The organism is Actinomadura sp. NAK00032, from assembly GCF_013364275.1.
In the GTDB taxonomy this organism is placed as follows: domain Bacteria; phylum Actinomycetota; class Actinomycetes; order Streptosporangiales; family Streptosporangiaceae; genus Spirillospora.
This window is the reverse complement of the sequence record NZ_CP054932.1, coordinates 5195140-5307095: the sequence shown is the minus strand read 5'-3', so window position 1 is coordinate 5307095 and position 111956 is coordinate 5195140. Positions and strand designations below refer to the sequence as shown.

Here is a 111956-nt window from a genome sequence, read left to right as displayed (position 1 = left end):
ACCGGCGCGGTCGGCGAGCTGGTGACCGCGAAGGTGCGGCACGTGATCCCGGGCCTGCCGCCGGAGATCGAGGAGCCGGGGCGCGTCGAGGTCCGCGGCGAGGCCGTCATGCTGCGGTCGGTATGGGCCGCCTACAACGAGGCCCACCCGGACAAGACGCTGACCAACCCCCGGTCCGGCGCCGCCGGGACGCTGGTGCTGAAAGACCCCGAGGCGGCGGTCCAGGCGAAGCGGGTGCTGCGCTTCTACGCGTTCGGAGCCGACCGCGACGGCGCCGCGATCGGCCTCCCGGCGGGCTTCGAGCCGGTCGCCCAGTACGTGTGCGCGGACGCCGCCGCGGTGATGGAGGCGATCCACGCGATCGGCGGCCGCCGCGACGGGCTGGACTACGACATCGACGGCGCGGTCGTGCGGCTGCACGAGCCGTCGGCGTTCGACGCGGCGGGCTTCAACAGCGCCGAGCCGCGCGGCGCGATCGCGTTCAAGTACCCGCCGGAAGAGAAGCTCACGACGCTGCTGTCGGTCGAGTGGCCGGTCGGCAAGATCGGCCGCGTCCCGCCGCGCGCGAAGGTCGCGCCGGTGTTCGTCGGCGGCGTCACGGTGGAGAACGTCACCCTGCACAACCCGCGCCTGATCCGCGAGCGCGACCTGCGCATCGGCGACACGGTCGCGGTCGTGCGGCGCGGCGACGTGATCCCGTTCGCGGGCCGCTCGCTGCCGGAGCGGCGCGACGGGAGCGAGGTCGAGATCGTCCCGCCGGCGCACTGCCCGTCGTGCGGCTCCGAACTGGAGGTCCGCGGCGCCGGGGAGGAGCGCTGGTGCGTGAACCTGCAGTGCCCGGCCCAGGCGATGCGGCGGCTGATGCACTGGGCCTCGCGCCAGGCGGCCGACATGGAGGGCGTCGGCGACACCTGGATCGAGAAGCTCGCCGAGGAGGGCGTGCTCACACGCCGCAGCGACTTCTACGACCTGACGGCCGGGCAGCTGCTCGACTACGAGCGGATGGGCGAGGTCAGCGCGCGGAACATGGTCGACTCGATCGCGGCGTCCAAGGACGTCGGGCTGCGCCGGGCGCTGATCGGGCTGGCGATCCCGATGGCGTCCGAGGGCACGGCCAAGCGGCTGTGCCTGGCCGGCTACGAGCGCATCGAGGACGTCGCGGCGGCCACCGTGGAGGATCTGGTGGCGATCCGCGACATCGGCCCGGCGGTCGCCGAGAGCGTCGTCGCCTTCTTCGCCCGCCCCGAGGTGCTGGCGGAGATCGCGGCGCTGCGCGAGCGCGGCGTGAACCTCGACGTGCTGCCCGAGGACCGGCCGGTCGACGCGGCGGCCGCGGGCGACTCGCCGCTCAAGGGCAGGGCCGTCGTGATCACCGGCGCGTTCACCGACCCGCGCTCGGGCGCGAAGATCAGCAGGCCGGACGTCACCCGCCTGGTCGAGCAGGCGGCGGCGAAGGCCGTCTCGTCGGTCTCGGCCGGCACCGACTACCTGCTTGCCGGCGACAACGTCGGCGCCGCCAAGACCGGCAAGGCCGAGAAGCTCGGCGTCACGATCGTCCCCCAGGACGAGCTGTGGCGCTGGCTGGCCGAAGCCGGCGTCATCTGAGCGAGCCGCCGCCTCGTCACCGGAGCGGTGCGCACCTGGAGTGAGGTGGGCACCGGCACCGGAAGGCGTGCGGCCGCCGGCCGCACGCCTTCCGGCCCGTCAGGGCGTGAGGGGGCGGTAGGTGAGGACGGCGACCCCGCTCGGGAAGGTGAGGGAGTCGGCCAGCTCGACCGTTCCGGCGCTCTCCGGGCGGAACAGCGGCTCGCCGGAGCCCTTGATGACCGGGTAGAGCCAGATCTTGTACTCGTCCAGCAGCCCGGCGGCGGCGAGGGCGTCGGTCAGGCGGCCGTTGCCCCAGACGAGGATGTCGCCGCCCTCCCGCTTCTTGAGTTCGGTCACCGCGCCGGTGAGGTTGCCGCCGTCGATGACCGTGGTGGGGTTCCAGGCGGAGGTGTCCACCGGCTGGGAGGCGACGACGTACTTGTCGATGGAGTTGACGTGGTCGGCGTAGGGGTTGCCGCCCATGTTCGGCCACGCCTGCGCCATTCCCTCGTAGGTGACGCGGCCGAGCAGGAGCGCGTCGGCGTTCTCGGCCATGGTGAAGGCGTAGGCCTGGGCCTTCTCCTCGGAGTACTGCAGCGACCATTCGTGCGGATTGTCGATGAATCCGTCGAGAGTGGCGTACGTCGAGGCGATGAGCTTTCGCATGGTTTCCTCCGGTTCTGAGTCCGCCGGTGTCGGCGTGATTAGACTCGCAATCCGGAGAATTCGCCGGTAGTGGCCGGGTTCAGCAGTTCGATGTGAAGGATTCACATGATCCGTGTGATGGTCGCCGAGGACGTCCGGATCCTGCGGGAGACGCTGACGACCGTCCTCGGGCTCGAGGACGACATCGAGGTGGTGGCCATGGTCGAGCGCGGCGACGAGATCGTCGACACGGCCGTCCGGACCCGCCCCGACGTGGCCGTGCTCGACATCGACCTGCCCGGCATGGACGGCCTGGACGCCGCCGCCGAACTCCGCGTGAAGCTCCCGGCCTGCCGGACGGTCGTCCTGACGGGCCTGGGCAAACCGGGATACCTGCGCCGGGGGCTGGCCGCGGGGATCTCGGCGTTCCTGCTCAAGCACGCCCCGGCCGACGACCTCATCGACGCGATCCGCAAGGCCGTCGCGGGGGAGCGGGTCGTCGATCCCCAGCTGGCCCTCGCCGAGCTCGAACGGTCGGACAGCCCGCTCACCGCGCGGGAGGCCGACGTGCTCCGGCTGTCGGCGACCGGTGCGGAGGCCGGCGACATCGCCCGGTCGCTCTCACTGAGCCGGGGCACCGTCCGCAACTACCTGTCGTCGGCCGTCCTGAAGCTCGACGCCAGGAACCGCATCGACGCGATCCGCATCGCGACCGATCAGGGCTGGCTGTAGCGGCACCTCCACCACGAGCCGGAAGCCGTCCCCGTCCCCGCCGGCGGTCAGCGTCCCGCCCAGCTCCCGCACCCTGCGCGCCAGGTTCCGCAGCCCCACGCCCGGCGCGCCGACGCGGTCGGCGACACCGTCGTTGACCAGGCGCAACCGGACGTGCTCCGCGACCGGCTCGACGGTCAGCTCGCACCGGTCGGCGTCGCTGTGCCGCAGCACGTTGGTGACCCCTTCGCGCAGGACGGTGGCGAGGAGCGCGTCGGTCTCCGCCGGCAGCGGCACCGGCTGGAGCGTCCCGGACACCTCGATCCCCGCGGCCGTGAGCGCCGCGCGCGTCGACTCGGCCTCCGCCACGAGCGCGATCTCACCGCGCCCGGCCACGACGTCCTCCATGTCCGCCAGGGCCCGGCGGGCCGCCGCCAGGCCCTCCGACAGCTCGGCGCGGGCCCGGTCGGGATCCCTGTCCAGCAGCCGCAGTGCCAGCTCGCTCTTGAGGACGACCACCGACAGCCCGAGTCCGAGCAGATCGTGCAGGTCGGTCGCGAACCGGAGCCGCTCGCGGGCCACCGCCGCCCGGGCCAGTTCCGCCCGCGCCTCCTTGACCCGCAGGGCCAGCTCGCCCATCCGGACCAGCCCGCACACCAGCAGCGCCCGCTCGCCGGACCACACGATCTCGTAGGCCATGCCCAGCGGCGTCGGGTCGCCGAGCTGCGCGTCCCAGATCACCAGCAGCGGGTCCAGGCAGATCAGCGGGACCGCCACGACCCAGCGCGCCCACCCGCGCACCACGACCAGCACGAGGCCCGGCAGGAAGAGGACCACGTGCCACACCGACAGGTCGAACAGGAGCAGCGGGCCCAGGGCGGGGACGAAGACGACCAGCGTCCACGGCGGACGGCGCGTGGGGGCGCAGGCGCGCAGGAACAGCAGGACGAACGCGGCGAGCGCCGTGCAGAACACCGCCGTTTCGAGGGCGCTCAGGTCGACGCGGAGGAACTGCCGCAGCTCGGTGGGCACGATCATGAGGCAGATGGTCGCCGCGCCGAGGACCGCCGCCGCGGTGGCCGTCAGGTCGTCCGCGACGGGTGGGCCGGCGAGGTGCTCGCGCCCGTACCCGTGCGCCACCGACCGCGTCTCGTTCAGCGCCGCCCGCGCCACGTCGAGCCGCCGCCTCACCGCCGGCGGGTCCGCCGCGTCCCCGTCCCGGACGACCCGTTCGAGGCTCACGCCCACGCGTTCGTTGAGCTGCCGCGCGAAGACCAGCCGCTCGCGCGAGACCTGGGCCAGCGCGAGCGCGTCCCTGGTCCGCCGCATGTCGGTGATCAGGTCGGCGAGCCGGGCGACCCCGTACAGCGCGATGCCGACGAAGGCCGCGTGCCCGACCGCGAGGTAGGCCGCCTCGGCGACCGTCGGCCGCACCGGCAGCGCGGCGGCGAACTGCGCGGCGATCACCAGCGCGAAGCCGCCCCACGCCGCCCACCGCCGGCGGACGAGCAGCAGGAACGCCGCCGCCAGGAACCCGGAGTTGCCGTACCAGGTGGAGGCGTACCAGACCATGCCCGCGGCGGTGAGGACCGCCTGGACTCCCAGCATCGACTGCCGGCCCCGCGCCCGGTCGTCGTCCGACCAGCGGATGCAGTTGCGCAGGTGCAGGAGCACCAGCGCGGTGAGCAGGGCGGCCGCCACCGGCTTGCCATCGTGCTCGGCGTTGATGATCCCGACGTAGCCGCCGAAGGCGAAACCGCAGCTCACCCCGACCGCGACCACGCGGGCCCAGCGAGCGGCCGCCACCGGAGACGCGGAATCCATGCGGGCCTCCCCAGGAAGGGCGATTCCGTGCATCGTAGAGAAGAACGGGCCGCCGGAGGGGAGACCGCCTCCGGATCTCGCGGCAGCCCTCGCGGTCAGCCGCGGGCGGGGGCGGTCAGCCCTGCGGTGAGGAAGGAGACGAGGGCCTCCGGGCGGACGGGGGACCGGCCGTCGGCGGCGGCGCGGCCGTAGATCTCCAGCAGCAGGGTGAAGGCAAGGCGCCAGCGCTCGGAGATCTCGCGGACGGGCAGTTCGGGCATGGCGCGGGAGAGCATGACCTCGAAGGGGGCCGGGCTGAACCAGGGGGAGGACACCGGCAGTCGCCCGTCGGGGAGGGCGGTGCGGGCCAGCAGGCGGCACAGCATCCGGCCCTTCTCGGTGCGGATCAGCTCCTCGAACGGCTCGACGATCGCCGCGACGAGGCCGGCGATCGGGAGCGGCCCCGCGTCGGGCCGCTCCGAGGCCTCGACGACCGGTGCCAGGCGGTCGGCCCAGAGCGGGATCAGCTCGCGCTCCAGCAGGGCCGTGACGAGCCCCTCCCGCGAGCCGAAGTGGTAGTGCACCGCTGCGGGGTTCAGGCCCGCCTCGGCGTTGATCAGGCGGAGGGAGACCTGGTCGGGGTCCTTGCCGGCGAAGAGCCGCTCGGCCGCGGACAGCAGGCGTTCCCGGGTCGACGCGCTCTCGTCGGGCATCCGGCCATTCCACCACACCTTGCGCAAGCACTCTTCAATCAGTGATTGACTGGTGATTGAAACCGCGGCAGCGGACGCGCCCCCGGCTCCCACCCCGCGGCCACGACCCGCTTCCCCTTGGAGAGCACATGACCACTCCGGACGTCTTCGCACCCGCCAAGCTCGGCCCCCTCGAACTGCGCAACCGCGTCATCAAGGCCGCCACCTTCGAGGGCGTGACCAAGGACGCGCTGGCCGGCGACGAGCTGATCGAGTTCCACCGCCGCCACGCCGCCGGCGGCGTCGGCATGTCCACGGTCGCCTACTGCGCCGTGGCGCCCGAGGGCCGTACCGAGCGCGACCAGATCTGGATGCGGCGCGAGGCGCTGCCCGGGCTGCGCCGCCTCACCGACGCCGTGCACGCCGAGGGCGCCGCGGTCTCGGCGCAGATCGGGCACGCGGGCCCGGTCGCCAACGGCAAGTCCAACGGGCTGCCCTCGCTCGGCCCGTCCCGCGCCTTCAACCCGCAGTCGCTGCGGATGACCCGCGCGGCGACCCGGGACGACATCGAGCGGGTCACCAAGGCGCACGCCGGTGCGGCGCTGCTGGCGATCGAGGCCGGGTTCGACGCCGTGGAGATCCACTTCGGCCACAACTACCTGGCCAGCTCGTTCCTCAGCCCGAAGATCAACAAGCGCACCGACGAGTACGGCGGCTCGCTGGCCAACCGCGCCAAGGTCGTGCGCGGCATCGCCCGCGCCGTCCGCGACGCGGTGGGGGACCGCATCGCGGTCCTGGCCAAGCTGAACATGGACGACGGCGTCCCCGGCGGCTTCTGGCTGGACGAGAGCCTCCAGGTGGCGCAGTGGCTGGAGCAGGACGGCGGCCTGGACGCCCTGGAGCTGACCGCCGGCAGCTCCCTGCTCAACCCGATGTACCTGTTCCGGGGCGACGCGCCGGTGCGGGAGTTCGCCGCCGCCATGCCCCAGCCGGTGAGGCTGGGCGTCCAGCTGGTGGGCGGGAAGTTCATCCGCAGCTACCCCTACGAGGAGGCGTACCTGCTGGAGAGCGCCCGCCAGTTCCGCGCCGCGCTGAAGATGCCGCTGGTCCTGCTGGGCGGCGTCACCCGGCGCGAGACCATGGACCTGGCGATGGCCGAGGGCTTCCAGTTCGTCGCGATGGCCCGCGCCCTGCTGCGCGAGCCCGACCTGCTCAACCGCATGCAGGCCGAGCCGGCCACCCGCTCCCTGTGCATCCACTGCAACAAGTGCATGCCGACCATCTTCAGCGGCACCCACTGCGTGCTGGCCTGAGCCGGAGGGGACACCGGGACGGGCGCCGCGACCGAGGTCGCGGCGCCCGCCCCGCTTTCAGACGACGATGACGCGCCGCCCGCGCGTGTGGCCGGCCCGGCTGTCGACGTGCGCGGCGGCGGCCTCGGCCAGCGTGTACGACCGCGCGACCGGGATGTGGAGCCTTCTCCGCGAGATGAGGTCGACGGCCTCGGCCAGCGCGTCCCGCATGCTCCCGGCCGCGCCGGAGAACCGGGCGCCGAACGCGGGCGCGTCGAGATCGGCGATGGAGACCACCTTCGCCGGATCGCCGGTCAGCTCGACGAGTTCGCGGATCACACCGGACCCGGCGAGGTCGAGCGCCGCGTCGACGCGGCCGAGCCGCCGCACCCGCTCCGCCCAGCCCGCGCCGTACGCCGTTGCGGCGGCGCCCAGGCTCCGCAGGTAGTCCAGATTGTCGGCCCCGGCCGTGCCGACCACCGCGATGCCGCGGTCGCGGGCGATCTGCAGCACCGCCGAGCCGACGCCGCCGGACGCGCCGCTGACCAGCAGCGTCTGCCCGGGCCGCACGCCGACCTCGCGGAGGACGCGCAGCGCGGTCTCCACCACGGAGGGGTACCCGGCCGCCTCGTCGAAGTCCAGGCCCGCGGGCATGCGGGCCCAGTCCGACAGCACGGCGAACTCGGCGTAGGTGCTCGACCCCTCGCCGAACACGCGGTCGCCGGGCTCGACCCCTTCGACGCCCTCGCCGACCTCGTCCACCACTCCGGCGGCGTCCAGCCCGACCCCGGCGGGCAGCGCGATCGGACGGGCCTGCTGGAACTGGCCTTCGCGGATCCTCCAGTCGACGGGGTTCACCCCCGCCGCTCGCACGGCGACGCGTATCCGCCCGGGGCCCGCGTGGGGGGCTTCCGCGTCGATGAGTCGCAGCACATCCGGACCGCCGAACTCGGCGTAGCTCACCTTCTTCATGCGGCGAACATAGCGCTAACGGTTAGCTTTTCAAAACCGTTTTTGTTTCGTACCTGATAGTGTCAAGCTATGACCGCGCCCCCCGGCCGCCGCGAGCGCAAGAAGGCCGCCACCCGCCAGAAGATCGCCGACACCGCGCTGCGGCTCTTCGCCGAGCGCGGGTACGACGCGGTGGGCATCCGGGACGTGGCCGCCGAGGCGGACGTGGCCGTCACCACGGTCTTCGCCCACTTCGCCTCCAAAGAGGCCCTGGTGTTCGAGCAGGACGCCGACTTCGAGCAGCGCCTCGTGGGGGCGGTCGCCGGCCGGGAGCCGCACGAGCCGCTCATCCCCGCGCTGCGCCGCGAGATCCATGCCCTGGTGCGGCACTGCACGGGGGAGGGGGCGGCCCCGGTCTGGCGCATGATCGACGAGTCCCCGGCGCTGCGGGAGTACGAGCAGTCGATGCGGCTGCGCCATGCGGAGTCGCTGGCGGCGGCCATCGCCGCCGACGCCGGCCCGGCGCGGTCCGCGACGGCCTGCCGGGCGATCGCCCGGTTCGTGGTCGCCGCCTTCTCCGTGGCCCGCGAGGCGGCCGATCCGCAGGCCGCGGTCGACGAGGTCTTCCAGTTGGTCGAGGCGGCCTGGGCCGCGGCCGGACCCTCCGGTGCTGCCGCGCCCCGCTAGCCGGAGCGCCGCCCCGGACGCGTCGTACTGCGGCGCTGACCTGGGATGTCTTGACAAAAATCCAAACTTATGCAGAATTCTCCATATGTTCGGTCAATCTTCCACAAAGTCGGGCAGCGGCCGTGCTCGCGCCTGAGCGGCACCGCCGGATCGGCGAGGCGCTCCGGGACCGGTCCGTGGTGCGGACCGAGGAGCTCGCCGTCCTGCTCGGGGTGTCGGCCGAGACGGTCCGCCGCGACCTGATGGTGCTGGAGCGCCGCGGGGAGCTGGTACGGGTGCACGGCGGCGCGACCACCGTGGCCGCCGGGTCGTCGGGGGAGGAGGCGCCGTTCGCCGAGCGCGCCGGCGCCGACCGGGAGGCCAAGGCGGCCATCGGCCGCGCCGCCGCGGCGCTCGTGCGGCCGGGGCAGACCGTCATCATCGACGTGGGCACCACCGCGCTGGAGGTGGCCCGCGCGCTGCCGCCCGACCACCACGGCGTGGTCGCGACGTGCTCGCTGCTGGCGGCCGCCGAGCTGGCCGGCAGGCCGCGGGTCGAGGTGCTGGTGGCGGGCGGCCGGCTGCGGCCCGGCGACCTCGCCTGCTCCGGCGCCGGCACCGCGCGGTTCTTCGCCGACCTGAACGCCGACGTCGCCTTCCTCGGCTCCGGCGGGGTGGACGCCGCGGCCGGGCTGACCGACTACCACCTGGACGAGGTCGCGACCCGCCGCGTGATGATCGCGAACACCGTCCGCTCGTACGTGCTCGCGGACTCCCGCAAGCTCGGCCGCGTCGCCGCGCACCGCGTGTGCGGGCTGGACGCGTTCGACGAAGTGATCACCGACACGACGCCGCCACCGGCGCTGCGCGAGGCCCTGGAGGAGTCCGGCGGCCTCATCGTGGCCGCCGGGTGAGTTCACGGTGGCCGGGCGACGCTGCCACGTCACCCGGCCCGATCGCCCAACCCTCATGACACGTGCAAGGAGACGATCAATGGCCGATTCTTCCATGCCGCCGCCCGCGGCGGCGCCGGGATCCCCGGCCGGGAGCGGGTCCGGTGACGGCCTCTCGGAGTTCGGCTACGCGCAGGAGGTCAAGCGCGAGCTGGGCTGGTACGCCTCCTTCGCGGTGGCGTTCGGCTTCGTGTCGATCGCGACCGGGATCTTCACCGCCTACGGCTCGGTGCTGCAGAGCTCCGGCCCGATGGGCATCTGGACGTGGCCGGTCGTCGTGGTCGGCCAGCTGTGCGTGGCCCTCGTCTTCGGCTCGCTCGCGGCCCGGATCCCGGTCAGCGGCTACGCCTACCAGTGGACGTCCCGCCTGGCCAACCCGGTGCTGGGCTGGATCATGGGCTGGATCTCGTTCACCTTCCTCGCGGTCGTGGTGTGCGCGGTCGACTACACCATCGCCGCGACGATCCTGCCGGTGCTGTTCCAGTACGAGGGCACCAGCCAGAACGCCTGGGTCATCACCGCCGTGGTGGTGCTCCTCCAGGCGATCCTGGTGGCGCTGTCCACCCGCGCCACGCAGCGGGTCAACACCGTCGCGGTCACCATCCAGCTGATCGGCATGGTCTCGCTGACCGTGCTGCTGTTCGCCGTCGGCGCCTTCACCGGCGACCTCGACTTCGGCACCCTGTTCAGCAAGGGCGACGTCCCGAGCGAGGGCTACTACTCCCTCGGCGGGGCGACCTCGGTGGGCCCGTGGGCGCTCGGCTTCCTGCTCGGCGCGTTCACGATCGTCGGCTTCGAGTCGGCCGCGAACCTCGCCGAGGAGACCAAGAACCCCGCGCGCGTGGTGCCGAAGGCGATGGCGCAGGCCGTGCTCGGCCTGGGCATCCTCGGCATGCTGTTCCTGGTGGCGGTGACCGCGCTGGCGGAGAACCCGTCCGCGCTGGCGAAGTCCGACACCCCGGTCGCGGACGTCATCACCCGCGTGCTCGGCTCCTACGTGGGCAAGGGCCTGCTGGTGCTCGTCGTCATCTCGATCTTCTCCTGCGGCCTGGTCATCCTGCTGAGCGGGGCCCGGCTGGTGTGGGCGATGGCGCGCGACAAGCGCTTCCCCGGCTGGCAGATGCTGCGCCGCATCAACCCCTCGACCGGCACCCCGCTGAACGCCGCCGTGCTGATGTTCGCGGTCGCGCAGATCCTGCTCGCGCTGTTCGCCCGGTCCACCCAGGCGCTGTTCTCGCTGTTCTCCGCGGCGACCCTGCTGCCCGCGATCATCTACGCGGCGACGGTGGCGCTGTACCTGGCCAAGCGGCGCAACCTGCCGCCGTCCAAGGGCTTCCAGCTCGGCCGCTGGGAGGTCCCGGTGCTCGTGGTGGCCGTCTGCTGGCTGGTCTACGAGCTGATGATCTTCCGTGACGCGTCCTTCGCCGAGCCTTGGCGCTACGTCGCGGTCATGTCGGCCATCGGCGCGGTGTACTTGGCCTACCTGCTCATCCGGCACGGCACCAAGGGGCTCACCATGCCCGACATGCACGACATCGACAAGGTCCTGGACGACGACGAGCCCGGGCGTCCGGCCGAGTCCGCCGGGGGCCGCCCATGACCACCGTGCTGGCCGTCGACCAGGGCACCTCGGGCACGAAGGCCATGGTCGTGGACGGCTCCGACCGCGTCCTGAGCGTGGTGGAACTGCCGGTGCACCCCCGCTACCTGTCCGGCGGCGGGGTCGAGCAGGACCCGGGGGAGCTGCTGGACTCGGTGCTGGAGTCCGGGCGGCGCGCCGTCGCCGAGGCGGGGGCGCGGATCGACGGCGTGACCCTGGCCAACCAGGGCGAGACCGTCCTGGCCTGGGACCCCGCCACCGGTGAGCCGCTGACACCCGCGATCGTCTGGCAGGACCGCAGGTCCGCCGGGATCTGCGCCGAGCGCGCGCAGTGGGCCGGCCTGGTGGCCGACCGCACCGGCCTGGTGCTCGACCCGTACTTCTCCGCGCCGAAGATGCGCTGGATCCGGGACCGGCTCACCGGCGACGGCGTCGTCACGACGTCCGACACCTGGCTGCTGCACCGGCTCACCGGCGAGTTCGTCACCGACGCGGCGACCGCGTCCCGCTCGCTGCTCACCGACCTCGACACGGCCGCGTGGAGCCCCGAGCTGCTGGAGGTGTTCGGGCTCGCCGGCGAGCGGCTGCCGCGCATCGCCGCCTGCGACGAGATCGTCGGCGAGACGACGGCGTTCGGCGGCCGGGCCCCGGTGGGCGGCCTGGTCGTCGACCAGCAGGCCGCCCTGCTGGCCCAGCGCTGCCTGGAACCGGGCGAGGCCAAGTGCACGTTCGGCACCGGGGCCTTCCTGCTGGCCAACATGGGCACCGCGCCCGTCCGGTCCGGGTCGGGGCTGGCCGCGTCGGTGGCGTGGCGGGCGCGGGGCCGGACGTCCTACTGCCTGGACGGGCAGGTCCCCACCGCGGCCTCGGCGGTGCGCTGGCTGCGCGACCTCGGCCTGGTCGGCGGCGCGCCGGAACTCGACTCGGTCGCCGCGCCGGACGCCGACGGGGTGCTGTGCGTGCCGGCGCTGGCCGGCCTGTCGGCACCGTGGTGGGCACCGGACGCGACCGCCTCGTTCACCGGCATGACGCTGTCCACCACGGCCGGGCACCTGGTCAAGGCGGTGCTGGACGGCATCGCCGCCCAGGTCGCCGAGCTCGCGGACTGCACCGCCCGCGACACCGGCGCCGCCCTGCCGCGGCTGCGCGTCGACGGCGGCCTCACCCGCAGCCGGGTCCTGATGCAGGCCGTCGCCGACCTGCTGCAGACCCAGGTCGACGTGTACCCGTCCGAGCACGCCACGGCGCTCGGAGCCGTCGCGTTCGCGCGCAGCGCCCTCGACCCGGCGCTGCCCCTCGCGGACGCCGTCGTCGACTGGTCGCCGGACACCGCCTACACCCCCCGGATCGGGGCCGCCGAGGCCGCCGCCTTCCGGGCCCGGTGGCGGGCGGCCGTCGAGAGCTCCGCGATCGCGAAGAAGGAGAAGGAGAAGGAGTGAGCACACCGCAGACCGCGCCGGAATCCGGGCGCGTCGCCGACGTCGCGGTGATCGGGGCGGGCGTCGTCGGCTCGGCCATCGCCCGAGCCCTGGCCGGGCACCGGCTGGACGTCGTCCTGCTGGAGGCGCGCGACGACGTCGGCGACGGCACCAGCAAGGCGAACACGGCGATCCTGCACACCGGCTTCGACGCCTCGCCCGGCACCCTGGAGGCGCGCCTCGTTGCCCGGGGCTACCGGCTGCTCAAGGACTACGCCGAGCGCACCGGCATCCCCTACGAGCCGACCGGGGCGCTGCTCGTCGCCTGGGACGACGAGCAGCTCGCCGCGCTGCCGGGCCTGAAGGAGAAGGCGGAGCGCAACGGCTACGCCGACAGCGGGATCGTCGGCCCGGACGAGGTGTACCGGCAGGTCCCGGCGCTCGGCCCCGGCGCCCTCGGCGGGCTGACCGTCCCCGGCGAGTCCATCATCTGCACCTGGACGACCACGCTCGCGCTGGCCACCGACGCGGTCCGGCGCGGCGCGCGGCTGCTGCGGTCGCACCGCGTCGAGTCCGTCACCCCGGGGCCGGACGAGACCGTGCTGCACACCGGCGGCGGCGACGTCCGGGCCCGGTGGGTCGTCAACGCCGCCGGGCTCGGCGGCGACGTGCTGGACGCCCGGTTCGGCCACGACCGGTTCCACCTGCACCCGCGCCGCGGCCAGCTGCTCGTCTACGACAAGCAGGCCCGGCCGCTGGTGGACCGCATCGTGCTGCCGGTGCCGTCCAAGCTCGGCAAGGGCGTGCTGATCAGCCCGACGATCTACGGCAACGTGATGCTCGGCCCGACCGCCGAGGACATGACCGACCGCGCCGACACCTCGACCACCGAGGACGGTTACGCGTTCCTGCTGGAGCGCGGGGAGCGGATCATGCCGAGGCTGCTGCGGGAGGAGGTCACCGCGTCCTACGCGGGGCTCCGCGCGGCCAGCGACGTCTCCGACTACACGGTCGAGGTGGACGCCGGGCGGCGCTACGCGGTCGCGGGCGGCATCCGCTCCACCGGGCTCACCTCCAGCATGGCCGTCGCCGAGCACCTGCTGGGACTCCTCGGCGAGGCGGGCCTGGAGCTGCGGGAGCGCACCGACCTGCCGGACCCGCCGCGCATGCCCAACATCGGGGAGGCGTTCCCGCGCCCGTACGCCGACGCGGACCGCATCGCGGACGATCCGGAGTACGGCACGATCACCTGCTTCTGCGAGCGGGTCAGCCGCGGCGAGATCCGCGACGCGTTCGCGAGCACGATCCCGCCGCGCGACCTGGACGGGCTCCGCCGCCGCACCCGCGCCATGAACGGGCGCTGCCAGGGCTTCTACTGCGGGGCGAACGTCACCGGGATGCTGGAGCGGGCGCTGCGCGCGGCCGGCGGGGACACCGACGAGAAAGGCGAACGATGAGCACGACGCGCACCCGGCTGACGCCCGCGGTGGCCATCGTCGGCGGCGGCCCGGCGGGGCTGCGGGCCGCCCGGGAGCTCGCGGGGGCGGTTCCCGGCCGGACGCTCGTCCTCGAACGCGAGCAGTACGCCGGCGGCATCCCGCGGCACTGCGCCCACACCGGGTTCGGCGTCCGCGACCTCCACCGGGTCCTGACCGGGCCCGACTACGCCCGCCGGATGGCGGCCGCCGCCGAGCGCGCGGGCGCGGAGATCCGCACCGGCGCCATGGTGACCGGCTGGTCCGCCGGCGGCGCCCTGGAGGTCACCGCGCCGGACGGCCTGTACGAGGTCAGCGCCGGAGCGGTGCTGCTGGCGACGGGCGCCCGGGAGCGGCCCCGGACGGCGCGGCTCGTGCCCGGGGACCGTCCGGACGGCGTCTTCACCACCGGCCATCTGCAGAACCTGGTGCATCTGCAGCACCGCCGCCCGGGGCTGCGCGCGGTCGTCGTCGGCAGCGAGCTGGTCAGCTGGTCGGCCGTGCTGACCCTGCGCGAGGCGGGCTGCCGCACCGTCCTCATGACCTCGGAGCGGCCGCGCGGCGAGGCGTACGCGGCCCTTCCCGTCGCCGGCCGGCTCGGCCTGCGGGTGCCGCTGCGCACCCGCACCCGCGTCACCCGGATCATCGGCAAGCACCGCGTCAAGGCCGTCCAGATCGAGGACGTCGACACCGGCCGGCGGCACGTCGTGCCCTGCGACACGGTCGTGTTCACCGGGGACTGGATCCCCGACAACGAACTCGCCCGCTCCGCCGGCCTCGACATCGACCCCGGCACGCTCGGCCCGGCCGTCGACGGCGCGCTGCGCACCAGCCGCCCGGGGGTCTTCGCCGCCGGCAACCTGCTGCACCCCGTGGACACCGCCGACATCGCGGCCCTCGACGGCGCCCACGCGGCGCGCGGCGTCCTCGACCACCTGGCGGGAGGGGACCGTCCGGGCGAGGCCGTCCGGATCGTCGCGGCGGCGCCGCTGCGCTGGATCTCTCCCTCGACGCACCGGCCCGGCGGGCGCGGCCCCGCCCGCGGCCGGCTGCTGGCCTGGGTGGACGAGTACGTGCCGTTCCCGCGCGTCGCGGTCGTCCAGGACGGCCGCACCCTCGCCGAGCGGCGGCTGCCGTGGCCCACCGCGCCCGGCCGGGTGTTCCGCATCCCCAGCGGGATGCTGGACGCGGTCCGGCCGGACGGCGGCGACGTCCGCGTCTCGCTCCGCCGCTGACCGGCCGGGCCGGTTCAGGCCCGGCTCCGGGCGGGCGCGGGCTCCCACGCGAACCCGTCCGGGTCGGTGACGGCCTCGCCGCCGCCGACCAGGACGAGCCGGTGCGAGCCGGTGCCCGCCGGGTCCACGCCGGCGTCCTTGGCGAGGGCGCGGCGCGGGTAGAGCGCCAGCGTGACGGCCGACCCCGGGGTGTCGAACTCGGCGTACTTGCCGCCGAAGCTCTTGGCGACGGCCAGGCCGCGGCCGGTGTAGTACCGCTTGCTCGCCTTGACGTCCGCGACGCCCAGCAGCAGCGCGACCTGCTCGAACTCCGGCGCGGCGGGCGCGGAGTCCTTCTTCTTCGAGGACGCGATCTTCCAGATCGCGCCGTCCGGGGCCTGGACGAAGCCGCCGTAGCCCCAGAAGGACTTCTCGGTGGGCTGCAGCACCGCGGCACCGGCGCCGGTGGCGGCGGCGATGAGCGCGTCGACGTTGCCGGGCTGGGACGCGACGAGCGACAGCGCGAAGCCGCGGAAGCCGGTGGTCGGCTCGTCCGAGGCGCGGACGTCCACGTGGTCGGAGAGGCCGAAGGCCGAGTAGAAGGCCTCCGCGGCGGCGGTGTCGGCGACTTCGAGGGTGATGGATTCGAAGGAGTTCATGACGCTTCTTTCTGGTGAGGGGTCCGGCGTCTTCTGGGGCAGGTGGAGTCAGCTGTCCTGGATCAGCCCGAGGACGTTGCCGTCCGGGTCGGTGACGGTGGCGACCAGGCGTCCGCCGCCGACGTCGTGCGGGGCCTCCTTGACGGCCGCGCCGGCGGCGGTCAGCTCGGCGGTCTTCGCCTCGATGTCCGGCACGTGCCAGTAGGCCACCGGCGAGGTCATGCCCTGCGGCCCGCCGTCCGGGACCAGCCCGATGTGCTGGCCGCCGACCTCGAACCCGACGTAGTACGACGAGTCGGTCTGCGGGGCCGTGCCGAGCAGGGCGGCGTAGACGGCCTTGGCCTTGGCCAGGTCGCTCACGGGGTGCAGGACGGTCTTGATTCCCTGACTGGGTGCGTTGCTCATGGCTCATAGCCTGGCTCCAGGCCCGGTCCGGCCACATCCGTGCCGACTACGGAGCCGCCTACGGACCGCCGGCACGGATCACGCACGGAGGGGGCTGCGCCACAATGGGGCCGTGGCCGTGACAGTGGACATTTCGCCCCGAGAAGCCGAGGTACTGGAGCTGGTCGGGGACCATCTCAGCAACGCCGAGATCGCGGCGCGGCTGTTCATCTCGGTCCGCACCGCCGAGAGCCACGTCTCCTCGCTGCTGCGGAAGCTGGACGTCCCGGACCGGCGGGCGCTCGCCGCGCAGGCCGCCGCGAGCCGCCGCGCTCCCGGCACCGCGGAGACGGTGCCCGCCCTGCCGGCCCCGTTGACGACGTTCGTCGGGCGGGCGGCCGAGCGCGCCGAACTGGCCGCGCTGATCGGGCGGCACCGGCAGGTGACCGCGGTCGGCCCCGGCGGGGTGGGCAAGACGCGGCTCGCGCTGGCGGTGGCGGCGGACGCGGCCGGCGCGTTCGCCGACGGGGTGTGGTTCGTCGACCTGGTGCCGGTCACCGGCCCGGGCATGGTCGCGGACGCGGTCGCCGCCGCGCTCGGCCTCGGCGAGCAACCCGGCCGCGGCATGGCCGACTCGGTGGCGGCGGCGCTGGCCGACCGGCACGTCCTGCTCGTCCTGGACAACTGCGAGCAGGTGCGGGACGGCGTGGCGCCGTTCCTGGAGAACCTGCTCGCCGCGTGCCCCCGGGTGACGGTGCTCGCGACGAGCCGAGCCCGGCTGATGGTGCCGTTCGAGCGGGCCTACCCCGTCCCGCCGCTGTCGCTGTCCGACGACGGCGGGGCGGACGCGGTCGCGCTGTTCAAGGAGCGCGCGACGGCGATCGGCTGGCCGCTGGACCCGCCCCTGCACGACCACATCCGCTCCATCTGCGAGCGGCTGGACGGCATGGCGCTGGCGATCGAGCTGGCCGCCGCCCGGTACCCCACGCTCGGGCTGGACGGTCTCACCGCCGCGCTGTCGCACCCGCTGCGGATGCTCACCGGCGGTTCCCGCGCCGACGACCGGCACCGCTCGGTGCGGGCGGCGGTCGACTGGAGCCACGCCCTGCTGGAGCCGGTCGAACGGGAGCTGCTGCGGCGCGTGTCGGTGTTCGTCGCGCCGTTCACCGCCGCCGCGGCGGCCGAGGTGGCCGGGGTGGGGGAGGGCGCCGCCGTGGACGGGCTGGCCCGCCTCGCCGAGCAGAGCCTGCTGGCCGTGCGGGCGTCCGGGGGAGCGACCCAGTACCGGGCCCTGGAGACGATCCGGCAGTACGGGACCGAGCGGCTCGCCGAGGCCGGCGAGCTGGCCGGCACCCGCGCCCGGCACCTGCGCTGGTGCCTGGCCGGGGCCGCCGGCCTCGCCGCCGCCGGAGCGGACCGGCGGCCCCGCTTCGACGCCCTCGCCGACGACCTCCGCGCCGCCCTCGCCTGGGCGGCCGGCGAGCCGGAGCACCGCGCGGACGCCCACGACCTCGCGCGGCACCTGGCGGAGCTCGCCTTCACCCGCAACCTGGTCGGCGAGTCGCAGCAGCGGTACGAGCAGGCCGCCGCGCTCGCCGGCGGCCCGGGCGCCGCCGCGGCGATGCTCCGGGACGCCGCCGCCGTCGCCGGGTGCCGCATGCAGGGCGACGACATGTACCGCCTGCACCGCGCCGCCGCGGACGCCGCCCGCCGCGCCGGGGAGGCCGCGCGCTCCGCCGCCGACCTGGCCACCGCCGCGACCACCGTGTACCGCTTCGCGGGCACGTTCGTCCGGCCGCCGTCCCCGGCGGAGACGCTCGCGCTGATCGCCGAGGCGCGGGAGCACGCGGGCGGCGATCCCGCCGCGCGCGCCGCCGTCGCGCTGGCCGAGGCGGCCTCGGCCGCCGACGCGTTCGGCGCCGACCAGGACCCGCGCGGCGACGCCGTGGCGCAGACCCTCGCGCGCGCCGAGCGCGCGGCCGACCTCGCCCACCGCACCGGCTCCGCGCCCGCCGAGTCCGCCGCGCTCGACGCGCTCGCCGCCGTGCAGAGCTGGGTCGGCGACCCGTTCGCCACCGCGGCCACGGCCCGCCGCCGGGTGACCCTGCTGTCGTCCGCGCCGGCCGGCCCCGCCGTCACCCACGAGCTCGTCCAGGCGCTCGGCGAGGCGGCCCAGACCGCGATCGGCGCGGGCGACCTGCCCGGCGCGCGGCGCTGGGCGCGGATGCTCGCCGACCATCCGTCGCTGGCCGAGGTGGGGCACCGCGCGACGAGTTGGCAGCTCGTCGCGGACGCGCTCGCGGGCGAGGCCGGCGGCGTGCTCACCGGCGCCGTCCGGTTCCTGGACGCCTGGCGGAGCGGCGGCCCCGTGCGGCCGGACCTCGAACCGGCGGTGACGGCCGTCGCCGCGGTCCACGGCCTGCGCGGCGACCAGGCGGCCCGGCGGGAGTGGGACGCGGTCATGGCGGAATTCGGCACGTCACCGGGCCGGCTCCACGGCTACGGCGCGGTCTTCGACGCCCTGCTGCTCCTCCACGACGGACGGGCGGCGGACGCGCTGGAGCGGACGGCCCCCGAGCCCGGCGAGGTCTGGAGGTGGGTCACCTGGACCTGGCTCCACTGGTACGTCGCGCTGCGCGCGGAGGCCACCGTGCTCGCCGGCGGCCCCGGCGCCCGCGACCGCCTGGCCGGCGCCCGCGAGCTCACCGAGGGCAATCCGGTGGCCGGAGCCATCGTGGAGCGCGCGGAGGCGCTACTGGACGGCGACACGAAGCGGCTGCTCGCCACGGCGGACGCGTTCGACGCCGCGGGCTGCCGCTACCAGTCGGCGCGGACCGCCGTGCTCGCGGGCGGCGAGCACGCCGCACGCGGGGCGGAGGCGCTCACGGCCCTCGGCCTCGCGCCCATGACCGTCCGCTAGCCGGAACCGGGCCCGGTCACCGCCCCTGGTACTGGCGGCACTCGCCGGTGAAGACGGCGGCGAGCTCGGCCTCGATGATCGTGCCCGCCAGCCGCTCGGCGGGCGTGCCGTCCACGCCGCCGGGATCGCGGTAGACCTGCGCCGCGAGGCCGTCGGTCACGGCGGCGAGGCGGACGGCCGCGGGCCACGGGTCCAGGCCGGGCTCGACCTCTCCGCACTCCTTGCCGTTGCGGACGGCCCGCGCGATGTCGGCGCGCAGCGCGCGGGCCGTCCGGATGTCGACCTCGGCGAGCGCGGGGGCGTCCAGGGCGCGGCCGGCGAAGGCCCTGGCGACGCGGAACTCGGTGCGGCGCTCCTCGTTCAGCGGCAGCAGTTCCGCCATCGCCTCGGCCAGCACGTGCGAGATGGGCCGCCGGTGCCGCGTCCCGGCCCGGACCCGCTCGTCGATCCTGCTCCGGATCCGCTCGCTGACGTGGCCGAAGGCGTGCAGGAGCATGTCGTCCTTGGTGCGGAAGTAGTGCTGCACCAGGCCGACCGAGATCCCGGCGGCGGCGGCCGTGCGGGCCACGGTGACGGCGTCCAGGCCGTGCTCGGCTATCAGGCCGCAGACGGCGACCGCGATCTGCCGGCGGCGCTGCTCATGGTCGGCTGTCCTCGGCACTTGATAACCATACCACCGTACGATAAAAACCGTATGTCCATATTGTTATCCCCTCACAACTTGCGAGGACCCCATGCGCAGCCGTCTGCGGCGTGCCGCCGCGGGCCTGGCGGCCCTGCTGCTCGTGCTCGTCTGCACCCCGATCGCGCCCGCCCAGGCCCGGACCGATCGGTACGGGGACATCGACGCCTTCGTCCGGGACCGGATGGAGGACGCCGGCGTCCCCGGGCTCTCCTACGCCGTCGTCGGGCCCGGCGGTCCGCTCCACCAGCGCTGGTGGGGGACCGACGGCCGCGGCGACCGCGTCACCGCCCGGACCCCGTTCCTGTGGGGCTCGGTCGCCAAGCCGGTCACCGGCACCGCCGTGATGGCCCTGGTCGAAGCGGGCCGGCTCGGCCTGGACGACCGGGTCACCGAGCACCTGCCCGGCTTCCGCTTCGGCGGCGCGGCGCACGCCTCCAAGGTCACGGTCCGCCACCTGCTGAACCAGACCTCCGGCCTGCCCGCCTCCGCCACCTTCGAGGTCGCCGACTGCCTGGACGCCGACTGCCCGCGTCCGGCCGGACGCCTGCGCGCCCTGGACGGGGTGGAGCCCCTCGGCCCGCCCGGCACCGCCTACGCCTACACCAGCGCCAACTACCTGGTCCTGACCGCCGTGGTCGAGGCAGTAACCGGCCGCCGCTACGCCGACCACCTGCGGGAGGCCGTGCTCGCCCCGGCGGGCATGGACGGCGCCATCGCCGACGCGGCCTCGGCGCGCGAGCGCCGCCTCGCCCCCGGCCACCGGCTGCTGTGGGGGCTGCCCGCCGCGACCGCGGGCGGGTTCGACGACTCCGGCGCCGGCTACGGCTACCTGGGCGGCGACCTCGGGGACCTGGCCGCCTTCGCCGCCTTCCAGCTCCGCGGCGCACCGGGCGTCCTGTCGCCCGGATCGGTGCGCCTCATGCGCCGGGAGGGCACGCTCCAGCCGACCGGGGCCGGGACGGGCTACGGCCTGGGCTGGCGGGTCGGCGGCCTGGACGCACCGCTGGACCGCGCCGTCTGGCACACCGGCGGCACTCCCGGCTACTCGGCGATGGTGTTCCTGCTACCGGAGCGGAACCTCGCCCTGGTCCTCCAGCAGAACCTGTACGGGCTCCTCCAGGACGGGGCGGTCATGCACATCGGCTTCGGCGCCGCCCGGATGCTCGCGGGCGGGCGGCCGGGCCCCGCCCCGTCCGCCGCGCCGTACTACCTGGCCGTCGGCACGGCCACGGCGCTGGCCGCCGCGCTCATCCTCGCGGCCGGACGCTCCGCATGGCTCCTGCGCCGCCCCGCGTCCACCGCCACCGGCCTGCGCGGCACCGCCGCGACGGGCGCCTGGATCCTGGCGGGCGCGCTGCCGTGGATCGCCGCGGTACCGCTCATGCGGATGGGCCTGCGCCAGGTCTGGACATGGGTTCCGGACGCGACGGCCGCGCTCGGCGCCGCCGCCACCGCCGGCGCCGCCACCGCCGTCCTGCGCCTCGTCCTCGCCCTGCGGTCCAGAAGGAGCCGGACGCGCTGATCCGCTCAGCTGGACGAGGCGTCCTGCGCGGTGATCCAGGCGGCGATCTGGGCGCGGGAGGAGTAGCCGAGCTTGGCGAGGATGTGCTCGAGGTGGGAGTCGGCGGTGCGCTTGGCGATCGTGAGCCGTTCGGCGATGTCGCGGTTGGACAGCCCCTCGGCCACCAGCACCGCGACCTGCAGTTCGCGTTCGGTCAGCGGGTGCGCGCCGCCCGCCGGCCGGGCGGCGGGTCCGCCGGGGGCGGCCGCCGGCTCGCCGAGCGCGTCGTCGACGGCCTGGGCGAGCGGCATCCGCTGGCCCTCCTCGAAGGCCGCGCGGTAGCGCTCCTCGCCGAGGGCCTTGACCGCCTGGTCGATGTGGACGTCCCGGAGCACGGCGTGGTGGGGGCCGAACCAGGCGGTCTGGGTGGTCTCGCGCATCCGGTCGGACGCCCCGAGGAGCCGTGCGGCGCGGACGAACTCGCCGCCGCTGCACAGGCATCCGGCGATGCCCTCCAGCCCGAGGGTCACGCCCAGCCCGTCGTTGAGGTCGCGCTTGATGCGGAGCGACCGGCGGAGCCGCCGCAGCGACGCGTCGAGGTCGCCGGAGAGCCACAGCGCCAGCCCGCCGACGAGCATGCCGTAGGAGCGGGCCCACAGCTCGCCGCGCTCCTCGCCGAGCCGGACGGCCCGGTCGCCGTGCGCGACGGCCGCGGGCAGGTCGTTGCCGAACAGGTGCGCCAGCGCCCGGAACACCTCGGTGAGCAGGACGAACAGGTCGTCGTAGCCGGTCTCGCCGTACAGGTCGCCGGCGGTGCCGAGCAGCCGCAGCGACAGGTCGAAGTCGCCGGCGAACAGCGCCGCGACGCCCTGGCCGGCCAGGGCGGCGGCGCAGCCGTCCCGGTCGTCCTCCGCCCGCGCCTGCGCCAGCGCCCGCTCCAGCAGTTCGCCCGAGACGGCGAGGTCGTTCTGGAGCGTCATCGTCAGCGCGGCGACCGTGAGGAAGTCCGACCAGCCGGGCCCGGTGGTGTCGCGCGTCTCCAGCAGCCGGTCCATCCAGTGGCGGCTCTCGCCGAGGATGCCGTTCAGCGCCCAGAAGCGGCCGAGGGCGCCCATGGACTCCCGGAGGATCTCCTCGTCCGCCGCCGGCAGCACCTGCCCGAGCAGCGCCCGGATGTTGGCGCGCTCGCAGCCGAACCAGTCGAGCCAGCGGACCTGCGCCGCGCTGGACAGGTCCAGGCGGGCGCGGCGCAGCAGCCCGGCGTACCAGCCGAAGCAGCGGTCCCGGAGCCGGACCTCCTCGCCCGGTCCCTGCGCGGCGAGGCGCTCGGCGCCGTACTCGCGCAGGGTGTCGAGCATCCGGTAGCGGACGCGGCCGCCGCGGTCGGCGCGCTGCACGACCGACTTCTCCAGCAGGCCCGTGAGCACCTCGACGATCTGCGCGGCGGGCAGCCCGCCGCCGGCGCAGACCTGCTCGACCGCGTCCAGGTCGAAGTCGGTGGCGAACACCGACAGCCGGGCCCACAGCAGCCGCTCCTCGGCCGAGCACAGCTCGTGGCTCCAGTCGACCGCCGCGCGCAGCGTCTGGTGGCGCTGCAGGCCGGTGCGCCGGCCGCGGACCTGGAACAGGTGCGTGCCGAGCCGGCCGAGCATCTGGTCCAGCGAGAACGTCCGCAGCTGGACGGCGGCGAGCTCGATCGCCAGCGGGATGCCGTCGAGGCGGTCGCACAGCCGGACGACGACGTCGCGGTCGTCGCCGGTGAGCGTCCACCCCTGGACGGTCGCGGCGGCGCGCTCGGCGAACAGCTTCACCGAGTCGCACTCCTCGCCGTCGGCGGCGCCCGGACCCGGCCGCGGCCGGCCGAGCGGCGCGACGCGGAAGGTGTACTCGCCCATCACGTCGAGGGGCTGGCGGCTGGTCGCCAGGACGCGCAGCCCGGGGGCGGCGCGCAGCAGCAGCTCGGCCAGCATCGCGCAGTCGTCGACCAGGTGCTCGCAGGTGTCCAGGACGAGCAGCAGCCGCAGGTCGGCGAGGTGGTCGGCGAGCCGCGCGATGGCGGAGTCGCCCCGCTCGGCCACCCCGAGCGCGTCGCAGATCGTCTGCGCCAGCAGGGTCGGCTCCGTCAGCCCCGAGAGCCCGACGAAGGCCACCCCGTCGTCGAAGGCGCCCTGCGCGAGGCCGGCGGTGCGCACCGCGAGCCTGGACTTGCCGACTCCGCCCGGCCCGGTCAGCGTGATGAGCCGGTGGGTCTCGATGAGCCGCCGTACCTGCTCCAGTTCCGCCTTGCGGCCGATGAAGCTGGTGAGTTCCGCGGGCAGTCTTCCCGTCTGCCGTTCCAGTGCCGCGGTCAGCGACAAGGCCGCCTCCAGTCAGCTACGCCGTAAGTCCGGCTACCAGGGGGACCCTTGAAGTGTAGTCAACATGACACGGACGGCTACCGTATTCGCGAACGGCTCATGAATCGGTACGTAGGATCGGTTCTTCTACCGATGTGCTCCCACCGCCGCTCCGGCCAGGCTGTGTCTCGGCCTTGGCGGGGCCGGCGCCCCGCCAAGGCGCTCCCGGCGCCCCCGCTGGGGTGCGCATGCCCGGCGGCCGGGGATCAGGGGGGGACCTCCGGCCGCCGGGTCGGGGGGCGGCCCGGCGCGGTCGCCGGTTCTCTGTGGAGGATCAGGAGCGCGGTGTCGTCCGCCAGTCCGCCCCGCGTGTACTCCTGCAACTCGTGGCGGACGGTCGGGGCGATGTCCGCCGCGGGGACGTCCTTCCAGGAGACCACGCGCTCTTCCAGCGGGTAGAACTCGCCGGCCGGGTTCCGGGCCTCGGTGACGCCGTCGGTGCACAGCAGCAGTGTGGAGCCGTACGGAAAGTCGAACCATTTCACGGGGCGCGGCTCGGAACTGAGGGAGGCCAGCCCGAGCGGGACGGACGCCTCGCCGAGCGGCACCCGGCCGGTGCGCTCCTCGTCGATGAGGTAGGGCGGGATGTGGCCGCAGTTGATGGCCTGGACCTTGGTCTCCGAGCCGACGCCCAGCACGAACGCGGTGACGAAGCGCTCTTCCTCGCCGGTCTGGACGGCGAAGGAGTTGTGCCGCAGCACCGACTTCTCGAGCGTCTCCACGACGCCGCTGAGGGTGGGCTCCGCCAGTGCCGCCTCGCGGAAGGAGCTGAGCACCGAGAACGCCGTGCTGATCGCGGGCAGCCCCTTGCCCTGGACGTCGGCGATGAACGCGCGGCTGCCGTACGGCGTGGCCATGACCTCGTAGACGTCGCCGCCGACCAGGCTGTCCTCCTCGACCGGTTCGTACAGGCCGTGGGCGGTGAGCTCATCGGTGGCCAGGGGGAACGGGCGCAGGATCTGGCGCTGCAGGGCGGCCGCGGCGGAGCGCAGCCGGGTGATCTCCCCTTCCCGGTGGACGCGCCGCTCCGCCTGGGCCACGCTCAGCCCGTTCAGCGCGATGGCGAAGACGAGGACGCTCGCGTTGGCCGCCGCGCCGTCCAGCGGGCTGCGGATGAGGGAGCCGGCGATGACCAGGGTCGCCCACCCGGACGCGACCGCGGTCTGCCGGACCGTCCCCCGCCCGGAGATGAGGGTCGGCAGGAAGACCAGGAAGGGGGCCAGGCCGGTCTCCCGGCTGAGGACGACGCCGGTGACCGCGAGGACCGCCGTGATCCCGACGAGCCAGAGCACCACGGCCGGCCAGCTGAGCGGAGCGGTGCGCCCGCTCCGCCTCGGGGCGGCGGCCGGGCCGCCCGGATCGTTCGAGACGCGCACCCTTCGCTCCCGCCGGAACCGTCAGTCTTGTGATCATTAGAACACGGACCGTGAACGGGGTGTGCGGGGGCCTTGCCGCGGGCCGGGGCATTGACGCGCGTCCGTCGCCAATCATACATTCATCCATCATCTGTATGAATGGAGGCTCGGATGCGCGGACGGACGGCCGTGGTGCTCGGCGGCAGCGTGGCGGGGCTGTGCGCCGCGGGGGTGCTCGCGCGGCACTTCGACGAGGTGGTCGTCCTGGAGCGGGACCGGATCCCGCCGGACGCCGAGCACCGCCGGGGCGTCCCGCAGAGCAAGCACCCGCACTTCCTGCTCAACTCCGGCCGCCGCGCGATCGGCGAGATCTTCCCCGGGTTCGAGGAGGCCCTGATCGCCGCCGGCGGGATGCGGCTGATGCCGTCGATGGACGCCGCGTACTGCGAGAACGACGGCTGGGCGCCGCGCAAGTCGGGATCGATGACGATGGTCTACAGCTCCCGGCTGCTCATCGAGCGGGTCCTGCGGGACAGGGTCCGCGAGCTGCCGGCCATCGAGATCCGCGAGGGCGCGACCGTCACCGGGCTCCGCTCGGCCGGCGGCGGCACCGCGCGCGGGCGCGTCGAGGGTGTCGAGTACCGCACCGGTGACGGCGAGGAGTACCTCGCCGCCGACCTGGTCGTGGACGCGCTGGGACGCGGGTCCTCGGTCGTCGACTGGCTCCGCGAGGCCGGCTGGCCCGCGCCGCCCGAGCGGACCCTCGACGCCAAGGTCACCTACACCTCCCGCTGGTACGACCTGCCGCCCGCCGGGCGGCGGCCGGAGTCGTGGTGGTGGCGGCACCTGGTCATCACGCCGGCGCAGGACACCGGCCGCCACCCCGAGGAGCACGAGTTCCTCAGCAACTTCTTCCCGATCGAGGGCGACCGCGCCATCGTGTGCATGGGGTCGTGGGGCATCAAGATGCCGAGCAGGCCGGACGCGTTCGAGGCGGCCGTGGACCGCGTGCGGGCTCCGGCCTTCGGGCAGGCGGCCCGCGCGTGCACGCCCGTCTCCGAGGTGCATCTGACCCGTTCCACCGGCAACCGGTGGCGCCGCTTCGACCTGCTCGACACGCCCCCGGCCGGGCTGGTCTGCGTCGGCGACTCGATCTGCGCCTTCAACCCGTTCTACGCCCAGGGCATGAGCTCGGCCGCCCGCTCCGCGCTCATCCTCGGCGCGGTGCTGCGCCGCCGCGGCGCCCTCGACCCCGCCTTCCTCCGCGAGTTCCTCGCCCTGCAGAAGAAGTCCCTCGACGTGCCGTGGATGCTCGCGATGGCCCGCGACCAGGCCTACGACTTCGCGACCGGGACCGAGGTCGCCGCACCCTGGCGGCGCCGGCTGACCGCGCGGTTCAGCTGGCCGGTGTTCAACGCCATCACCGCCGCCGGACGCGAGGACGCCTACGTCGAGCGGACGTTCGCGCAGGTGTTCAACCTCGACCGGTCGCTGCGGGAGATGGCCGCCGACCCCCGGTTCTGGTTCGGGATCGTCCGCTACCAGGTGCGCCGGCGGCTCGGCCGCACGGTCGTCCCCTACGGGTTCGACGAGCGGGAGGACCCGCCCGGCACCGACTTCACCGGCTACACCGGCCCGCCGGCGGCGGGCCCCGACCGCGGCGACCTCGTCGGCGCGTGAGCGGAGGACGAGCGATGGACCGCACCTGCGACGCGGTGGCCGAGCGGATCGCCGAAGGGCTGGGCTTCTCCTGCCGCGACGCCCACCCGTTCGTGACCGTCCGCGACCCGTTCGGCCTGGAGAGCGGCACCATGCCGGTCCTGGAGCTGCTCATCGTCGGCGGCGCGGTGTTCGCCCTCGTCCACGCGTGGCGGCGGTGGCGGCGCGACGGCGACCCGGTCAACCTCGCGCTGTGGACCGCCTCGGTCGTGTACCTGGCCGTGATCGAGCCGCCGCTCTACTTCCCGGGCTGGTTCGGCCTTGAGGAGCACGTCGGGTTCATCTTCTCCCACAACGTGTTCACCGTGCAGTTCATGTACGACCGGCTGCCGCTCTACATCATCGCCTTCTATCCGGCGCTGTCGCAGCTCGCCTACGAGCTGGTCCGGGCCCTCGGCGTGTTCGCGCGGCGCGGCCCGCTGGCCGGCTCGGTGGCGGTCGCGTTCGCCTGCCAGGTCTTCTACGAGGTCTTCGACCACCTCGGCCCGCAGCTGAAGTGGTGGGCGTGGAACCCCGCCAACGAGATGATCAACCAGCCGGCGCTCGCCTCGGTGCCGATGAACAGCATGCTGCTGTTCGCGTCGGTGTCGTTCGGCGCGATGACCTACCTCGCGGTCCGCCTGACCGCGCCGAGGGACGGCCGCGGCCCGCTCGGCGGCGCGCGGGTCGGCTGGCGGTCCGCCGTCGCGGGCGCGGTGACGCCGCTGGCGATGATCATCGTGAGCGCGCCCAGCGGCGCGTTCCGGGGCGAGGACCAGCTCGGGATCCAGCGCGCCGTCCTCAGTGCGGAACTCGCCGTGGTCTGGGTCGCCGGGCTGCTGCTGCTCGCGGACGCCGTGCGCGCGCCGCGCGGGGGAGCGGTTCCGCCGGTGGCGTCGCCGCTGTTCGTGCGGATCTACCCGGCGCTCTACCTCGGCGTCCTCGCCGTCCTCTGGCTGGTCGCCATGCCCGACTACCTCGCGTCGGACGGCGGCGTCACCGAGCAGGGCACGCCGGTCGGCAGCCTCTGGTACGTCGTGCTGTGCGCCGTCGCCGCGGCGGGGCTCATCGGCGCCGCACTGCGCGCGGTCGCGGCGCGCCCGGCCGCGGAGCCTGTGGGATCCTGATGCCATGGCGCACCACGGCTGGGGAGGGAGCCCTCCCGCATCGGAGGCCGAGGCACGTCAGCGCATCGTCGACGCGACCGCCCGCTGCGTCGACCGGCACGGCGCCGCGAAGACGACTCTGACCGACGTCGCGAACGAGCTCGGCGTCACCCGCCAGACCGTCTACCGCCACTTCGCCCGGGTCACCGACATCATCGGCGAGGTCGCGGCGCAGGGCGCGGAGGCGTTCGTCGACCGGCTGATCGCCCATGTCCAGGGCATCGCGGACCCGGCCGAGGCCGTGGTCGAGGGCATGGTCTTCTGCGTGCGGACGATCCCGGCGGAGCCGCGCCTGAGCCTGGTGCTGCAGCTGGGGGACTCAGGCGCCCTCGGCCGCGGCGCCATCACCGCGGACGTCATCGGCTACGGCGCCCGGATGCTGCGGCGCTACCCGGTGGACTGGGCGGCCGCCGGCGTCGGCGACGACGATCTCGGCGGCCTCGCCGAGATCATCTTGCGGGTGCTGACGTCGCTGCTGCAGCACCCGAGCGGGCCGCCGCGCGGCGACGCGGAGCTCCGCGCCTTCCTCGGCCGCTGGCTGGCCCCCGCGCTACGGCGGCCGGCGCACGCCGGGCACTGAGCCGGGGGCGTCAGCCGCCCGCGCCGTCCTGGCCGGTCAGCCGGATCGTGGCTTCCCGCTGGACGGCGGTGACGCGGCGCAGGAAGTCCAGGATCAGTGCCAGCTCGTCGTCGCCGTAGGCGGCGTACATCTCGTCCAGGCCGCGGACGAAGCCGGCGAACAGCTCCGCGAACGCCTGGACGCGGGACGGGTCGATCTCCACGATCACCCGCCGCCGGTCGCCCTCGTCGCGGACCCGGCGGACGAACCCCTTGGCCTGCAGCCGGTCGATCAGGCCGCTGACCGAGGCCGGGGCGAGGCCCGAGTGCCGGGCGAGGTCGCCCGCGGAGAGCGGGCCGAGCCGCTGCAGCAGGTCGAGCGCCTTCTCCTCGGTCATGCCGAGCCCCATCCGCGCGCTGAGCGCCGAGTGGTACATCACCGTGGCGTTGCTCTGCTCGCGGCCCGCCCGGCCCAGCGCCGCGAGCAGCTCCTCCCGACGATCCGATCTTGACACCCGGTATGCCTCTCCATATATTTCGTTCGGACGAACTAAATAATACCACGACGGGAGGCCCGGACATGGGGCGCACGGCACTGATCATCGGCTGCGGCATCGGCGGACCCGCGATCGCCATGGCGCTGCGGCGCGCCGGCATCGACGCGGTCGTCTACGAGGCGTACGCGAAGGCGGCGGACGACGTCGGCTCCTTCCTCAACATCGCCTCGAACGGACTGGACGCGCTGCGCGTCCTGGACGCCCACGAAGCCGTCATGGCCGCGGGCGTCCGCACGCCCCGGATGGTGATGTGGAGCGGCACCGGCAAGCGGCTCGGCGAGGTCGCCAACGGGCTGCGGCTGGCCGACGGCACCGAGAGCCACACCGTCCAGCGCGCCGACCTGTACCGGATCGTCCGCGACGAGGCCGCGGCGCGCGGCATCGCCGTCGAGTACGGCAAGGAACTGGTGGCGATCGAGGAGGCCGGGGGCGCGGTGACCGCCCGGTTCGCCGACGGCACCGAGGCCACCGGCGACCTGCTGATCGGAGCCGACGGCGTCCACTCCACGACCCGCGCCCTGCTCGACCCGGCCGCGCCGCGGGCCCGCTACACCGGGCTGCTCAGCTTCGGCGGCATCGTCGACGACCCCGCAGCCGAGGCCGACCCCGGCGGCTACCACATGGTCTTCGGCAAGCGGGCCTTCTTCGGCCACACGGTGGACGAGCAGGGCCGCACCTGGTGGTTCGCCAACCTGCCCCACCGGGACGCGCCGACGCGGGAGTCGCTCGCCGCGACGTCCGCCGAGAGCTGGAAGCGCACCCTGGTCGAGGCGCTGCGGGGCGATGCCAACCGGTCGGCCGAGATCGTCGAGATGAGCCCGGCCGGCCCCGCCCTGCCCGTCTACGACCTGCCACCGGTCCCGGTGTGGCACCGCGGCCGGACGGTGCTGACCGGGGACGCCGCCCACGCCACCTCGCCGAGCTCCGGGCAGGGCGCCTCGCTGGCCGTCGAGGACGCGCTGGTCCTGGCCAAGTGCCTGCGCGACCTGCCCGGCCACGCGGAGGCGTTCGCCCGCTTCGAGGCGCTGCGCCGCCCCCGCGCCGAGCGGGTCGTCGCCTACTCGGCCAGGATCAGCGGCAGCAAGGCCGCCGGGCCGGTCGCCCGCGTCTTCCGCGACCTGATGATGCCGGTCTTCCTCAAGAGGTCGGCGAGCGCCGAGTCGCTCGCCTGGATGTACCGCCACCACATCGACTGGGACGAGCCGGTCGCGCGGGCGGCCTGAGCCCCGCGCACGGGCGCGGCGCACGGCCGCGCCCGGACGCCGCCGGTCAGAGCGGGTACTGCGCCGGCTCGCCCCGCATGGTGATCCAGCGGGTCTCGGTGAACGCCTCGATGTTCGCCGCGGCGCCGCCGAAGCGGGAGCCGGTGCCGGAGGCCCGCACCCCGCCGAACGGGGCGTTGGCCTCGTCGTTGACCGTCTGGTCGTTGATGTGGACGATCCCCGTCGGGATCTGCTCGGCGACGGCCAGGCCGCGCATGACGTCCCGGGTCACGATGCCGAGCGAGAGGCCGTAGTCGCTCGCGGCGGCCAGCTCCGCCGCCTCCGACACCGACGACACGCGGGTGACCGGGGCGATCGGGCCGAAGACCTCGTCGGCGAACGCGGGCGCGGTCAGCGGGATGTCGGCCAGCACCGTCGGCCGGTAGAACAGCTCCTCGTAGGTGCCGCCGGAGGCGAGCGTCGCGCCCTGCTCGACGCTCGCGGTGACCATGCCGTGGATCTTGTCGCGCTGCCCGGCGTCGATGACCGGGCCGAGCGCGACCTCGCCGCCGGCCGGGTCGCCGACCGCGAGCGCGCCGGCCTTGGCGGCGAGCCGCTCCACGAACTCGTCGTAGAGCCGGTCGGCGACCAGGTGGCGGCCGGTGGTCATGCAGATCTGGCCCTGGTGGAAGAACGAGCCCCAGGTGGCGAGGTTCACCGCCGCGTCGACGTCGGCGTCGTCCAGCACGAGCAGCGCGGAGTTGCCGCCGAGCTCCAGGTGGGCGCGCTTGAGGTGGCGGCCGGCCAGCTCGCCGATGCGGCGGCCGACCGGGGTGGAGCCGGTGAAGGAGATGACCCGCACGTGCGGGTCGGTGATCAGCGCCTCCCCGGCGTCCGCGCCGCCGGGCAGCATCTGCAGGACGCCCGGCGGCAGCCCGGCCTCCTCGAACACGCGCGCCATCAGGGTGCCGCCGGTGACGGCGGTGCGCGGGTCGGGCTTGAGCAGCACGGCGTTGCCGAGCGCGAGCGCCGGCGCGACCGAGCGGATGCCGAGGATGATCGGCACGTTGAACGGCGAGATCACCGCGACCACGCCGGCCGGCATGCGGCGCGCCATGGACAGCCGCGGCTCCTCCGACGGCAGCACCTCGCCGATCGGGCGGGACGGCAGCCCGGCCGCCTCGTAGCACTCCTCCGCCGCGACGTGCAGCGCGAACCCGGCCATGCCGGGGACCGCGCCGACCTCGCGGATGTTCCAGCCGCTGATCTCCTCGGCGTGCCGCTGCCACAGGTCGCCGGCCCGGCGCAGCACGGCGGCGCGGGCGGGGTGCGGCAGCGCGGCCCACTCCCGCTGCGCCGCGGCGGCGCTCGCGGCGGCCTCCGCGACGTCCGCGGGGGAGGCCTGCCCCATCCGGCCGAGCTCCCCGCCGGTCGCGGGCTCGACCACGGCGTAGTCGCCGCCGTGCGCCGCCGTCCACGCCCCGTTCTTGAAGATCTTTCCCTGCCAGTCGACGCTGTCGAGCAGTCCCACGGCTGTCGTCCCTTCTTCGGTGGTTCGTACTTCAGTGGTTCATGCGGAGTGCGGGCTTGAGCGCCGGCTGCCGAGATCAGGCCGGGGCGGCCGCGGGATCAGCCGCTCGCCGAGGCGTGCCGGGCCGGGCACGGCGCCGGCGCGCCCGGCGGCGTTGAACAGCGAGGTGAGCCGGGGCGCCGGTGGAACGCGCCCGCCTCGGCGGGGATCCTGCCCGGCACCGCCCCCGGCATGCGAGGTTCGCCGGGCACGGCCACGTCCTCGACGACGATCACCGCACCCGCCGTCGCGGCCTCGGTCGCGGACATGTGGTCACGCGCCGAGTTCACGTTCACGCCCAACTCCTTGTCGCCGCGGCGCTCGCAGGACGGGACGGGCGGGTCCTTCGTGCTCGGGAACGCCGTGGTAGCTCGGGGTAACACCTGGCCGGGCCGCCGCGCGGCCGAGGGGGCGCGGCCCTGGCGGCGGAAAGTTGACGTGACCGTACGGGCCCCCGACCTGAGGGGCAACCGGCTGTTCCGAGGAGTCGAACGCCAGTTTGCTATCTGGAACGCGGCTCGGACATGGGCCGATGGCCGAGCCGCCGGGAGATCTCGGCGGCGGCGCGCCGCAGCGGCGGCTCGACCCGTCCGGCGAGGGCCTCGACCGACGCGGGCGCGACGGTCAGGTGGACGGCCACGTTGACCGCCGCGATGACCGCGCCCGAGCGGTCGCGGACCGGCGCCGCGAACGAGCGCAGGCCCGGCGCGAGCTCCTCGTCGTTGACCGCCACGCCGCTCTGCCGCACCCGGGCGAGCGCGGCGGTGAGCTGCTCCCGGTTGGTGATCGTCTTCGGGCCCCGGCGCGCCATGTCGGTGCGGTCGAGGAGCTGCCGCAGCTCCGCGGCGTCCTTGTAGGCCAGCAGCACCTTGCCCATCGACGTGCAGTAGGCCGGAAGCCGCGACCCCACGTGCAGGTTGAGGTCCATGGCGAGCGCGCTGCGCCGCCCGCTGCGGCGGCGGTCGACGTAGACGACGTCGGGGCCGTCGCTCAGCCCCAGGCTGGCGGTGTAGCCGGTCTCGTCGGCCAGCGCCTGGAGCGGCGGGCCGGCGAGGCCCGTCAGCTCCATGGAGTCGATCGCCGCGAACCCGAGGTCCACCGCGCGCGGGCCGAGGGAGTACTTCTTGGTCTCCGGGTCCTGCTGGAGGTAGCCGAGCTTGGTCAGCGTGGCGACGTACCGGTGGGTCGTGCTCTTGGTCAGCCCCGCGGCCCGGGCGAGGTCGGCGACGCCCAGCACCGAGCGGCTGCCGGTGAAGGCGGACAGCACGCGCAGCCCGCGCTCCAGCGACGCGGAGAACGCGGGGTCGGCGGCCGTGCGGGCGCGCGTGCGGGCGGAGTCGTCGTCGGTCACACGGTCAGAATACGGGTCAGAGATTCCATATATCCGAACGTTTTTGACCACCCCGGCCGGATGGCAGTCTTCTGAGGCCGGTGCCGGCGAACACGAGCGAGGAGATCCGACCCCCATGGCCGAAGCGGAGCCGAACGGGAACGGCCGGCGCAAGCCGCGCGTCGGGCACTTCATCGGCGGCGAGTGGACCGAGCCCGCGTCCGGGCGCTCCTACCTGAACCGCTCCCCGTGGTCGGGCGAGACGGTCAGCGAGGTCGCCGCCGGCGACATCGAGGACGCCGACCGGGCCGTGGCGGCCGCCCACGCCGCGTTCGGCGGCTGGGCGCGGACGCCGCCGCACGAGCGGCAGCTGGTCTTCCTGCGCGCGGCCGACGTCCTGGAGCGCCGCCGCGCCGAGGTGCTCGCCGCGCTGGCCGCCGAGACCGGCTGCGGCTCCGTCTTCGGCGGCGTCCAGCTCGGCTTCGCCGTCCGGCTGCTCCGCCAGGCCGCCCAGCTGGCCTACCGCCCGGCGGGGGAGCTGCTCCCGTCGGACGTCGCGGGCACCACCGCGATGGCGGTGCGGCGCCCGGTGGGCGTGGTCGCGGCGATCGCGCCGTGGAACGCCTCGCTCAGCCTCGCCGGACGGGCCGTCGTCGGACCGCTCGCGCTCGGCAACACCGTGGTGCTCAAGCCGTCGGAGGACGCGCCCTACACCGGCGGCGCGCTCTGGGCGGAGATCCTGCACGAGGCCGGCCTGCCCGCCGGGGCGCTGAACGTCGTCACCCACGCGCCCGGCGAGGCCGGCGCCATCGGCGACGCGCTGCTCGCCAGCCCGCTCGTCCGGCGGATCAACTTCACCGGCTCCACCCCGACCGGCCGGCGCCTCGCCGAGCGGGCGGGCCGGCACCTCAAGCGGATCGTGCTGCAGCTCAGCGGGCAGAACCCGCTCATCGTCGCGGGCGACGCCGACCTCGGCTACGCCGTGGACGCCGCCGTCTACGGCGCGTTCGTGCACCAGGGGCAGGTCTGCATGTGCGCCCGGCGGATCTACGTCGAGCGGCCGCTGATGGAGGAGTTCGCCGAGCGGTTCGCGGCCCGGGCCGCCGCGCTGCCGACCGGCGACCCGTCCGACCCGGCCACCGTCGTGGGCCCGGTGATCAACGAGTGGGCCCTCGCGCTGATCGACCGCCGCGTCAAGGAGGCGGTGGGGCTCGGCGCCCGTGTGCTGGCGGGCGGCGACCCCCGGCCGCCGTGCTACCCGGCCACCGTGCTCGCCGACGTGCCGGACGAGGCCGAGATCGCGCAGGGCGAGACGTTCGGCCCGGTGGTGGTGCTGGAGGCGGCCGACTCCGCCGAGGCGGCCGTCGCCCGCGCCAACGCCTCCGACCTCGGGCTCGTCGCCTCGGTCATCACCGGCGACCGCCGGCGCGGGCTCCGGCTGGCGGCGGCGCTCGACGCCGGCATCGTCCACGTCAACGACCAGCCCGTCAACGACGAGCCGCAGATGCCGTTCGGCGGCGTCAAGGACACCGGCTGGGGCCGGTTCGGGCTGGGGTTCGCGGCCGAGGAGTTCTGCGAGCTCCAGTGGGTCACCGTCCGCGACCAGGACCGCGAGTTCCCCTTCTGACCCGGCCCGCGCCCGCCCCGCGGGGTCAGACGGGCGTGATCGGCAGCGGCCGGCGGGGCTCGAAGGCGAAGCCGGCGCCGGTGCTGAACCGGACGACGGCGACCTCGCCGGCCTCGGGGGCCGGCTCCGCGCGCCGGACGACGGCCAGCCGCCATCCCGGGCCGTCCCCGCTGACCTCGACATCGAGGTGGGGGTCCACGGCGCGGACGACGGCCTGCAGCGCGTCCGTCCAGTCCGGGCCGCACAGCGAGATCCAGGCGCCGTCCTCGTGGGCGGCGGACGGCCGGACGGTGACCGTCGCGCCGTCGATGTCGGCGTCGACGTAGGCGGCGGGGTTGAGGAGCGGGTGCAGAGCCAGGACGCGGGCCGCGCCCTGCTCGTCCCTGGGCAGGTCCAGGGCGCGGGCGAGCCGTTCGGCGGCGATGCCCGCGACGCCGACGAGCTGCTTGCGGCGGATCCGCAGCAGCGCGCCGGCGCCGTCGGCGCGCTCGGCGACGGCGAGCGCGAAGGCGCGGTCGAGCAGGTGCATCTGCAGGCACACCTCGTCGGCGATCCGCGCCAGCGCGGAGTGGGAGAAGGCGGCGAAGTCCAGGTCGGACAGCAGCGGGCCGGAGTAGTCGGCGAGGCCGTCGCCGGCGGGGTCGATCGGCGCGAGTTCGAGGGTCGCGGCGCGGGACCGCTCGTTGACGGCCAGCAGCGGGATGCCCCGCGCCTCCGGGTGCGCCTCGTCGATGGTGACCGTCCACGCGCAGTGGGGGTGCCGGCCGGCGGGCAGGCGCGGCGGCCGGTGGATCGGCCGCACCTGCGCCCTGGGGTTGGTGGCGACGGCGGTCGCGTCGAAGGTCGGGTCCTCGATGTCGTGGCACATGGAGCGGACGTAGTCCTCGCCCATGGGCTCGACGTCCATGAGGGCGCCGCAGTAGTCGAGGTGGAACTCGCCGTGCCACCGGTCGTGGACCGTGTAGCGGAAGTCCATGAACTGCGGGGGAGCGCCGATGTCGAGCTGGAGGCCCTTGAAGATGGTCGGCACGTCGCCCTTGCCGGGGACGTCGGGTGCGTAGCCGAGCGCCCGCTGCATCCGGCGGGTGTAGATCGGGCTGGAGGCCGCCCACTCCTCGATCGCGATCCGCGCCATCTCCTCCCGCCCGAACGCGGAGATGCACCACGCCATCCCGGAGCGGTCGATGAGCTGCCCGATCAGCAGCAGTTCGGGGACGGCGGCCGCGAGCCGCTCCCGGGGCAGGGCGGCGTAGCGGCTCGGCGGGGGCGCTGGGGTCATCTACCGGTCTCCTCGGTCGTCGGCTTCGGACGGGCCGGTCGTCAGCTCTGGGCCAGGCCGAGCCGGGCGGCGGTCTTGTCCAGGTACGCCAGGACGGCGGACTCGTCCGCGTCCGGCACGCCCCAGATCAGCTCGGCGGCCCCGGCGGCCTCCCATTCGGCGAGGTCGCCGGGGGTGGGCCTCTTGGCGACCAGGATCCGCACGTCGGGCTCGCCGGCGCGGCCCGCCTCGTCCCACTCCTTGCGCAGCAGCGCGACCCGGTCGGCGATGTCGGTCTCGATCGGGGTGGTCATCCAGCCGTCGGCGTGGGCCGCGATCCACTTCATGGTCTTGGGCCCGCCGCCCGCGCCGATGATCACCGGGATGCGGCCCTGCGGGGGCTTGGGGTGGGCCCAGCTCGGGCCGAACGAGACGAACTCGCCGTCGTAGGACGCCTCCTCCTGCGTCCACAGGGCGCGCATCGCCTCCAGGTACTCCTTGAGGACGGTGCGGCGCCTGGCGGCCGGGACGTGGTGGTCGGCCAGCTCGTCGGTGTTCCACCCGAACCCGGCGCCGACCGTCACCCGGCCGCCGGACAGGTGGTCCAGGGTCGCGAGCGTCTTGGCGAGGGTGATCGGGTCGGACTCCACCGGCAGCGCGACCGCGGTCGCCAGGCCGATCCGGGAGGTCACCGCGGCGGCGGTCGCCAGCGACACCCACGGGTCGAGGGTACGGGTGTAGCGGTCGTCGGGCAGGTCCGCGCCGCCGGTGGGGTGCAGCGCGTCGCGGCGCACCGGTATGTGGGTGTGCTCGGGCACGTAGAAGGTGTCGAAGCCGCGCTCCTCGGCGGCCTTGGCCAGCGCCGCCGGGGTGATGCCGCGGTCCGAGGTGAAGAGCACGATTCCGTTGCGCATGGCGCCATACTAGAACGCGTTCTACCGATTCTGGAATAGTGCCTGGACGGCTGTCCAGGAAAGCCGCCACCGCCCGCCGCTCGTCCGGCGCCATTGCGGCGGCGGCCGGCCCGCCGCTAGGGTGGACACCTGTCCAGGCAGCTGACCAGCCCCGCCGCCGAGGAGCACCATGGCCATCCGCGTCCTGCACGTGGCGACCGGCAACGTCGGCCGCATCGCCCTGTCGCAGCTGATCGAGGACCCCCGTTTCGAGCTGGCCGGACTGGTCGTGTCGAACCCGGAGAAGGTCGGGCGGGACGCCGGCGACCTCGCCGGCCTGGACACGGTCACCGGCGTCGCCGCCACCGCCGACCTGGACGCGGCGCTCGCCCTGCGGCCGGACTGCACCGTGTACTGCGCGCTCGGCGAGACCCGCCTGTTGGAGGCGCTCGACGACCTCCGCAGGATCCTCGCCTCGGGCAGCGACGTCGTCGCGTCCTCGCCGGTGCCGCTGATCCACCCTTGGGGCGTGCTGCCGGACCGCATGATCGCCCCGATCGAGGACGCCTGCCGGGCCGGCGGGACGAGCCTGTTCGCCACCGGGGTCGACCCCGGCTGGGTCAACGACCTGCTGCCCTTCGCGATCGCGAGCACCTGCCAGCGGGTGGAGCGGGTGCGCTGCTCGGAGATCGCCGACTACGCGTCCTACGACGGCGCCCCGGTCATCTTCGACTTCATGGGCTTCGGCCGCCCCGTGGGCGACCTGCCGAAGATGTTCAGGCCGGGGATGCTGGCGGCGTCCTGGGGCGTCAGCCTTCGGATGCTGGCCCGCGGCTTTGGCTTCGAGCTGGACGACATCACCGAGCGGTTCGAGCAGGAGCCCGCGCCGGAGGCGTTCGACGTGGCGGCCGGGCACATCCCGGCGGGCGGGGTCGCGGCCATGCGGTTCCAGATCACCGGCGTCGCCGCCGGCAAGGACGTGCTGGTCATCGACCACACCACCCGGCTGCGCGCCGACCTGCGCCCCGACTGGCCCCGGCCGGCGCAGGACGGCGGCTCCTACCGGGTCGAGATCACCGGCGAGCCGTCCTACCGCGTCGACGTCTGCCCGTCCAGCGCGCGGGGCGACCACAACTACGCCGCGATCGCGGCGGGCGCCGGGCGCATCGTCAACGCGATCCCCGACGTCGTCGCGGCGCCGCCCGGCCTGCGGACGCCGCTCGACCTGCCCTTCAACACCGCCCGCGGCGTCTTCGCGGCGGCGCTGGCCGGCTGACGCACACCGAGGAGAGGACACCGCCGATGGGACGTGTGGACGGGAAGGTCGCCCTGGTCAGCGGCGGCGCGCGCGGCATCGGGGCGGCCGCCGCCCGGGCGCTGGTGGCCGAGGGCGCGCGGGTCGTGATCGGCGACATCCTCGACGACGAGGGCCGCGCGGTCGCGGCGGAGCTGGGCGAGGCGTGCCGCTACGTGCATCTGGACGTGACGAGCCCGGAGGACTGGACGGCCGCCGTCGCCGCGGCCGTCGGCGAGTTCGGCCGGCTCGACGTGCTGTTCAACAACGCGGGCATCGCCAACGGGGCCGCCATCACCCGCTTCTCGCTGGAGAAGTGGCAGCAGATCATCGACGTCAACCTCACCGGCCCGTTCCTCGGCATCCGCGCGGCGGCCGACGCGCTGATCGCGGCCGGCGGCGGCTCGATCATCAACAACTCCTCCATCGAGGGGCTGCGCGGCACCTCCTGGGCGCACGGCTACGTGGCCTCCAAGTGGGGCCTGCGCGGCCTGACCAAGTCGGTCGCCGTCGAACTCGCGCCGCACGGCGTCCGGGTCAACTCGCTGCACCCCGGGCTGATCCGCACGCCGATCACCGAGGGCATCCCCGACGACATGGTCCCGATCCCGCTCGGCCGTCCCGGGCAGCCCGAGGACGTCGCCTCCTTCGTGGTCTTCCTGGCGAGCGACGAGTCGTCCTACGCCACCGGAGCGGAGTTCGTCATCGACGGCGGCACCGTCAACCAGATCCCGCACAAGGGCTGAGTGAGGCGGCGATGGACGCACACCCCTCTGCGGGACTGGCCGTCCCGCCGGTCCTGCCGGCCGCGGACCTGCCCGCCGGCGCCGAGCGCTTCGACGTGGTCGTCGTCGGCTTCGGGATCGCCGGCGGCTGCGCCGCGCTGGAGGCCGCGCGCTCGGGGGCGCGCGTGCTGATCCTGGAGCGGGCGGCCGTGCACGGCGGGACGTCCAGCATGTCGGGCGGCCACTTCTACCTCGGCGGCGGCACCGCCGTCCAGCGGGCCACCGGCCACGAGGACACCGCCGAGGCGATGGCGCGGTACCTGGCGGCGAGCACCAAGGACCCCGACGAGGAGAAGATCCGCGCCTACTGCGAGGGATCGGTCGCCCACTTCGACTGGCTGGAGGCGCTGGGGTTCCGGTTCGAGCGGTCCTACTTCCCGGGCAAGGCGGTGATCCAGCCCGGCACCGAGGGCCTGATGTTCACCGGCAACGAGAAGGTGTGGCCGTTCCGCGACGAGGTCCCGCCGGCGCCGCGGGGCCACAAGGTGCCGGTGCCCGGCGACACCGAGGGCACCAGGATCGTGATGGACCTGCTGCGGGACCGGGTCGAGGAGGCCGGCGTCGAGGTCCGCTACGAGACGGGCGCGACCAACCTGGTGGCCGCCGCGGACGGCGCGGTCACCGGTGTCGCGTGGCGGCGGTTCGACGAGACCGGCGCGGTCGCGGCGGCCGCCGTGGTCATCGCGGCCGGCGGGTTCGTGATGAACTCCGACATGGTCGCCGCCTACACGCCGGCCCTCGGCGGGAAGCTGTTCACCCTGGGCGGCAGCTACGACGACGGGCTCGGGATCCGGCTGGGCCAGTCGGCCGGCGCCGCGCTGGAGCACATGGACGAGCCCTTCGTCACCGCGCCGTTCTACCCGCCCTCGTCGCTGGTCAAGGGGCTGATCGTCAACAACCGCGGTGAGCGGTTCGTGGCCGAGGACAGTTACCACGCGCGCACCTCGTACTTCGTCCTCCGGCAGCCGGACGCGGCGGCCTACCTGATCGCCGACGGCGACCACATGCAGGAGCAGCGGATGCCGCTCGTCCCGCTGAAGGACGGCTACGAGACCATCGAGGAGATGGAGGCCGGGCTGAAGCTGCCCTCCGGCTCGCTCGCCGCGACGATGGCCCGCTACAACGAGCACGCCGCGCGCGGCGAGGACCCCGACTTCCACAAGCACCCCGACTGGCTCGCGCCGCAGACCCGGGGGCCCTGGGGCGTCTACGACCTGAGCCTCGGCACCGCCCTGTACGCCGGGTTCACGCTCGGCGGCATGGCCACCACCGTCGACGGCGAGGTGCGGCGGCCCGACAGATCGGTCATCGCCGGGCTGTACGCGGCCGGAGCCTGCGCGTCCAACATCGCCCAGGACGGCGCGGGCTACTGCTCGGGCACCCAGCTCGGCGAGGGCTCCTTCTTCGGCCGCCGCGCCGGCCGCGCCGCCGCGCGCCGCGCCCGCGCCGCGTCCCGTTAGCCCCCGTACTCCGAGGTGGAGCCGGGCTTTCAACCGAGAGGTTGACGGCCGGCCGTGGCGCGGCCTACGATGGCTTTAAACCATCAAGTTGAAAGTGGAGGGGCGATGACCGCGGACGCGCTGTCGCAGGCCTTCGCGGCCCTCGCGGACCCCACCCGGCGCGACATGGTGGCCCGGCTCTCCGAGGGCGACGCGACGGTGGGCGAGCTCGCCGAGCCGTACCGGATGTCCCTGCAGGCCGTCTACAAGCACCTGCGGGTCCTCGAAGGCGCGGGGCTCGTCACCCGGCCGGCCGGGCCGCAGCCGAGGCGGGTGCGCCTGGAGGCCGGGGCCTTCGACCTGATGGACACCTGGATCGAACGCCACCGGGCCCGCGTCGAGCGGCGCTACCGCCGCCTCGACGCCGTCCTGGAGCAGATGAAGGAGGACGAGCATGACCACGGAGACGACCATCGAGGCCGACCCGGAGCTGCCGGTCATCAGGATGACCCGTGACTTCGCGGCGACGCCCGGGCAGCTGCTGCGCGCCCACACCGATCCCGAGCTGTTCGCGCGGTGGGTGGGCCCCGACGGCATGACCACCCGCATCGACCAGTGGGACGCGCGCACCGGCGGCAGCTGGCGGTACGCCGCGTCGGGCGACGGCGGCGAGGAGTACTGGTTCCACGGCTGCTTCCACGAGGTGCGGCCCGACCGCATCGTGCAGACCTTCACGTTCGAGGGCGAGCCCGACGGCGTCGCGCTGGAGACGCTGTGGTTCGAGGACCTGGGCGACGGCCGGACCCGGCTGCGCGCGCAGTCGCTCGTCGACAGCTTCGCGAGCCGCGACGCCTGGCTGCGCAGCGGCATGGAGACCGGGGTCAACGAGGGGTACGCCAAACTGGAGAGGATGATCGCCGATGGCGCTGCCTGAGGCTCCCGCCGACCGGCACCGGCAGATCGCCGGGCTGTTCACCGACCGCGTCCGCGGCACCCGGTCCTGGGACGCGCCGTCCCCGGTCGCCGGCTGGACCGCCCGCGACGTCGTGCGCCACCTGACCGAGTGGTTCCCCGCGTTCCTGGCCTCCGGCGCCGACGTCCGGCTGCCCGCCGGGCCGTCGCCGGACGAGGACCCCGTCGCCGCGTGGCAGGTGCACTGCGACGGCGTGCAGGCGGTGCTGGACGACCCGGAGACGGCCGACCGCAAGCTCACCAACCCGCACATCGGCACCCTGCCGCTCGCGCCCGCGATCGACCGGTTCTACACCGCCGACGTGTTCATGCACACCTGGGACCTGGCCAGGGCCACCGGTCAGGACGACCGGCTCGACGCCGCCTTCTGCGCCGAGCTCCTCGGCGGCCTGGAGGGGATGGAGGAGGTGCTCCGCGCGTCCGGCCAGTACGGGCCCCGGGTCGAGGTGCCCGCCGGCGCGGACGTCCAGACGCGGCTGCTCGGCTTCATCGGCCGCGACCCGTTCTGGCGGGCGCCCTGACCCCGGCGGGAGCGCCGCCTCAGCCGGCGCCGGTGGCGAGGCGGCGGCCGAGGAGGCGGCCGAAGGTCAGGGCCGGGGTCACCAGCATGCCGCCGCAGAAGCTGTTGCCGCAGGTCGCGGCGGCGCCGATCAGCTCGCCGAGCGCGTGCACGCCGGGCAGCGGGGTGCCGTCGGCGCGGCGGACGCGCAGCCGCTCGTCCACGTCGAGGCCGGAGAAGGTGATCAGGGTGATGCCGTGGTTCTGCATGGCGAAGAAGGGGCCGTCCGCGATGGGGGCGGGCAGGTGGGCGCGGCCGAACTCGGCGTCGCGCCCGGCGGCCACGGCCGCGTTGTAGCGTTCCACGGTGGCGGTGAGGCCGGCCGCGTCGATGCCGGCGAGGGCGGCCAGCCCGGCGATCGTGTCCGCCCGGTGGACGCCCGTGCGGGTCCCGGCCTTCGCCAGGACGTCGTCGGGGCTCCAGCCGATCACCATCGGGACCGAGTTGAGCCGCGCCTTGTCGTCGAAGACCGTCCAGAACGTCCCGTCGGTGGCGGAGGCGAGGGCGCGCTCCTTGCGGTCGATGCTCCGCTCGTCCTCGGCGACGAAGCGGCGGCCCGCGCGGTCGACGTAGATCTCCCAGGGGAGCCGCTCGGTCGCGACGAGCAGCGGCCGCTCCTCGTAGTAGGCCTTCCCCGGGGTAGTGGGGTGCGGCAGCCCGCCGAACGTGGGCAGGTACCGGCCGCGCCCGGCGATCGCGGCGCCCGCCTCGCGCGCGATGACGAGCCCGTCCCCGGTGGACGTCGGGTGCGCGGCGCTGACCAGGGGGACGCCCTCGATCTCCTGGAACAGTTCGTGGTCGGCGGCGAAGCCGCCGGTGGCGAGCACGACCGCCGGGGCGGTCACCTCGACCTCGTCGACCCCGTTCCGCAGGACGGTGACGCCCGGCGCGCCGGTGAGGCCGATCGCGGTGCTGCCCAGCCACAGCTCGACGCGCCCCGCGGCGACCTGCTCGTCCAGCAGCCGCCTGAGGACGGCCAGGATGGACAGGCCGCCGTCCTTGCCGTAGTAGGTGCGCGGGACGCCGTAGGGCTCGTGGCCGTAGACGAGCCGGGGCGACTCGGGGGCGAAGTCGAAGCCCTGCTCGTCGAGCCAGTCGATGGTCTCGGGCGCGTGCCGCGCGGCGAGCCCGACGAGGTCGGCGCGGGCGGTGCCGCCGCTGATCCGCTCGATGTCGGCCAGGTGCTCCTCGACCGTGTCGGCGATCCCGCGCTCGCGCTGCCGCCGCGTCCCGGCGGCGGACATGTGCCCGCCACTGGTGTGCAGGGTGCCGCCGATCCGGGTGTCCTTCTCCACGAGCAGCACCCGGGCGCCGTGCCGGGCGGCCTCCACGGCGCAGGGGATGCCGCCGGTCCCGGCTCCGATGATGACGACGTCGTACGGCACACCCGCTCCTTCTTGTTCCGATCCTAGGAACGATGTTTCACTGTCGTGGTCTATGTTGCTTGTCGGGACGGGGTGACGCAAGCCTCATCCCCAAATTCGGGAACAGCGTTCCAATGGAGGTAGGCATGCTCGGAGCGGTCATCGAGGCCGTGGTGGCCACCCGCGACCTCGCGGCGTCCGTCGGCTTCCACACCCGCGCCTTCGGCATGGACGTGCTGGCGCGGGACGCCGACTCGGCCCTGCTCGGCGCCGGGGGATCACCGACCGGGCGGCTGCGCCTCGTCGCCGCGCCGGACGCCCCGCAGGCGCCCGCCCCGCGGATCTGGGACGTCGGGCCGCGGCTCCTCGGCATCTACTCCCGCGACCTGGAGCGGACGGCCGCCGCGGTCGACGCCGCCGGAGGCGCGTCCCGCGACCGCGTGACCTACCCCTACGGCGCGGCCACGCTGAGCGAGTTCGTGGCGCTCGGCGCCGACGGCGTCTGGTGGACGATCCCGCGCGCCGCCGCCGGCCACCGGCCGAGCCCGGCGCTGGAGGGCGACCCGGACCGGCTGCACGGCGAACTGCACACGGCGGTGCTCGTCCCGGACGACCACGACGCGGCGGTCGCGTTCTTCACCGGCGCGGGCCTGGAGGTGCTGTTCGCGGGAGAGATGTCGGGGGAGCCGTTCGACCGGATGACCGGCATGCCCGCCGGCGCGTCGCTGCGCCTGACGTTCCTCGTCCCGCCCGGCCACGCGCCCGCGCGCCTGGAGATCATGTCGTTCACCGGCGTGGACGCGAAGGACCTGTCGGGCGGCCCGCTCGGGCTGCGCCGGCTGGTGTTCGCCTCCGACGACCCCGCGGCGGCGCTGCGCGGCCTGGAGGCGGCCGGCGCCGCGCGCCTCGGCGACGCTTCGGTGCGCGGACCGGCGGGCGTCGAGATCGAGGCGCGCCGGCTCGCCTGAGCCGCCCCAGCCGGACCACCTCAGCCGAACCACCAGGGCGCCCGGTCCTCGGGGGAGCGGATCAGAAAGGAGCGCTGCCGCTGGAACCGGCGGATCGACGCGGGGCCCATCCGCGAGCCGCCGAGCCCCGAGGACTTGAAGGCGTTCTTCTCCCCGTCCTGCACGAACCCGGTCAGCGACGCGTCGTTGACGCTGACGCCGCCCGCCTCCAGCCGCCCGCCGACCGCCAGGGCGGCCTCGGTGGTGGCCGCGAACACGGCGGCCGACAGCCCGTACGCGCTGTCGTTGGCCAGCCGGACCGCCTCGTCGGCGTCCGCGAACGGCATGACCGGCAGCACGGGCCCGAACGTCTCCTCCCGCATGACCTTCATGGTGTGGTCGACGCCGGTGAGCACCGTCGGCTCCAGGTAGGCGCCCCCGCCGAGCACGCGGATCTCCCCGCCGCAGCGGACGGACGCGCCGCGCGCCACCGCGTCCGCGAGGTGCTCGCGGATGATCCCCACCTGGTCGGCGGAGATGATCGGCCCGAGTTCGCCGTCGGTCACCTCCGGGTAGGCCAGGCCGACCTTGCGGGCCCGCGCCACCAGCAGGCCGACGAACTCCTCGAACACGGGCGCGGCCGCGTACACCCGCTCGATCGACATGCACGAGTGGCCGGTGTTGACCGTCCCGCCGTAGAGGATCGCCTGGGCGGCGCGGTCGAGGTCGGCGTCCGCGCAGACGATGGCCGGGTCCTTGCCGCCGAGCTCCAGGAACGCCGGGATGAACCGGGCCGCGGCGGCGGCGCCCACGGCGCGGCCGGTCCGCACGCTGCCGGTGAAGCAGACCAGGTCGACGTTGTCGACGACGGCCGCGCCGGTGGCGCCGTCGCCGTCGATGACGGTGAGGACGCCGTCCAGCGCGGGCACCGCGGCGGCGCACGCGCGCAGGACGGCGGCGAACCGCGGGGTGATCTCGCTCGGCTTGAGCAGCACCGCCGAGCCGGCGAGCAGCGCGGGGACGGCGTCGATCATCGCCAGCAGCAGCGGGAAGTTCCACGGGCTGATCGCGCCGACGAGCGGGTAGGGCAGCGGCTCCTGCCGGAGGCCGATGCCCGGCATCGAGGTCGGCACGGGGTCCGGGCCGGCGGCGTCGAGCAGCCCGGGGGCGCGCTCGCACCAGCGGTCCAGGGAGCCGAGGACGCTGTCGGTCTCCAGCCGCGACACCTGGAGGCGCCCGGTGTCGCGGACGAGCGCCGCCGTCATCGCCTCGTCCCGCTCGGCGATCGCGTCCCGCAGCGCACGCAGCGCCGCCGTCCGTCCGGCGGTGCCGAGCGCGAGCCAGCCGGGCTGCGCCGCGCGGGCCCGGCCCGCCGCCGCGGCCACCTCGGCGGCGTCGGCGCAGCCGAGCGCCTCGTCGGTGCGCCCGGTGCGCGGGTCCCGCACGCCGATCTGTCGAGCCATCCCAACCTCCCGGAATATGTTCCGACGACTGTAACGCCGTTCCATCGAAACCGGAATGATGGTACGAATAATAGTCTGACGTTTCCCCCGGGACGGAGGCCCCGTGATCGGCACTCATGGATGGACGCTGCACAGCTGGGCGATCCTGCTCCACATCGTCCTGTTCGCCTACTGGCTCGGCGGCGACCTCGGCGTGTTCTACTCCAGCCGGTTCATCCTGAAGCCCGAGCTGTCCACCGAGGCGCGCGGCGTCGCGGTGAAGATCATGCACGTGGTCGACATGTCCCCGCGGATCTGCCTGGTGCTGTTCCTGCCGAGCGGCATCACGCTGATGGCCGCCGACGAGCTGGGCCGCGACATCTTCGGCGGCTGGCGGCTCGCCGTCGTCTGGGCCCTCGCGCTGGTCTGGCTGTGGCTGGTCATCGCCGACTACCGGCGCCGCCCCGGCCGGTTCGGCGACCTGGTGCACCGCACCGACCTGATCGTGCGCGGCGGGCTGATCGCCGGGCTGCTCGGCGCGGCCGCGTACACCTTTCTCGCCGACGAGCCGTTCGGCGTGACGTCCAACCCGAAGTGGCTGGCCGGGAAGGTCGCGGCCTACGCGCTGTGCATCGCCGCCGGGCTGATGATCCGGGTGAGGCTGAAGCCGTTCGGGGCCGCGTGGGGGACGCTGCTCGCCAAGGGCAGCGACCCGGCCGTGGAGCGCGACATCCGCGGCGCGGTCCAGGGCAGCATCCCGTACGTGCTCGCGATCTGGACGCTGGTCGTGGTGGCCGCCCTGCTCGGCGTGGTCAAGCCCGGATCGACGGCGTACTGAATGCGGCGCGACTCCCGGGGGCCCGGACGGGCGGGGTCAGGCGGGCCGGTGGCCGAAGCGCTCGGACAGCCGGCGCACCGTCTGCAGCAGGGCCGAGGCGCAGAACTCGGTCTCCTCGCGGAACCGGTCGATCGGGCCGCTGACGCTCATCACGGCGATCGGCCGGTCGTTCTGGTCGAGGATCGGCGCGGCGACGGACGCGGCGCCCGCCTGCCGCTCGGCGATCGAGGCGGCGTAGCCGCGGGCGCGGATCTCCTCGATCTCGCGGCGCAGCCGCGGCGGGCTGGCGGGGGTGTCCGGGGTGAGCTGCTCCAGCGCGGGCTGCGCGAGGTAGTGATCGATCTCCTCGTCGGACAGGTAGGCCAGGAACGCCTTCGAGGACGCCCCGGCGTGCAGCGGGTAGGGCACGCCGAGCGTCACCGACATGATCAGCTCGCGGCGCGGGGTCACCTGGTCGATGTAGGAGCGCGTCCAGCCGGAGCGGACCGACAGCGTCGCGGTCTCCAGCGTGCGCTCCGACAGCGCGGTCAGCTCGGGGCGGGCGACGGTCCGCACGTCGATCCGCTCCAGGTAGGCCATGCCGAGCTTCATCGCGCCGATCCCGAGGGAGTAGCGCCGGGTCGCCTCGTCCAGCTCGATCAGCCCGTGCCCGCGCAGCGAGGTGAGGATGCGGTGCACCGCCGCCTTGGACAGCCCGAGCGCGGTGGCCACCTCGGTGACGCCGAGGGTCGCCGCCCGCTGCTCCGCGAAGTACATCAGGACGTCGGCCGCGCGCTCGACCGTGGCGATGGTCTGGCCCGTCCCCGCGCGCTCCTCGGCGCGGGGGGAGAGCTCGCTCGGCTGCGCGGTGCTGGTCATGGAGGCGGTTCCTTCCGGGCATGGCTGACGGACACAAGCGTGCACGCGGTTTCGACCAGTGTAATGCCGTTCCACTAGGTGGCGGCGCCGGTGACCCGCGAGGAACCCCGATTCCACATTATGAGATGAGACACGTCCCCGACACCGGAACAGGAAGGAATCAGCGATGAAGTCCCCGCTCGAAGCGACCGAGGCCATGCTCCAGGCGGTCATCGACCGCGACCTCGACGCCGTCCTCGACGCCTTCTCCGGCGCGCCCGACGCCTACGTCTTCCCCGAGGGCCCGCGCTGGACGACGCGCGGCGGCGACCGGATCGAGCAGGGCTGGCGCGCCTACTTCGAGGCCCCCGTCGGCATCGACGGCTACGCGTGGGCCGAGGGCCCGCACGTGTTCGAGTCCGCGACGCTCGGCCAGGTCACCGGCGTCGTCGACTACGACGTGCACGGGGACGGCCGCGCGGGCCGGCTCCGGATGCGGATGACCTGGCTGCTGCGCGCCGAGGGCGGGCGCTGGCGCATCGTCCACGAGCACGGGTCGCAGCCGCTCGCCGACCCCTACGGCGCGGGCGACTGGTGGCCCGCCGGCGCCCGCCCCCTCGGCGCGGACGCCTGACCGGCGGCCCGCGCCGCCCGCCCGCACGGGGCGGCGGGCGGCGCGGGCGCCGTTCACCGCCGGCCGTCACCGCCAGCGGGAGCGGCCGTTCAGGTAGCGCCCCGCGTCCTCCAGCCCGGTCGGCTGGTACCCGGTGTAGAGGTTCGGCTCGAACCGGCTCCGGTACCCGTCGAAGACCGGGCGGTACAGGTCCCAGTGGATGTCGGGCTGGCGGTGCGCGGCCCGGAACGAGGCGATCGGGATCGGCGCGGTGATCAGCTTCTCGAACTTGCTGTCGGCGGCGGCGAGCACCCGCCCGTCCGGGCCGTAGACGGCCGAGCCGCCCGCCCCCGTGTCCTCGAAGTAGTTCGACTCCCGGGCCAGCACCGAGTTGTTGACGATCGCGCAGTACACCCGGTTGTGCAGCGCCGACGCGCGGACGTCCACCTCCGAGAAGCTGCCGCTGGCGGTGCGCAGGAAGACCTCCGCGCCCTTGATCGCCAGCGCCCGGAACAGCTCCGGCTCCAGCTGCGTGGACGACAGCGAGATGTTGCCGAGCCCCGTCCGCGCGACCGGCAGCACCGCGTCCGGGCCGTACATCTCGACGTACCGGTCCAGCACGTCGTAGGTCGTCGTGGTGAACAGCTCCAGCCCGCCGAACACGCCCTTGACGTTGCGCGCCTTCCAGTGCTTGGCGAGGATCGCGCCGTCCGGGCCGATCAGCGTGGTGACGCTGAGCACGTGCCCCGGCCAGTCGGGGTCGCGGACGTAGGCGCCGAACGCGATGTGGCAGCCGTGCTCGCGCGCCTTCGCCGCGATCCGCTCGGTCTCCGGGCCGGGGATCTCGATGCAGCGCCGCTCGGTCTCCGACTTCGTCCACCGGTCCCAGCCGCTGATCGGGAACTCGTGGAAGAACAGCAGGTCGGGCGCCGGCCCGAAGCCGGTGTGGAAGGCGTTGTCGATCAGGTGCAGCATGTGCGCGAGGTTCGCCTCCTGCGCGGCCGCGTCGGCGGCCGGGTGCACCCGCGACTGGACGACCCCGAGCGTCCAGGCGTCCTTGGCCAGCTCGGCGGTCGCGTACCCGCCGTCGGTCCGCTGGGTGATCGCCGCGTCGCTCGCGGGCTCGGTCATGGGCTCTCCTCATCGGTCGGTGGTGCGGCGTCGGTGGGCGCCGCTGCGGGGGACAGGTCGGCGAGCCGGAGGCAGGCCGCCTGCCGCCCGTCGCCGGTGTCGGCCAGGGCGGGCTCGGTGCTGCGGCAGCCGCTCTCGGCGAACGGGCAGCGCGTGTGGAAGCGGCAGCCGGACGGGATGTCGACGGCCGACGGGACGTCGCCCGCAAGCGGCGGCGGAGCAGTCCTCGCGCCGGGCTCGCCGAGGTCCGGCACGGCGGCCAGCAGCGACCGCGTGTACGGGTGCCGGGGGTCGCCGAAGACGCGCTCGGCGTCGCCGTACTCCACCAGCCGCCCGAGGTACATCACGGCGACCCGGTCGGCCATGTGCCGCGCGATCTCGATCTCGTGGGTGATCAGGACGTAGCTCAGCCTCAGCCGCCGCTGCAGGTCGAGCAGCAGGTTGACCAGCAGCGCCTTCACGCTGACGTCCAGGCTGGCGGTCGGCTCGTCCAGCACCAGCGCCGCCGGCTCGACCGCGAGCGCCCGCGCGACCGTGATCCGCTGCAGCTCCCCGCCGCTGACCCCGCCCGGCCGGCGGTCCAGGTAGGCGGGGGACAGCCCGACCAGCCCCAGCAGCTCCTCGGCCCGCGCGGCGCGGGCGGCCCGGTCCGGAGCGAGGCCGTGGACGGCGAGCGGCTGCTCCAGCGCGTGCCGGATGCTCTTGCGGCGGTTGAGCGCGGACCAGGGGTTCTGCGACACGAGCTGGACGGCGCGCGCGTCCGCCCGGCCCGCGCCGTCCGCGCCCTCGACGAGGACGCGGCCCGCGGTCGGGCGGACCAGCCGGACGAGCATCCGCGCGATCGTCGACTTGCCGCAGCCGGACTCGCCGACGATCGCGAGGGTCCGCCCCGCGGGCACCTCGAACGACACGTCGTCCACGGCGTGCACGACGGCGCCCTTCGCGCGGCGCCCCCGCCGGACCGGGTAGTGCTTGGTGAGGTTCTGCGCGGTGACGGCGTTCATCCGGCCTCCTCCGCCCGGTGGCAGCTGACGGTCGACGCGCCGAGGACCCGCGCGGCCGGACGCTCCGCGCGGCACACGTCGGCGGCGAGCTCGCAGCGCGGCGCGAACGGGCAGCCGGGCAGCAGGTTCGCGCCGGCGGCGGTGCCGGGGATCGTGCGCAGCGGCTCGCCCCGCGCCCGGCCGCCCGGCCGCGCGCCGATCAGGGCGCGGGTGTAGGGGTGCCGGGGCGCGGCGAACAGCTCCCGCACGGGCGCCGTCTCGACCAGCCGCCCCGCGTACATCACCCCGACCCGGTCGCTGACCTGCGCGACCACCCCGAGGTCGTGGGTCACGAAGACCATCGCGAGGCCGACGCGGTCGCGCAGCTCCAGCAGCAGCCGGAGCACCTGCGCCTGGACGGTCGCGTCGAGCGTCGTGGTCGGCTCGTCGGCCAGCAGCAGCTCGGGGCGGCGGCCGAGCGCGGCGACCGCGATCAGCATCCGCTGGAGCTGGCCGCCGGAGAACTCGAACGGGTGGCCGTCGAGCCGGTCCAGCACGGCGGCGAGGCCCACCTCGCGCAGCAGCCCGGCGAGCCGGTCGCCGCCGCCCCGGCCCGTCTCGGCGGGCAGGTGCCAGCGCAGCTGGCGGCCGATCGGCGTGGTCGGCGACAGCGACGTCATCGGCCGCTGCGGGATCAGCCCGATGCGGTCGCCGCGCAGCCGCCGCATCCGCTCCTCCCGCAGCGCGAGCAGGTCGGTGCCGCCGAAGCGGACGTGCCCGGCGGACACCGCCGCGTTGCCGGGCAGCATCCGCATGAGGGCGGTCAGCACGGTGCTCTTGCCCGACCCCGACTCGCCGACCAGGCCGAGGACCTCGCCCGGCGCGAGGTCGAACGAGACGTCCCGGACGGCCGGAGTCTCGCCCGACCGGGTCCGGAACGAGACCGACAGGCCCGCGACCGACAGCAGCGGGGCGCCGTCCGGGACGTCCCCCACCGGGGTATCGGGCGCGGTGCCGGGCGCGGTGCCGGGCGGCCGCGGTGCGCGGCGCATCAGGCCGCTCGCACCGGGGCCACGTCGATCCGGCTGACGCTCATCCGGGTCTCGTCCAGGGCGCTGATCTCGGCGCGCTGCGCGACGATGAGCTTCGGGTGGACCGGCGGGAGCGCGATCGCGTCCGCGGCGACGAGCCCGTTGATCTCCTTGCAGATCGCGGCGCGCTCGGCCGCGTCGGTGGTCGCCCAGGCCCTGCCGAGCAGCGCGTCCACCTTGGGGTTCTTGTAGCCGAAGTTCAGCGGGTTCTTGGAGCTGAGCGCGCCCAGCAGGGTGAAGGCGGTCTTGCCGCCGCCGAAGCCGCCGTCGAACCCGGTCATGGCCATCTGGTATTCGCCGGACGCCCACTTCTTCACCCAGGGGCTGATGTCGAGCGTCTCCAGGGTGCAGTTGATGCCCGCCTTCTTCCAGCCCTGCGCGAGCACCTGCCCGACGTTCTTCAGCACCGGGTCGCTGGTGACCATCAGGGTGAAGTCGAGCCCGGACAGCCCGGCCTCGGCGAGCAGCGCCTTCGCCTTGGCGATGTCGGGCCCCTCCCCGTACAGCCGCAGCGACGGGTCGTGGCCCTCGGCGGCGGGCCCGATGGGGCCCTGCGCGATGTCGGCGGAGCCGCCGTAGACGATGTCGCGGACGCCCTTGCGGTCCATCGCGTAGGCGAGCGCCTTCCTGACCCGCACGTCGTCGAACGGCTTCTTGTTCGCCACGAAGTAGGTGACGAGGTCCTTCGGCGCGGCGACCTCGTGCACGCGGACGTCGGTCGACTTCTCCAGCAGCCCGACGCTCTCCGGCGGGACGTCCGTCATGATCTGGATCTTGTCCTCGCGGAGGTTGACCATCCGGGTCGCGGGGTCGGGCACGGCCTGGAAGGTGATGCCGGTGAGGGCGGGCTTGGTCCCGTGGTAGCCGGCGAAGCGCTTCAGCGTGACCTGCTGCCCCTGCTTGACGTCGCCGATCGAGAACGGGCCGGTGCCCATGGTGGTGCCGGTCTTGGCGACGAAGTCGCGGTGCACGATCGGCAGGTTGGTCAGGTGCGAGCGCAGCACCCCGAACGGGGCGGTCAGCTTGATCGTGACGGTGCGGTCGCCGGTCGCGGTGACCTTCGCGACGTGGCCGACGAAGTAGGTCGTCCAGTCGCTGGTGCTCTTCGGGTCGGTGACGAAGCGGAAGGTGGCGGCGACGTCCTCGGCGGTGAGCGGGTCGCCGTTGTGGAACGTGACGCCCGGCTTGAGGTTGATCGTCCAGGTCAGCCCGTCGGCGGAGATCTCCGGCTCGCCGTCGGCCAGCAGCGGCACGGACGCCAGCGACGCGTCGTAGGTGTAGAGCGACTCCACGACCGACTCGGTGATCCAGTGCACCCGGCTGGAGGTGGTGCTGAGCGGGTTGAGGTAGTCGGAGATGGAGGCGACCCCGAAGGCGAGCGTGCCGGTGCGGCCCGCGGCGCCGCCGTCGGTGCCGCCCTCCCCGCCGCAGGCGCCGAGGGCCGCGGCGCCCGCGGTCAGCACGCCGGTGGCGACGAGGAAGCGGCGCCGGCTCAGGACCGGGCCGTGCGGGGCGTTCGGGTTGGTGTCGGACATGACGTGCTCCTCAGGGGAAGGGGGTGGGTGTCCGGCGGGGGGCGGGGGTCTCAGCCGTGGCCGCCGGCGTCGAGCGCGTCGCCGATGCCGTCGCCGACGAGGTTGAAGCCGACCGTGGCGACGAGGATGACCAGGCCGGGGATGATCGAGTACCACCAGGCGCCGAGCAGCAGGTAGCCGGTCGCGTCGCCGAGGATGTTGCCGAGGCTCGGCCGGGGCGCCTGGACGCCGAGGCCGAGGAAGCTGAGCGCGCTCTCGGCGAAGATCGCGACGCCGAGCCAGAGGAACGCCTGCACCAGCACCGGCGGCAGCACGTTCACCAGCAGCTCGCCGCCGATGATCCGCCGCCGCGGCACCCCGAGGACGCGCAGCGCGTCGACGTAGTCCTCCTGCGCCTCCACGAGCGTCGCCGACCGGGTGACGCGCGCGAAGTAGGGGATGAACCCGACACCGAGCAGCAGCACGACCTTGGCGGTGCCCGGCACCGTGAGCGGCCCGAGGTGCGAGTCGCCGGCGCCGGTGACGCCGATGACGAACAGCGCGAAGACGAACAGCGGCAGCGCCTGCAGCGCCTCCAGCACCCGCATGATCACCTCGTCCGGCCAGCGGCCGCCGAAGTAGCCGGCGACCAGCCCGGCGGGCACCGCGACGAGCAGGCCGAACGCGACGCCCGCGAGCGCGACCAGCAGCGACACCTGGGCGCCCGCCGCCGTCCGCGCGAACAGGTCGCGCTGCAGGTGGTCGGTGCCGAACAGGTGGTGCGGGCCCGGGGCGGCCAACTGCTCGCCGGTCCGCGCGTCCGGGTCCCCGGCGAGCAGCGGCCCGAGCAGCGCCAGCGCCAGGAACAGCCCGAGCAGGACGGCCCCGGTCCAGGTCAGGGCCGACATGCGCGGCAGGGTGAGGCGGCGCGCGGGCGGCGGTGCGGCCGCGGCGTCGATCGCGTCCATCAGTCCGTCCCGTTCAGGAACCCCGCGCGGATGCGCGGGTCGAGCGCGAAGTAGAGGAAGTCGACGGCGAGGTTGGCGACCAGGAACACCACCGCGGTGACCAGCGTGCAGCCGATCGCCAGGGGGTAGTCGTGCTGGCGGAACGCGCCGACGATGGTCTGGCCGATCCCGGGGACGTTGAAGACGTTCTCCACCAGGACGGTTCCGCTGATGAACAGCCCGACCATCAGCCCGATCACGGTCGCGGTCGGGATGAGCGCGTTGCGCAGCGCGATGCGGCGCAGGATGCCGCGCTCGGGCATGCCCATCGCGCGGGCGAAGGCGACGTAGTCGGTGCGGTGCGTCTCGATCAGCGAGCCGCGCAGCGTGCGGGCGATGACGGCGCTGGAGCCGAGGCCGAGGGCGAACGCGGGGAGCACGACGCCGCGCAGGTTGCCCGCCGGGTCGGCGCCGAACGCGACCCACCCGCTGGACGGCAGCACCCCCTTGATGTACAGCCCGAACACGACGACCAGCACGAGGCCCAGCCAGAAGCTCGGGATCGACAGCGCGACGACGCTGAGCACGCGGACGGCGCCGTCGACGAGGGAGTCGCGCCGCCGGGCGGCCAGCACCCCGGCGGCCAGCCCGACCGCGACCCAGAACACCAGGGCCAGCAGCCCGAGTTCGAGGGTCACCGGGAGCCGGTCGCCGATGATCTCGGTGACCGGGCGGTCGCTGAACAGCGAGGTGCCGAGGTCGCCGCGCAGCAGGTTGCCGGCGAACGTGGCGTACTGCGTCCAGATCGGCTGGTCGAGCCCGAACCGGTGCTCGACGGCGGCGCGCTTCTCGGGGGTGGGGTTCATGCCGAGGTAGGCGTCGGCGGGGGAGCCGGGCGCGGCCCGCAGCATGAAGAAGACGAGGGTGAGGACGACGAACAGGACCAGTGCGAGACCGGCGACCCGTCGTCCGAGGTACCGCAGCATCCACAGTCCTCCGATGGGGGTGGGGGAGAAGCCGCGAGCGGGAGCCGGAATGGAACGGCGTTCTTATGGCCGGAATACTAGGACGAGCGCGGGTGATCGAAAAGGGGTTTCGCCGAGAAATCTGGAACGCTGTTTCGTCACGCGCCGGCCGGAACCGCGAAGGCCCGGCGGCCGGAGCGCGGGGCCTCCGGCCGCCGGGCCCCGGCGGTGGGTCCCGCCGGCGGCGGGACGGGCGGGTCAGGCGACCTTGGACTCGCTGATGATCGTCCGCTTGACCAGGCGGTCGCCGTCCATCCAGTGCCAGGTGCGGCACTTGTGCAGCCCGTCGCGGGAGAGCTGGATGAGCTCGTAGAGGTAGTTGTCCGGGTCGGACTTGTACGACCAGGTGAGCACGATGGACTGGGCGTCCACCTGGCTCATCTCGCCGATGATCCGGTCGTTGTCGAAGTGGCAGACGTCGCCCCGCATGCGCCCGCCGAACTCCAGCGCCTCCACCCGCCCGTCCGGCCAGGTGTAGGTGTTGATCTGGCGGATGTCGTACGAGCCGTCCTCGGGGACCCAGCACTTCAGGTGCGAGGCGTGCCGGTCGAGGATCGTCCCGCCGGCGTCGAGGTGGATGTACTCACCCCGCCACTCGCCGAGGTGCTGGCGGTTGATGGGCATGCCCGGGACTCCGGCGCGCATGGGCTCCTCCTGGTCGGACGCGGGGGCGGGGGGCGGCGGGCGTTGACAGCCCGCTCGCCGCGAGCCTAGCGTCAACACCCAGGAAATTGGAACAGCATTCCACACATAGGAACGCAAAGGGGATCTTGGATGAGCGAGCACGGCCCGGCCCTGGTCGAGGGCATCACCGGGGCGGTCATCGGCGTGTCCGAATTCGACCCGCACCTGGAGTTCTTCGGCGGCCGCCTCGGCTACGAGGTCGCCGCGCGCGGCACCGTCGCCGCGGCGGCCGCGGACGCGCTGTGGGGCACCGGGCCCGCGGACGTCGAGGCCGTGGCGCTCGCCGCGGCGGGCGCCGGCACCGGCCGGATCCACCTGGTCCGGGTGCCCGAGCCGCTCGCGCCCGCCGCGCGGCCGCACAACCTCGACGACGGCCTGATCGGCATCGACATGTACGCCGCCGACATCGAGGCCGCGCACGCCCGGTTCGCCGCGGACGGCATCGCCTGGTCGACGCCGCCCGCCACCTACGGGGTCGCCGTCGGGGACCGGGAGGTCCAGGTCACCCAGGGCGTGTGCCCCGCCCCCGACGGCACCGCGGTCGTGTTCGTCCAGCCCGCCGCGATCCGGGGGACGGCCGCCTGGGAGGCCGACCCCGACCGCCCCTACACCGAGCTGACCTCGGTGGTGTGCCATGTGCCCGACGCCGGCGCGGAGGTCGCGTTCTGGGGGCCGGAGGGCCTCGGCATGTCCGTCTGGTACGACGTGGTCTTCTCCTCGCCGGGCTTCGACACGGTGGCGGGCCTGCCGTCGGGCACGCGCATGCGGCTGGCGTTCCTCGCCGGCGAGCGGACGGCGCGCATCGAGGTCACCTCCGCGGAGGGGGAGCACGGCGTCGACCGGCGCCCGCTTCAGCGCCCCGGCCGCTCGCTCGGGCACAGCGGCTGGACGGTCCGCACGCGCGACCTCGCCGCCGCGCTGGCGAGCGTCCGCCGGACGGGCGGCGCGGTGGTGTCCGGCGAGCCCGTGGAGACCGACGACCCGCTGCACGGCAAGGCCGCCGCGGCGTCGGTCACCACGCCGAACGGCGTCTGCGTGACGCTGTACGAGCCCCGCGCCTGAGGGCCCCGCGCCTGAGGGCCCCGCGCCTGAGGAGGGCGCGGGGCTCCGCGCGGGACCGCCCGCGGCGGTCCGGGGCACTCCGGTCAGGCCGTCCAGAGTTCGAGGTGGACGCCGTCGGGGGAGGTGGCGGCGAAGGCGCGGCCGCCGCGCAGCGCGCTGTCCACGATGGCGCCCGTGCGCGCGCCGGCCTCGGTGAGCAGCGCGCGGGCGGCGTCCAGGTCGGCGACCGGGAAGACGCCCGCGCGCATGCCGGAGGTGAACGCCTCGTCGCCCTCGGGCAGCTCCAGGTCCGGGAAGCTGATCAGTTCCAGCCGGGCGCCGTGCCCGTCCCAGAACAGGTCGAGGACGATCTCGGCGTCCGGCCGGTCGATGCCGATGAGCGCGGCGACGGCGGGGTTCACCAGCCGCTGCGAGTAGAGCGACTTCAGGCCGAGGCCCGTCCAGAACCCGGCGTCGCACCCGTGGGCGAGGTGGACGGCGGCCTGCAGCTCGGAGTGCCGCCGCGCCTCGTCGGCGTCCAGCAGGCTCGCCCGGCGGGAACTGCCCTCGACGAGGACGACCCGGATCCCGCCGGGGCCGACGAGGCCGCATTCGGCGAAGGGCCGCCCGCCGAGTTCCCACCGCGCGATGGGGGACGGGACGCCCCCGGCCGCGGTGAGTTCAGCGACGCTGGCCTCGATGTCGCGCGTGTAGACGTCGACGGCGTAGCCGCCGGACGCGATCCCGGTGCCGCCCTCGGGGGCGTCGACGAGCACGAGGCCGCCGGTGTCGGCGCCCTCCGGGAGGTAGAGCACCTCCTCGGCGGGGCCGGGCAGCCAGTACAGGGCCGCGGCGGCGTCCCGGTCGAGGACGCCGCGGCGCCGCTCCCGGAAGCCGAGGGCGGACAGGAACCCCGCGGCGGCGGGGAGGTCGTGGCAGCCGAGCACGGCGTACCGGGGGCTGCTGAGCATGGTGGCTCCCTGGGGTCGCGACTGTGATGCGGCGCATGCTATCTGAAACACTGTTCCGAGAATAGAAACAGTGATGGGAGAGGTTCATGCCCCTGCACCTCACCGACGTGGACCCGGCGCGCCCCGGCCTCCCCTGGAAGGCGTTCACGATCCCCGGGTCGAACGAGCCCGTGCGGCTGCTCCGGCTGGAGGTCGACGCGGACGGGTCGTCCACCTCGCTCGTCCGCTTCCCGCCCGGCTGGCGCCGGCCGGGGCCGGGGCGCTACGCCTGCGGCGAGGAGTTCGTCGTCCTGGGCGGCGCGCTCACCGTCTCCGGCGTGGCCTACGGGCCGGGCGACCGCGGCTGGATCGCGCCCGGCGCCACCCGCCGCGCGTCCGTGAGCAGCGGAGGAGCGCTGGCGCTGGCCTGGTTCTCCGGCGTTCCGGCCTGGACCGAGGGCGAGGGCGCGCCGGCCGACCCGTCCGGCGGCCGGGTGCCGCTGCTGTCGGTGCCCGTCCCCGAGGCGGGGCTGGTACTGCGCACGGGAGGGGACCGGGAGGCGCGGCTGTACGAGCGGGCGCCCGCGCGCTTCGGCCCGGCCGTGCGCGTGCTGTGGCCGGCGGGCGCGGACGGCCCGCGCTGGACGGCGTTCGGGCCCGGCGAACCGCTCCCGGCCGGACGCCGCGGACGGATCTTCGTCCGGCCCGCCTGTTCCATTTAGCGGAAAGCTGTTGCAAGATGTCCCGCAACAGTCGAACTAGGTGACGATGTTACGCACAGCGGAACATGAGGAGGCATCGCATGATCTACCTCGTCTACCGGATGAAGCTCAGCGAGCGGTCCCGGCGCAACCAGAAGGAGTTCTGGGCGTGGCTGGAGGACCGCGAGCGCTGGTTCTACCGCGACCTCCCCATGGTCAAGGAGGTCCGCTGGTACTACAGCGTGATCGGCGACGTCTACACGTTGGAGAACTGGGCCGCGTTCGAGGACGAGGCCGCGTGGGGCGCCTATCGCGCCGCGCTCGGCGGGCTGAAGGCCGACGCCGAATGGGAGGGCGAGCGCGTCACCCAGGACGACTGGTGGGAGTTCCTGGACACGCGGATCGTCACCGATCCGCCGGTGCCCGTCGGGCTGCGCCGCGGCTGAGCGGGACGGCGCTGATGCCCCAGGAGACCGGTGCCCGCGCCCGCGCCGCCGAGCGGGCCGGGCAGTCGGCCTCGACGGTGGAGCGGGCGGCGGACGTGCTGGTGCTGTTCGCCGAGGCGGGCGCCCGGACGCTCGGCGTCACCGAGATCGCCGAGGCGCTCGGGCTGTCCAAGCCCGCCGTCCACCGGATCCTCACCTCGCTGCGCAGCCGCCGGCTGGTGCGGGTGGACGAGCAGACCCGCCGGTACGCGCTCGGGCTGACCGCGATGCGGCTCGGCCTGGCCTACCTCGACCACATCGACGTGCGCCGGCTGGCGGCCCCGGAACTGGTCGGGCTGTCGCGGGCCACCCGGGAGACGGCGACGCTGTCGACCCGGGCGGGCGCCGAGCGGGTGTACGTCGACCAGGTGACCCCCGACCGGGAGGTGATCATGTCGGTGTCGCTCGGGGTCCCGTTCCCGCTGCACGCGGGCGCCTCGTCGAAGGCCTTCCTGGCCTTCCTGCCCGCGGCGCACATCGAGGAGTACCTCGCCGGCGACCATCTCAGCCGGCTCACCGACCGCACGGTCGTCGAGCCGGACGCGCTGCGCCGGGAACTGGCGGAGATCCGGCGGCGCGGCCACGCCCGCTCGTTCGCCGAGCGCCAGTCGGGCGCGGCCTCCGTCGCCGCGCCCGTCTTCGACCACCACGGCCTCCCGGCCGCGGTGGTGAGCGTGTGCGGGCCCGTGGAGCGGTTCCGCGGCGAGGCGGACGCCTGCGCCGGGGCGCTGCTCGCGGCGACGGGACGACTTTCCGCTCTGATGGGCCACGTTCCCGATTAGCCGCGGCGCCGCACGGCACGCCGTGCCGCGCCCGCCGCCCGGCGGGCGTGGCATCCGCGCTCGTTCTGGCAGCTCACCGCGTAACGAAAACGTCATGAGCGAAAAAGTCAGACCTATTGACACTGCTGCGCGGCCCTTTATAGCGTCCACGTCACGGAACCGCGTTCCGATAACAGGAACATCCTGGCGGAGGTGCACATGCGCAGATCAGTCGTCACGGTCGCCGCGGGGCTGGCGGCCCTCGCCGTGACCGCGACCGGATGCTCGGGCAAGGCCGCGGGTGACAAACCGGAGATCCAGATCGGGCTGATCTCGCCCATGAGCGGTCCCTTCGCGGTTCTCGGCATCTCCCAGCAGAACTCCCTGAACGTCGAGATCGAGCGGATCAACAACGCGGGCGGGCTGGACGGCTCGAAGCTGAAGCTCGTCACCCGCGACTCGGGCCTCGACCCGGGCAAGGCCGTCCAGGCGGCCAACGAGATGGCCGGCAACGACGCCGTCAAGCTCGTCATCGGCCCGTCCCTGACCGCGTTCTACGACGCGGCCAAGGGCACCTACGAAAAGAGCGAGAAGCTCAACTGCCAGCCCGCCGTCTCGACCGGCAGCTTCGCCGGCCTCAAGTACGGCTTCCGCTCGCAGGATCCCGCCGAGCTCGACGGCCAGTTGGTCGTGGACTGGCTGAAGCAGGAGGGCGTCACCTCGCTCGGCCTCGTCTACGAGGGCGACGACACCGGCAAGAACACCGACGCGCTCATGAAGAAGCTGCTGCCCCAGGCGGGCATCAAGTACCTCGGCTGGCAGGTGAGCCGGGCCGACGACCAGAGCCACCGCGCCTACGTCGAGAAGTTCGGGGACGCCGGCGCGATCATGATCTCCAGCAGCGTCGGCGGCGCCAAGACGATGGCGGCGGCCGCGCAGGCCGGCTACAAGGGCAAGATCGTGGGCGCCGGGTCCGGCATGCAGAACATCTCCTTCATCGAGGCGGCCGGGGACGCGGCCAAGGGCGCGGTGTTCCCCGCCGCGCTGTACGAGTACCCGACCCGCAAGCCCCGGACGGAGTGGATGCCGGGGTACCGCAAGCACACCGAGGCGATCGAGCAGAAGTACGGCAAGAACGTCGGGCCGAAGAGCGGGGCGCAGTCGCCGAAGGGCGCGGCCATCACCGCCGACTGCCTGTTCGCCTTCGAGCAGGCCGTGAAGTCCACCAAGAGCACCGACGCCGCCAAGCTCGCCGCCGCGATCCAGGCGCTCGACGTGCCGGCGGAGCAGACCCCGTCCGGCAACGCCATCAAGCCCGGCCCGAGCCACGAGTTCTACCACCAGGTGCACCTGTACCAGTGGAACAAGGACGGCAAGGGCTGGTACACGAAGGAGATCAGCCCCTCGTGAGCGCGCAGGTCTGGCTCGACGGCCTGTTCGCGGGGTCGGTGTACGCGCTGGTCGCGCTGGCGCTGGCGATCGTCTTCCAGCCCACCCGGGTGCTGAACTTCGCCCAGGGCGAGCCGGTCGTGCTCGGCGCGGCCGTCAGCTACCAGGTGGTCGCGCTGTGGCAGTGGGGGTGGCCGGCGGCGCTGCTGGCCACACTGGTGCTCGGCGCGGCGATGGGGCTGCTCAGCGAGCGGATGATCATGCTGCCGGTGCGGCTGTCCGGGTCGCGGTACGCCTGGATCATCGCCACCCTCGCCGCGGCGATGATCTTCCAGGCGCTGTTCACGCTGCGCTACTTCGACGTGGACGCGCTGCGCCCGCGCGCGCTGGCCCCCGGCCATCTGGAGGTCTTCGGGCAGCGGCTCGCCTGGCAGCAGCTGCTCACCATCGGCGTCGCGCTCGCCGTGATGGCCGGCTACGACCTGTTCCTGCGGCGCACCGCCTACGGGCGCGCCATCCGGGCGGCCTCGCACGACGCCGACGCCGCCGTGATCATGGGCATCCCGGTCCGCCGGGTCGTCCTGCTCAGCTTCGTGATCGCCGCGGTGATCTGCGCCTTCGCCGGCGTGCTGGCCGCGCCGCTGCTGTTCATCGGCCCGGCCTCCGGGCTGATGTTCACCATCAAGGGGTTCATCGCCGCGGTGATCGGCGGGGTCGGCTCGCCGCGCGGCGCGCTGGCCGGCGGCCTGATCGTCGGCCTGCTGGACGCGGTGGTGCGCAACCTCGCCGGCGCGACGACCGGGGACTTCGTCGTCTTCGGGCTGCTGGCGCTGATCCTCGTGGCCTTCCCGTCCGGGCTGTTCGGCAAGCCGATGGAGGCGCACTGATGAAGGGTGCACACGACGTCCTGCGGCGGTGGCTGCCCGCGCTGCTCACCGCGGTGGCCGCCGCGGTCCTGCTCGCCTGGCCGGCCATCACCGACTTCTACAGCTACAACGCCTCGTACTACGACGGGCTGGTCGCCGCCGCGGCGATCAGCGCCATCCTGACCATCTCGCTCAACCTCTCGATGGGGTACGGCGGGCTGCTGTCGATGATGCACACCGGCATGCAGCTGATCGGCGGCTACGCCGTCGCCTACACCACCGTCGAGGCCGGGCTGCCGTGGCTCGCGGGCGTCGCGCTGGCGATGCTGCTCGGCGCGGTGTTCTCCGCGCTCGTCCTGGTCATCAGCCTGCGCGCCACCTACCTGTACTTCGGCATGATCACGCTCGCCGCCAACCTGATCGCGGTGGAGGGCGGCAAGGCCTGGGAGTCGGTCACCGGCGGCGTCAACGGCATCGTCGGGGTCGCCCCCGGCGGCCTCGGCAAGATCCAGTTCTACTACGTCACGCTCGGCGCGCTGCTGCTGGTCTACGCCGTCCAGCGCAACCTGATGCGCAGCGGCGTCGGCCGGGCGGTCATGGCGGTCAAGGAGAGCCCGGACACCGCGGCGGCCATGGGCATCCGCCCGACCCGCACCAAGGTCCTGGTGTTCACCGTCGCCGGCGCGATCGCCGGGCTCTCCGGCGGCCTGTACGCGCTGCAGCTCGGCTTCATCAACCCCGACGTCGGCATCCTGGACAACGGCCTGGTGTTCTTCGTCGGGCTGTTCCTCGGCGGCATCGGCACGCTGGCCGGCCCGGTGATCGGCGTCGCGATCATCGCCGCCGTCGTCGAGCTGATCAAGGACTACGCCCGGTACACGACGCTGTTCCTCGGGTGCACGCTGCTGCTCGCGATGATGCTCGTCCCGCGCGGCATCGTCGGCACCTGGCGGGGCAGCCGGTTCGGGCGCCCGCCCGACGGCGAGGACACCGAGCCGTCCGGGAACCTGCCCGCGTCGGTGCTGCCGCCCGCCGCCGACCCGGACGTCCCCGCGCTGGAGGGGCGCGGGCTGGTCAAGCACTTCGGCGGCGTCAAGGCGGTGGACGGCGTGGACATCTCCGTCGCGGCCGGGACCGTCCACGGCATCATCGGGCCGAACGGGTCGGGCAAGTCGACCACCGTCGCCTGCCTCACCCGCTTCCACCGGCTGGACGCGGGCGAGGTGCTGGTCCGCGGGGAGCCGGCCCCGGGCCGCCCGTTCGAGGTCGCCGAGCGCGGCGTCACGCGGGTCTTCCAGATCCCGCACCTGTTCGAGCAGCAGACCGTCCTCGACAACGTCCTCGCCGGGATGCGCCGGCGCGAGCGGTACGGGCTGCCGTCGGCGGTCCTGCGGCTGCCCGCCTACCGGCGCCGTGAGGCCGCGTCCCGCGCGGAGGCCGCCCAGCTGCTGGCGTTCGCCGGGCTGTCGGGCCGGTCGGCGCAGCTGGCCGGCTCCCTGTCGCACGGCCAGAAGCGGCTGCTGGAGGTCGTCCGGGCGGTCGCGTCGAGCCCGCGCGTGCTGATCCTCGACGAGCCCGCCACCGGGCTCGTCCCGGCCGAGATCGAGGCGCTCGCGCGGCTGTGCCGGGCGTTCCGCGACCACGGCCTCGCGGTGGTGCTGATCGAGCACAACATGGACTTCCTGATGGACGTCTGCGACCGCGTCACCGTCATCGACAGCGGCAAGGTGATCGCCTGCGGGGCGCCCGCCGAGGTCCGCTCCGACCCCGCGGTGCTGGACGCGTACCTCGGGCGCTCCGACCTGGTGGAGGACCTGACATGACCGCGCTGCTGGAGATGACCGGGATCCGGGCGGGCTACGGCGGCGTCCGGGTCCTGGACGACGTCGCCGTGACGGTCGGGGAGGGCGAGTTCGTCGTCCTGCTCGGCCCGAACGGCGCCGGCAAGAGCACGACGCTGAAGGTGCTCTCCGGCCTGCTCAAGCCGTCCGCAGGGACCGTCGCGTTCGCCGGGCGGGACATCACCCGGGTCCCCGGGTGGCGCCGCGCCGGCCTCGGCGTCGGGCACGTCCCCGAGGGGCGGCGGATCTTCCCCGACCACACGGTGCTGGAGAACCTCCAGCTCGGCGGGTTCGCGCTGCGGCGCGGCCGGGCCCGGACCCAGCGGCTGATGGACGAGGTGCTGGAGCTGTTCCCGCGCCTCGCCGAACGCCGTGACCAGGCCGGCGGCACCCTGTCCGGCGGCGAGGCCCAGATGCTCGCCGTGGCGCGCGCGCTGATGAGCGAGCCGAAGCTGCTCGTGCTGGACGAGCCGTCGCTCGGCCTGGCGCCGCTGAAGGCCGCCGAGCTGTTCTCCTACATCAAGCGGCTGCACTCCGAGCGCGGCATCTCGGTGCTGCTGGTGGAGCAGCTGGCCCTCATCGCCCTGCGGCTGGCCGACCGCGCCTACGTCCTGGAGCGGGGCCGCGTCGGCCTGTCCGGGACGGCCGCGGAGGTGGAGGCCGACCCCATGGTCAAGACCCTGTACCTGGGCGGCGAGTCGGCCGCCTGACCGCGTGCCTCTGCAAAGGAAGCCCCGGGCCGAGCGGCCCGGGGCTTCCCTGTGGTCCCGTGCTACATGCCGTCGCCGTTCCAGCGGCCGGCGCTGCGGCTGCGGACCGGGCGGCTGGACAGGATCGGGGCGGGGACGGGGTCGCCCTTCTTCCAGACGCGGCCGGCGCCCCAGACGTGGGCGAGGTCGTCGGTGCGCTCGTCGGCGTGCTCCAGCGACGCGGCCTCGGCCCCCCAGTCGGCGGCGACCGGCTCGTGCTCGTGGTCGTGCTCGTGGTCATGGTCGTGGTCGTGCCCGTGGCCGCCCTGGAGGCGGGCGGCGTCCATGGCCTTGGCGATGGCGAGCAGGCTCTTGTCGGTGCCCGTGCCGTGCTGGACGTAGTCCTCGTCGATCTGCCCCTGCTCGCGCTGGTACAGCACCGAGGCCTGGAGGTCGGCGAGGTCGCGGTCGCTGCGCCCGGGGGAGCCGGCGCCCATGTCGTGCGACGACATCGCCCAGCGCATGCGCCCGTCGTCCGACGGGCCCCAGTTGATCGCCTCGCCGCCCCAGCGGACCCACTCGCTCTGGGTGTACCAGTTGAACAGCTCTCCGTCGGAGCGCAGCAGCCACGTCGCGCCGCCCTCCATGCTGGTGAAGTGGCCGTGCTTCACGCGGGCGGGCCGGAAGAAGTACGTGCCGAGGTCCAGCGTGCCGAAGTTGTACTCCATGTGCCCCTGGACGGTGTACGCCTCCTCGTAGCACGGGTGGTGCGCGAGGCGGTGGTCCGTCCAGCCCTCCTGGGCGTGGACGAGCCGGGTGTAGAAGCCCGTCACGGGGTCCACGTGCAGGTACTTGATGAATAGGCCGGGCATGGGCCCGGGGTTGGGGACGGCGTCCCACTTCATCGCCTCGGAGTCGATGACGATGACGTCCTCGCGCGCGTCCTTCCAGCGCGGCGCCTCGACGCTCTGCACGGGGTCGAACCCGGCGTCGCCGTACTCGCGGTAGTGCAGGATGCGGGTGCCCTCGCTGAAGGTGATGGCGTCGGTCGGGACGCCCTTGGGCGCGTACACGTAGCCGCCCTTGCCGATCCGCCGGCCGCCGTAGGTCATCGACCCTTCGAGCACGTGGTACTCGGTGTTGGCGTGGTGGATGCCGGGGCCGCGGCCCCAGTCCGTGTGGAAGTCGACGCGGAGCGAGCAGGACCCGTCCTCCTCGTCGACCGACAGCCGGCGCTCGCTGGCGCGGCCCTCGCCGCCCGCGAGTTCGGCGGCGTGCCAGACGTAGTCGTTCTCCTGGATGAGTTCCACGTGGGGGCGCAAAGAAGCCACCTCTCTCGATGTAGGGAAATGTGGGACCGGGGCCGGGAGCGCCGCGGCCCGGTGGTCAGCGCGCGCGGAGCTCGCGCTTGAGGACCTTGCCCGCGCCGTTGCGGGGCAGGGCCGGGAGGAAGTCGACGCTGCGCGGCACCTTCGGGCCCGACAGCCGCTCGCGGCAGTGGGCCACCAGGTCGTCCGCGGTGACGGCCGCGCCGGGCAGGACGACGACGTACGCGGCGACGCGCTCGCCCCACTGCTCGTCCGGGTGCCCGACCACGGCGCAGTCGGCGACGCCGGGGAAGGCGCCCAGCACGTCCTCGACCTCGCGGGGCGCGATGTTCACACCGCCGGAGATGATCATGTCCTTCTTGCGGTCCACGATGTAGACGAAGCCGTCCTCGTCGCGGACGACGATGTCGCCGCTGGTGAGGAAGCCGTCCTCGGTCGTGCAGGCGGCGGTGGCGCCGTCGTCGCGCAGGTACCCGTTCATCAGGAACGGGGAGCGGCTGAACAGCTCGCCGCGCTCGCCGGGCCCGACGGGCTCGCCCGCCGGGTCGACGACGCGGACCTCGGTCATGTACCAGGGCAGGCCCACCGACCCGGTGCGCGCGGCGTCGGCGGGACGGCAGTTGGTGACGATGCCCGCCTCGGTGGAGCCGTACAGCTCGTGGACGCCGGCGTGCGGGAACGCCTCCATGACCCACTCCTTCAGGGTGGCGGGCAGGGCCGCCGCGTTGAAGTAGAGGGTGTCGAGGCTGGAGGCGTCGTGGCGGCCGAGGGCGCCGGACGAGCGGAGCGTCTGCGCGTGCGTCGGGACGAGGAACGCCGACTGCGCGCGGTGCCGCTCCGCGAGGGCGAGCATGTGCTCGGGGTCCCACTTGGGCAGCATCACGACGGTGCCGCCGGCGACGACGGGCGCGTAGTCGAAGACCATCCCGGCGCCGTGGTACATCGGCGCGACGGCGAGGCTGACGCGCCGGGAGCCGAGGCCCCACTCCATCGCCGACAGGTAGCACATGAGGGTCCGCGCGCGGTGGCTGCTCAGGACGCCCTTGGGCTTGCCGGTCGTGCCCGAGGTGTAGTAGAGGCAGCACGCGTCGTTCTCGTCGACGGGGACCCGCGGGTCGTCCGGCCGGGCCGATTCGAGCGCCTTCTCGTACGAGGCCGCCCCCGTGCCGCCGATCCGCAGCACCACCTCGACGGGGGCCTGCGGCTCCTCGTCGGAGATGTGGGCGCGCGCGCCCGAGTGCTCCAGGATGTAGGCGGTCTCGGCTTCGGTGAGCCGCGTCCCGATGGGGACGAGGACCAGCCCGGCCTTCGCCGCCGCGGCGATGACCTCGGGGTACTCCAGCCGGTTCCCGAGCCGGACGGCGACGCGGTCGCCGGGCCGCAGCCCGCGCGCCAGCAGCGCCTGGGCGAGCCGGCTCGCGCGCTCGTCCAGCGCCCGGTAGGTGAGGCTCCGGTCGCCGTCGACCACGGCGACGGTGCCCGGAGTCGAGGCGGCGAACTCCCGCACGCCCCCGGCCATGGTGAGCGCCGCGCCGCCGGGGAGTACTGCCATGCCCCACCTCCGTGTTCCGTAGATCGGAATACAGTTCCGATCGGCGTACTTCGAGAGCTTGCCGGGTGCTCGCACGGGGAGTCAATGCCTGGCTTCGAGAAAGTCTGACGTTTACCGTACGATGGGCCGTGTGACCGTCGAGAGACCATCGGACCGGCCGCCCGCTCCCGTCCCGGCCTACGCCGGCATCGCGGCCCGGCTGCGCGACCGGATCATCGCCGGGGAGTTCCGGCCCGGCGACCGGCTGCCGATCGAGCCGGAGCTGTCGGCCGAGCACGGGGTCAGCCGCAGCACCGTCCGCGAGGCGCTCCGGCTGCTGGCCAGCCAGAACCTGATCACCACCACCCGCGGCGTCGCGGGCGGCAGCTTCGTGGCCTACCCGCAGCCCGACCAGATCACCGAGTACCTGGCGACCAGCCTCAACCTGCTCACCCTGGACACCCAGATCACGGTCGACCAGCTGCTGGAGATCAGGGAGATGCTGGAGGTGCCGGCCGCCGGGCTGGCCGCCGTGCGCGGCACCGACGAGGGCCGCGGCGAGCTGCGCGGCTCGCTGTTCGACCCGAGCGCGCTCGACCCGGCGGAGATCTTCGCGCCCAACCGGCACTTCCACACCGTGCTGCTGAAGATGGCGGGCAACCCGTTCCTGGAGGTCGTCACCCAGCCGGTGTTCCGGGTGCTCAACGAGCGGTTCCTGCGCGAGAACGCGCCCACGCGGTTCTGGTACGGCGTCGACCACGACCACCGCGCCATCCTCGACCGCATCGAGGCCGCCGACGAGGCGGGCGCCCGGGAGGCGTGCCACGCGCACCTGGAGAACCTGCGCGAGACCTACACCACCATCGACCGCACCCGCCTCGCCGACTCCTGAGCCGTCGCCGACTCCTGAGCCGGGAGCCGCCGCGCCCGGCGGCTACCCGATCCTGACCTCGTCGATGAGGGTCCGCTGGTAGCAGGCGCCGTCCCTGATCCACTGCCACACGCGGCTGCGGCGGCCGCCGTCCGCGCTGAGGTGGATCAGCTCGAACAGGCGCAGGTCCTCGCCCTCGGCCTTGTAGATCCAGTTGAGGTAGACGACCCGCTCGTCGAGCTCCCAGAACTCGCCGCGCAGCCGCTCGGTGTCGAACGTGCAGTGCCCGTCGCCCTGGTAGACGCCGGGGAAGACGCGCGTCTCGGTGCGGCCGTCCGGCCAGGTGTACTCGTTGACCTGGTGGTAGTCGTAGTCACCATCCTCAGGGAAGCTGCACGTCAGCAGCGACTCGTGCCGGTCGGTCATCGTCCCGGCGGCGTCGATGTAGGTGTAGGTGCCCCGCCACCTGCCCTCGTGCCGGGCCAGCAGCGGCATGTCCTCGCGGATCGTTCCCATGGGGTCCTTCCTCTCCTGCGGGTCGTGGGTCAGCGGGGGCCGGCGAGCCGGTCGATCGAGTCCCGCTGCCGTTCGGTGAACCAGGCGCGGTCGGGCGCGCGGCCGTCCAGCCCGTTGGGGCGCTCGACGTCGTGGCGCGCGTACTCCGCCGCCCACAGGGCGGGCTTGACCCGCGACGGCAGGTTGCCCATGCCGGGGCGGGCGCGGTTGCGGCGCAGCGCGGCCAGGTCGATCTCGGCGGCGGCGACGATGCTCTCCCCGCCGCCGGCCTCGGCCAGCACCCGCCCCTCGTAGTCGACGACCTTCGAGCCGCCGGACGTCGAGTCGCCGGGGATCGGGATGCCGTGCAGGCCGCCGCTGTTGGCCGAGACCACGTAGGCGAGGTTCTCCACGGCGCGGGCGCGCCGGCCGATCTCCTTCGGGGTGAGCGCGGGACTCGTCACCTCCGAGGTCGAGTGGCAGAACACCTCGGCGCCGCGCAGCGCGAGCGCCCGCGCGAGCTCGGGGTAGAGGATCTCCTCCGAGGCGATGCAGGCCAGGGCGCCGATCTCGGTCCGGGCCACGGGGAGCACCGCGTCCATGCCGTAGGCGTCGAGGTAGCGGTCCCACACGTCGTACGGCGTCGGCGAGTAGAGCGAGTGCAGGCGGCGGTAGCGCAGCACCACGGCGCCGGCCGGGTCGATCACGAAGGACGCCTGGAAGTACAGCTCGGGGAAGTGCGGGTCGCTCTCGTAGGCGTTCCCGGACAGGAAGAGCCCCTCGCGCGCCGCGACGGCGGCGAGCGCGGAGTACTCGGGGCCGTCCGGGGCGAGCGCGGCCATGTCGCGCCAGCGCTCGACGGGCTCGCCCATCGGGAAGCCGCTGAGGACGTACTCGGGCAGCACGACCAGCCGCAGGTCGGGGCCGACCCAGCGCCTGGCGGCGGCGACCTCGGCGCCGATCCGGGCGATGGACGCCGCCATGGCGTCGCGCGCCTCGCCGGGGGACAGGCCGTTGACGGCCTCGGTCCGGGTCTGCAGCGCCAGCGCCCGGTAGTCGGTTCGCGCGGGCTCCGGGGTCGGATCCACGGCCTGCCCACCTCCCTCTTTCGTCGGAACGCCGTTACGCTAAGCGGAATATTGAGCGGCATGCAAGGGGGTCGGGGTCTTGACGGGAGAAAAGTCTGACCTTTAAGTTCGGAGTCAGCCCCTCGCAGAGGGGCGAAACCCCCGAGGAGGTGCGGGTTGACCGTCCATGAGGCCCAGATCGGCCGGTACTACGAGGACTTCGCCGTCGGCGACGTGTTCCGGCATCCGTTCGGCCGCACGATCGGCGAGACCGACAACACCTGGTTCACGCTGCTGACGCTGAACACGAACCAGAACCACTTCAACGCCGACTTCGCCGGCCGCTCGCCCAGCGGCAAGATCATCGTGAACTCGGGGCTGACGGTGGCGCTCGTGCTCGGCCTGTCGGTGATCGACGTCAGCCAGAACGCGCTGCTGAACCTCGGCTGGACCGACATCCGCCTCACGCACCCGGTGTTCGTCGGCGACACGGTCTACGCCGAGTCGCTCATCACCGAGATGCGCGAGTCGGCGTCCCGCCCCTACGCCGGCATCGTCACCGCCCGGACCCGCGGCCTGAACCAGGACGGCGACGAGGTCGTCTCCTGGACGCGGACCGTCATGGTCTACAAGCGGGACGCCCCGCACGACAAGGGCTACTTCCCCGAGGCCAAGAACGGTCCGCTCACGGCATGAGGATCACCTACGGGCCGTGGGGCGAGACCATGGCCGAGATGGTCGCCGCCGCGCGCGCCGCCGAGGAGGCCGGGGCGGAGGCCCTGTGGGTCCCCGAGCTGCACCGCAGCGCCACGGTGTCGGCGGCGGCCGTCGCCGCCGGCACCTCCCGCGCCCAGGTGGGCACCGCGATCGCGCTGGCGTTCACCCGCAGCCCGATGACCACCGCGCTGGAGGCCCTCGACCTCGCCGAGCTGTCGGGCGGGCGGTTCGTCCTCGGCCTCGGCAGCGGCGTGCGGCGGCTCAACGAGGACTGGCACGGGGTGCGCTGGGAGCGCCCGGCGGCGCGGCTCCGCGAGACCGTGCGGATCATCCGGCACTTCGCCGCGCACGCCGCCTCCGGCGAGCCGATGACCGTCGAGGGGGAGCTGGAGAGCCTGCGGGTGCGCGGCTACCAGCGCCCGTTCCCGGCCGTCCCGTTCCCCGTCTACCTGGCGGGCATGGGGCCGGTGATGACCCGGCTCGCGGGGGAGGTCGCCGACGGCTGGATCTCGCACGAGCTGTGCTCGCCGGACTGGCTGCGCGAGCGCGCCCTGCCGCTGCTGCGCCCCGGCGTGGACGCGGTCGTCTCCGCGGCCTGCTCGATCGACGCCGACCCGGCGGCGGCGCGGCGCCGCGCGGCCGGGCTCGCCGGGTTCTACGCCTCCGTCCGGACCTACGCCGACTTCTTCGCCTTCCACGACCTCGCCGCCGAGCAGGACACGGTGGTCGAGGCGTTCCGGGCCGGCGCCCGCGCCGACGACCTCGCCGCCGCCGTGCCGGACCGGATGGTCGACGCGCTCACCCTGGCCGGCACCGCCGACCAGGTCGCCGAGCGCATCGCCGGATACGCCGGGCACGCCACGACGATCAAGCTGACGCCGCCCACCCACGGGCTCGCCGCCGCGGAGATCCGGACCGCGCAGGCCCGGATCATCGACCTGATCAAGGAGCTGACATGAGGCCGCTGGAGGACGTGCGCATCGTCTCGCTGGAGCAGTACGGCGCGGGACCGTTCGGCTCCATGCACCTCGCCGACCTCGGCGCCGAGATCATCAAGATCGAGGACCCCCGGACGGGCGGCGACGTCGGACGCTACGTCCCGCCGTACGCCGAGGACGAGGACTCGCTGTTCCACGAGGCGTTCAACCGCAACAAGCGGTCGGTGTCGGTGGACCTGTCGACCGACGCGGGCCGGACGGTGTTCGAGGAGCTGGTCCGGGTCTCCGACGCGGTCTACTCCAACCTGCGCGGCGACGTCCCCGCCAAGCTCCGCATCACCTACGACGACCTCAAGCACATCAACCCGCGCATCGTGTGCTGCTCGCTCACCGGGTTCGGCATGACGGGTCCGCGCGCCAAGGAGCCGGGCTACGACTACATCCTCCAGGGCCTCGCCGGCTGGATGGACCTGACCGGCGAGCCGGACGGGCCGCCCGCCAAGTCGGGCCTGTCGCTCGTCGACTACTCGGGCGGCTACGTCGCGGTGCTGTCGCTGCTGGCCGGGCTGCACGCCGCCCGCCGCGACGGCGTCGGCATGGACTGCGACGTCTCCCTCTACGACACCGCCATCTCGATGCTCACCTATCCCGGCGTCTGGCACCTCAACGCCGGCTTCACCCCCGCCCGCACGCGGCACTCGGCGCACCCGTCGCTCGTGCCGTTCCAGAACTTCCGCGCCAAGGACGGCTGGCTCGTCGTCGGCTGCGCGAAGGAGAAGTTCTGGCGGCGGCTCACCGCCGTCCTGGACCGCCCCGACCTCGCCGGGGACCCGCGCTTCGCGACGTTCGCCGACCGGCAGCGCAACGCCGCCGACCTCCTCGGCGTCCTCGAACCGCTGTTCCTGACCCGGACCGTCGCCGAGTGGCTGGAGCCGCTGTACGCCGCCGCCATCCCGTGCGGGCCGGTCAACGACGTGGCCGCCGCGCTCGCCGAGGAGCACACCGCCGCGCGCGGGCTGGTTGTGGAGACCGAGCACCCCCGCTACGGGACGCTGCGGAACCTCGCCTCGCCGGTCCGGGCCGGCGCGGAACCGCCCGCCTACCGGCGCGCCCCGCAGCGCGGCGAGGACCTCGCGCACGTCACCGCCGAGGTGCTCGGCCTGACCGGGGAGCGCGTCGCCGAACTCGCCGCGGCCGGCGCGTTCGGCCCCGACCACCCGTTCGGCGCCGACGAGCGGGACCCGGCATGACGGTCGCCCGCGAACTGGCCGGCTGGGCGCACGGGCTCACCCTCGGCGACGTCCCCGCGGCCGTGCGCCGCGCCGCCGTCCGGCACGTGCTGGACGGCCTCGGCTGCGCGGCCGCCGCCGCCCGGCGCCGGGCCGCGACCGCCGCCGTGCTCACCGCCTGCGACCTCGGCGGGGGCTGCGCGGAGGCGACCATCATCGGCGGGCCGCCCGGCGCGCAGCGGGTGACCCGCGCCGAGGCCGCGTTCGCCAACGCCGTCCTGATGCACGCGCTCGACTTCGACGACACCCACGCGGGCGGGTTGGTGCACGCCTGCGCCCCGGTCGTCCCGGTCGCGCTGGCGGAGGCCGAGGCGCTCGGCCTCACCGGCGCGGACCTGCTGCTCGGCGCCGTCGTCGGGCTGGAGACCGTCTGCCGGCTGGGCGCCGCCGCCCCGCACGGCTTCCACGCCCGCGGGCTGCACGCCACGGCCGCCTGCGGGGTGCTCGCGGCGGCGCTCACCGCGGCCCGGATGCGCGGCCTGCCCCCCGACACGGCCGTCCACGCGCTCGGCATCGCCGGCAGCCAGGCCGGCGGGCTGCTGGAGTTCCTCAACACCGGCGCGTCCACCAAGCAACTGCACCCGGGGTTCGCCGCGCGCGGCGGAGTGCTCGCCGCGACCCTCGCCTCCCACGGCGCCACCGGGCCCGACTCGGTCGTGGAGGGCGAGTACGGCCTGTACGGGGCACTGCTCGGCCGCCGCGTCGAGCCCGGCGCCGTCCTGGACGGGCTCGGCGAGCGGTGGGAGCTGGCCCGCATCACCGTCAAGCCGTATCCCGCCTGCCAGCTCATGCACGCGCAGCTCGACGCCGCGCGGCGGCTCCACGGCACCGCGGTCGAGAGCATCACCGCCGAGGTCCACCCGGACGCGGCGGCCATCGTCTGCGGCCCCGGCAAGGAGCGTCCGCGCACGTCCTACGACGCGAAGTTCAGCCTGCCGTGGAGCGTCGCCGCGATGGTGGTGGACGGCGAGGTGACCGCCGCGACCTACGACGCCATCGACCGCCCCGAGGTGCTCGCCCTCGCCGCCCGCGTCCGCACGGAGGTGGTCGCGTTCGGCGGCGCCGCCGCCGACCAGCCGGGGCGGCTGCGCGCGGTCACCCGGGGCGGCGAGGTCGTCGCCGCCGAGGTGCCGCGCAGCGGCGGCGGCCCGGACGACCCGCGCATCGACGCGACCGTCCGCGCCAAGGCGGTCGCCAACCTCGGCTCCGCCGACCGCGCCGACCTGATCCTCGGCCTGGCCGACCTCCCGTCGGTCCGGCCGCTGCTCACCAGTCTGGAGGAAGAGTGACCGTTCGGCTGCCCGCCTGCGCGGGGACGATCGAAGGCGCCTACGAGCGGGCCTTCGCCGAGCTCGGCAAGGCCGGTGCCGTGCCCGGCGACGTCGTGCACGTCGTCGAGTACGCCACGGCCGCCGCGCTCGGCGCCTACGCCCGGGTGGAGGCCGCCCGCGGTGCCGCGCTCGGCGGGCACCGCGCCCCGGTCGCGACCGTGGCGGTGGAGGCCCTGCCCGGCGGCGAGGACCTGTCGGTCGAGCTGACCGCGTATCCCGGCGGCGGCGAGCTGGTGGAGGCCGCCCCGGACGACGGCCTGCACCGCGGCTCCCTGCGCGTCGCGGGCGGCATCGTCTACCTGCCGAGCATCCACCCGCGCGGCGGCGACTTCCGCAGCCAGTACCGGCAGTGCCTGGAGCAGGCCGCCGAGCTGCTGAAGGCCGCCGGGCTCGGGCTCGGCGCGCTCGTGCAGACCACCGACTACACCGCGTCCGCGACCCGCGCCGAGTACCCGCGCTGCGGCCGCCCCCGCAAGGAGCTGCTCGGCACCGCCGGCGGCGTGTTCCCCGGCGCGGCCGGCATCATCGTCGACCAGCCGGTCATGCCGGGCGCGATGGTGTCGCTCGACGCGATCGCCTCCACCGCGGAGCTGCGCACCGTCAACCCCGGCTGGAAGCGGTACGACACCCTCACCTACAAGCCGGGCGTCGCGGCCGGCGACACGCTGTTCATGTCGGGGTTCGGCGCGCTGGAGCCCGCGACCCAGAAGGGCATCTTCGACGGGGACCTGCTCGCCCAGGCCGAGTACACCTACGCCTCCATCGCGGCGACGCTCCGCGAGGCGGGCCTCGGTGACCGGCCGCCCTACCCGAGCGTCGTCCGGCTCGTCGAGTACATCACCCCCGCCGCGGTGGACGGCTACGACCAGGTCGCCGAGATCCGCCGCGCCTACTTCGGGGACGCGCCGGCGCTGTCGTCGGTGGTGTGCTCGGCGCTGCTGCGCCCCGACTTCCTCATCGAGGTCGTGCCGACGGCGGTCCTGAAATGAGCGGAGCGAGCCTGCTGACCGAGGAGATGAAGGCGCTCGTCGGCCGCGAGGTCGTCTACACCGCGCCCGAGGAGCTGGGCCGCGCCTCGATCCGGTACTTCGCCGAGGCCGTCGGCGACGCCAACCCGCTCTACACCGACGACGCCTACGCGCGCGAGCACGGCCACGCCGGGGTGGTCGCCCCGCCGACGCTGATCTTCGAGACGAACCAGTACACCGGCCTGCGCCGCGACGACGACGGCTTCGCCGGGCACAGCTGGCACCTGGACGTGCCCGGCACCCGGCTGGTGCGCGGCGGCAACTCCTACGAGTTCCACCGGCCGGTCCGCCCGGACGACGTCGTCACCGCCACCTGGCGGATCACCGACATCACCGAGCGGGTCAACGCGCGGGGGCAGGCGATGCTCATCGTCACCTCCACCGCGACCTACACCGACCGGCACGGCGAGCCGCTCGCCTCCAACGAGGAGACCCTGATCTACGTGGAGATCGCATGACGGCCGCGGGGGAGGCGGTGCCGGAGCTGGTGCGCCGCATCGAGCTCGCCGACATGGTCGCCTACGCCGGCGCCACCTGGGACTGGCACCGCATGCACTACGACCCCGCGTTCCTGGAGCCGCGCAGGCTGCCCGCGCCCGTCGTGGACGGCCAGGTCTTCGGGGCGCTGCTGGCCGAGCAGGTGCAGGACTGGCTCGGCCCGTCCGCCCGGCTGGCGAAGCTGTCCTTCCGGTTCAAGAACCTGGTGTTCGCGGGGGAGACCGTCCGCTGCACCGGCACCGTCACCGCCGCGGAGGACGGACTGCTGACCATCGAGCAGCAGGTCGTGGTGGTGGACGACGGCCGGGTCGCGGTCGCGCCGGCGGGCTGCCAGGTGAGACTCGGCGGGGTGCGGCCGGGCGAGGGGACGCCGTGACCGTCGCCATCGCGGGGGCGGCCGAGTCCGACCTCGGCGTGACCGGGAAGTCGATCCTCGGCCTGCAGGCGCAGGCCGTCACCCGGGCGCTGGACGACGCGGGCCTCGCGCTCGCCGACGTCGACGGGATCGCCACCACCGGGATCTCCCGGTTCTCCGCCACCCAGCTCGCCGACTACCTGGGGATCGAGCCGTCCTGGACGGACTCGACGTTCGCCGGCGGGTCCGCGTTCGAGATGTTCGTGGCGCGGGCCGCGCAGGCGATCGAGGCGGGGCAGTGCCGCACGGTCCTCATCACGTTCGCGTCGAACCAGCGGTCCGCGCGGTCCCGGTCGCTCGGCGGCGTGCTCGACCCGCACACCCCCGAGGCGGTGTTCGAGTCGCCCTACGCCCCGCTGTACCCGATCTCGTACTACGCGATGGCGGCCCAGCGGTACCTGCACGCCTACGGCGCCTCGCGCGAGCAACTCGCCGAGGTCGCCGTCGCCGCCCGCGAATGGGCGCTGCTCAACCCCAGGGCGTTCCGGTACGGCAAGGGCCCGCTGACCGCGCCGGACGTCCTCGGCGCGCCGATGGTCTCCACGCCGCTGACCAGCGCCGACTGCTGCCTGGTCACCGACGGCGGCGGCGCGGTCGTGCTCACCTCCCTAGAGCGGGCCCGCGACCTGCGCAGGCCCCCGGCGGTCGTGCTCGGCTACGGGGAGTCGACGACCAACACCAGCATGACCTCGGCGGGCGACCTGCTGCGCCCCGGCTCGTTCGACTCGGGGCGGCGCGCGTTCGCGATGGCGGGGCTCACCCCGTCCGACGTCGACGTCGCCGAGGTCTACGACTCGTTCACCATCACCGTGCTGCTCACCCTGGAGGGCCTCGGCTTCTGCGCGCCGGGCGAGGCCGCCGGGTTCATCGCGGACGGCCGGATCCGCCCGGGCGGCGGCCTGCCGCTCAACACCAACGGCGGCGGCCTGTCCTACTGCCATCCCGGCCAGTACGGGCTGCTGCTGCTCGTCGAGGCCGTCCGGCAGCTGCGCGGCGAGTGCGGGGACCGGCAGGTCGCCGGCGCCGAGACCGCGCTCGCGCACGGCACCGGCGGCATCCTGTCCAGCCACGCCACCGTCCTGCTGGGAGCGGACCGATGATCGAGGACGAATGGTGGGACGCGACCCGCGAGCGGCGCCTGGTCGTCCAGCGCTGCGCCTGCGGGCACGCCCAGCACTACCCGCGCGAGCTCTGCACGGCCTGCGGCGGCACGTCGCTGGAGTTCGCGGCGGCGTCCGGGCGCGGCACCGTCGACTCCTTCACCGTCGTGCACCGCGCGCCCGCCCCGGACGTCGAGGTCCCCTACACGGTCGCGCGGGTCCGGCTCGCCGAGGGCCCGATCATCCTCAGCCATCTTGACGGCCCGGGGCCGTGGGCGTGCGACGAGCCGGTGCGGCTCGCCTGGCGGCCGCTCCCCGACGGCCGCAACCTCCCCATCTTCACCAAGGACGCCTGATGGACTTCGAACTGACCGAAGAGCAGCGGCTCTTCCGCGACACCCTCCGCGACTTCGTCGACCGCGAGATCCGCCCCGTCGTCCAGGAGTGGGAGGCGGCCGACCGGTACCCCGCCGAGATCGTCGAGACGATGAAGGGCCTCGGCCTGTTCGGGCTGACCGTCCCCGAGGAGTACGGCGGGCTCGGCGCCGACATGGTCTCCTTCGCCCTGGTCTTCGAGGAGATCTCCAAGGGCTGGATGGGCATCGCCGGCATCCTCGGCAGCCACTCGCTGTCCTGCTGGATGATCGCCAGGCACGGCACGCCGGAGCAGAAGGACCGCTTCCTGCCCGACCTGGCCGCCGGACGGCGCCGCACCGGCATCGGCCTCACCGAGCCGGGCGCCGGCACCGACCTGCAGGGCATCGCCGCCACCGCGCGCCGCGACGGCGACCACTACGTCGTCGACGGCCGAAAGACATGGATCACCAACGCCCGGCACGCGAGCCCGCTGCCCGTCCTGGTCAAGACCGACCCCACCGCCTCCCCGGCGCACCGGGGCATGTCCGTCCTGCTCGTCGAGGACGGCTTCGAGGTGCTGCGGGACCTGCCCAAGCTCGGCTACAAGGGCACCGAGTCCTGCGAGATCGTGTTCGACGGCGTCCGCGTCCCGGCCGCGAACCTGCTCGGCGGCGTCGAGGGGCGCGGCATGCAGCAGGTGCTGTCCGGGCTGGAGACCGGCCGCATCAACGTCGCCGCCCGGTCGCTCGGCATCGCCCAGGCCGCCTACGACGAGGCGCTGCGGTACGCGGCGGAGCGGGAGGCGTTCGGCCGCCCCATCCAGGACTTCCAGGCGATCCAGCTGAAGCTCGCCGACATGGCGATCAAGGTGCAGGCCGCGCGCCTGCTGGTCTACTGGGCCGCGTCCCGCGCCGACGCCGGCGACCGCGTCGACATGCAGGCGGGGATGGCCAAGACGTTCGCCAGCGAGGCCGCGATGGAGTGCGCGCTCACCTCGATGCAGGTCCACGGCGGCTACGGCTACTCCAAGGAGTTCGCCGTCGAGCGCCTCTACCGGGACGCGCCGCTGATGAGCATCGGCGAGGGCACCAACGACATCATGCGCACCGTCATCGCCAAGGCCCTGACCTCCGGCAAGGAGACCGTCGGATGAGGACGACCGCGCTGTACGTGCCGGGCGACCGCCCCGACCGCCTCGCGAAGGCCCTGCGCAGCGGCGCGGAGGAGCTGATCGTCGACCTGGAGGACGCGGTGCCGGTCGCCGCGAAGGAGCGCACCCGCGCCGAGGTCGCCGGCTGGCTCCGGACGCTGCCGGACGACCGGCCGGCGGTGACCGTCCGGATCAACCCCGGCGAGCACGGCCTCGCCGACGCCCGCGCGGTCGCCGGGCCGGGGCTGGACGGCCTGTGCGCCGCCAAGACCGAGAGCGCCGCCGGGCTGCGCGCCCTGGACGCGGTGCTCACCGGCGCGGGCCTGCCCGAGCTGCCGGTCGTCGCGCTGCTGGAGTCGGCGGCGGCGGTGTTCGCGGCGCGGGAGATCGCGTCCGCCCCCCGCGTCGCGGGCCTCCAGCTCGGCGAGGCGGACCTGGCCGCCGACCTCGGCGTCACCCCGGGACCGGACGAGGCGGAGCTGCTGTGGGCGCGGTCCCAGGTCGTCGCCGCGTCCGCCGCCGCCGGGCTGCCCGCCCCGATCGCCCCGGTCTCCACCGAGTTCCGGGACCTGGACGCCTTCCGGGCGACGACGCGGCGGCTCAAGCGGCTCGGCTTCCACGGCCGGGCCTGCATCCACCCCGCCCAGCTGCCGGTCGCCGCCGAGGTCTTCACCCCGTCGCCGGAGGAGGTCGAGCGGGCCCGCGCGCTCCTCGCCGGGTACGAGGCGTCGCTCGCCGCGGGCTCGGCCGTCTTCACCGACGACGCCGGACGTCTCGTGGACGAGGCCGTCGTCCGCGCCGCCCGCCGCTTGCTCTCCTGATCCGGCGGGCGGTCAGCCGGTGACGCGGTGCGGGACCATGCAGACCGGGACGTCCGGGACGTGCTCGCGCACCGCCTCCGCGAGGAGCAGGCTGCGCTGGTCGTAGAGGAACCGGTAGCGGGGCCGGCTCGACTCGACGATCGGGATGAGCACCATGGACGGGCCGCCGCCGTCCGCCGCCACCCGCCGGACGTGGTCGACGACGGGACGGATCTTCGCGTCCTGCGGGCTGTCGAGGACGGTCAGCCGCACCCCGGGGTCCCAGCGGTCCCACCGCTCCCGGAGGTCGCGGGCGTGCTCCTCGCCGGTGCGCACCGCGACCGCGGCGACGTCGCCGCTGATGCTGAGCGCGGTGCTCAGGGCCCGTTCCGCCATCGTGCCGAGGTCGTCCACCGGCACGATGATCCGCCACGCGGCGCGGGCCGCGTCCGGCCGGTGCGCCGGGACGCGGCCGAGCCCGAGCTCCGCGCCGACGCGGTCGTAGTAGCGGCGGATGCGGGCGAACAGCAGCATCAGCAGCGGCACCGCGACGACGACCGCCCACGCGCCCTCCTCGAACTTGGTGACGAGCAGGACCGCGGTCGCGACCGCGGTGAGGACGGCGCCGGTGCCGTTCAGCAGCGCCTTGCCCGCCCACTGGGCCGGGCGGAGCCGCGACCAGTGCAGGACGAGCCCCGCCTGGCTGATGGTGAACCCGGTGAACACCCCGACGGCGAACAGCGGGAGCAGCCGGTGCGTCTGGGCGTCCACGGCGATCAGCAGCACGGCGGCGGCCGCCGCCACGGCGAGGACGCCGTACCGGTGCACCGGCCGCTCGCCGCGCAGCGTGAACAGGTGCGGCAGCCTGCGGTCCTTGGCGAGCAGGCTCAGCAGGACGGGCAGGCCGCCGAAGCTGGTGTTGGCGGCGAGCGTCAGCGCGACCGCGACGATCACCCCGGCCGCCTGGTAGAGCCAGCCGGTGCCGTAGGCGCCCGCGGTGAGCTGGGCGAGCAGCGTCACGCCGGCGCGCGGGGCGAGGACGTCCCGCCGGATCAGCAGCGCCAGCCCGATGAGCATCACGCCGAGCAGCGCGCCCAGCATCAGCTCGGTGCGCTGCGCCCGCGCGACGCGCGGCCGGCGGAACATCGGCACGCCGTTGGCGATGGCCTCCACTCCGGTCAGCGCGGCGCACCCGGCCGAGAACGCCTTGAGGACCAGCAGCACGCCCAGCGCCTCGTGCGGCTGGGGGAGCGGCGCGCCGCCGACGGACGCCACCGGGTGCCCTCGGATCAGCCCGACCGCGACGATGCCGAGGATGGTCGCGATGAACAGCAGGGTCGGCGCCATCAGGAACCGGGCGCTGTCGGTGATCCCGTAGAGGTTCACCGCGGTGAGCACCAGCAGCACCACCAGCGCCACCGCGAGCATGTGCGGCCGCAGCGCCGGGAACGCCGAGGCGAGGGTGGCCGCGCCCGAGGCCAGGCTGACCGCCACGGTGAGCACGTAGTCCACGATCAGCGCGGCGGCGGCGAGCATGCCCATCCGCTGCCCCATGTCCGTCTTCGCCACCGCGTAGGAGCCGCCGCCGCCGGGATGCACGGCGATCACCTGCCGGTACGACACCACGAGCACGACCAGCAGCGCCACGATGGCCAGGGTCACCGGCAGGGTGCGCCGCACCTCGGTGACGCCTGCGGTGACCAGCACCAGCGCGATCGCCTCCGGCCCGTAGGCGACGGAGCTGAGCGCGTCCAGCGACAGCGCGACCAGGCCCTGCAGGCTGGTGAGGTGGCTCTTGTCGCCCTCCCCGTGCCGGCGCTGGAGCTTCGGCCGCCGCGGGCCCGTGAACGGCCCGCGCGCGTGCACGAGCGCCCGGCCGGGGTCCGGGGCGGGGCCGTCCGCCGCCGTGCCGGGGCCGTCCGCCGCCGTGCCGGGGCCGTCCGCCGCCGTGCCGGGGCCGTCCGCCGCCGTGCCGGGGTCAGTCATCGGCGAACGCGGCGTCCATGCCCCGCGCCTGCTCCTCCTCGGTCGTCCGCATCCGGAACAGCCGGTCGATGATCTTGCCGATGAGGTAGGTGACGACGAAGGCGTAGGCGGCGACGGCGAGCACCGCGACGACCTGCTTGCCCAGCACCGAGGCCGGGCCGCCGTAGAACAGCCCCGGCGTGCCGCGCTCCCAGCCGGTGGACAGGAAGCCGAGCGCCACCACCCCGACGATCCCGCCCGCGCCGTGGATCCCGACGACGTCGAGGGTGTCGTCGTACCCGGCGACGAGCTTCAGTTCCACCGCGTAGCTGCACACGAGCGCGGCCACCACGCCGACCGCGAACGCGCCCTCGACGCTGACGAAGGCGCAGGACGGGGTGATGGCGACCAGCCCGGCCAGCGCGCCGCTGGTGGAGCCGAGCTTGGTCAGGTGCCGGAAGCGCAGCCACTCCAGCGTCCGCCAGGCCAGCATCCCGGCGCAGCCCGCGATCATCGTGCTGACGAACGCCCGGGTCGCCAGCGCGCCGTCGGTCAGCGCCGACCCGGCGTTGAAGCCGAACCAGCCGAACCACAGCAGGCCGAGGCCGAGCAGCACGAACGGGATGTTGCCCGGGCGGGGGCCCTCGCCGCGCCGGAACGCGACGCCCGGCCCCAGCACGAGCGCCATCGCGAGCCCCGAGATGCCGGAGTTCAGCTCGACGACCAGCCCGCCCGCGAAATCCATGACGCCCCATTTGCTGAGCCATCCCGAATCGGCGAACACCCAGTGCGCGATGGGGAGGTAGACCACCGTCACCCACACGACGACGAACAGCACCCACGGCCCGAACCGGGCGCGGCCCGCGATCGAGCCGCTGATCAGCGCCACCGTGATGATCGCGAACGTGAGCTGGAAGCAGACGTAGATCTGCTCCGGGATGGCGCCCTGCAGCGCGGTCGGCGCGATGTGCCCGAGCCGCCAGTCGCCCCAGCCGATGAGCCCGGCGCCGCCGGCGTCGTCGCCGAACGCGATCCCGTACCCGTAGAGGAACCACAGGATCGTGACGACGCTGATCGAGATGAAGCTCATGTAGAGCATCGACAGCATGTTCTTCGAGCGGACCATGCCGCCGTAGAAATAGGCGAGGCCGGGGGTCATGAGGAGCACCATCGCGGTGCTCACCATGAGCCAGGCGGAGTCCCCCGTATTGAGGCCCGTCGACATATGCGGAACCAATCGTCGATCCGTCTCCCCCCGAGAGTGCGGCGGGTGAGCTTCCGCTTTTATGTTTGGCGTTCAGGTGGTCCGGCAAACTCGACATTCCATGCCTTGACCAATGATTTGCCGCCAACGGTTTTTCCCGGTGAGGAAACGTGGGAAGCGTCCTGGTTGTCGTGCACATCGATGAATGCCGGGTCGCTCGGGGCGATGCGGATTCCGGTGATCCGAAGGAGCTTCCATGGCGTCATCGCCGCCGTCCGCGGACGCGCCCGGCGGGCAGCGCGGCGAGCACCCGGCCCCCGCGTCCGAGCGGGCGAGGGACGCCCTCCTGACGATCCCGCGCGGCGTCGCGCAGGTCGACTTCCAGCCCAGCGTCTGGACCGGGCTGATCTTCATCATCGCGCTGTTCGTCGGCGGCTGGCAGTTCGGCGCGTTCGCGCTGCTCGGCGTCGTGACCGCGACCGTGACCGCGCACCTGCTCGGGGTCGACCGGGACCGCATCTCGATCGGCCTCGAAGGCTTCAACGGGACGCTGATCGGCGTCGCGCTGGTGCTCTACCTGGGCGCGGACTGGTCGACGGTCCCGCTGGTCATCGGCGGGTCGGTCGCGGGCAGCGTGCTCACCGCGGCGATGAACGCCGTGCTCACCCCGTACAACCTGCCGACCTTCACCGCGCCGTTCTGCGTCGTGGCCCTGGTGATGGCGATCGGCGCGCCGTCCTACGCCCGAGTGTGGGCCGGCCACACCAACACCGCCCCGCCGTCGGCCACCGACCCCGGGACCGCGATGACGTGGACCGACTTCTGGCACGGGTTCTTCAACGGGGTCGGGCAGGTCTTCTTCCAGGACGAGTGGTACGTCGGGCTGATCTTCCTGATCGGGCTCGCGGTGTCGAGCCGGCTGGTCGCCGCGGCCGCGGCCGTGTCCAGCCTCGTCGGCCTGCTCACCGGCTGGTGGCTCGGCGCGCAGGCGGCCGACCTCGGCGCCGGCCTGTACGGCTACAACGCGGTCCTGACCGGGATCGCGCTGACCGGGACGTTCGTCGTGCTCAGCCCGGCCGGCGTGGTCTACGCGGTGGTCGGGGCGGCGACCGCGGCCGGCCTGACCGCCGGTCTCACCAACCTGTTCAACGTGGTCGGCGGCCACACCCTGACCTGGCCGTTCGTGCTGGTCACCTGGGTGTTCCTGGCCGCCGTCCCGATCTTCTCCAGGATCCGGCGGACCGCATGAGGGGTGCGCCGCCGTCCGCGTCCCGGCGGCATCCGGGCAGAAAGGGGCATCGATGAACCTGTCACCACGAGAGATCGACAAGGCGCTCATCTTCACCGTCGCGGAGATGGCGGAGAAACGCCGGCAGCGCGGCCTGAAGCTCAACCACGGCGAGACGGTCGCGCTGATCAGCTCCGCGATCGTGGAGGCCGCGCGGGACGGCAAGACCGTCTCCGACTGCATGGAGCTGGGTAAGAAGGTCGTCGGGCCGGACGACGTGATGCCGGGCGTGCGCGGCATGCTGTCGCTGATCCAGGTCGAGGCCGCGTTCGACGACGGCACCAAGCTCGTCTCCTGCCACGACCCCGTCGGCGGCGGCAAGTGACGCAGGCCCCCGGCCGCGCCGTCCTGCCGGTCGGCGGGCACGAGAGCGCCCCCGCGGCCGGGGTGCACGGCCCCGGGCGGGGGCTGCGGACCGCGCTGCGGGGCCTGCCGCGCGCCGTCGCGGTCCCGATGACGCTGGGCCGCGACCCGGACCTCGCGCCCGCGGCGGCGCAGACCCTGGCCTGGGCGGCGCGCGACCGGGCGCCGGGCGACCTGCTGCTCGCCGGGCCGCTCGGCACGGTGACGCACCTGGTGGGGTGGATCCGCGCGGCGGTGATGCGGGCCGCGCGGGCGGGGGCCGGCCCGGACGCCGTGCTGCTGGTCGCGCCGGCCGCCGGGCCGGGCGCCGACGCGGAGCTGTTCAAGGTCGCCCGGCTGGTCTGGCACCACCTGCCGGTCCGCCGGGTGGAGGTCGCCTTCGACGGCGGCGAGCCCGGTGTGGCCGAGGGCGTGGAGCGTTGCCGCCTGCTGGGGGCCCGGGACGTGGCGGTCGTGCCCGCCTCGCTCGTCGTGCCCCCGCCCTGCCCCGGCGCGGTGGCCGCCGGGCCGCTGCTCGCGCCGGCGGCCGTCGCGGCCCTGGTCCGCGAGCGCGCCGCCGAAGCGGAGCGGCGCTGGGCGCACGTCCGCGACGACGGCCTCGGCATCGCCGCGGGGCACGGCCACGGCCACGGCCACGGGCATTACCACGCTAATTCCGAGAACATCGAGACGACCCTGGAGGGGATGGCCGCTCATGGCTGAGGACGTCTACATATTCGGCGACGGAGAGATAGAACTGAACACCGGGCAGCACCGGGAGACGCTGACCGTGCAGAATACCGGGGACCGGGCGATCCAGATCGGCTCGCACTTCCATTTCTTCGAGGTCAACCGGGCGCTGAGCTTCGACCGGGAGAAGACCTTCGGAATGCGCCTCGACATCCCCGCGGGAACCGCCGTCCGGTTCGAGGCGGGCGACACCAAGAAGATCCGGCTCGTCGAGTACGGCGGCGGCATGCGCATCGTCGGGTTCGGCGGGCTGCTCAACGGCAGCGTCCGGTCCAGGTCCGCGCGGGAGGCCGCGTTCAGCCGGATGCACGAGTGGGGCTACCTGGACACCGAGGCGCCGAGCGGCGACGGGTCGGGCAACGGGCACCGGGCCCCCGCCAAGCGGGGCGCCCGCGCGAAGGCCGGCGCGGGCCGGTCGAGGAAGGGCTGACCCATGGCGACCACGATCTCCCGCGAGAAGTACGCGAGCATGTACGGCCCCACCGTGGGCGACCGCATCCGCCTCGCCGACACCAACCTGGTGGTGGAGGTGGAGAAGGACTTCAACGAGGGCCACTACGGCGACGAGACCCAGTACGGCGGCGGCAAGACCGCCCGGGACGGCATGTCCGCCGACCCCGCCTCGCTGAGCGCGACGACGACCCTGGACACGGTCATCACCAACGCGGTGATCATCGATCCGCTGCTCGGCGTCGTCAAGGGCGACATCGGCATCAAGAACGGGCGGATCGCGGGGGTCGGCAAGTCCGGCAACCCGCACACCCAGAACGGGGTGGACCGGCGGCTGATCGTCGGGGTGGGCACCGAGGTGATCTCCGGGGAGAACCTCATCGCGACCGCCGGCGCGATCGACTCCCACGTCCACTTCCTCGCGCCGCAGCAGGCGCAGCACGCGCTGAGCAACGGCATCACCACCCTGCTCGGCGGCGGCACCGGGCCCGCCGACGGCAGCCGCGGCACCACCTGCACGCCGGGGCCGTGGAACATCTCCCGCATCCTGCAGGCCTACGAGGACATCCCGATCAACATCGCCGTCTACGGCAAGGGCAACGGCAGCCTGCCCGGCCCGCTGGACGAGCAGCTGCGCGCCGGCGCCTGCGGGCTGAAGGTGCACGAGGACTGGGGCACCACGCCCTCGGTCATCGACTGCGCGCTGCGCGTCGCCGACGACCACGACGTGCAGATCTCCATCCACACCGACACGCTCAACGAGGCCGGGTTCGTGGAGGACACGATCAGCGCGATCGACGGCCGCGCGATCCACACCTACCACTCCGAGGGGGCCGGCGGCGGGCACGCGCCCGACATCCTGCAGATCACCTCCGAGCCGAACGTGCTGCCCGCCTCGACCAACCCGACGCTGCCCTACACGGTCAACTCGGCGGACGAGCTGCTGGACATGACGATGGTCTGCCACCACCTCAGCTACGACGTCCCGGAGGACCTGGCGTTCGCCGAGAGCCGCGTCCGCCCGGAGACCATCGCGGCGGAGACGGTCCTGCACGACCTCGGCATCATCAGCATCATCGGGTCGGACTCGCAGGCGATGGGCCGGGTCGGCGAGTCGGTCACCCGCGCCTTCCAGGTCGCCCACCACTGCAAGGACAAGCGCGGCCCGCTGCCCGAGGACTCCGCGCGCAACGACAACACCCGCGTGCTGCGCTTCCTGTCCAAGGTCACCATCAACCCGGCCCGCACCTGCGGGATGGCGAACGAGATCGGGTCGCTGGAGGACGGCAAGCTCGCCGACATCGTGCTGTGGCCGGTCCGCTCGTTCGGGGCCAAGCCGGCCATGGTCATCAAGGGCGGGCTGATCAGCTGGGCGGAGATGGGCGACCCGAACGCCTCGCTGCCCACCCCGCAGCCGGTCTACTTCCGGCCGACGTTCGGCGCGTTCGGCAGGGCGCTGCGCGAGACCTGCGTGACGTTCATGTCGGACGCGGCGATCTCCGAGGGCGTCCCGGACAAGCTCGGGCTGGAGCGGATCATCCGGCCGGTGCAGCAGTGCCGCACGGTCGACAAGCGGCACATGATGTACAACTCCACGCTCGCCGAGGTCAGGGTGGACCCGGAGACGTACCGGGTCACGGTGGACGGGGAGCGCGTCACCATCGACCCGGCCCGCTCGCTGCCGCTGAACCGGCTGCACTACATCGCATGACCGACGCCAAGGCGCAGGGGAGGCCGGAGGCCGGCGGGCTGGAGACGCTGCTCGCGCAGCTGCAGCTCACCGACTCCGGCTTCCCCAGCGGGCTCTACACCCTGTCGCACGGCCTGGAGGGCCACGCCCAGCTCGGCCTGGCCGGCGCGGACGACCTGCCGGCGCTGGTGGCGGACCTGGTGCGGGCGGCGGGCACCGGCGACGCGGCGGCGCTGGCGCTGGCGCACCGGGCGGTGACCGCCGGCGACTGGGACCTGCTGGTGGAGACCGACCGCAGGCTGCACGCGCTGAAGCTCGGCCGCGAGCAGCGGACGGCGTCGGTGCGCACCGGCCGGCAGGTGCTGGAGAACGCCGGGCCCGCGTTCGGGTCGGCCCCGGCCGCCCGGCTCGCCGGCCTCGTCGCGGACGGCGTCGCGCCCGGCACCCACCCGGTCGCCGTGGGCGCGATCCACGCGGGGCTCGGCGTCCCGGTCCGGGACGCGGTCGCGAGCGACCTGTACGCGTTCGCGGCGAGCTGCGCGGCGGCGGCGGTCCGGCTCGCGCGGATCGACTTCCGGCGGGCGCAGGCGCTGCTGCGGGAGCTGCGGCCGGAGCTGGCCCGCGCGGCGGAGACCGCGCTGGCCGCCCGGGACCCCCGCGACCTGCACGCCTCGACGCCCGCCGCCGACGCGGTCGCGGCCCTGCACGAGCGGGCCGAGGCCCGCCTGTTCATCACCTGAGAGAGGACGGACGCCATGGAACTGGACCAGGTGTACAAGGTCGGCATCGGCGGGCCGGTGGGGTCGGGCAAGACGGCCCTCATCGAGGCGCTGGTGCCGATCCTGGTGGAGCGCGGGCACCGGCCCGGCGTGATCACCAACGACATCTACACGCAGGAGGACGCCCAGCACGTCCGCCGCACGCTGGCGGGCACGCTCGACGCCGAGCGCGTCGTCGGCGTCGAGACGGGGGCGTGCCCGCACACCGCCGTCCGGGACGACCCCACGATGAACCTCGCGGCGGCCTCGGAGCTGCTCGACCGGTTCCCCGACATCGACGTGCTGCTGTTCGAGAGCGGCGGCGACAACCTGACGCTCACCTTCAGCCCGGCGCTCGCGGACGTGTACGTGTTCGTGCTGGACACCGCCGAGGGGGAGAAGATGCCGCGCAAGCGCGGCCCGGGCACCACCGACTCCGACCTGCTGGTCATCAACAAGATCGACATCGCGCCGTACGTGCGCACCGACCTCGCCGTGATGGAGGGCGACGCGCGGAAGGTGCGCGGGACGCGCCCGGTCGCGCTGACCGACTGCCTCACCGGGACCGGGGTCGCCGAGGTCGCCGACTTCGTCCTGGAGCGCCGGGAGGCGCTGTGCTCACCGGCGTGACCGCCCCGCCGGACGGGGTCTCCGGCGACCTCGCCCGGGCCGCGCCGGAGCGGTGCGCGCCCGGCTGGCTGCCCGCCGGGGTGGCGCGGTACGCGGCGCCGCCGGACACGCTTCCGGTCGGCTCGCCGGGCAAGGTCGGCGTGCTGGAACTGGACTTCGCCGTGTCCGGCGGCCGGACGGAGCTGACCGGCTGCTTCCAGAAGGCGCCGCTGCACACCACCCGCCCGCTGTACCCGGACCCCGGCCGGCCCGACATGCCGTGCGTGCTGTTCATGACGGCCGGCGCCGGCGTCCTCCAGGGCGACCGGTACCGGCTCGCGCTGGACTGCGGGCCGGGGACGGCCGTGCACTTCACCACCCAGACCGCCACGCGGATCTACCGGATGGAGCACGACTACGCGACCCAGGTCGTCGACCTCGCCGCCGGGCCGGGCAGCCACGTGGAGTACCTGCCCGCGACCACGATCCCGTTCGGGGAGTCGCGGTTCTACCAGCGCATGAGCGTCACCGCCGACCCGGAGGCGACCGTCGTCATCGGCGAGAAGCTGATGGCCGGGCGGCTCGCCCGCGGCGAGTGGCACGCCTACGACGCCTACTGCACCGACCTGGAGGTCCGCGACCCCGGCGGCCGGCTGCTGTTCGCCGACCCGCTCCGGCTCATCCCGGCCGAGCACGGCACCGCCGGCCCCGCGGTCATGGACGGCTTCGGGCTCATGGCGTCGCTGTACGTCATCACCGGGGCCAGGCCCGCGCGGGAGGTCGCGGACGCCATGCACGAGGCGCTCGCCGGGACGGGGCTGCGCGGCGGGGCGAGCGTCCTGCCCGGCGGCCGCGGGGCGTGGGCGCGGATGCTCGGCGACCGGTCCCCGGAGGTGGACGCCGCGTTCCACCGCACCTGGGACGCCGCGCGGCGGCTGCTGCTCGGCGTCCCCGCGCCACCGGGGGCCGGCGCGTGAAGGAACCGCTGTGGGGGCGCCTGCACAACCGCGAACGGGCCGAGGCGCGCGTCCTGCACCCGCACAAGGGGCCGCCGCCCCTGCCGGGGCTGAAGCCGAGGGTCATCGCGGACGTCGCCGTAGGCGGCGCGCTCGGCGCCCTCGCCCGTTACGGGCTCACCCAGGCGATCCCGGCGGCCAAGCTCGGCTTCCCCTGGAACACCTTCACCGTCAACATCCTCGGCTGCCTCATCATGGGCGTCCTGACCAGCTACCTGCTCGCGGGCCGTTCGCACCCCTACGTGCGGCCGCTCGCCGTGACGGGGTACCTGGGCGGGTTCACGACGTTCTCGCACCTGATCGACGGCGTCTACACCCTCGGTGACGGAGGAAAGCCGTCGCTGGCCATCGGCTACGCGCTGATCAGCGTCGCCGTCGGCTGGGCCGCGATCGCCGTGGGCCTGGCGATCGGACGCAGGATCCCGCACCCCGAGTCCGGGAGCGCGCCGTGACGACGTTCATCGTGGTACTGCTCGTCCTCGCCGGCGGCGCCGTGGGCGCCTCGATGCGCTACGTGCTGGACGGCTACGTCAAGGCCACCGCCGGAAAGTCCATGCCGTGGGGGACGCTCGCGGTGAACCTGCTCGGCGCGGGCGCGCTCGGCGCCCTGCACGGCGCGGGGACCGGGACCTACGTCGAGGCGCTGATGGGCACAGGCCTGTGCGGCGCGCTGACCACGTTCAGCACCTTCGAGCTCGACACCGTCCACCTGATCCAGGACGGCGCGTACACCAGGGCGGCCGTCAACGCGGCGGGCAGCCTGCTCCTCGGCTTCGGCGCCTTCATCGCCCTGCACGCGGCCTTCGCGCAGCTGGCCTGACGCCCGCGCCGCGCCGGCGGCGGGGCCCGCCCGGCGGATCCGGGGGCACCGGACCCGCCGGGCGGCGGCGGGGGGCGGGACCGTGCCGCTATCCGGCGTAGGTCTCGAACTCGGCGACCCGCGGCGTGCCGGACGCGCTGATGATCTTGAATGTGATCTTGCGCAGTTCCGTCCGCGCGAAGGAGACGGCGCCCGCGCCCGTGCCGGAGGCCAGCACGGCGCCGGTGTCATGGTCGATGAGCTGCCAGGACCCGATGGTCCCGGCGGTGCCCGCCGCCTCCCGGACGTCGACCGCGGACACCGCGGTGGCGGAGCCCCACTTGATCGAGATCGACCCGGTCGTGCCGGCGGGCGACCAGTAGGTGCCCATGTCGCCGTCGCGCACGTTGCCGTAGCTGGTCCCGTCGGCCTTGCCGGAGCCGTCGGAGCCCGCCCCGATGCTGAGGTTGGTCCCGCTCGGCACCGTCGGCGTCGGCGTGGGGTCGGTGGGCGTGGGGGTGGGGTCGGTCGGTGTCGGGTCGGTCGGCGTCGGGGTCGGCGACTGCGGCGCGCAGTTGCCGTCCGACGTCCGCAGGCCCTTGTTCGCGCCCGCCGTCTGGCTCACGATGTCCGGCACGCAGGCGGCGTCGTCGAGGCTGTAGGAGTAGGGGATGCCGACGGAGGTGTTGGACTGGGGGTCCGGGCCGGCGGGGTGGTTCTCCTCGCCCTCGCCGGTCCAGGTGACGTTGTCGTAGATGTTGCCGGCGACCTGCCAGTAGCCGAGGGCGTCGGTGTAGAAGGTGCCGAGGACGTCCTTGGAGTCCTCGAAGTAGTTGTTCTCGACCTTGATGTGCGCCCCGGCCCGGGAGTTGATGCCGGACTTGGCGAGCCCGACGAAGTGGTTGTCGTAGCTGTGGGCGGTTCCGCCGCGCAGCAGCGGCGTCCGGGAGTCGATGTTCTGGTACAGGTTGTGGTGGAACGTGACGAAGCCGTTCGAGGTGTCGCTCTCGCTGGACCCGATGAGGCCGCCGCGCCCGGAGTTGCGCAGGACGCTGTAGGACAGGGTCACGTACCGGGTGTTGTCCTTCATGTCGAAGAGGCCGTCGTAGCCCTCGTCCTCGCCGCCCGACGCCTCCAGGGTGGCGTGGTCGACCCAGACGTTGCGGACGTCGCTCTCCATGCCGATCGCGTCGCCGCCGTTGGAGGTGGGGGAGCCCGACTTCTTGACGTTCCGGACGTTCACGTTCTGGACGATGATGTTGCTGGAGTCGCGGATGTGGATGCCCAGCTGGTCGAAGACGGCCCCGCCGCCGACCCCGACGATGGTGACGTTGCTGATCCCCTTGAGTTCGATCCTGTCGTCGGCGGTGTCGCAGCCGTCGCCCGACACCTTGCTGGTGTTGCCGTGGTCGATGGTGCCCTCGACCTGGATGGTGATGGGGGTGCTCGTGCTCGCCCGGTCGCACAGGGCCGCGTGGATCGCGGTCCCGGTCGTGGCGCGCACGGTCTGCCCGCCCGCGCCGCCGGTGGTGCCGCCGTTCTGCGTCGCGTAGCCGGTCGCGCCGCCCGCGGCCGCCGCCACGTCGTGCGCCGACAGGGCCGCGCCGGTCGCGGCCGCGACGGCCGCCGCCAGCGCCGCCGAGAGCCTCACTGCGGCTGCTCGTCTCATCTCGTCCTCGCCTCTTCTCTCGATCCGGATCCGGGTGCGCCGTTCACGGCGTCGCGGGGCTGCCGCCGAAGGTGACGACGAGACGGCCGTCCGAGCCGAAGTACCAGCCGAGGGCGCCGGCGTAGGAGGAGCACCGGGACCCGTTCGAGCCCGTCCAGAACTGGTTCGAGCCGTCGGCGTCGCCCACCGTCTTGTCGTTGGAGCCGTCGCCGTCGAAGCGGCACGAGGTGTTGCTCCGGAACACCGAGCCGCCCTCGTCGAAGGAGAAGTTGCGCTCGGCGTTGTCGATGGCGATGTTGGAGGAGATCGTCATCGAGCCGGGGTTGCTGTTGTAGGTGAACCCGTGGTGGCCGTTGCCGTAGGCGATGCTGCGGCGGACGACGTGGTTGACCGCGATGTCGTCGCCGCCGAGCTTGAAGCCGTTGCGGTCGCCGTTGCCGGCCTGGCCGCCGTTGCCGGCCTGGCCGCCGTCGCTGAGCGTGCCGTTGCCGTAGGCGAGGGAGTCCTCGATGGTGACGGCGCCGATCGGGCCGGTCTCGTTCTTGGTGTAGAGGTCCCAGCCGTCGTCGATGTTGTTGTGGGAGACGTCGTAGCGGAAGACGTTCCCGGGGCCGGAGGTGAGCTTGGCGGCGAACCCGTCGGCGTCCTCGCCGTCGGAGTCGGCGTTGTCGTGGGACTCCGAGCTGAGGACGAGGTTGTTCGACGGCCACTGGCTCTCGGGGGTGCCGGATGACATCCGCGAGATCTGCAGCCCGGTGTCCCGGTTGAAGCGCGTCACCGCGCGCTCGATGACGTTGCCGCTGCCGCCGACGAAGATCCCGTTGTCGCCGGCGTGCTCGACGACCAGGCCGTACAGGTGCCAGTACGACCCGTTGACCGCGAGCCCGCGGTTGGCGGGGTCCTCGCTCATCGCCGAGAAGTCGAGGACGGGGGCCTCGCCGGGGTAGGCGGACAGCAGCGTCCGGTCGCCGGAGGTGCCGTTGTTCCCGGCCGGGATGGTGACGGTCTGCGAGTAACGGTAGGTGCCGCCGCGCATGTAGATCGTCCCGCCGGGGGCGATGCGGCCGATCGCGGAGGTGAGCGTCGTCGGATCGGACTCGGTCCCGGACGCGCCGTCGGCGCCTCCCGGCGCGACGTAGAGCGCGTCGGCGTCCGACGGCGGCGGGGTGTCGCCGCCGTCCGTCTCGACCTCGATGTAGTCGATGTTGGCGAGGCCGTTGGCGGTGGTGGCGGTCAGCCGGACGGTGTTCGCGCCCGCGTTGAGCGGCACGCTGACCGTGGCGGTCGTCCAGCCGTCCCACGAGCCCGTGCCGGGGAACTGCGCCGACGCGGCCGCCGCGCCGTTCACCGTCACGTTCGCGGGCCGGGCCGCGGACGTCCCGTTGGCGTAGCGGACGCGCACCGTCGCCGTGCCCGCCTCGGGGGCGTTCACGGTGAGCTGCGCGTAGGCGCCGGTCTCGTTGTCGGTGTTGCAGAATCCGCTGCCGGAGTAGCCGGTGTGGTCGGAGTCGACGGATCCCGTGCACACCGCCGGGGAGTTCTCGGCCTCGTACCGGGTCGTGGCGGCTTGCGCGGCGGTGCCGGACAGCGCGACGAGCGCGCCGGCGAGTAAGGATCCGCAGGCAATGGCGGGTTTGAATTGCATCGTTCGTCTCCAGAGGGGGAGCTTGGCTGATCGGGGGTGGGGGTGTGTCGGGAGAACGCGCGGCGGTGCGGGGCGGTGATCTGGCCTGGGGAGCGGGGGGTGTGCGCATGGGTCTCTCTCAGCTGGTGTCTGAAAGCGCTTTCTCAGTGCCGCCGACCGTGCCGGCGAGCCAGTCGAAGGCCGCGTCCTGCATGGTCCGGTCGAACTCGTGGCCCGCGTCGAAGAACGCGCCGGTGTAGCGGCCGGGCGCGTCCCGGTAGGCGCCGGTGATCTGGCGGTGCGCCCGCCGCACGCCCTCGGCGGGGAAGAGCGGGTCGGCCGTCGGGTAGAGGACCATCAGCGGCGCCGGGGCGCGGGCGGCGACCACGCCGGGCCAGTCGGCCAGGCGGGTCAGCCCGGGCGGGAACAGTGCCCAGGAGTGCGCGGCCACGTGCTCCTCGCGGAAGTCGCGGAACGAGGCGACCATCGCGGCCACCACGACCGCGCTCACCCGCGGGTCGAGCACGCCGAGGAGGGCGGCGCGGGCGCCGCCGCCCGACAGGCCGATCGCGGCGACGGACGCGACGTCGGGACGGGAGCGCAGGTACGCCGCCGCCGCGAGGTCCTCGGCGGCGAGGACGCCCGCGAAGGAGGTGCCGAGCAGCGTGCACGCCTTCGCCAGGACGTGCTCGTGGTCGCGGGCGGCGCGGTCGTAGCGGTCGGCCTCGCTAGCGCCCGGGTCCGGCGGGAGGGGCAGCGGGAGGCGGCGGCTGCCCCAGGCGAAGACGTCGTGGGCGAGGACGGCGAAGCCGCGGCGGGCCAGTTCGCCCGCGTAGCCGCGGCGGCCGTAGAGCCGGGCGCGCAGCCGGACGATCTCGGCGGCGGGCGGGTCCGGGCCGTCGGCGATCTTGTCCTTGCCCGCCCACTTCACGCCCGCGTGGCAGTGCATCGCGACGGCGCCCGGCAGCGGCCCCGCGGCGCCGCGCGGGCGGAGCAGGTAGGCGCGGGTGCGGGGGCCGAACCCGACCGTCCACGACAGCTCCTCGCCGGCCAGGTCGCCGCCGGTCCAGCGGTGCTCGACGCGGACGTCCCCGGCGGTCAGCGCCGGCACGCCGAGCACGTCGCGGAGGCGTTCGGGCAGGTCGGGGCCGGGCTCGGGGAACAGGCCGCGCCGGCGCGCGGCGATGCCGGCGAGGCCCGCGAACTCGCCGGGGAGCATCAGTCCGCCACCCGGGTGCCGCCGGCCGTGAGGGCGACCGGAGCGCCGGTCGCCGCGGACCGGTCGGCGGACACGCCGATCAGCACGCTCGCGACGCCCGCGCGGTATCCGGCCTGCCGGGCGAGCGGGTCGTCCGATGGGCCGCGGAACACGTCGTCGAGCAGCAGGGCGTCGCCGCCGCCGTGCGCGCCCGCGCCGCCGCCGATCTCGATCTCCTCAGGCTCCCGCCAGTGCCGGTGCAGGACGAGCCGCTCCGACGCCCCGGCGGCGTGCTCCTTCCCGGACGCGGTCGGGTCGATCGCCGCGTGCGGCGGTGTCCACGCCCGCTCGACGACGTCCAGCTCCAGCCGCCCGGCGGTGCCGTTGACGACGGCGCGGTAGCCCTCCGCCGGCGCGTGCGCGTTGAGGGAGTAGGTGAGCAGCGCCCCGCCCTCGTAGCGGACGAGGACCGCCATGTTGTCGTCGATCGTCACGCCCTCGCCGAACACGTCCTGGTCGCGGAGGTAGCCGTCCTCGTGCTCGGCGTCCAGGTACAGGCGCGTCAGCCGGGGGTCGGCCGACAGGTCCAGCAGGAAGGGGTCGGTGCCGAGCCGCGGCGCGTTCCGCGCCCGCGCCGGGCGGTCGCCGAGACCGCGCGCGCGGGCGTTGCCCGCGCCGTAGAAGCGCAGCGAGGTCTGCGCGTAGACCGACGCCGGGGCGTCGTCGATCCACCAGTTCACCAGGTCGAAGTGGTGGGTGGACTTGTGCACCAGCAGGCCGCCCGAGTTCGCCTTGTCGCGGTGCCAGCGGCGGAAGTAGTCGGCGCCGTGGATGGTGTCGAGCGACCAGTCGAAATGCACCGAGGTGACGTCGCCGATCGCGCCGCCGGCGATCAGCCTGCGGACGGCGCTGTTGCGCGGCGAGTAGCGGTAGTTGAAGGTGACGATGAGCCGGCCGGCGCCGCGCTCGGCCGCGTCGGCGATGGCCGCGCAGTCCTCGGCGGTGGTGCACAGCGGCTTCTCCACGACGACGTCCTTGCCGGCGTCGAGGGCCGCGACCACGTAGCGGGCGTGGGCCGCGTCGACCGTGGCGACCACGACGGCGTCGGCGAGCCCGAGCACCGCGCCGAACTCCTCGGGCGCGAAGCACGGCACGTCGCGGCCGATGCGGTCGAGGTGGTAGCGCAGGCGGGTGCGGTTGGGGTCGCAGAGCGCGGCGATCTCGCCGGTGTCGCTCCACGCGCCGAGCAGCGCGTCCACGTACATCTGCGCCCGGTGGCCGAGCCCGACGAAGGCGTATCGCATGGGGGGACTCCCGGATCGGGGTGGCGCCGTCGCGGGCGCCGGTGGCGGGGTGGCGCCGTGCGGCCCGGCCCGTTCGCCACGGGCCGCACGGCGCGTCATGGGTGTTCCCGGACGCCGCCCGCTACTGGGACAGGGCGGTGTTGGCCTCGGTCAGGAAGGTCTTGGCCGCCTCGCCCGGCTCGGCCTTGCCGAACAGCACCGAGTCGGTGGCGCGCTTGAGGATGTCCTCCATCTCCATCGCGCCCTTGGGCGGGACGACGATCGGGCTGAGGTCGTTCTTGATCGAGTCCATGAAGGCCAGCACCTTCTGGTCGGCCGGCGACAGCTTCGCCTTGATCGCCTCGATGACCTCGGCGTTGGTGGGCAGCCCCCGGTCGCTGAGCAGGATCGCGCCCGCCGCCGGGTCGTTGACGAGGAAGTCCACGAACTTCTGCGCGGCGGCGGCCTCCTCGGACCGGGCCGAGATCGTGTAGTACATCGCCGGCTGCAGGAACATGCCGGAGGCGGCGGCGCCCGGCGACTTCGGCATGCGCAGCAGGTCCAGGTCCTGGCCGGAGCCCTTGGTCAGCGCGTCGAGCTGGTTGCTCCACCAGCTCCCGAAAGCGCTTTCGTTGGTGGCGAGCAGCGCCTGGTCGACCTTGGTGCCGGTCTCCAGCATCTCGGCGGCGCCCGGCCCCGCCTTCGCGTCGATGATCTTCTGCAGCAGGGCCCACCAGTCCTTGATGGTCTGCTCGGTGAGGGCGACCTTGCCGCCGGCGTAGAACTGCTCGCCGCGCTGCGCGGCGAAGATCTGCAGGAACGCCGGGTTCTCGTTGTACTCGGTGCCCCAGACCTTACCGCCGCTCTTCTGGGTCACCCGCTGGGAGAGCGAGATGTACTCGTCCCACGTCCAGGTCTTGTCGTCCGGGGCCCGCTGGCCGTACTTCTTGAGCGTCGCCTTGTTGACGATCATCGGGAACGCGTTGACCCCGGTCGGGATCGCGTACTGCTTGCCGCCGACCTGCCCGGCCTTGAGGACGCCCTGGTCGAGCCCGGCGGTGTCGACCTTCCCGGACACGTCGGCGAGGATGCCGCGGCCCGCGTACTCGGCGAGGCCGCGGATCTCGATCGACATCACGTCGGGGGCGTCGCCCGCGGCGGTCTTGGTGGCCAGCTTCTCGTAGTAGCTGTCCCAGTCGGAGAAGTCGCCCTCGACGTCGATCGACGGGTTCTTCTTCTCGAACTCGGCGATGGCGGCCTCGGTCAGCTTCTGCCGGGAGTCGCTTCCCCAGTAGGAGAAGACGACCTTCGTCCTGCCGCTCGACCCGTCGTCGCCGCTGCCGCAGGCGGTGGCCGATATCGCGACGGCGGCGACGGCGGCGGCCGCCAGGATGCGTTTCATTTCTCGTGTACCTCCGGGGGGACGGAAGGGAGGGAGGGCTACTTGAGCCCGGTGGTGGCCATGCCTCGGACGAGGTACTTCTGGCCGGCCAGGAAGAAGCCGAAGATCGGCCCGAGCGAGACGATCGACATCGCGAACATCGGCCCCCACGAGGAGTCGCCGCTGGAGTCCAGGAACTGGCGCAGCGCCACCGGGGCCGTGAGGTTGTCGGAGTTGGTCAGGTAGAGGTTCTGGGTGAAGAAGTCGTTCCACGTCCAGATGAAGGTGAAGATCGCCGTGGTGGCCAGCGCGGGCACGCACAAAGGCATCACCACCTGCAGGAACGTGCGCAGGTGCCCGGCGCCGTCGATCGCCGCCGCCTCGTCCAGCTCCCGGGGGAGGGTGCGGATGAACTGCACCATCAGGAAGATGAAGAACGCGTCGGTGGCGAGGAACTTGGGCACCACGATGGGCCAGATCGTGTTGATCCAGTCGATCTTGCTGAACACGATGTACTGCGGCACGACCGTGACATGGTGCGGCAGCATGATCGAGACCAGCATGATCGCGAACCACAGCCTCTTGAGCGGGAACTCCAGCCGGGCGAACGCGTAGGCCGCCAGCGAGCAGGCGAGCAGGTTGCCGACGACCGCCAGGCCGGTGATGACCGCCGAGTTCCACAGGTAGTAGCCGAAGGAGTGCTTCAGCGCGTCCCAGCCGCCGGCGTAGTTCTCGCCGGTGACCTCGGTGGGCACCAGGCCGGGCTCCCGGAAGATCAGCTCCTCGGGCTTGACCGAGCTGGAGATCATCCAGAGCAGCGGGTACAGCATGAACAGGCCGAACACGATCAGCAGCAGGTGCTTGGTCAGCCGCGAGGCGGGCCGGAACAGCACCGGCGTGCGGGCGCCCGGCGCGCGCTTACTTGTCGTCGCCATAGAAGACCCAGAATCGAGACATGAGGAAGTTGACGGCGGTCAGGGCCCCGATGATGAGCAGCAGCACCCAGGCCATGGCCGCCGCGTAGCCCATCTCGTAGTTCTTGAAGCCCTTGATGTAGAGGTAGAGCGTGTAGAAGAGGGTCGAGTCGACCGGCCCGCCGTTGCCGCCGCTGACGACGAACGACTGCGTGAACGACTGGAACGACTTGATCACTTCGAGCACCGCGTTGAAGAAGATGATCGGCGTGAGCAGCGGCAGCGTGATCGAGCGGAACTGCCGGACCCGGCCCGCGCCGTCGACCCGGGCCGCCTCGTAGAGGTTCTGCGGGATCTGCCGCAGCCCGGCCAGGAAGATCACCATCGGGGCGCCGAACGTCCAGACGTGCAGGATGATCAGCGTCCACAGCGCGGTGTCCGGGCTCGTGACCCAGCCCTGGCCGTGGTAGCCGAACCAGCCGAGGAAGGTGTTGACGATCCCGTCCGTGCCGAAGATCTTCCGCCACAGGATCGAGATCGCCACGCTGCCGCCGAGCAGCGAGGGCAGGTAGAAGACCGACCGGTAGAACGACAGCCCGCGCAGCCCCTTGTCCAGCGCCATCGCCAGCCCGAGGGCGAAGGCGAGCTGGAGCGGGACGGACACGACGACGTAGGTGGTCGTGACCTTGAGGGAGTTGAGGTAGCGGTCGTCGGCCGTGAACATCTTGTCGTAGTTGTCCAGACCCACCCAGTGGGCCTGGCTCAGCAGGCTGTAGTCGGTGAACGACAGGTACAGCGAGGCGATCATCGGGCCGAGCGTGATCGCGAACAGCCCGAGGAACCAGGGCGCCAGGAACAGGTAGGCGGCCCATGCCTGCGAGCGGGCGCGTGAGCTCTTGCGGCGGCGGGTCCGGGGGCGGCGCGCGGCCGGCGGCGCGGCGGGCGCGACCGCGGGCTCGGCCGTCCCCGGCGCCTGGGCGGCCGCGGCGGGCCTCAGCGTCATCACTGGCCCTTCGGTGAGTCGGAAGTGGTTGAGATAGCGCTTTCTTAGCGCGTGGCCGGAGATGACGTCAACCCTTTGCAGTGAGATTCCTCACGCCCGGTTGTGGCTCGTTCGACATATGCCCAGGTCAGCAATGTATGGACCCTCGCAGCCCTGGCGAGGTCGTCGAGAAGCTTGCACGCGTTACTACAACCGTTTGCAGTCTCCCGGCGTGTGGAACCGGTAGGTCGTGGCCGAGGTGTGCTCCTCGCCGGGCCGCAGGACGGCGGAGGGGAACGCCGGCCGGTTCGGCGCGTCCGGGAAGCGCTGGGTCTCCAGGCAGAGACCCGCGAACGGGCCGTAGGGAGTGGCGTCACCGTCGAGCATGTGGCCGGTGTAGAACTGGACGCCCGGCTCGGTCGTGGTGACCTCCATCGACCGGCCGCTCGCCGGGTCGGTGACCGCGATCCGCCCCTGGAGGACGTAGCAGTGGTCGTAGCGGCCGCCGCGCCGCGCGTCCACCCGGGTGGGCGCGGTGAAGTCGAACGGCGTCCCGGCGACCGGGGCGAGTTCCCCGGTGGGGATCTTGCCCTCGTCCACCGGCAGGTAGCGGTCGGCCTCCATCGCCACGACGTGCCCCCGCACGTCGCCCGACCCCGCCAGGTTGAAGTAGGAGTGGTTGGTCAGGTTGACGACGGTCGGGGCGTCGGTCGTGGCGCGGTACTCCAGGCGCAGCGCGTCGCCGTCCAGGACGTACCGGACGCGTGCCGCGAGTTCCCCCGGATACCCCTCCTCGCCGTCGGGGCTCACCAGGCTGAGCAGCAGCTCCTCGGGGCCCGCCGACTCGGCCCGCCACACCCGCTTGTCGAAGCCGCGGACGCCGCCGTGCAGGCTGTGCGCGCCGTTGTTGGCCGCGAGCCGGTACTCCCTGCCGTCGAGGGTGAACCTGGCGCGGGCGATGCGGTTGCCGTAGCGGCCGACGACCGCGCCGAAGTAGCGGCTGCGGTGGAGGTAGTCCTCCAGCGTGCCGAGGCCGAGCACGACGTCGGTGCCGTCCGCCACCTGGAGCCGCTGCACGATCGCGCCGTAGGTGAGGACGGCGACCCGCAGCCGCCCGTTCCCCAGCACGTACCGGTCGACGCGCTCGCCATCGGGGGTGGTGCCGAAGGCCTCGGCGGCGGTGGGGACGGTGTCGCTGGATCTCAAGGGAATCCTTTCGGGGGAGCGGTGGTCTCGCGGACCACGAGATGGGTCTCCAGGAGGGTCGCGGCGCTCATCGAGGTGATGAGCAGGTCGACGGCCATGCGCCCGGCGTCGGCGGTGGGCATGGCGACCGTGGTGAGCTTGGGCCGGTACAGGCGTCCGGTGATGCTGTCGTCGATGCCGATCACGCTGACGTCGCCGGGCACGCTGACGCCCAGCTCGTCCAGCCCCTCGATGAGGCCGATCGCCACGAGGTCGTTGTAGGCGAGCACGCCGGTCACCCCGGACGCCGCGACCTCGGCGGCGACGGCGGTGCCGCCCTCCCCGGTGGGCGCGTTGGGGCCGATCACGATGGTGTCGAGGCCCGGCACGTCCGCGACCGCCTTGCGGATCTCGCCGCTGGTCCACGAGCCGGCCGGGCCCGACACCAGGGCGACGCGCCGGTGGCCGAGCCCCGCCAGGTGCTCCATGGCGGTGCGGGCGCCGCGGGCGACGTCCATGACGACGGTCGTCACGCCGCGCAGCCGGCGGTTGACCAGCACGGACGGGATCGTCTCGACCAGCTTCTCCAGCGCCTTGTTCGACGCGCGCGGACTGCACAGCACGAGGCCGTCCACCTGCTTGGAGAACGCCAGGACGAGATCCTCCTCCTTGGCGGGGTCCTCGTCGGTGTCGGCGACGAACAGGTGGTAGTCGCGGGCGCGGGCGGCGGCCTGCGCCGCCTTGATCAGCGGGGGGAAGAACGGGTTCGCCAGATCGGCGACGATCAGCCCGAGGTTGCCGGTCCGCCCCGTGGTGAGCGAGCGGGCCGCCCGGTTCGGCCGGTAGCCCAGCTCCTCCGCCGCCGTGAGGACGCGCGTCCGCGTCTCGGCGTTCACCATGTGCGGCGCGGAGAAGGTCCGCGACACCGTCGACACGTGTACGCCGCATGCGCGGGCGACGTCCCGGATAGTCACTGCCATGGCGTCCACTCTAACGCAACCGTTTGCAAGGAGGCGATGATCGACAGTGTCGTTTCCGCTGGTCGCGCGATGGGCGCTTGACGGGTCGGCGGGGTTGGGGCGATCGTTACTGCAACTGGTTGCAGACCCTTCGAAGGAGTCCATGCGGTGAGCAGAGTGCTCGTCACCGGAAGCGCGGGCCGACTGGGCCGCAGCGTCGTCACCACGCTGGCGGCGGCCGGCCACGAGGTGATCGGCGTCGACACCGCCCCCGGCACGCCCCGGGACGCCGCCGAGACACTACCGGCCGACCTCACCGACCTCGGCGAGGCCCACTCGGTGATCGCCCGGTTCCGGCCGGACGCGGTCGTCCACCTCGCGGCCATCGCCGTCCCCTTCGGCCGGACCGACGCCACCACGTTCCGGGTCAACACCCAGCTCGCGTTCAACGTCTGCGCGGCGTCGGTGGCGCTCGGCGTGGCGCGGCTCGCCGTCGCGAGCAGCCCGACCGTGATGGGCTACGGCGCGCCCGGCGGCTGGATCCCCGACTACCTGCCGCTGGACGAGGAGCACCCGACGCGGCCCTGGAACGTCTACAGCCTGTCCAAGCTCGTCGCCGAGCAGACGATGCGGACGTTCGCGCGCTCCGGCACCGGCACCCGGATGGCCGCGTTCCGCCCCTGCTTCGTCATCGCGCCCGAGGAGTGGGAGGGCGCGCCGACCCAGTCCGGGCACACCCTCCGCGAGCGGCTCGACCGGCCCGAGATCGGCGGCGTCTCGCTGTTCAACTACCTCGACGCCCGGGACGCCGGCGAGTTCATCGGCGCCCTCCTCGACCGGCTGCCCGGCCTGGCGCGCGACGGCGAGGTGTTCTTCGCCGGCGCGGGCGACGCGCTCGCCCGCGAGCCGCTCGCCGAGCTGCTGCCCCGCCTGCTCCCGGAGGCCAAGGAGGCCGCCGGCGCGCTCACCGGCACGTCCCCGGCCTTCTCGACCGCCAAGGCCGAGCGGCTGCTCGGCTGGTCCGCCAAGCGCAGCTGGCGCACCGAACTCGTCTGAGAGGGACCGGCATGATCAAGGATCTGGCCGTCGGGCTCCGGTCGGTGCCGCTGGCCCGGCCGTGGGGCGCGGACGTGCCGAGCAACCACGTCCTCTTCGTCACGCTCACGCTGGACGACGGCCGCACCGGGACCGGCATCTCCTGGACCCCGCGGATCGGGGCGCACGCGGTCAAGGCGCTGCTGGAGCACGACGTCCGCGCCGCGGTGATCGGGCTCCCGCCCCACCCGGGCCTGGTGTGGGACCGGCTGTCGGCCCATCTCGCCGAGGCCGGGCGGTCGGGGATCGTCCCCATCGCCCTGGCCGGAGTCGACCTCGCGCTGTGGGACCTGGAGTGCGGCGGCCGGTCCCTCGCCGACGTCCTCGGGCCGCGCCGCGAGAGCGTCCCGGTCTACGGCAGCGGGATCAACCGCCACTACCCGCTGGACGAGCTGACCGCGCAGGCCGCCCGGTGGGCCGCCGCCGGGCACCCCGCCGTCAAGATCAAGGTCGGGCTGCCCGCGCTCGCCGACGACGTCGCGCGGGTCGCGGCCGTCCGAGAGGTCATCGGCCCGGACACCGCGCTGATGATCGACGCGAACCAGCGGTGGGACCTGCACCGGGCCAGGACCGCGCTGCGCGCGCTGGAGCGGTTCGACCTGTTCTGGGTCGAGGAACCGCTGCCCGCCGACGACCTCGCCGCGCACGTGGAGCTGCGCCGGAGCGTCGGCACGCCGATCGCGGTCGGCGAGAACGTCGCCACCGCGCACGGCTTCCGCGACCTGCTGACCGCCGGCGCCTGCGACGTCGTCCAGCCGAACGCGGTCCGGGTCGGCGGCATCACCCCGTTCCTGCGCATCGCCGACCTCGCCCGCGTCTTCGACGTGCCGGTCTACCCGCACCTGCTGACCGAGCTGTCCGGGCAGCTGGCCCTCGCGCTGCACCATCCCGCGATGGTGGAGCTGCCGGAGGACGCCGCGCTCACCGACCTCGGGCTGCTCGCCGAGCCGTCCCCGGTGGAGATCACCGGCACCGGGCTGCGCGCGACCGGCGCGCCCACGCGGTGGACGGCGGAGGCGGCGCGATGAGGCCGGTGCGGGTCGTCGTGGCCGGGGTCAACGGCTACGGGCGCCACCACCTGGAGAACGTCCGGCGGCTGGCCGCCGCGGGCCGGGCCGAGCTGGCCGGGGTGTGCGACGTCCGGCCGCCGTCCGGCCTCGGCGTGCCCGTCTCGGCCGACCTCGCGGCGCTGATCCGGGAGACCGGCGCGGAGGCGGCGGTGATCGCCACCCCGATCCACACCCATGCCCCGCTGGCGGTGGCCGCGCTCCGCGCCGGGGCGCACGTGCTGCTGGAGAAGCCGCCCGCCCCGTCGGTCGCGGAGTTCGAGGCGATCGCGGCGGCGGCGGCCGAGACGGGGCTCGGCTGCCAGGTCGGGTTCCAGTCGCTCGGCTCGGCGGCGGTCCCTGCCGCGCGGGACGTGCTCGGCGAGCCGGTCCGCGCGATCGGGGTGGCCGGGGCGTGGACGCGGCCGTTCGGCTACTACACCCGGTCGCCGTGGGCGGGCCGCCGCCGGCTCGACGGCGTCGACGTCATGGACGGCGCGCTCACCAACCCGTTCGCCCACGCCGTCGCGTCCGCGCTGGCCGTCGCGGGGGCCGACGCGGTCGGCTCCATCGCCGGGATCGAGCTGGAACTGCACCGCGCCAACGCCATCGAGTCCGACGACACCTCCAGCGCCCGGCTCCGGCTCGCCGACGGCACCGTCATCGCGATCACCGTCTCGCTCTGTTCCGGCGGGCGCACCGAGCCCTACCTGCACCTGCACGGCGAGCACCGGTCGGCGCGCTTGTTCTACACCCTCGACGAGATCGAGTCCGGCGGGGTCCGCACCGGCCACGACCGCACGGACCTGCTCGGCAACCTCATCGCGCACATCCGGGACGGCGCCGGGCTGCTCGTTCCGCTCGCGCGCACCGGCGGGTTCACCCGGCTGCTCGACGAGATCCGGCGCGCCCCCGGCCCGCGGCCGGTCGACGCTCGGTTCGTCCGCCGCGAGCCGTCCCGGCTGGTGCTGCCCGGCATCGAGGACCTCGCCGTGCGCGCGGCCGAAGACCTCGCGACCCTGTCCGAGCTGGGCTTCCCCGGCAGTCTCGGCACGGTGGAGGCGCCGTGGCCGCGGCCGCGGCTGCGGGTGGGCGGCAAGGACGTCGCCGACTACGTCCAGCGCGGCGACCTCCAGGCCACCGACGCGCCCCGGCCGCACCTGCACCCCGTCCGCACCCTCGGCGGGACGGTCGTCACCGAGACCCAGCCGGACGACCACGTCCACCACTTCGGCGCGGGGATCGCGGTCTCCGACGTCGACGGGGCGAACTTCTGGGGCGGCTCCACCTACGTCCCCGGCGAGGGCCCGCGGATGCTGCCCAACCACGGGCGGCAGCGGCGCCGCACGCTCCGCCCCGTCGACGGCGGCTACGCGGAGAGCCTCGACTGGGTCGGCCCGGACGGCACCGTCCTGGCCGCCGAGGAGCGCACCCTCACCGCGCGTCCCGTCTCCGGCGGGTGGGCGCTGGACGTCGCGTTCACGCTGACCGGCCGGACGGGGAAGCCGCTCGTCCTGCAGAGCTCCGCCTGCAAGGGCCGGACCGGCGCCGGCTACGGCGGGTTCTTCTGGCGCGCCCCCAAGGACTCCGCCGGCCTCGCCGTCTTCACCGGCGAGGCGTCGGGGGAGGAGGCCGTGCACGGCAGCATCACCCCCTGGCTGGCGCTGACCTCGGACGCGTGGAGCCTGGTGTTCGTCCAGACGACCGGGCTCGACCCGTGGTTCGTCCGGGTCGCCGAGTACCCCGGCGTCGGCCCGGCCCTGGCCTGGGACGCCCCGCTGACCGTCCCGGACCGGCTCGACCGCGCGGTCACCGTGGTGGTCGCCGACGGGCGGCTCACCCCCGGCCGGGCCCGCGCCCTCGCCGCCGTCCAGCACCATTCCGCGACGACAACCCCTGACACCCGGCCCACGTGAGCGGACCGGGATCACCGTGTGCGTCAGGTCAGGTTCTCGAGGAGTTCGGCGGTCACGCAAAGGAACCCCTCATGCCCACGCGGCTGCTCTATCTGGACGACTCCCAGCGCACCGAGGCGGACGCCACCATCGCGCGGGTGCACGACGACGGCGGCGACACCACGGTCGTCCTGGACGAGACGATCTTCTACCCGCAGGGCGGCGGCCAGCCGACCGACCGTGGCCGGCTGACCACCGCGCGGGGCGCGCTCGACGTCCGGCGCGTCGCCTTCGTCAACGGCGAGGTGCTGCACATCGGCCCGGCGGAGGGCACCCCCGCGCCGGGGGAGGGCGCGCACCTGACCGTCGACCCCGGGGTGCGGCGGCAGCACGCCCTCCTGCACACGGGCGGCCACCTGGTGATGACCGCGGTCGACCGGCTCGTCGGCTACCACCCGACGAAGGGCTACCACTTCCCGAACGGCCCGTACGTCGAGTTCGACCGTCCGCTCCCGGTGCCGGACCGGGAGACCTTCGCCGCGCGGGTCCAGGAGGCCATGGACCGCACGCGCTGGTCTCCCAGGGCGAGCCCGAGCGGGCCCGTGCGGAGCTGGAGGCCGTCCTGGCGACGGTGCGCAGCCGTCTCGGCGCCCGGCACCCCGTCCATCTGCGCGCCCTGTTCCTGCTCGGGCAGGCGTGCGCGCAGCGGCACGACGACGAGCGCGCGGGCGAGCTGCTCGCGGCGGCGCTCGGCGGGCAGCGCGCCGTCCTCGGCCGCGGCCACCCCGAGACCCTGCGCACGCAGCACGAGCTGGCCGTGAACCGCAAGCTCAGAGGGGACGGCGCCGAGGCGGTCGAACTCTTCGCGGAAGTGCGCCGCCTCTCGGCGCACCAGGTCGGCCGCGCCACGGACCTGCACTGGCAGGCGTTCACCGGGGAGGTGCTCGGACGCCTCCCGAAGTGGATGTGGCGCCTCGGCCGCCCGTAGCCGCGGCCGCGCCCCCGTCCCCCGGAGGCGGGAAGGACGGGGGCGCGGGCGCCTGCGGGAACCGGGTCTCAGCCGAGGCGGGACTCGATGGCCCTGATGATCTGGGGGCGGAGTTCGGCGGCCGGGATGACGGCGTCGACGGAGCCGACCTCGACCGCGCGGCGGATGTCGTGGACGCGGTCGAACTCCGCGGCGACCTCGCCGAGCTTCTCCGCCCGGACCGACGCGCGCAGCTCGTCCAGCTCCGCGATCAGCGCGGCGCGGTCGGCGCCGGTCGCGGCGGCGACGCGCGGCTCCAGGTCGCGGACGCGCGGGTCGGCGGCGGTGCGGGCGTCCACGTCGCGGGAGAACACCGCCGCGGCGGCGGGCGCGCCGCCGAGCACCGACGCGAACGAGCCCTCCAGCGCCAGCACGGTCATGTCCGGGTTCAGCGCCTTGGAGAACACCACGAACGCGCCGCCGTGGTAGCGGGAGATCACGCAGAACACGATCGGGCCGCGGAAGTTCACGATCGCGCGGCCGATCTCCGCGCCGTACTCCAGCTGGAGCTTGCGCAGCGACTCCGGCGAGCCGTCGAAGCCCGACAGGTTCGCCAGCACCACCAGCGGCCGGTTGCCGCTGGCCGTGTTGATCGCCCGCGCGGCCTTCTTGGACGACTGCGGGAACAGCGTGCCCGCGGTGTAGGCGTCGGGGCCGTCGGTCGGCGGGAACCCGCGCCGCGGCACCGCCTGCGACTCGATGCCGAGCAGGCACACCGGGATGCCGCCGAGGTGGACGTCCTGCACCACCGCGGTGTCGGCGTCCGCCATGCCCGCCCAGCGCTCCAGGACCGGGTGGTCCTGGTCGGACAGCGCCCGCATCACGGTGCGGATGTCGAACGGCTTCTTGCGGTCCGGGTTGGCCGCGGCGGAGAAGATCTCGCCGACGGTGGTGAAGTCGCTGCCCTCCACGGTGTGCGGGAAGTCGGAGACGTCGCGGTCGGCGGGGTCGGCGGTGGCCGCGCGGCGCGGCGCGTCCTCGCCGGGGACGATGTAGGTGTGGTCGTAGTGCGCCATCAGCACGTCCCGCGCGGCGACCAGGTTCGGCGCCCAGTACTGCGCCTGCCCGTTCGGCCCCATCACCCGGTCGTAGCCGCCGATGCCGAGGTTGTCCTCGGCCGAGACGCCGCCGGAGAAGTCGAGCGCCTGCTTGCCGGTCAGCACCATCGCCGACTCCGGCGTCATCACCAGGACGCCCCTGGTGTGCATGAGCATCGTCGCCTCGGCGTTCCAGTACGGCTGCGCGCCGACGTTGATGCCCGCGACGACGACGTTGATCTCGCCGCCGTCCTGGGTGAACTCGACGATCCGCTTCAGCGCCGCCGCCACCCAGTCCATGTTCTCCGTGCCGGACTCCATGGAGATCCGGGCGCCGGCCGACAGCGCGTACCACTCCACGGGCACCCGCATCCGCTCGGCCAGGTCCAGCGCGGCGATCACGCGGCGGCACTCGGGCTCCGACAGGGCGCCGAGCGCCTTCGTCGGGTCGCCGAGCAGCACCACGCGGGTGATGCCCTCCGGGTGCCGGGACGTCGGGGTGGCGACGACCCCCGCGACGATCGCGGCGGTGTTGCGGCCCGCCGGCCGGTCGACCGGCACCAGCGTGTGCGCGTCGTCGAGGTCGTGCTCGGTGAAGTCGCCGAGCATCCCGGTCAGCTCGTACGGGTACACGGTGTTGCGGCTGCGGGCGCGCAGCACCTTCTGCCGGTAGCCGTCCACCGGCACGACCGGGTCGTCGGACGGCTCGCCCACGGTCAGGCTCGTGCCGCCGGCGGCGTCGAACGCGATCCGGACCGTCCGCTTCAGCAGCTCGCCGGTCTCCGGGTCGCGGCGCCGCCCGATGATCTCGATCTCCTCCAGCCCGGCGCCCGCGGCGGTCGGCAGCATCCGGTCGACGAGCATCTCCAGCTCGGCGCGGGTGAGGTCGCTCGGCGGCCAGACGTAGATCACGATGCGGTTGGTCGGCAGCCGCTTCTTGGACGGGCGGCGCTCCTGCGCACGCCGGATCGAGTCGAGGCAGGTGGCGATGATGAACTCGGCGGTCGGCAGCGACAGCAGCCGGCCGTCGTTGTCGCGCAGCCCGGACAGGTCCCGCACCTGCGCGAACGCCACGAGGCGGTCGTCGGAGGGGTTCTCCCGCGCAACGCACTGGAACAGGTAGACCTCCTCGTCGGAGGACGGGAGCCGGGTGAGGTCGAACCCGCTCAGCCGCTCCATCCGCATCCGCTGCGCGATGTGCGGGTGCAGGCCGCGGATCAGCCGCTCCTCGGCCATCCCGGCCCCGGACGGCCGGAAGGTGAAGTGGTGGTGCATGACCGCGCCGCTGCTGCCCGCGACGGTGGCGGTGATCCGGCGGACCCGGCCCGGCAGCGGGTGCGCGGCGAGGACGCCGCCCAGCGCGGCCGCCATGGCGTCGAAGTCCTCGGGCTGGTTCTCCCAGGAGAGGTAGATGTCGGCGTCGACGGCGTCCTCGCCGGCCGCGAGGCCGGCGAGGCCGGCCAGCGCGCCGTCGAGGGCGTCGAAGCTCACCGCCGCCGAGACCAGCCGCGAGCCCGCCCGCTCGGCGACGACGAACGAGCAGCCCCCCGCCTCGGCGGTGCGGACGCCGGTCAGGCCCTTGTTGCCGTAGTAGCGCCGGGTCAGCACCTCCAGCATGACCGCGTTGTCGCGGTCGCCGCGGCGGAGCCGGCGGCCGAGCAGCCGCACCAGCGGCTCGGTGCTGCGCACCATCTCGGCGACGCGGGCGGCGCGGTCCGGCGCGTCCGGGTGGGCGTCCAGGTGGCGCAGGTGCCGGCGGACGTCGGCGTAGACGCGGGCGCGGTCGCGGCGCAGCATCGGCTGGGCGTACCAGGCGAACACGACGCCGCACGCGAGGTCGTAGACCACCGGGAACCGCACCTGCGCGGCGGTGATCAGCCGCTGCAGCGCGAGGCCGGCGGGCTCGCGCAGCGCCTCCACCGGCGGCGGCTCGCGCAGCCACGCGCGCAGCAGCGCGGTGACGACGGCGGCGTCGGCGGACGCGCGCTGCCGGGACAGGAAGATCCGGAACACCGCCGCCTCGAGCTCGGGGGAGCGGTCCAGTTCGGTGACGCCGTAGTGGCCGAGCGCCGTGGCGAGCCGCTCCTGGAACGCCGCCGGCAGCCCGGCCCGCTCCACGTCGAGGCTCTGCAGGTAGGTGTGGAAGTACTCGCGGGCGCTGTGCACGTGCCCGTCCGCGCCGTCCCCGCCGGCGGGCCGGTCGCGGGTCAGCTCGGCGAGGTCGGCGAACACCTCCAGCAGCGCGATCTCCTCGGCCAGCGGCCGGTGGCCGCCGGCGGCGGCGGCCTGCCGCGCGTCGAGGTAGCCGGTGAGGGCGCGGCGCTCGTCGTGCGGGTCGACGTCGAAGCCGAGCAGCAGGCCGCGCAGGTCCTCCCGGCCGCGCGCGGCGCGCTCGCGGGCCGGGACCGCGGCGGGTGCGGCCGGCAGGTCCAGCTCGGCGGACGCGGTGGCCTCCGCCTCCCCGGCCTCGGCGGCGTCGGCGAGCGGCTCCAGCCGCAGCAGCGGCGCGCCGGTCTCGACCTGGCTGCCGACCGACACGACGCATTCCTTCAGCCGCGCCTTGAACGGCGCCCGCAGCACCGTCTCCATCTTCATGCTCTCCAGCACCAGGACGGGCGCGCCCGCCTCCACCTCGGCGCCGGGCTCCAGCGGGGTCGCGACGACCAGCGCGGGCGCGGGGGAGCGGACGACGCCGCCCTCGTCCCGGCTGACCCGGTGCGTCACGCCGTCCACCTCGACCAGGTGGACGGGGCCGTGCGTCCCGATGAGCAGCCGGTAGCGGGTGCCGTTGACGGTGGTCTGCGCGGTGTGCCGGTCGAAGCGGTCGAGTTCGACGTCGGCGGTGCGGACCTCGTCGCCGGCCTCGACGGCGACGCGGAACCGGTCCGCGCCGACCCGCGCGACCCGCACCCGGTAGCCGGCGCCGCGCAGCTTGAGGTCGAGCGGCCGGCCGCTCTCGTGCCGCACCTGCGGCCGCCCGCCGGACGCGGTGGACAGCAGCCGCGCCCGCGCGGCGCGCTCGTCCTCCTCGTAGGCCTCGATGGCGGCGACGGCCAGCGCGACGGCCGAGTGCCGGCCGCTGACGAGGTCGCCCTCGGCGCGCACCCGGTCGATCCAGCCGGTGTCGGCGCTCGCGCCGACGACCTCGGGCCGGTCGAGCAGGTCGAGCACGAAGCTCTTGTTCGTCGCGCCGCCCTCGATGATCACCGTGGTCTGCGCCATCGCGCGGCGCAGCCGGCCGAGCGCCTCGTCCCGGTCCCGGCCGTAGGCGATGATCTTGGCGATCATCGAGTCGAAGTCGGCGGGGATGGTGTCGCCCTCCCGGACGCCGGTGTCCACCCGGACGCCGGGCCCGGCGGGCAGGTCGAGCCGCGCGATGCGGCCGGGCGCGGGGGCGAAGTCGCGGTCGGGGTCCTCGGCGTTCAGCCGGGCCTCGACGGCGTGCCCGCGCTCGGCCGGCGGCGCGCCCTCCAGCCGGCCGCCGGCGGCGACGTGCAGCTGCGCCCGCACCAGGTCGAAGCCGGTGACGGCCTCGGTGATCGGGTGCTCGACCTGCAGCCGGGTGTTGACCTCCAGGAACGCGAACAGCTCGTCGCCGGGGTGGTAGAGGAACTCCACGGTCGCCGCGCCCCGGTAGCCGACCGCGACGGCGAGCCGCTCGGCGGAGGCCTTCAGCTCCGCCGCCTGCTCGGCGCGCAGCACCGGCGACGCCGACTCCTCGATGACCTTCTGGTTGCGGCGCTGCACCGAGCAGTCGCGGACGCCGAGCGCCCACGCGGTCTCGCCGTCGGCGATCACCTGCACCTCGACGTGCCGGGCGCCGGTGACCAGGCGCTCCAGGAACACCACGCCGCTGCCGAACGCCCGCGCGGCCTCCTGGCTGGTGCGCTCGTAGGCGTCGTCCAGCTCGGCCTCGTCGTTGATCACGCGGATGCCGCGCCCGCCGCCGCCCGCGGTGGCCTTCAGCATCAGCGGGTAGCCGACCTCGGCCGCCGCCGCCCGCGCCTCGTCCAGCGTCGCGACGGCGCCGCGGCTCCACGGCGCGACCGGCACGCCGACCTCCTCGGCGATCAGCTTCGCGCCGATCTTGTCGCCGAGCCGGCGCATCGCCTCGGCGCTCGGGCCGACGAAGGTGACGCCCGTCCGCTCGCACAGCTCCGCGAACGCCGGGTCCTCCGCGACGAAGCCCCAGCCGACCCACGCGGCGTCGGCGCCGGTCTCCACCAGCGCCCGCTCCAGCACCTCCAGGTTCAGGTACGGCCGCGCGGCCGCCGGGCCGAGGTCGTAGGCGAGGTCGGCCTCGCGGACGAACGTGGCGGTGCGGTCGACGTCGGTGTGCAGGGCGACCGTCTCGATCCTGCTCCCGGTCTCGGCGGCGAGCCCCCGGACGGCGTGGATGAGCCGCATGGCGGCCTCACCGCGGTTGACGATGGCGACACGACTGAACACCCGACCGAGCCTCTCCTGTAGACCACTGCGCACGCCGCGCGACGGCGCCCCCGACGGTGCCACCTTTCCGCCTACCCGTCCGTAGCGCCATGTCGCAGACATCGCACGCTGAGCGGCTGGAGTTGTGGGAATCGTGCAAAGCCGGGGGCCGGGAACCGCGTTACGGAGAGTCCGGAACACGGACGGCGATGACGGCGATGTCGTCGGTGCCGGTGGTCGGGAGGCCGGTGAGGACGCCGTCGCAGAAGGCGGGCAGGGGGGCGCCGGCGAGCTCGGCGGCCCGGCGGCGGAGCCGGCCGAGGCCCTGGTCCAGGTGCTCGTCGGGGTGCTCGATGAGGCCGTCGGTGTAGAGGAAGAGGGTGGAGCGGGGCGGCAGCGGCTCGACGGCGCTGACGCAGGGCTGGTCGACGAGCAGGCCCAGGAGGGGGTTGGCGGCGTCCTCCAGCAGCCGGGCGTCGCCGCCGGCGGTGAC

The 111956-nt window shown here is 74.0% G+C and carries 102 protein-coding genes and 1 pseudogene (2 of these 103 only partly in view); 60 read left to right on the top strand and 43 right to left on the bottom strand.

Going from position 1 to position 111956, the window contains the following annotated elements:
- On the top strand, nucleotides 1-1605 hold the 3' portion of the coding sequence (gene ligA / locus HUT06_RS24715) for an NAD-dependent DNA ligase LigA (RefSeq protein WP_217711426.1). It extends 387 nt beyond the left edge of the window; the window shows 1605 of its 1992 coding nt (coding positions 388-1992); the start codon falls outside the window, past its left edge; it ends in the stop codon at nucleotides 1603-1605.
- 99 nt (nucleotides 1606-1704) lie between these two features.
- On the opposite strand, the gene HUT06_RS24710 is transcribed toward ligA, so the two are convergent.
- Entirely contained in the window at nucleotides 1705-2253 is a 549-nt protein-coding gene (locus HUT06_RS24710) for a dihydrofolate reductase family protein (protein ID WP_176197911.1), read from the bottom strand.
- Nucleotides 2254-2358: 105 nt separating this feature from the next.
- Here HUT06_RS24710 and HUT06_RS24705 point away from each other — a divergent pair, with 105 nt between their 5' ends.
- Nucleotides 2359-2964, top strand: a complete 606-nt coding sequence (locus tag HUT06_RS24705; protein ID WP_176197910.1) for a DNA-binding response regulator — start codon at nucleotides 2359-2361, stop codon at nucleotides 2962-2964.
- Here HUT06_RS24705 and HUT06_RS24700 read toward each other — a convergent pair.
- Complete coding sequence (locus HUT06_RS24700; protein ID WP_176197909.1) at nucleotides 2854-4767, bottom strand: sensor histidine kinase; 1914 nt, start codon at nucleotides 4765-4767, stop codon at nucleotides 2854-2856. The genes HUT06_RS24705 and HUT06_RS24700 overlap by 111 nt on opposite strands.
- A gap of 95 nt (nucleotides 4768-4862) precedes the next feature.
- Nucleotides 4863-5459 carry a TetR/AcrR family transcriptional regulator gene (locus tag HUT06_RS24695; RefSeq protein WP_176197908.1) on the bottom strand — a complete coding sequence of 199 codons (597 nt, stop codon included), beginning with the start codon at nucleotides 5457-5459 and terminating at the stop codon, nucleotides 4863-4865.
- A gap of 128 nt (nucleotides 5460-5587) precedes the next feature.
- Here HUT06_RS24695 and HUT06_RS24690 point away from each other — a divergent pair, with 128 nt between their 5' ends.
- Nucleotides 5588-6751 (top strand): NADH:flavin oxidoreductase, encoded by a 1164-nt coding sequence (locus HUT06_RS24690; protein ID WP_176197907.1) that lies wholly within the window; start codon nucleotides 5588-5590, stop codon nucleotides 6749-6751.
- Between the two features lie 57 nt (nucleotides 6752-6808).
- On the opposite strand, the gene HUT06_RS24685 is transcribed toward HUT06_RS24690, so the two are convergent.
- Nucleotides 6809-7702 (bottom strand): NADP-dependent oxidoreductase, encoded by an 894-nt coding sequence (locus HUT06_RS24685; RefSeq protein ID WP_176197906.1) that lies wholly within the window; start codon nucleotides 7700-7702, stop codon nucleotides 6809-6811.
- Between the two features lie 69 nt (nucleotides 7703-7771).
- Here HUT06_RS24685 and HUT06_RS24680 point away from each other — a divergent pair, with 69 nt between their 5' ends.
- The 6 genes from HUT06_RS24680 (at nucleotide 7772) to HUT06_RS24655 (ending at nucleotide 15028) form a co-directional block, all read left to right on the top strand.
- Nucleotides 7772-8368: a TetR/AcrR family transcriptional regulator gene (locus HUT06_RS24680; RefSeq protein WP_176197905.1), complete on the top strand. Its 597-nt coding sequence runs from the start codon at nucleotides 7772-7774 to the stop codon at nucleotides 8366-8368.
- Nucleotides 8369-8490: 122 nt separating this feature from the next.
- The gene (locus HUT06_RS24675) at nucleotides 8491-9261 is read left to right on the top strand and encodes a DeoR/GlpR family DNA-binding transcription regulator (protein ID WP_176197904.1); all 771 of its coding nucleotides are present in this window, start codon (nucleotides 8491-8493) and stop codon (nucleotides 9259-9261) included.
- A 79-nt stretch (nucleotides 9262-9340) separates the two neighbouring features.
- The gene (locus HUT06_RS24670; RefSeq protein WP_254715365.1) at nucleotides 9341-10900 is read left to right on the top strand and encodes an amino acid permease; all 1560 of its coding nucleotides are present in this window, start codon (nucleotides 9341-9343) and stop codon (nucleotides 10898-10900) included.
- A complete protein-coding gene (locus HUT06_RS24665) occupies nucleotides 10897-12339 on the top strand; it encodes an FGGY family carbohydrate kinase (RefSeq protein ID WP_176197903.1) in 1443 nt (480 codons plus the stop codon). Before HUT06_RS24670 ends, HUT06_RS24665 begins: the two co-directional genes overlap by 4 nt.
- Nucleotides 12336-13775 carry an NAD(P)/FAD-dependent oxidoreductase gene (locus HUT06_RS24660; RefSeq protein WP_176197902.1) on the top strand — a complete coding sequence of 480 codons (1440 nt, stop codon included), beginning with the start codon at nucleotides 12336-12338 and terminating at the stop codon, nucleotides 13773-13775. The genes HUT06_RS24665 and HUT06_RS24660 overlap by 4 nt, the downstream gene beginning before the upstream one ends.
- The gene (locus HUT06_RS24655; RefSeq protein ID WP_176197901.1) at nucleotides 13772-15028 is read left to right on the top strand and encodes an NAD(P)/FAD-dependent oxidoreductase; all 1257 of its coding nucleotides are present in this window, start codon (nucleotides 13772-13774) and stop codon (nucleotides 15026-15028) included. Before HUT06_RS24660 ends, HUT06_RS24655 begins: the two co-directional genes overlap by 4 nt.
- Before the next feature lie 14 nt (nucleotides 15029-15042).
- On the opposite strand, the gene HUT06_RS24650 is transcribed toward HUT06_RS24655, so the two are convergent.
- Complete coding sequence (locus HUT06_RS24650; protein ID WP_176197900.1) at nucleotides 15043-15666, bottom strand: glyoxalase; 624 nt, start codon at nucleotides 15664-15666, stop codon at nucleotides 15043-15045.
- Between the two features lie 48 nt (nucleotides 15667-15714).
- On the bottom strand, nucleotides 15715-16071 hold the full coding sequence (locus tag HUT06_RS24645) for a VOC family protein (RefSeq protein ID WP_176197899.1): 357 nt from the start codon (nucleotides 16069-16071) through the stop codon (nucleotides 15715-15717).
- A gap of 112 nt (nucleotides 16072-16183) precedes the next feature.
- Here HUT06_RS24645 and HUT06_RS24640 point away from each other — a divergent pair, with 112 nt between their 5' ends.
- Entirely contained in the window at nucleotides 16184-18970 is a 2787-nt protein-coding gene (locus HUT06_RS24640) for a LuxR C-terminal-related transcriptional regulator (protein ID WP_254715364.1), read from the top strand.
- 16 nt (nucleotides 18971-18986) lie between these two features.
- Here HUT06_RS24640 and HUT06_RS24635 read toward each other — a convergent pair whose 3' ends face one another.
- Nucleotides 18987-19631, bottom strand: a complete 645-nt coding sequence (locus tag HUT06_RS24635) for a TetR/AcrR family transcriptional regulator (RefSeq protein WP_176197897.1) — start codon at nucleotides 19629-19631, stop codon at nucleotides 18987-18989.
- Between the two features lie 73 nt (nucleotides 19632-19704).
- Between HUT06_RS24635 and HUT06_RS24630 the strand changes: the two genes are divergently transcribed.
- The gene (locus HUT06_RS24630; RefSeq protein ID WP_176197896.1) at nucleotides 19705-21177 is read left to right on the top strand and encodes a serine hydrolase; all 1473 of its coding nucleotides are present in this window, start codon (nucleotides 19705-19707) and stop codon (nucleotides 21175-21177) included.
- 5 nt (nucleotides 21178-21182) lie between these two features.
- Here the strand turns inward: HUT06_RS24630 and HUT06_RS24625 are convergent, their stop codons facing one another.
- A complete protein-coding gene (locus HUT06_RS24625) occupies nucleotides 21183-23513 on the bottom strand; it encodes a LuxR C-terminal-related transcriptional regulator (RefSeq protein WP_176197895.1) in 2331 nt (776 codons plus the stop codon).
- Nucleotides 23514-23758: 245 nt separating this feature from the next.
- On the bottom strand, nucleotides 23759-24928 hold the full coding sequence (locus HUT06_RS24620) for a PP2C family protein-serine/threonine phosphatase (RefSeq protein ID WP_176197894.1): 1170 nt from the start codon (nucleotides 24926-24928) through the stop codon (nucleotides 23759-23761).
- Between the two features lie 150 nt (nucleotides 24929-25078).
- Between HUT06_RS24620 and HUT06_RS24615 the strand changes: the two genes are divergently transcribed.
- Genes HUT06_RS24615 through HUT06_RS24605 form a run of 3 tightly spaced genes read left to right on the top strand, consistent with a single transcriptional unit; the run spans nucleotide 25079 to nucleotide 28351 of the window.
- Nucleotides 25079-26587 carry an NAD(P)/FAD-dependent oxidoreductase gene (locus HUT06_RS24615; RefSeq protein WP_176197893.1) on the top strand — a complete coding sequence of 503 codons (1509 nt, stop codon included), beginning with the start codon at nucleotides 25079-25081 and terminating at the stop codon, nucleotides 26585-26587.
- 14 nt (nucleotides 26588-26601) lie between these two features.
- On the top strand, nucleotides 26602-27732 hold the full coding sequence (locus HUT06_RS24610; RefSeq protein ID WP_176197892.1) for a hypothetical protein: 1131 nt from the start codon (nucleotides 26602-26604) through the stop codon (nucleotides 27730-27732).
- A 4-nt stretch (nucleotides 27733-27736) separates the two neighbouring features.
- Entirely contained in the window at nucleotides 27737-28351 is a 615-nt protein-coding gene (locus HUT06_RS24605) for a TetR/AcrR family transcriptional regulator (RefSeq protein ID WP_176197891.1), read from the top strand.
- Nucleotides 28352-28361: 10 nt separating this feature from the next.
- On the opposite strand, the gene HUT06_RS24600 is transcribed toward HUT06_RS24605, so the two are convergent.
- Nucleotides 28362-28844: a MarR family winged helix-turn-helix transcriptional regulator gene (locus HUT06_RS24600; RefSeq protein ID WP_254715363.1), complete on the bottom strand. Its 483-nt coding sequence runs from the start codon at nucleotides 28842-28844 to the stop codon at nucleotides 28362-28364.
- Nucleotides 28845-28909: 65 nt separating this feature from the next.
- Between HUT06_RS24600 and HUT06_RS24595 the strand changes: the two genes are divergently transcribed.
- Nucleotides 28910-30109: an FAD-dependent monooxygenase gene (locus HUT06_RS24595; RefSeq protein ID WP_176197890.1), complete on the top strand. Its 1200-nt coding sequence runs from the start codon at nucleotides 28910-28912 to the stop codon at nucleotides 30107-30109.
- Nucleotides 30110-30155: 46 nt separating this feature from the next.
- Here HUT06_RS24595 and HUT06_RS24590 read toward each other — a convergent pair whose 3' ends face one another.
- The 3 genes from HUT06_RS24590 to HUT06_RS24580 form a co-directional block, all read right to left on the bottom strand.
- Nucleotides 30156-31619, bottom strand: a complete 1464-nt coding sequence (locus HUT06_RS24590) for an aldehyde dehydrogenase family protein (protein ID WP_176197889.1) — start codon at nucleotides 31617-31619, stop codon at nucleotides 30156-30158.
- 98 nt (nucleotides 31620-31717) lie between these two features.
- On the bottom strand, nucleotides 31718-31954 hold the full coding sequence (locus tag HUT06_RS24585) for a hypothetical protein (RefSeq protein WP_176197888.1): 237 nt from the start codon (nucleotides 31952-31954) through the stop codon (nucleotides 31718-31720).
- A gap of 206 nt (nucleotides 31955-32160) precedes the next feature.
- Nucleotides 32161-33009, bottom strand: coding sequence for an IclR family transcriptional regulator (locus HUT06_RS24580; RefSeq protein ID WP_254715362.1), 849 nt, complete (start codon nucleotides 33007-33009; stop codon nucleotides 32161-32163).
- A gap of 115 nt (nucleotides 33010-33124) precedes the next feature.
- Between HUT06_RS24580 and HUT06_RS24575 the strand changes: the two genes are divergently transcribed.
- Nucleotides 33125-34615: an aldehyde dehydrogenase family protein gene (locus tag HUT06_RS24575; RefSeq protein ID WP_176197887.1), complete on the top strand. Its 1491-nt coding sequence runs from the start codon at nucleotides 33125-33127 to the stop codon at nucleotides 34613-34615.
- Nucleotides 34616-34640: 25 nt separating this feature from the next.
- Here HUT06_RS24575 and HUT06_RS24570 read toward each other — a convergent pair whose 3' ends face one another.
- Nucleotides 34641-35894: a hypothetical protein gene (locus tag HUT06_RS24570; protein ID WP_176197886.1), complete on the bottom strand. Its 1254-nt coding sequence runs from the start codon at nucleotides 35892-35894 to the stop codon at nucleotides 34641-34643.
- A gap of 41 nt (nucleotides 35895-35935) precedes the next feature.
- A complete protein-coding gene (locus HUT06_RS24565; RefSeq protein ID WP_176197885.1) occupies nucleotides 35936-36787 on the bottom strand; it encodes an LLM class F420-dependent oxidoreductase in 852 nt (283 codons plus the stop codon).
- Between the two features lie 169 nt (nucleotides 36788-36956).
- On the opposite strand from HUT06_RS24565, the gene HUT06_RS24560 reads away from it, so the two are divergent.
- From HUT06_RS24560 to HUT06_RS24535, 6 genes are all read left to right on the top strand, one after another.
- A complete protein-coding gene (locus HUT06_RS24560; RefSeq protein WP_176197884.1) occupies nucleotides 36957-38042 on the top strand; it encodes a diacylglycerol kinase in 1086 nt (361 codons plus the stop codon).
- Nucleotides 38043-38068: 26 nt separating this feature from the next.
- Entirely contained in the window at nucleotides 38069-38806 is a 738-nt protein-coding gene (locus tag HUT06_RS24555; protein WP_176197883.1) for a glucose 1-dehydrogenase, read from the top strand.
- An 11-nt stretch (nucleotides 38807-38817) separates the two neighbouring features.
- Nucleotides 38818-40305, top strand: coding sequence for an FAD-binding protein (locus HUT06_RS24550; RefSeq protein ID WP_176197882.1), 1488 nt, complete (start codon nucleotides 38818-38820; stop codon nucleotides 40303-40305).
- A gap of 105 nt (nucleotides 40306-40410) precedes the next feature.
- Nucleotides 40411-40800, top strand: coding sequence for a helix-turn-helix transcriptional regulator (locus HUT06_RS24545; RefSeq protein ID WP_176197881.1), 390 nt, complete (start codon nucleotides 40411-40413; stop codon nucleotides 40798-40800).
- Nucleotides 40739-41218: an SRPBCC family protein gene (locus HUT06_RS24540; protein WP_176197880.1), complete on the top strand. Its 480-nt coding sequence runs from the start codon at nucleotides 40739-40741 to the stop codon at nucleotides 41216-41218. The genes HUT06_RS24545 and HUT06_RS24540 overlap by 62 nt, the downstream gene beginning before the upstream one ends.
- Entirely contained in the window at nucleotides 41205-41777 is a 573-nt protein-coding gene (locus HUT06_RS24535) for a TIGR03086 family metal-binding protein (protein ID WP_176197879.1), read from the top strand. Before HUT06_RS24540 ends, HUT06_RS24535 begins: the two co-directional genes overlap by 14 nt.
- A 19-nt stretch (nucleotides 41778-41796) precedes the next feature.
- Here HUT06_RS24535 and HUT06_RS24530 read toward each other — a convergent pair whose 3' ends face one another.
- Nucleotides 41797-43200, bottom strand: coding sequence for an FAD-dependent oxidoreductase (locus tag HUT06_RS24530; protein WP_176197878.1), 1404 nt, complete (start codon nucleotides 43198-43200; stop codon nucleotides 41797-41799).
- A gap of 125 nt (nucleotides 43201-43325) precedes the next feature.
- Between HUT06_RS24530 and HUT06_RS24525 the strand changes: the two genes are divergently transcribed.
- Complete coding sequence (locus tag HUT06_RS24525) at nucleotides 43326-44147, top strand: VOC family protein (RefSeq protein WP_176197877.1); 822 nt, start codon at nucleotides 43326-43328, stop codon at nucleotides 44145-44147.
- A gap of 20 nt (nucleotides 44148-44167) precedes the next feature.
- Here the strand turns inward: HUT06_RS24525 and HUT06_RS24520 are convergent, their stop codons facing one another.
- Nucleotides 44168-45589 (bottom strand): aldehyde dehydrogenase family protein, encoded by a 1422-nt coding sequence (locus HUT06_RS24520; protein ID WP_176197876.1) that lies wholly within the window; start codon nucleotides 45587-45589, stop codon nucleotides 44168-44170.
- A 103-nt stretch (nucleotides 45590-45692) separates the two neighbouring features.
- Here HUT06_RS24520 and HUT06_RS24515 point away from each other — a divergent pair, with 103 nt between their 5' ends.
- Complete coding sequence (locus HUT06_RS24515) at nucleotides 45693-46406, top strand: hypothetical protein (protein ID WP_254715361.1); 714 nt, start codon at nucleotides 45693-45695, stop codon at nucleotides 46404-46406.
- Between the two features lie 36 nt (nucleotides 46407-46442).
- On the opposite strand, the gene HUT06_RS24510 is transcribed toward HUT06_RS24515, so the two are convergent.
- Nucleotides 46443-47264, bottom strand: a complete 822-nt coding sequence (locus HUT06_RS24510) for an IclR family transcriptional regulator (RefSeq protein ID WP_176197875.1) — start codon at nucleotides 47262-47264, stop codon at nucleotides 46443-46445.
- Between the two features lie 166 nt (nucleotides 47265-47430).
- On the opposite strand from HUT06_RS24510, the gene HUT06_RS24505 reads away from it, so the two are divergent.
- A complete protein-coding gene (locus tag HUT06_RS24505) occupies nucleotides 47431-47877 on the top strand; it encodes a nuclear transport factor 2 family protein (RefSeq protein ID WP_176197874.1) in 447 nt (148 codons plus the stop codon).
- 66 nt (nucleotides 47878-47943) lie between these two features.
- Here HUT06_RS24505 and HUT06_RS24500 read toward each other — a convergent pair whose 3' ends face one another.
- From HUT06_RS24500 to HUT06_RS24470, 7 genes are all read right to left on the bottom strand, one after another.
- A complete protein-coding gene (locus HUT06_RS24500) occupies nucleotides 47944-48987 on the bottom strand; it encodes a nitrilase-related carbon-nitrogen hydrolase (protein ID WP_176197873.1) in 1044 nt (347 codons plus the stop codon).
- Nucleotides 48984-49991, bottom strand: a complete 1008-nt coding sequence (locus HUT06_RS24495) for an ABC transporter ATP-binding protein (protein ID WP_176197872.1) — start codon at nucleotides 49989-49991, stop codon at nucleotides 48984-48986. The genes HUT06_RS24500 and HUT06_RS24495 overlap by 4 nt, the downstream gene beginning before the upstream one ends.
- On the bottom strand, nucleotides 49988-51022 hold the full coding sequence (locus HUT06_RS24490) for an ABC transporter ATP-binding protein (protein ID WP_176197871.1): 1035 nt from the start codon (nucleotides 51020-51022) through the stop codon (nucleotides 49988-49990). The genes HUT06_RS24495 and HUT06_RS24490 overlap by 4 nt, the downstream gene beginning before the upstream one ends.
- A complete protein-coding gene (locus HUT06_RS24485) occupies nucleotides 51022-52596 on the bottom strand; it encodes an ABC transporter substrate-binding protein (protein ID WP_176197870.1) in 1575 nt (524 codons plus the stop codon). Before HUT06_RS24485 ends, HUT06_RS24490 begins: the two co-directional genes overlap by 1 nt.
- A 50-nt stretch (nucleotides 52597-52646) precedes the next feature.
- Nucleotides 52647-53543: an ABC transporter permease gene (locus HUT06_RS24480; protein WP_176197869.1), complete on the bottom strand. Its 897-nt coding sequence runs from the start codon at nucleotides 53541-53543 to the stop codon at nucleotides 52647-52649.
- Entirely contained in the window at nucleotides 53543-54508 is a 966-nt protein-coding gene (locus tag HUT06_RS24475) for an ABC transporter permease (protein ID WP_176197868.1), read from the bottom strand. The genes HUT06_RS24480 and HUT06_RS24475 overlap by 1 nt, the downstream gene beginning before the upstream one ends.
- Nucleotides 54509-54745: 237 nt before the next feature.
- Nucleotides 54746-55192, bottom strand: coding sequence for a DUF3598 domain-containing protein (locus HUT06_RS24470; protein ID WP_176197867.1), 447 nt, complete (start codon nucleotides 55190-55192; stop codon nucleotides 54746-54748).
- A 129-nt stretch (nucleotides 55193-55321) separates the two neighbouring features.
- Here HUT06_RS24470 and HUT06_RS24465 point away from each other — a divergent pair, with 129 nt between their 5' ends.
- Nucleotides 55322-56293, top strand: a complete 972-nt coding sequence (locus HUT06_RS24465; protein ID WP_176197866.1) for a hypothetical protein — start codon at nucleotides 55322-55324, stop codon at nucleotides 56291-56293.
- Nucleotides 56294-56376: 83 nt separating this feature from the next.
- Here HUT06_RS24465 and HUT06_RS24460 read toward each other — a convergent pair whose 3' ends face one another.
- Nucleotides 56377-57243 (bottom strand): hypothetical protein, encoded by an 867-nt coding sequence (locus HUT06_RS24460; protein WP_176197865.1) that lies wholly within the window; start codon nucleotides 57241-57243, stop codon nucleotides 56377-56379.
- An 86-nt stretch (nucleotides 57244-57329) separates the two neighbouring features.
- Between HUT06_RS24460 and HUT06_RS24455 the strand changes: the two genes are divergently transcribed.
- The 7 genes from HUT06_RS24455 to HUT06_RS24425 all read left to right on the top strand — a co-directional run bounded on the left by HUT06_RS24455 (nucleotide 57330) and on the right by HUT06_RS24425 (nucleotide 63975).
- Complete coding sequence (locus tag HUT06_RS24455; protein WP_176197864.1) at nucleotides 57330-57944, top strand: hypothetical protein; 615 nt, start codon at nucleotides 57330-57332, stop codon at nucleotides 57942-57944.
- Between the two features lie 80 nt (nucleotides 57945-58024).
- The gene (locus HUT06_RS24450; RefSeq protein WP_217711424.1) at nucleotides 58025-58369 is read left to right on the top strand and encodes a hypothetical protein; all 345 of its coding nucleotides are present in this window, start codon (nucleotides 58025-58027) and stop codon (nucleotides 58367-58369) included.
- Nucleotides 58370-58383: 14 nt separating this feature from the next.
- Nucleotides 58384-59190 (top strand): IclR family transcriptional regulator, encoded by an 807-nt coding sequence (locus HUT06_RS24445; protein ID WP_176197862.1) that lies wholly within the window; start codon nucleotides 58384-58386, stop codon nucleotides 59188-59190.
- Nucleotides 59191-59388: 198 nt separating this feature from the next.
- Nucleotides 59389-60579, top strand: coding sequence for an ABC transporter substrate-binding protein (locus tag HUT06_RS24440; RefSeq protein ID WP_176197861.1), 1191 nt, complete (start codon nucleotides 59389-59391; stop codon nucleotides 60577-60579).
- Entirely contained in the window at nucleotides 60576-61445 is an 870-nt protein-coding gene (locus tag HUT06_RS24435; RefSeq protein ID WP_171068805.1) for a branched-chain amino acid ABC transporter permease, read from the top strand. The genes HUT06_RS24440 and HUT06_RS24435 overlap by 4 nt, the downstream gene beginning before the upstream one ends.
- Nucleotides 61445-63247 (top strand): ATP-binding cassette domain-containing protein, encoded by a 1803-nt coding sequence (locus HUT06_RS24430; RefSeq protein ID WP_176197860.1) that lies wholly within the window; start codon nucleotides 61445-61447, stop codon nucleotides 63245-63247. Before HUT06_RS24435 ends, HUT06_RS24430 begins: the two co-directional genes overlap by 1 nt.
- Before the next feature lie 5 nt (nucleotides 63248-63252).
- Nucleotides 63253-63975, top strand: coding sequence for an ABC transporter ATP-binding protein (locus tag HUT06_RS24425; RefSeq protein ID WP_368407037.1), 723 nt, complete (start codon nucleotides 63253-63255; stop codon nucleotides 63973-63975).
- A 62-nt stretch (nucleotides 63976-64037) separates the two neighbouring features.
- Here the strand turns inward: HUT06_RS24425 and HUT06_RS24420 are convergent, their stop codons facing one another.
- A complete protein-coding gene (locus tag HUT06_RS24420) occupies nucleotides 64038-65276 on the bottom strand; it encodes a DUF4437 domain-containing protein (RefSeq protein WP_176197858.1) in 1239 nt (412 codons plus the stop codon).
- A gap of 64 nt (nucleotides 65277-65340) precedes the next feature.
- Nucleotides 65341-66834, bottom strand: a complete 1494-nt coding sequence (locus HUT06_RS24415; RefSeq protein ID WP_176197857.1) for a class I adenylate-forming enzyme family protein — start codon at nucleotides 66832-66834, stop codon at nucleotides 65341-65343.
- 130 nt (nucleotides 66835-66964) lie between these two features.
- Here HUT06_RS24415 and HUT06_RS24410 point away from each other — a divergent pair, with 130 nt between their 5' ends.
- Complete coding sequence (locus HUT06_RS24410; protein WP_217711423.1) at nucleotides 66965-67705, top strand: FadR/GntR family transcriptional regulator; 741 nt, start codon at nucleotides 66965-66967, stop codon at nucleotides 67703-67705.
- A 42-nt stretch (nucleotides 67706-67747) separates the two neighbouring features.
- On the opposite strand, the gene HUT06_RS24405 is transcribed toward HUT06_RS24410, so the two are convergent.
- Both HUT06_RS24405 and HUT06_RS24400 read right to left on the bottom strand, forming a co-directional pair.
- On the bottom strand, nucleotides 67748-68200 hold the full coding sequence (locus HUT06_RS24405) for a DUF3598 family protein (protein WP_176197855.1): 453 nt from the start codon (nucleotides 68198-68200) through the stop codon (nucleotides 67748-67750).
- Nucleotides 68201-68229: 29 nt separating this feature from the next.
- Nucleotides 68230-69267 (bottom strand): nitrilase-related carbon-nitrogen hydrolase, encoded by a 1038-nt coding sequence (locus HUT06_RS24400; RefSeq protein WP_217711422.1) that lies wholly within the window; start codon nucleotides 69265-69267, stop codon nucleotides 68230-68232.
- 156 nt (nucleotides 69268-69423) lie between these two features.
- Here HUT06_RS24400 and HUT06_RS24395 point away from each other — a divergent pair, with 156 nt between their 5' ends.
- From HUT06_RS24395 to HUT06_RS24345, 11 genes are read left to right on the top strand one after another with little or no spacing between them, the layout of a single operon-like run.
- The gene (locus HUT06_RS24395; protein ID WP_138632988.1) at nucleotides 69424-69942 is read left to right on the top strand and encodes a MaoC family dehydratase; all 519 of its coding nucleotides are present in this window, start codon (nucleotides 69424-69426) and stop codon (nucleotides 69940-69942) included.
- Complete coding sequence (locus HUT06_RS24390) at nucleotides 69939-70922, top strand: LLM class flavin-dependent oxidoreductase (protein ID WP_176197854.1); 984 nt, start codon at nucleotides 69939-69941, stop codon at nucleotides 70920-70922. The genes HUT06_RS24395 and HUT06_RS24390 overlap by 4 nt, the downstream gene beginning before the upstream one ends.
- Nucleotides 70919-72151 carry a CaiB/BaiF CoA-transferase family protein gene (locus tag HUT06_RS24385; RefSeq protein ID WP_176197853.1) on the top strand — a complete coding sequence of 411 codons (1233 nt, stop codon included), beginning with the start codon at nucleotides 70919-70921 and terminating at the stop codon, nucleotides 72149-72151. The genes HUT06_RS24390 and HUT06_RS24385 overlap by 4 nt, the downstream gene beginning before the upstream one ends.
- Nucleotides 72148-73479, top strand: a complete 1332-nt coding sequence (locus HUT06_RS24380; protein ID WP_176197852.1) for an MmgE/PrpD family protein — start codon at nucleotides 72148-72150, stop codon at nucleotides 73477-73479. The genes HUT06_RS24385 and HUT06_RS24380 overlap by 4 nt, the downstream gene beginning before the upstream one ends.
- Nucleotides 73476-74510: a RidA family protein gene (locus HUT06_RS24375; protein WP_254715360.1), complete on the top strand. Its 1035-nt coding sequence runs from the start codon at nucleotides 73476-73478 to the stop codon at nucleotides 74508-74510. The genes HUT06_RS24380 and HUT06_RS24375 overlap by 4 nt, the downstream gene beginning before the upstream one ends.
- Nucleotides 74507-75007: a MaoC family dehydratase N-terminal domain-containing protein gene (locus tag HUT06_RS24370; RefSeq protein ID WP_176197851.1), complete on the top strand. Its 501-nt coding sequence runs from the start codon at nucleotides 74507-74509 to the stop codon at nucleotides 75005-75007. The genes HUT06_RS24375 and HUT06_RS24370 overlap by 4 nt, the downstream gene beginning before the upstream one ends.
- On the top strand, nucleotides 75004-75423 hold the full coding sequence (locus HUT06_RS24365) for a MaoC/PaaZ C-terminal domain-containing protein (RefSeq protein ID WP_176197850.1): 420 nt from the start codon (nucleotides 75004-75006) through the stop codon (nucleotides 75421-75423). Before HUT06_RS24370 ends, HUT06_RS24365 begins: the two co-directional genes overlap by 4 nt.
- Entirely contained in the window at nucleotides 75420-76562 is a 1143-nt protein-coding gene (locus HUT06_RS24360) for an acetyl-CoA acetyltransferase (RefSeq protein WP_176197849.1), read from the top strand. The genes HUT06_RS24365 and HUT06_RS24360 overlap by 4 nt, the downstream gene beginning before the upstream one ends.
- Nucleotides 76559-76918: a Zn-ribbon domain-containing OB-fold protein gene (locus tag HUT06_RS24355; protein WP_176197848.1), complete on the top strand. Its 360-nt coding sequence runs from the start codon at nucleotides 76559-76561 to the stop codon at nucleotides 76916-76918. Before HUT06_RS24360 ends, HUT06_RS24355 begins: the two co-directional genes overlap by 4 nt.
- Complete coding sequence (locus tag HUT06_RS24350; RefSeq protein WP_176197847.1) at nucleotides 76918-78072, top strand: acyl-CoA dehydrogenase family protein; 1155 nt, start codon at nucleotides 76918-76920, stop codon at nucleotides 78070-78072. Before HUT06_RS24355 ends, HUT06_RS24350 begins: the two co-directional genes overlap by 1 nt.
- Nucleotides 78069-78890: a CoA ester lyase gene (locus HUT06_RS24345; protein ID WP_176197846.1), complete on the top strand. Its 822-nt coding sequence runs from the start codon at nucleotides 78069-78071 to the stop codon at nucleotides 78888-78890. Before HUT06_RS24350 ends, HUT06_RS24345 begins: the two co-directional genes overlap by 4 nt.
- Before the next feature lie 12 nt (nucleotides 78891-78902).
- Here HUT06_RS24345 and HUT06_RS24340 read toward each other — a convergent pair whose 3' ends face one another.
- Nucleotides 78903-80855: an APC family permease gene (locus tag HUT06_RS24340; RefSeq protein WP_176197845.1), complete on the bottom strand. Its 1953-nt coding sequence runs from the start codon at nucleotides 80853-80855 to the stop codon at nucleotides 78903-78905.
- Nucleotides 80848-82059, bottom strand: coding sequence for an ammonium transporter (locus HUT06_RS24335; protein WP_176197844.1), 1212 nt, complete (start codon nucleotides 82057-82059; stop codon nucleotides 80848-80850). The genes HUT06_RS24340 and HUT06_RS24335 overlap by 8 nt, the downstream gene beginning before the upstream one ends.
- 235 nt (nucleotides 82060-82294) lie before the next feature.
- On the opposite strand from HUT06_RS24335, the gene HUT06_RS24330 reads away from it, so the two are divergent.
- The 10 genes and pseudogenes from HUT06_RS24330 to HUT06_RS24290 all read left to right on the top strand — a co-directional run bounded on the left by HUT06_RS24330 (nucleotide 82295) and on the right by HUT06_RS24290 (nucleotide 89761).
- Nucleotides 82295-83287 carry an urea transporter gene (locus tag HUT06_RS24330; protein WP_176197843.1) on the top strand — a complete coding sequence of 331 codons (993 nt, stop codon included), beginning with the start codon at nucleotides 82295-82297 and terminating at the stop codon, nucleotides 83285-83287.
- A 52-nt stretch (nucleotides 83288-83339) separates the two neighbouring features.
- Nucleotides 83340-83651 carry an urease subunit gamma gene (locus HUT06_RS24325; RefSeq protein WP_176197842.1) on the top strand — a complete coding sequence of 104 codons (312 nt, stop codon included), beginning with the start codon at nucleotides 83340-83342 and terminating at the stop codon, nucleotides 83649-83651.
- Nucleotides 83648-84391 carry a hypothetical protein gene (locus tag HUT06_RS24320; RefSeq protein ID WP_176197841.1) on the top strand — a complete coding sequence of 248 codons (744 nt, stop codon included), beginning with the start codon at nucleotides 83648-83650 and terminating at the stop codon, nucleotides 84389-84391. The genes HUT06_RS24325 and HUT06_RS24320 overlap by 4 nt, the downstream gene beginning before the upstream one ends.
- Nucleotides 84384-84686, top strand: a pseudogene (ureB, locus tag HUT06_RS45280) (urease subunit beta); the annotation flags it as partial. The gene HUT06_RS24320 and the pseudogene ureB, both read left to right, overlap by 8 nt.
- Nucleotides 84687-84851: 165 nt before the next feature.
- A complete protein-coding gene (gene ureC, locus HUT06_RS24315) occupies nucleotides 84852-86579 on the top strand; it encodes an urease subunit alpha (RefSeq protein WP_217711420.1) in 1728 nt (575 codons plus the stop codon).
- A complete protein-coding gene (locus HUT06_RS24310) occupies nucleotides 86576-87298 on the top strand; it encodes an urease accessory protein UreF (RefSeq protein WP_176197840.1) in 723 nt (240 codons plus the stop codon). Before ureC ends, HUT06_RS24310 begins: the two co-directional genes overlap by 4 nt.
- 15 nt (nucleotides 87299-87313) lie before the next feature.
- Nucleotides 87314-87946, top strand: coding sequence for an urease accessory protein UreG (gene ureG, locus HUT06_RS24305; RefSeq protein ID WP_176197839.1), 633 nt, complete (start codon nucleotides 87314-87316; stop codon nucleotides 87944-87946).
- Complete coding sequence (locus HUT06_RS24300; RefSeq protein WP_254715359.1) at nucleotides 87931-88902, top strand: urease accessory protein UreD; 972 nt, start codon at nucleotides 87931-87933, stop codon at nucleotides 88900-88902. Before ureG ends, HUT06_RS24300 begins: the two co-directional genes overlap by 16 nt.
- Nucleotides 88899-89393, top strand: a complete 495-nt coding sequence (locus HUT06_RS24295) for a CrcB family protein (RefSeq protein WP_217711419.1) — start codon at nucleotides 88899-88901, stop codon at nucleotides 89391-89393. Before HUT06_RS24300 ends, HUT06_RS24295 begins: the two co-directional genes overlap by 4 nt.
- A complete protein-coding gene (locus tag HUT06_RS24290) occupies nucleotides 89390-89761 on the top strand; it encodes a CrcB family protein (RefSeq protein ID WP_254715358.1) in 372 nt (123 codons plus the stop codon). The genes HUT06_RS24295 and HUT06_RS24290 overlap by 4 nt, the downstream gene beginning before the upstream one ends.
- 88 nt (nucleotides 89762-89849) lie before the next feature.
- On the opposite strand, the gene HUT06_RS24285 is transcribed toward HUT06_RS24290, so the two are convergent.
- The 9 genes from HUT06_RS24285 to HUT06_RS24245 form a co-directional block, all read right to left on the bottom strand.
- On the bottom strand, nucleotides 89850-91409 hold the full coding sequence (locus HUT06_RS24285) for a polysaccharide lyase family 1 protein (protein ID WP_176197838.1): 1560 nt from the start codon (nucleotides 91407-91409) through the stop codon (nucleotides 89850-89852).
- 43 nt (nucleotides 91410-91452) lie between these two features.
- Complete coding sequence (locus HUT06_RS24280) at nucleotides 91453-93054, bottom strand: carbohydrate-binding protein (RefSeq protein WP_176197837.1); 1602 nt, start codon at nucleotides 93052-93054, stop codon at nucleotides 91453-91455.
- A 118-nt stretch (nucleotides 93055-93172) separates the two neighbouring features.
- Nucleotides 93173-94252 carry a dienelactone hydrolase family protein gene (locus HUT06_RS24275; RefSeq protein ID WP_176197836.1) on the bottom strand — a complete coding sequence of 360 codons (1080 nt, stop codon included), beginning with the start codon at nucleotides 94250-94252 and terminating at the stop codon, nucleotides 93173-93175.
- Nucleotides 94252-95535: a Gfo/Idh/MocA family protein gene (locus HUT06_RS24270; RefSeq protein ID WP_176197835.1), complete on the bottom strand. Its 1284-nt coding sequence runs from the start codon at nucleotides 95533-95535 to the stop codon at nucleotides 94252-94254. The genes HUT06_RS24275 and HUT06_RS24270 overlap by 1 nt, the downstream gene beginning before the upstream one ends.
- 121 nt (nucleotides 95536-95656) lie before the next feature.
- Nucleotides 95657-96916, bottom strand: coding sequence for an ABC transporter substrate-binding protein (locus HUT06_RS24265; protein WP_176197834.1), 1260 nt, complete (start codon nucleotides 96914-96916; stop codon nucleotides 95657-95659).
- A 38-nt stretch (nucleotides 96917-96954) separates the two neighbouring features.
- On the bottom strand, nucleotides 96955-97725 hold the full coding sequence (locus HUT06_RS24260; protein ID WP_254715793.1) for a carbohydrate ABC transporter permease: 771 nt from the start codon (nucleotides 97723-97725) through the stop codon (nucleotides 96955-96957).
- 88 nt (nucleotides 97726-97813) lie between these two features.
- The gene (locus tag HUT06_RS24255) at nucleotides 97814-98812 is read right to left on the bottom strand and encodes a carbohydrate ABC transporter permease (RefSeq protein WP_176197832.1); all 999 of its coding nucleotides are present in this window, start codon (nucleotides 98810-98812) and stop codon (nucleotides 97814-97816) included.
- A 186-nt stretch (nucleotides 98813-98998) separates the two neighbouring features.
- The gene (locus tag HUT06_RS24250) at nucleotides 98999-99997 is read right to left on the bottom strand and encodes an aldose epimerase family protein (protein ID WP_176197831.1); all 999 of its coding nucleotides are present in this window, start codon (nucleotides 99995-99997) and stop codon (nucleotides 98999-99001) included.
- Nucleotides 99994-100956 (bottom strand): LacI family DNA-binding transcriptional regulator, encoded by a 963-nt coding sequence (locus HUT06_RS24245; RefSeq protein ID WP_176197830.1) that lies wholly within the window; start codon nucleotides 100954-100956, stop codon nucleotides 99994-99996. The genes HUT06_RS24250 and HUT06_RS24245 overlap by 4 nt, the downstream gene beginning before the upstream one ends.
- A gap of 147 nt (nucleotides 100957-101103) precedes the next feature.
- On the opposite strand from HUT06_RS24245, the gene HUT06_RS24240 reads away from it, so the two are divergent.
- The 5 genes from HUT06_RS24240 to HUT06_RS24220 all read left to right on the top strand — a co-directional run bounded on the left by HUT06_RS24240 (nucleotide 101104) and on the right by HUT06_RS24220 (nucleotide 105959).
- On the top strand, nucleotides 101104-101991 hold the full coding sequence (locus tag HUT06_RS24240) for an NAD(P)-dependent oxidoreductase (protein ID WP_176197829.1): 888 nt from the start codon (nucleotides 101104-101106) through the stop codon (nucleotides 101989-101991).
- A gap of 11 nt (nucleotides 101992-102002) precedes the next feature.
- On the top strand, nucleotides 102003-103058 hold the full coding sequence (locus tag HUT06_RS24235) for a mandelate racemase/muconate lactonizing enzyme family protein (RefSeq protein ID WP_176197828.1): 1056 nt from the start codon (nucleotides 102003-102005) through the stop codon (nucleotides 103056-103058).
- A complete protein-coding gene (locus HUT06_RS24230) occupies nucleotides 103055-104992 on the top strand; it encodes a DUF6807 family protein (protein WP_176197827.1) in 1938 nt (645 codons plus the stop codon). The genes HUT06_RS24235 and HUT06_RS24230 overlap by 4 nt, the downstream gene beginning before the upstream one ends.
- A 71-nt stretch (nucleotides 104993-105063) precedes the next feature.
- Nucleotides 105064-105792, top strand: a complete 729-nt coding sequence (locus tag HUT06_RS24225; protein ID WP_176197826.1) for an alanine--tRNA ligase-related protein — start codon at nucleotides 105064-105066, stop codon at nucleotides 105790-105792.
- Nucleotides 105789-105959: a hypothetical protein gene (locus HUT06_RS24220; protein ID WP_176197825.1), complete on the top strand. Its 171-nt coding sequence runs from the start codon at nucleotides 105789-105791 to the stop codon at nucleotides 105957-105959. The genes HUT06_RS24225 and HUT06_RS24220 overlap by 4 nt, the downstream gene beginning before the upstream one ends.
- A 68-nt stretch (nucleotides 105960-106027) precedes the next feature.
- On the opposite strand, the gene HUT06_RS24215 is transcribed toward HUT06_RS24220, so the two are convergent.
- Together HUT06_RS24215 and HUT06_RS24210 are read right to left on the bottom strand one after the other, a co-directional pair.
- Complete coding sequence (locus HUT06_RS24215; protein ID WP_176197824.1) at nucleotides 106028-111484, bottom strand: carboxyl transferase domain-containing protein; 5457 nt, start codon at nucleotides 111482-111484, stop codon at nucleotides 106028-106030.
- A gap of 160 nt (nucleotides 111485-111644) precedes the next feature.
- Nucleotides 111645-111956, bottom strand: partial view of a SpoIIE family protein phosphatase gene (locus tag HUT06_RS24210; RefSeq protein WP_176197823.1) — the 3' end only. The gene runs 1725 nt beyond the window's last position; the window shows 312 of its 2037 coding nt (coding positions 1726-2037); its start codon lies beyond the right edge, outside the window — the gene reads right to left on this strand; it ends in the stop codon at nucleotides 111645-111647.

Bases quoted from the DNA above. Each gene is read 5' to 3' on its own strand.
- HUT06_RS24255 (WP_176197832.1), bottom strand. From the start codon at position 98,812: ATGACGCTGAGGCCCGCCGCGGCCGCCCAGGCGCCGGGGACGGCCGAG.
- HUT06_RS24480 (WP_176197869.1), bottom strand. From the start codon at position 53,543: ATGGACGCGATCGACGCCGCGGCCGCACCGCCGCCCGCGCGCCGCCTC.
- HUT06_RS24510 (WP_176197875.1), bottom strand. From the start codon at position 47,264: ATGACCAGCACCGCGCAGCCGAGCGAGCTCTCCCCCCGCGCCGAGGAG.
- HUT06_RS24570 (WP_176197886.1), bottom strand. From the start codon at position 35,894: ATGACCCCAGCGCCCCCGCCGAGCCGCTACGCCGCCCTGCCCCGGGAG.
- HUT06_RS24385 (WP_176197853.1), top strand. From the start codon at position 70,919: ATGAGGCCGCTGGAGGACGTGCGCATCGTCTCGCTGGAGCAGTACGGC.
- HUT06_RS24665 (WP_176197903.1), top strand. From the start codon at position 10,897: ATGACCACCGTGCTGGCCGTCGACCAGGGCACCTCGGGCACGAAGGCC.
- HUT06_RS24430 (WP_176197860.1), top strand. From the start codon at position 61,445: ATGAAGGGTGCACACGACGTCCTGCGGCGGTGGCTGCCCGCGCTGCTC.
- HUT06_RS24365 (WP_176197850.1), top strand. From the start codon at position 75,004: ATGACGGCCGCGGGGGAGGCGGTGCCGGAGCTGGTGCGCCGCATCGAG.
- HUT06_RS24460 (WP_176197865.1), bottom strand. From the start codon at position 57,243: ATGCTCAGCAGCCCCCGGTACGCCGTGCTCGGCTGCCACGACCTCCCC.
- HUT06_RS24655 (WP_176197901.1), top strand. From the start codon at position 13,772: ATGAGCACGACGCGCACCCGGCTGACGCCCGCGGTGGCCATCGTCGGC.
- HUT06_RS24330 (WP_176197843.1), top strand. From the start codon at position 82,295: ATGGCGTCATCGCCGCCGTCCGCGGACGCGCCCGGCGGGCAGCGCGGC.
- HUT06_RS24285 (WP_176197838.1), bottom strand. From the start codon at position 91,409: ATGAGACGAGCAGCCGCAGTGAGGCTCTCGGCGGCGCTGGCGGCGGCC.
- HUT06_RS24525 (WP_176197877.1), top strand. From the start codon at position 43,326: ATGCTCGGAGCGGTCATCGAGGCCGTGGTGGCCACCCGCGACCTCGCG.
- HUT06_RS24405 (WP_176197855.1), bottom strand. From the start codon at position 68,200: ATGGGAACGATCCGCGAGGACATGCCGCTGCTGGCCCGGCACGAGGGC.
- HUT06_RS24335 (WP_176197844.1), bottom strand. From the start codon at position 82,059: ATGTCGACGGGCCTCAATACGGGGGACTCCGCCTGGCTCATGGTGAGC.
- HUT06_RS24470 (WP_176197867.1), bottom strand. From the start codon at position 55,192: ATGCGCGCCGGAGTCCCGGGCATGCCCATCAACCGCCAGCACCTCGGC.
- HUT06_RS24605 (WP_176197891.1), top strand. From the start codon at position 27,737: ATGGCGCACCACGGCTGGGGAGGGAGCCCTCCCGCATCGGAGGCCGAG.
- HUT06_RS24415 (WP_176197857.1), bottom strand. From the start codon at position 66,834: ATGGCAGTACTCCCCGGCGGCGCGGCGCTCACCATGGCCGGGGGCGTG.
- HUT06_RS24710 (WP_176197911.1), bottom strand. From the start codon at position 2,253: ATGCGAAAGCTCATCGCCTCGACGTACGCCACTCTCGACGGATTCATC.
- HUT06_RS24370 (WP_176197851.1), top strand. From the start codon at position 74,507: ATGAGCGGAGCGAGCCTGCTGACCGAGGAGATGAAGGCGCTCGTCGGC.
- HUT06_RS24325 (WP_176197842.1), top strand. From the start codon at position 83,340: ATGAACCTGTCACCACGAGAGATCGACAAGGCGCTCATCTTCACCGTC.
- HUT06_RS24650 (WP_176197900.1), bottom strand. From the start codon at position 15,666: ATGAACTCCTTCGAATCCATCACCCTCGAAGTCGCCGACACCGCCGCC.
- HUT06_RS24225 (WP_176197826.1), top strand. From the start codon at position 105,064: ATGCCCACGCGGCTGCTCTATCTGGACGACTCCCAGCGCACCGAGGCG.
- HUT06_RS24550 (WP_176197882.1), top strand. From the start codon at position 38,818: ATGGACGCACACCCCTCTGCGGGACTGGCCGTCCCGCCGGTCCTGCCG.
- HUT06_RS24560 (WP_176197884.1), top strand. From the start codon at position 36,957: ATGGCCATCCGCGTCCTGCACGTGGCGACCGGCAACGTCGGCCGCATC.
- HUT06_RS24705 (WP_176197910.1), top strand. From the start codon at position 2,359: ATGATCCGTGTGATGGTCGCCGAGGACGTCCGGATCCTGCGGGAGACG.
- HUT06_RS24695 (WP_176197908.1), bottom strand. From the start codon at position 5,459: ATGCCCGACGAGAGCGCGTCGACCCGGGAACGCCTGCTGTCCGCGGCC.
- HUT06_RS24455 (WP_176197864.1), top strand. From the start codon at position 57,330: ATGCCCCTGCACCTCACCGACGTGGACCCGGCGCGCCCCGGCCTCCCC.
- HUT06_RS24615 (WP_176197893.1), top strand. From the start codon at position 25,079: ATGCGCGGACGGACGGCCGTGGTGCTCGGCGGCAGCGTGGCGGGGCTG.
- HUT06_RS24595 (WP_176197890.1), top strand. From the start codon at position 28,910: ATGGGGCGCACGGCACTGATCATCGGCTGCGGCATCGGCGGACCCGCG.
- HUT06_RS24545 (WP_176197881.1), top strand. From the start codon at position 40,411: ATGACCGCGGACGCGCTGTCGCAGGCCTTCGCGGCCCTCGCGGACCCC.
- HUT06_RS24475 (WP_176197868.1), bottom strand. From the start codon at position 54,508: ATGCTGCGGTACCTCGGACGACGGGTCGCCGGTCTCGCACTGGTCCTG.
- HUT06_RS24345 (WP_176197846.1), top strand. From the start codon at position 78,069: ATGAGGACGACCGCGCTGTACGTGCCGGGCGACCGCCCCGACCGCCTC.
- ureG (WP_176197839.1), top strand. From the start codon at position 87,314: ATGGAACTGGACCAGGTGTACAAGGTCGGCATCGGCGGGCCGGTGGGG.
- HUT06_RS24565 (WP_176197885.1), bottom strand. From the start codon at position 36,787: ATGCGCAACGGAATCGTGCTCTTCACCTCGGACCGCGGCATCACCCCG.
- HUT06_RS24310 (WP_176197840.1), top strand. From the start codon at position 86,576: ATGACCGACGCCAAGGCGCAGGGGAGGCCGGAGGCCGGCGGGCTGGAG.
- HUT06_RS24275 (WP_176197836.1), bottom strand. From the start codon at position 94,252: ATGCTCCCCGGCGAGTTCGCGGGCCTCGCCGGCATCGCCGCGCGCCGG.
- HUT06_RS24490 (WP_176197871.1), bottom strand. From the start codon at position 51,022: ATGCGCCGCGCACCGCGGCCGCCCGGCACCGCGCCCGGCACCGCGCCC.
- HUT06_RS24505 (WP_176197874.1), top strand. From the start codon at position 47,431: ATGAAGTCCCCGCTCGAAGCGACCGAGGCCATGCTCCAGGCGGTCATC.
- ureC (WP_217711420.1), top strand. From the start codon at position 84,852: ATGGCGACCACGATCTCCCGCGAGAAGTACGCGAGCATGTACGGCCCC.
- HUT06_RS24280 (WP_176197837.1), bottom strand. From the start codon at position 93,054: ATGCAATTCAAACCCGCCATTGCCTGCGGATCCTTACTCGCCGGCGCG.
- HUT06_RS24265 (WP_176197834.1), bottom strand. From the start codon at position 96,916: ATGAAACGCATCCTGGCGGCCGCCGCCGTCGCCGCCGTCGCGATATCG.
- HUT06_RS24260 (WP_254715793.1), bottom strand. From the start codon at position 97,725: ATGCTGTACCCGCTGCTCTGGATGATCTCCAGCTCGGTCAAGCCCGAG.
- HUT06_RS24440 (WP_176197861.1), top strand. From the start codon at position 59,389: ATGCGCAGATCAGTCGTCACGGTCGCCGCGGGGCTGGCGGCCCTCGCC.
- HUT06_RS24535 (WP_176197879.1), top strand. From the start codon at position 41,205: ATGGCGCTGCCTGAGGCTCCCGCCGACCGGCACCGGCAGATCGCCGGG.
- HUT06_RS24690 (WP_176197907.1), top strand. From the start codon at position 5,588: ATGACCACTCCGGACGTCTTCGCACCCGCCAAGCTCGGCCCCCTCGAA.
- HUT06_RS24500 (WP_176197873.1), bottom strand. From the start codon at position 48,987: ATGACCGAGCCCGCGAGCGACGCGGCGATCACCCAGCGGACCGACGGC.
- HUT06_RS24465 (WP_176197866.1), top strand. From the start codon at position 55,322: ATGAGCGAGCACGGCCCGGCCCTGGTCGAGGGCATCACCGGGGCGGTC.
- HUT06_RS24485 (WP_176197870.1), bottom strand. From the start codon at position 52,596: ATGTCCGACACCAACCCGAACGCCCCGCACGGCCCGGTCCTGAGCCGG.
- HUT06_RS24270 (WP_176197835.1), bottom strand. From the start codon at position 95,535: ATGCGATACGCCTTCGTCGGGCTCGGCCACCGGGCGCAGATGTACGTG.
- HUT06_RS24540 (WP_176197880.1), top strand. From the start codon at position 40,739: ATGACCACGGAGACGACCATCGAGGCCGACCCGGAGCTGCCGGTCATC.
- HUT06_RS24575 (WP_176197887.1), top strand. From the start codon at position 33,125: ATGGCCGAAGCGGAGCCGAACGGGAACGGCCGGCGCAAGCCGCGCGTC.
- HUT06_RS24380 (WP_176197852.1), top strand. From the start codon at position 72,148: ATGACGGTCGCCCGCGAACTGGCCGGCTGGGCGCACGGGCTCACCCTC.
- HUT06_RS24645 (WP_176197899.1), bottom strand. From the start codon at position 16,071: ATGAGCAACGCACCCAGTCAGGGAATCAAGACCGTCCTGCACCCCGTG.
- HUT06_RS24610 (WP_176197892.1), top strand. From the start codon at position 26,602: ATGGACCGCACCTGCGACGCGGTGGCCGAGCGGATCGCCGAAGGGCTG.
- HUT06_RS24445 (WP_176197862.1), top strand. From the start codon at position 58,384: ATGCCCCAGGAGACCGGTGCCCGCGCCCGCGCCGCCGAGCGGGCCGGG.
- HUT06_RS24555 (WP_176197883.1), top strand. From the start codon at position 38,069: ATGGGACGTGTGGACGGGAAGGTCGCCCTGGTCAGCGGCGGCGCGCGC.
- HUT06_RS24245 (WP_176197830.1), bottom strand. From the start codon at position 100,956: ATGGCAGTGACTATCCGGGACGTCGCCCGCGCATGCGGCGTACACGTG.
- HUT06_RS24520 (WP_176197876.1), bottom strand. From the start codon at position 45,589: ATGGCTCGACAGATCGGCGTGCGGGACCCGCGCACCGGGCGCACCGAC.
- HUT06_RS24355 (WP_176197848.1), top strand. From the start codon at position 76,559: ATGATCGAGGACGAATGGTGGGACGCGACCCGCGAGCGGCGCCTGGTC.
- HUT06_RS24340 (WP_176197845.1), bottom strand. From the start codon at position 80,855: ATGACTGACCCCGGCACGGCGGCGGACGGCCCCGGCACGGCGGCGGAC.
- HUT06_RS24630 (WP_176197896.1), top strand. From the start codon at position 19,705: ATGCGCAGCCGTCTGCGGCGTGCCGCCGCGGGCCTGGCGGCCCTGCTG.
- HUT06_RS24685 (WP_176197906.1), bottom strand. From the start codon at position 7,702: ATGAAGAAGGTGAGCTACGCCGAGTTCGGCGGTCCGGATGTGCTGCGA.
- HUT06_RS24680 (WP_176197905.1), top strand. From the start codon at position 7,772: ATGACCGCGCCCCCCGGCCGCCGCGAGCGCAAGAAGGCCGCCACCCGC.
- HUT06_RS24495 (WP_176197872.1), bottom strand. From the start codon at position 49,991: ATGAACGCCGTCACCGCGCAGAACCTCACCAAGCACTACCCGGTCCGG.
- HUT06_RS24670 (WP_254715365.1), top strand. From the start codon at position 9,341: ATGGCCGATTCTTCCATGCCGCCGCCCGCGGCGGCGCCGGGATCCCCG.
- HUT06_RS24230 (WP_176197827.1), top strand. From the start codon at position 103,055: ATGAGGCCGGTGCGGGTCGTCGTGGCCGGGGTCAACGGCTACGGGCGC.
- HUT06_RS24235 (WP_176197828.1), top strand. From the start codon at position 102,003: ATGATCAAGGATCTGGCCGTCGGGCTCCGGTCGGTGCCGCTGGCCCGG.
- HUT06_RS24390 (WP_176197854.1), top strand. From the start codon at position 69,939: ATGAGGATCACCTACGGGCCGTGGGGCGAGACCATGGCCGAGATGGTC.
- HUT06_RS24450 (WP_217711424.1), top strand. From the start codon at position 58,025: ATGATCTACCTCGTCTACCGGATGAAGCTCAGCGAGCGGTCCCGGCGC.
- HUT06_RS24700 (WP_176197909.1), bottom strand. From the start codon at position 4,767: ATGGATTCCGCGTCTCCGGTGGCGGCCGCTCGCTGGGCCCGCGTGGTC.
- HUT06_RS24350 (WP_176197847.1), top strand. From the start codon at position 76,918: ATGGACTTCGAACTGACCGAAGAGCAGCGGCTCTTCCGCGACACCCTC.